Below are 111608 nucleotides of genomic sequence, written 5' to 3'. Positions count from 1 at the left end.
CGTTCACCGTTCACCGTTCACCGTTCACCGTTCACCGTTCACCGTTCACCGTTCACCGTTCACCGTTCACCGTTCACCGTTCACCGTTCACCGTTTAGCGTTTAGCGTTTAGCGTTTAGCGAGAAATAGATCATTAGATGTCTATGTATCTTTTTATACCTTTTTTAAGTCTTTTTCGTGTTTTTCACTTTTATTCTTAAAGTTATTTACTCTGAGTTCGATAACTGTGGGTACCGCTTTTTTTGAGTTAAGAAAATGTAAGAAATTCAAAAAAAGTATAAAAAAATATTAAAGATCAGCGCCAAGGTGTCGATAACTTTAATAAGAGACAAAAACCAAATAACTAATTAAATCAAAAGGTTGTCTCGTTAAAAAAATGTTTTTAGGAGAGAAAAAATGGCTTTATACGTAAATACTAACGTGTCCTCGCTGAATGCTCAGCGGTTACTTGCAAACTCTAGTCGAGACCTTGATACGTCATACCAACGCTTGTCATCTGGTCGTCGAATTAACAGCGCTGCAGATGATGCTGCGGGTCTTCAAATTTCAGATCGTTTGACCTCACAGATTAATGGTTTGAACCAATCTGTACGAAACGCAAACGATGGTATTTCTTTAGCTCAAACAGCTGAAGGTGCCTTAGACGAAACGACAAGTATGCTACAACGCATGCGTACCTTGTCCATTCAGGCAGCAAACGGCTCAAACTCAGACAAAGACCGTGTCGCTCTACAGCAAGAGATGGGGCAATTGTCTAAAGAGATAAACCGAGTCGCCGCAACCACTACATTTGGTGGCGCGAACTTACTAGACGGTACTTATCAAGGTATTTTCCAAGTTGGTGCCGATGCAAACCAAACGATTAGTTTTACTTTGGAGTTTGGTGGCCCAAATAACTCTATTGATTATCAGGCCAATAATGGTTTTACCATGTCAGGTCTATCTAACCAGGCTCAAGCTCAGGTGGATGAAACATCCGCGTCTGTTTCGAGTATGGCGAATGCTCAAAGTATGATTTCCATTCTTGATAGTATGATTTCAGCGGTGGATTTTAAGCGAGCAGAGCTAGGTGCTGTACAAAACCGGTTTAGTTCTACAATTACTAACTTGAGTAACATTTCTGAAAACGTATCTTCGGCTCGTGCTCGAGTTCGAGATGCCGATTTTGCTCAAGAAACTGCCAATCTGACTAGCACGCAAATTTTGCAACAGGCAAGTAGTACTATTCTTGCTCAAGCAAATCAGCGCCCTCAGACTGCATTATCTTTATTAGGTAATTAATTTATACAAAATAGCATGATGTGAAGCGGCACTAGATTGCAGCTTTTGCAAACGATTCGAGTTTGTCTCGGAAAATGGGCTACTTCTCTCTCCTAGAGGTGCCTTTTATGCCGGGTGATTTTTTCACCCGGCTTTTTTTTGCCCAAATAGCGTGTTTTGTGTGCGTTTTGGGTGGTTTTGGGGGGAAGTTTTATGTGGTGTTGAGGCTTATGTCGCAGGCGATTATTGAGTAAACAGATCACGACATATGTGTTGTTTTGCTCTTGATCGGCTTTGAGATAGGCTTTTTTAATCAAGTCTTTTCAAGAGCTTGGATCGTTTTTAGTGAATATTGCAGCGATGTGTCTGTGTCTTAAATGCATTGCTGGGTCTTGCGAGAAACTATAGGTGATTTTACTAGGTTTTAGTAGTCAAGGCTCGCTGCTAAAAAATGAAGAGTACTGAATAGAACAGGCTCTAGCGAATTGAAATGTGTCGAATGCATGTTGGCGATGTCTTGTTCCGTTAGGTCGCATGAGCAATGAATTTTTTATTGACAGCACAGCTGCGTATTTTTTTCGCAGCCTTGATTGGCAAATTAAACGTGTTGATTTTGAGGAGTTGAGATGGATGACAGATTTCTTTTTTAACCTTCTGAATAGATTGCGATTGTGAACGCGGCGTGGTCATTCACTGACACAAAAGTCGGTTTTCCAACCTATTTACATCAGGGAAAGCTTGTGGATAAAGAGTGGGCGAAATTTCGTTTTTCCAATCTTTCGAACGGCACAGCTGCGTCTTTTTTTGGCAAATTAAACGCGTTGATTTTGAGGAATTGAGTTTGATGACAGGTTTCTTTTTTTACCTTCCGAATAGATTGCGGCCGTGAACGCGGCATGGTCATTCGTGGACGCAAAAGTCAGATTTACATCAGGGAAAGCCTGTGGCTGGAGAGTGGGTAAAATTTCGGTTTTCGGATTTTTTGAACGGCACAGCTGCGTCTTTTTTCCGCATCCTTGATAGTCGGATTAAACGTATTGATTTTGAGGAATTGACGTTGATGGCAGTTTTCTTTTTTAACCTTCCGAATAGATTGCGGCCGTGAACGCAGTATGGTCATTTGTGGACGAAAAAGTCAGTTTTCTGAGCTATTTGCATCAGGGAAAGCCTGTGGCTGAAGAGTGGGCAAAATTTCGGTTTTCGGATTTTTTGAACGGCACAGCTGCGTCTTTTTTTCCGCAGCCTTGATAGTCGGATTAAATGTATTGATTTTGAGGAATTGACGTTGATGGCAGTTTTCTTTTTTAACCTTCCGAATAGATTGCAGTTGTGAACACAGCGTGGTCATTCGTGGATGAAAAAGTCAGCTTTCTGACCTATTTACATCAGGGGAAGCCTGTGGCTGAAGAGTGGGCAAAATTTCGTTTTTCGGATTTTTTGAACGGCACAGCTGCGTCTTTTTTCCGCAGCCTTGATAGTCGGATTAAACGTATTGATTTTGAGGAATTGAGGTTGATGACAGTTTTTTTCTTAACCTTTCGAATAGATTGCGGTCGTGAACGCGGCATGGTCATTCGTAGGCACAAAAGTAAGTTTTCTGACCTATTTACATCAGGGAAAGCCTATGGCTGAAAAAGCAGACGGTAAAACTGCCTATGGTTTTTTGAATAGCACAGTTGCGTCTTTTGTTAGTTTTTAAATGAGCTACGGGCGTTTTTTTGTCTTGAATAGCTGCTGAAAGTAAGTGGCTTTTGGGGTGGCAATTTTTGGGCGCTTTTTAAGTGGAATATCATTTTTATGGTAGGTGGTTGCCGCTTTGACTGGTGGAGATCGGATACATAGCGAAAGTTTTTCGTCAGCTTGCCTACCTAGAAAAGAATTTTAAAGGCACTTCAGGTGTGTTTTTTTGGATATTTAGGGCAAAAACACATTATTTTAAAAAAAAGTGCAAATAAATTTAATTGTTTTAAATTCATTTCAAAACAATTAGTTAGGCATTAATTTGCCGCAATATGGGATGTTTTTTTCCGTTAAAGGGAAAAAAAATTCCTAATTTGACTAAAGGTTTTCAGATTCTTGTCGAAAACCTTATACGATCTGCTTTTTTGCAGGATTTAATAAAACCTAGGAGGCTATGATGGCTCTTTATGTAAACACTAATACTTCATCTTTAAGTGCACAGCGCCAGCTAATGGGCTCAGCTAAATCTTTGGATACATCTTTTGAACGTTTGTCTTCTGGTTTACGTATTAACAGTGCTTCTGATGATGCGGCAGGTCTACTTATCTCTAACCGTTTAACCTCTCAGGTAAATGGCTTGAATCAGTCGGTTCGTAACGCCAACGATGGTATTTCTTTGTCTCAAACGGCAGAGGGTGCATTGGATGAAACAACAAACATGTTGCAGCGTATGCGTACGCTATCTATCCAGGCGTCAAACGGTTCAAACTCAGATAAAGACCGCGCGGCTATTCAACAAGAAGTTAGTCAGTTATCTACTGAAATTAACCGTATCGCTTCAGATACTACCTTCGGTGGTGAGAACTTATTGGATGGTACTTACACTGGTATTTTCCAGGTGGGTGCAGACTCTAACCAAACTATCAGCTTTAACTTAACTGACGGTGGCATTAACAACACAATCGATTATGCTGGTAATGGTGGTTTCACTATGTCTGGTCTGTCTAGTAGTTCAACTACTGCACAGGTCGACGTATCAACTGCTTCTGTATCTTCAATGGCTAATGCTCAGAGCATGGTTGACGTTCTAGACACTATGATTGCAGCAGTTGACTCAAAGCGTGCTGAATTGGGTGCTGTTCAAAACCGTTTTGGTTCTACAATTAGTAACTTGAGTAACATTACCGAAAACGTATCATCTGCTCGTGCTCGTGTACGTGATGCCGATTTTGCGGAAGAAACTGCTAAGCTAACAAGCTCTCAAATTCTTCAGCAAGCAAGTTCATCTATCTTGGCTCAAGCAAACCAACGTCCACAAACTGCTTTGTCTCTATTGGGTTAAGCATTATTGGTAGCGGAAAGCTGGGACATAGTCCCGGCTTTTGTCTATTTGGGGGAACTCTGATATGTCTATTAATGCCAGTGATTTTTCTAAGCAGGGTCTCAATTACTCTTTGAAGCCAGAACAGCGTGCCGCAGAAGATTTTGCCGCCTTACGCCAAGCAAATGCTAAAGTTGTACAAAATACAGCCGACATAAGCAGAGCAGATAAAGATAATCGAAATTCTGAATTTTTAAACTCTTCTGCGAAGGTGGAGCCTCATGATGTTGAGATCATGAATCAAAAAATGTCTCAATTAAATGTGCATTTAACCTTTGAAATTACAGAAGACAGAGCGCAAAATATCGTAAAAGTGTTAGATCAGACAACGGGTGATGTGGTACGCCAAATCCCTACAGAAGAGTTTCTTAAAATGTCTGATAGAATAGATGCTATTATGAGCCAACTAAGTGATATCAAGGGAACCTTGGTAAACAGTGAGGTCTGATAATAGATAATGTAGGTGTCAGGAGATAAAGTTATGTCGGTAGGCTCATTAGGTGCAGGGTCTGGTATTGATCTAGAGTCCCTTGTTAAGCAAATGGTGAGTGCTCAAAAAGACGCTAAAGTAAAACTTTATCAAGATAAAATTGATGGTTATGAGGCTGAACTGTCTGCATTAGGCAAAGTTGGCTCTGCTATTGATACTTTTAAATCTTCTGTCAAAGCTCTGAATGATGATGAGCTTTTTACTGGGCGTGATGCAAAAATCGCCCAAACAGAAGGTGAAGAAGTTATTGCTATTACTACAGATAGTACGGCTTCTAATGGTTCTTATGCTATTGATGTAAATCAGCTAGCAAAGGGCAGTCGAGTTATGTCGGCGCCTGGTACTTTTTCCTCCGCGGATGATGTTGTTACTAAACAAGATTCGCGACTTACCTTTAAAGCTGGTAGCAACGAGTTCTCTATTACCGTTGATGCTGGTACTACCTTATCCGAACTTCGTAATCAAATTAATACATCGGAAGATAACTTTGGTGTGTCTGCTAATTTAGTTGATGATGGTAACGGTAATCTATTCTTCACGGCTACATCTTCAATTCAGGGTGCTGCAAATACACTCAAAATTATCAATACTTCTGTTGTGAGAGACGAAGATGGCAACATTATTGATAATCCTATTGAAGAAAATTCAGGTAACACGGTTGAGGATGCTCCAATTGAGGAACAATCTGAGCCAACTGTTGATGAAAAAGATGAGCTGGATTTAGCGGGAGATGATGTCGATTTTGCCAATGATGGGCCAATTCCTGCAGATGAAGAAAAAGATATAGCAGAATCAGATGGTGATACTGATCCTATTACTGTAGATGCTAAAGGCTCAGACATTGCAGATAAAAAAGGTGCTTCTACACTTGCAGCCAATAATGGTGTTCTTAGTTTAGACAGTGTTTCGACCGAAGGAATATCGGCTGGTTTGTATACACCTTTGGGCGACGAAGCTCGCGATGCGATTATTACCGTAGACGGTATTCAGATTAGAAGCGATAACAATACTTTTGATACAGCTGTTGCTGGTTTGTCTATTGAGGCCTTGGCGCCGACAGATAAAACCACAAAGGTTGACATCAGTTTTGATCAGAAGACAGTACAAGAAACCATAGAAGAGTTTATTGCCTCTTACAATGATGTTATTGGGGTGCTACAAGCTAGCTCAGATAGAGGCGCTGTTTTAAATGGCAATAGCGTGGTCCGGAATTTGCAGTCCTCTTTATCTACTCAATTAATGAGTGGTCATGGCGATTCTGGAGTCTTTACTTCTATTTTCGATCTCGGTGTGAAAATGGATAACAAAGGTAAGCTTAGTTTTGATAATACTAAGTTTGATAATGCTATGAAAAAAGGCTATAGCGATATAGCGCCATTGATTGCTGGTGATAATGGTTTGGCACAGTCGTTAGAAAATCTACTTGATAACTACACTGGATCAAGCGGAATGACAAATTCATTAAAGGATTCGGTTCGTCGGTCGATAGATAGTACAGAAGGAGCATTAGAGTCTTATGAAGACCGCATGGTCAAATATGAAGATTCACTCCGTTCTAAATTTACAAGTTTAGATTCTCGTCTTGCAAATATGAACGCTCAAGGCGGCTATTTGAATTCTGTATTGGCAAAAATGTAAACTGTTTTAAATTGTAATACACGTATTAAATGGGGTTGTCTATGTACAAGAGTAAAGGGATCCAAGCCTACAGAAAGGACTCAATCAAGTCTGATTTAGCGTCGGCTGACCCTCATCGCGTCATTCAGCTCTTAATGCAAGGTGCGCTTGAAAAGCTAGCGTTAGGCAAAGGTTGTATCGAACGTTCAGACTGGGAAGGAAAAGCTGCAGCATTAACTCGCGCTAGTGAAATTATTAATGCGTTGAGAGATGCATTAGACCGTGATGTTAATCCAGAGCTTGTTGATAATCTTGAGTCACTTTACGAATACATGATAGTTCGTATCACTGAAGCAAGCATTGCAAAAGATACTGGAATTCTTGATCAGGTAATGGGCCTTATTTTGCAAATTAAAGGTGCTTGGGATCAAATATCTACAGCTGATAAGCAAGCTGCTTATGAAGGCCAGACCGAAGCTCGAGTTGGAGCGGTTTAATGTTTGATATGTCTCACTTAACTGAGTTGAGTGCCGCATTAGAACAAAGTGTTATTGATAAAGACGTAGAAAAAATACAGCTATTATGTGAAGAAAATGATGGCTTTATTCGCTCCATTAGACCACTTTCTACTCCAAAGGATAATGAGCGGATAAAGCACTTTATATTGATACATCAATCTGCTATTCAGTTTATTCGTGATGTTCATGCGGAAATGCAAAAACAACTTTACCAAACTAATAAAACTCGTAAGAGTGTCAATAAGTACAAAGGCGTGAAAAATGCAGAATGAGGAAAAATTATCCTCTATTGATCAGGCTGAAGCATTTGCTTCGTTGTTTGAAAGAGGTGCATCACGCCTCAAAGAGCATGATCAAGAGTTGACTGAGCGATACATCAGAAACATGAATATGTTTTCTCAGATAATGCCTCACATCTTTGAATCCTTTCAAGATTACCAACCTAAAAAGCGTCATATTTACATGGAAGAAAGTGGTGAGCTTAATCTTTACCGTGAAGATGTTGGTGTGCCACTTTTTTCGAAAAATCCAAGAGCTCAGTCTGCCGAAAGAGTAAATAGAGCCTTTATTAAGCCTAATAAAACGGTATTAAATCTAGAGCGCACAGCAAATCACCCAAGCCGCCATGTGTACTACAGTAATAAAATACTAGATCAAGTTGAGCAACAATCCGCAGGACTAGAGCCACAAAGTGGTTGGCCCGAGTTTGTTGGATCTGCAATATTGTTTGGCGTGGAGTTTGGTTATCAGCTTGAAATGATTCTTGCTGAACGCGAGATAAAACACCTTTATCTGTATGAATGTGATTTGGATTTTTTCTATTACTCATTGTTTGCTATTGAGTGGCAGAATATTTTAGAAATCTGTAACCGTGATGGTCGTACCATTCATTTCTTTTTAGGTGTGAGTCCTGAAGAATTTACCGAAAAGTACCTTCGTCAATTAGAAGAGAATGGTTTCTTCATGGCTCCAGAAACTTTTCTTTATGTTGGTTATGGCAGCCCTGAGAATGATCTAGCGATTGAATATTTTAAAAAGCAGTATGCACGTCAGGTCATGGGTTGGGGGTTTTTCGATGATGCTTTAATCGGCATTGCGCAAGGCTTGAAATCCTTACCTAAAACTAAAATTGCTCATTTTCAAGGCCGTGATGTTTTGCCCAAATGGGTGAGTAATATTCCTGTTTTTATTCTAGGTAATGGCCCATCTCTTGATCAAGGGATTGAATTGGTCAAAGAAGTGCGCGATCAAGTTCTGCTGATTTGCTGTGGTTCGACCATCAACACATTAAAAAAATTAGGTGTGACACCTGATATCCATGTAGATATTGAACGCCTTAAGCAAACGGTTGATAAGTTCCAATTTTTAGATCAAGACTATCTCGATAAAATTTGGGGATTGTCGGTAAATGTTATGCACCCCGGCTTGTTTGATTGTTTTAAACGCTCGGGCATGGCGATGAAACCTGGTGAAGCCATAACCTCTTTAATGTTAAATCAAGCACGCTCCCATGGTGATAGCAAAGAGTACGTACAGCTGAATTACTGTAATCCGGTGGTTGCTAACTTGGCATTGTCTTATGTTCATCTCTTTGGTTTTAACAATGTCTATTACCTTGGTGTAGACAATGGTTTCAAAGATAAAGGCAGCCATCACTCAGTTCACAGTGGATATTATAAAGACGGCAAAGAATCTGGCTTCCAAACTTTCCAAGAAGCAAAATTAGTAGAACGCGAAGGAAACTTCGGCGGCACAATTTACGCGACAGGGATTATGGATACTTCACGTGTTCAGTTGGAATCTCTTACTCGACAATTGAATAAGCGCCGTAATTTTGCCAGTTTTAATTTATCCGATGGCGCAAAAATCGAAGGCGTAACTCCCTTACGTTTTGAAGATGTTCTCATCATGGATCCTAAAATCGATCACACTAAAGTTATCGATATTCTAGAAAACGTATTTTTTACCGAACCGCCAGAGTCGTTAGTGGACCAGTCTGCCAATGCGCTTATTTCTGTAGATGACTTCCGTAAGATTAGTCGGGTTCTGCAACAGGGCTGGGATGAATCCATAACAACACGTGAGCAAGTATGTGATTTATTTTGGTCTCATCATCGTCAGATTTATTTCTTGAAAGGAAGTATTCACCGTCATATTTATGATTTGTTAATCGGCTCTTTCACTTACTCCACTTTTTTGATCGTGCAGTTTTTGTTTAAGTATCAGGACGAAGCTGAAACCGTTGCTCGGGCTCGTCATTTATTTACGCCTTGGTGTGAATTCCTTGAAGAAATGCCAAGCATGCTCCAGCAAGCGTCTGAGTATGTAGATCAAGGCAATGATCATCTAATCACTTTTTATAATGGTTAATTATGTTCGAAGCTATGTTTGAAAAAATGCCTTTTATTATTGCTGAGTTATCGGGCAACCATGACCAAGATTTTGAACTCGCCAAAGCCATGATTCATGCTGCTGCAGACGCAGGCGTGGATGCTATTAAGCTACAAACTTATACGCCAGACACCATGACGTTAGATGTGCGTCATGGTGAATTTATGGTGTCTGAAAGTGACAGCTTGTGGCGTGGTTCTAACCTTTATGACCTGTACAAAAAAGCCTCAACGCCTTGGGAGTGGCATAAGCCGTTGTTCGAATTGGCTGAGTCTTTAGGATTAGTAGCCTTTAGTTCGCCTTTCGATTTAAGTGCAGTGGCATTTTTAGAATCTATCGATGTGCCTTTGTATAAAATCGCTTCTTTTGAGATGACCGACATTCCGTTAATTCAAGCGGTAGCAAGAACCGGCAAGCCGATTATCATGTCCACTGGCATGGCAAGTGAAGAAGAAATAGCAGAAGCCGTAGCAACTATTAGAGCCATTGGTGATAATCCATTAACACTGCTCAAATGCACCAGCACTTACCCTTCCAAAATAGAAGATTCCAACCTAGTCACTATGGCCGATTTAGCAGCAAAAACCGGTTGCCCAGTTGGATTATCTGACCATACCCAAGGCTTGGGGGCGGCTGTAGCTGCAACGGCGCTAGGTGCGACTGTTATCGAAAAGCACTTTGTTTTAGATCGTAGTGCTGGCGGGGTTGATGCTGAATTCTCTATGGAACCCGAAGAGATGAAAGCGCTAGTTGTCGCTTGTCGTGCGGCAAAAGCGGCGCTTGGTACGGTGACTTATGGTGGCTCAGATGCCGAGCAAGCTGCGAAGAAATACCGCCGCTCTATTTATGTGGCAGTAGATTTACCCGCTGGCACCATATTGACTGAAGAGCACCTGAAAATCATTCGTCCATCGTTTGGTCTTGCGCCTAAACATTGGCCAGAAGTGTTAGGTAAAACATTAATGGAAGATGCGCAAAAAGGTCAGCCGCTTGCTTGGGATATGATGGCGTGAAACTCTTGGTGCGAGCTGATGCTTCTGTCGAGATCGGTATGGGGCACAGAGTTCGCTGCCAAGCCTTGATTCATGCTTTTAATCAATTCGGCTGGCAATGTCAGTTTGTGGTGGATCGTCGTTATCAAGCCTTTGCTTCCCCTGAAGATTGTTTTATCGGTGGCCAATCTGAAAAAGGGTTTACTGAAAAAGAGTGCAAGGTAGAATTTTTGTCTCTAGCAGAACAAGCTGATTTAGTGATCTTAGATCATTACGGCTACAGTGCCGAAGATATTACGGTATTGCATCAACATCAGCCAAATTTACTGGTGTTGGATGATATGAATGACAGAGGTGACTTTCCTGCCAAATGGCTTCTGAATCCTTTGCTGCAAGGTTATTCCAAGCAAATTGAATTCCCATTAACGGGAAGCCGATACGCGTTATTAAGACCAGCTTTCCAAAAGCTCGAATTAAATCAAATTTTACCACAGCAATTGCTTATTACCCTTGGCGGAACCGACCCGCTTACTCTAACTTTGCCTATTTTAAACGCCTTGTTGGCGTCAGGTTTTCCTACGAAAGACATTCAGGTTCTATTGGGCGCTAATGCCAAAAATGCCGACCAAGTGATCGGTTTTTGTCACCACAATAGTATCGCTGTTGAACAAGGTTTAGCGGATGTCACTTATTTGATGAAGCAAGCCAAGATGGCAATTTCTGCCGCTGGTGGCACCTTGTTTGAATTGGCTTGCATGGGCGTGCCGACCATCTTTGCTCAAGTGGCTGACAATCAAACTCGCTCTTTGGAGCAACATGTTCCATTAGATTGGTGTCGGTCTATTCGTTTTGATAATGTGCCGGAAGAAGTGCGGCAGCAACGTATTGAACAGTTGGTTGAAGTGATTAATCGTTGCTGGTTAGATATTGAGTGGCAAGAAAATGCTCGTAAAACGGCTCGTGGTTTAGTCGATGGTGACGGTGCAAACCGCGTAGCAAAAACCATTAACTCATATTTTGCAGCTTCATGATTTGCGTTAAGCGCAACCAATCTTCTTCGGTGTCTAAATCCTGAATTCTATGTCTTGGTAATAATAAAGGCTTAGATTTAGGGCCAAATATTTCTTCATCAAACCAGTCTTGAGTGCTCGCCCAATAAAATTGTCCAGCATCGTGAATCGCTTCGATCAGATCTTGTGAACGCTTGCGAATATGTTCAGGAAACATGGGGGCTAATTCGCCGTTTTCTTTGATGTGAAGTGCTCTTTGGATCGGGAATGCAAAGGTGGTGGCTGAAAAGCAAAATGCTGTGCTTTGGTCTAGTTGTGCCAAACCTTGCTGTAAATCTTCTGGCGTCAGCATTGGGCAAGTCGCATAAATCAAACAAGCTTGGTCTGGTGTTTTGCCTTCATCAATCAAACAGCGCAGCGCATGCTGCATTACCGGGGTTGTACCTGTCATGTGATCAGCCAAATCGGCAGGGCGAAAGAACGGAGTTTCTGCGCCAAATTTGCGTGCGACTTCTGCAATTTCTGCGTCGTCGGTAGAAACAATAACGCGATTGAATAACCCTGAAGCCATCGCTGTTTCGATGGAGTAACCGATCAAGGGCTTACCATCTAACAAGCGAATGTTTTTTCTTGGAATACGCTGTGACCCACCTCGGGCTGGAATCACTGCAACTCGATATGTCTCTTGATCTGCTTTGTTATATTGTGAGAGAGAGTTGTCTTTCATGGTTTAGGCTCTCATCACTCGATTAGCAATTAAAGCGTGTTTTAAAATCAGAGCTACACGCTCTTGTTGAGCATAAGTTAAGTCGGCAAAAAGCGGCAGGCTCAGTGTGCGGTCGTAGTAATCTTCTGCGATAGGGAAGTCGCCTTTTTTAAACCCAAGTTCTTGATAATAAGGTTGGGTGTGCACAGGAATGTAATGCACCTGAGTTCCAATGCCTGCTTGACGTAAAATATCAAACACCCCTTTTCTGGCCGCCTTGTTGTGTTCTGGCAATAAAATCGGATACAAATGCAGTGCCGAGTAATTATCATCCGCTTGATAAGGCAAGGTAACAGGGTAGCTTTTTAACAACGCCTCATAGTAAGAAAATTGCTGATGACGGCGTTCGATAAAGTCATCTAAGCGCGATAATTGTGACAAGCCAAGAGCAGCTTGTAATTCCGTCATGCGGTAATTAAAGCCCAGCGTGTGTTGTTCATAGTACCAATCGCCTGGCATTTGCGTTAATTCATCAGGTGATTTGGTCGTACCTTGCTGAGCATGCGTACGCATGTGCTTAACAAGCTGTTCGTTGTTGGTGATTGCCATGCCACCTTCAGCAGACGTGATGATTTTCACTGGATGAAAGCTGAAAATACATATATCACTGAATGTCCCATTGCCCACGTAATTGTCTTGGTATTTCGCACCAATCGCATGGGAAGCGTCTTCTATAATTCGAAAACCATATTCTTTTGATAAGGCGTGAATAGCTTCCATATCGCAAGATTGACCTGCGAAATGCACCGGAATCACGACTTTTGGTAATTGACCATGTGCTTTTGCTATGGCTAATTTTTCAGCCAATTTATTCGCGCACATGTTGTATGTACGAGGATCAATGTCGACAAAACTTACATTAGCACCGCAATAACGTGCACAATTAGCAGAAGCGATAAAGGTGTTGGGAGAGGTCCAAACCGTGTCGTTTGCTCCAACTCCTAACGCTAAGCAGGCTAGGTGCAAAGCGGATGTGGCGCTGTTTGCTGCCACACCATAACGAGCGCCGACCTTTGTGCAAATTGCTTGTTCAAACTCACTGACGCAAGGGCCTTGAGTCAAAAAGTCAGAACGGAGCGATTTTACGACGGCCGCAATGTCGTCTTCGCTAATGGATTGTCGGCCGTAGGGAATAAAATCAGTGTGCATCATCGAAGGTCAAAATCTCTTCAATACTTAAAAAGTGTGGGTTGCTGCCAGATTGATATTCATATCCTGGTTCAACCAACTCGCCCGTTTCGCCTAAACGGTTGTGTGCAAAATCCATGTCGTCTTGATAAAACTTAATGCTTGGCGAAATGACATAATGATCTTTAAATTCATAAGTATGGAAAGAATCATCCCCAGGGCACATTACTTCATGGAGCTTTTCACCGGGGCGAATACCAACATCTTTAGTCGGAATGTTTGGCGCATAAGCCGCGGCTAAATCTAAGATCCTCACAGAAGGGATTTTAGGAATAAAAATCTCACCACCGTGCATGCGTTGGAAGTTCTTTAATACAAAATCCACACCCATTGGTAGGGTGATCCAAAAGCGAGTCATGTCTGGGTGGGTAATTGGGATGGATTCTGCGCCATCAGCAACCAGCTTTTGGAAAAAAGGCACAACAGAGCCGCGTGATCCAACTACATTGCCGTAACGTACCACAGAGAAACGCGTGCGACCTTGTCCTACCATATTGTTGGCGGCGACAAATAACTTGTCAGAAGCGAGCTTGGTCGCGCCATAAAGGTTGATTGGTGCAGCGGCTTTGTCTGTGGATAAAGCGATGACTTTTTCAACATCATTAGCAATCGCTGCAGCAATTACATTTTCAGCACCATGAATGTTGGTTTTGATACATTCCATCGGGTTGTATTCAGCGGCTGGAACCTGTTTTAGTGCCGCAGCGTGAATGACAAAATCTACATCTCGCATGGCTTGAGTTAAACGATCTTTGTCTCGAACATCACCGATAAAATAGCGCATGCAAGAAGCATCAAAATCTTGCTGCATTTCGTACTGCTTCAACTCATCACGAGAATAAATAACCAGTCGTTTAGGTTGGTAGTTGGCCAATAGTGTTTTCACATACTGACGACCGAAAGAGCCGGTGCCGCCAGTAATAAGAATGCTTTTGTTGTTAAACATGTTTTTTACCAAACTAAATAATGGAATTTGAAAGCCCAATGAACATGGCCATTGTATAAAGAATCTTTTTACTATATCGACTGCTTTAGGCTAAACATTAATGAAATCAAGGAACTGCTATTGATTATAACTGTATAATCAATTTATTTTTTCTTCCGCGATATGCAGTCTGTAATATGATCATTAACCATACCTGTGGCCTGCATAAAAGCATAACAAGTCGTGGCACCAAGAAATTTAAAACCTCTTTTTTTTAAGTCTTTGGCAAAATGAGTCGACAATTCTGTCACCGCTGGAGCATCGGTGTGGTTGTTTATCTGATTATCAATAATTTTGTTGTCGCTAAATGCCCAGTAATATTGGCTAAATGAGCCAAATTCGTCGGCAATTTTTAAAAAGGCTTTGGCATTGTTAATGGTGGCTTCTATTTTAGCGCGATGGCGAACGATGCGTTCATCCAGTAATAATCGTTCTACGTCAGCTTCGGTCATGTTAGCGACTTTAACTGGGTCAAAACCATGAAAAAGCGCTCGGTAACCTTCTCGTTTGCGTAAAATAGTAATCCAGCTTAGACCTGCTTGAGCGCTTTCTAGTACAATGCACTCAAATAACGCTTGGTCGTCATAAATAGGGGTTCCCCATTCATTATCATGATAATGAATGTATTCAGGAGATCCTAAACACCAAGCGCAACGTATATTTTCCATTTACGACACTCCAAATTTGTAATTGCGACTTTTGTCATAGTGGCTTTTGTAACAGTTATTGCCAGAGTTGCGAATTAATCATATCAGACCACACTCAAAATAGTGGCCTGCTTAGGACGAGATAATATGAAGTTTAAACCGACGTACAGCAAAAAAGATGTTGAGGTATTAGCCGACGAATGTCTTTACAAAGGCTTCTTTGAAATGCGCAAACTGACCTTGAAACATAAAAAGTTTAACGGGGAATGGAGTCAGCCCATGACTCGAGAAATGATGGTGCGTAACGATGCTGTGTGCGTATTATTATTCGATCCAGTGGCGGATAAAGTTTTGCTGATTGAGCAATTTCGTCCTACCGTATTGAGAAGCGAATCGCCTTGGCTGCTTGAGTTAGTCGCTGGTATGGTAGAAGAAGGCGAAAGCGATGAAGACGTAGCGCGCCGTGAATCTTTCGAAGAAGCGGGAGTGACGGTAAAACGTCTTGAATACATGTTTAAGTTTGTGCCGTCGCCGGGTGGATTGGTGGAGTACTTACGTATGTATGCGGGAGAATTCGATTCGAGTCTTGTTGATACCACGAAAGTTCATGGATTAGACGAAGAAAATGAAGACATCAAATTGCATCTTGTATCTTCTGAAGACGCTATTGCCTTGCTTAAGAATGATGTGGAAAACGCCAGTACTATTATGGGATTGCAGTGGTTTGCGTTAAACAAAAGTGATCTTGTAAAACGTTGGTGTGCTTAAGTTGATGAAGTCAGAGGCAGCTGTTTTTATAAATAAGAAGACGCTATTGCAGCCAGTTATTGGTCTTATTTCTTTTGCTTTTATGTGTAGCAATGTATTTTTCTGGACCTTGTTGGTTCATCTTGTTGCGCCGTTATTATTACTAAAAAATACCCGCTACGAAAACTTTGCTGAGCGCTGTTTTAATTGTTTATATGATGGCTGGGTGGCTTCTTGTGAGTGGTGGTTTCAAAACATCTTAGGAATAAGATGGGAACTTGATGAAACGATGAAAGTAGATTTTGAGCATTGGCATTTGATCATTGCGAATCATCGATCTTGGGTCGATGTGTTCGTAATTTTTGCTCAGCTCAAAGGCCGTCGCCCTTTACCAAGAGTATTTATGAAGCAAGCTCTGATTTGGTTGCCGTTTGTTGGATCGGCGGCTTACATCATGGGGTTTCCTTTTATGAAGCGCTATACTAAAGAGCAAATTCAAAAGAACCCCAAGTTAGTCGGTAAAGATTTAGCGACGACCAAACGGTCTTGTGTACGTCTTTTGAAACGTCCAAACTCTATAATGAGTTTTGTGGAAGGCACACGTTTCACTGAAGCGAAGCACAAACAACAGGCATCGCCTTATCATTGCTTATTAAAACCTAAGGCGGGAGGCGTAAGTTTCATATTGCAAACCATGCCACAGTCCATCAAAAGCATTACAGACATCAATGTTTTATATGAACAAAAGACCATAACCGGTTGGGATTTACTGTGTGGGCGAATTGGAAAAGTTAAGGTCATGGTGAGAGAAGTCGCCATACCAAATACGATGTTAACGCCAGAATACCAAGCGGCAAGCAGCGATAGAGAGCACTTTTTTACTTGGTTTAATCTATACTGGCACGATAAAGACACACGCATGAGTCATCAGCTAGACGCCTTAAAACAGGATGCTATGATTGGTTCAGAGCAAGATTTTTCAAAAGGAAATACGTCACAAGAGTGACAGATACTATGAAGACACAGAAAACATCGAAACAATATGTACCAGATTTGGTGAGTTTACAGCTGCTCGGCGAGTTGAATTACCGTCGTTTAGGTAAACTCATGCGCGGTCAAGAAGAGATGGATTCTTGGAACTTTTCTGTTCATAGTGCAGGCGACCAAGAGAGTCGTTTATGTTTGACGCTTGGCAAAGAAAGTCGTTTCACCTCTGAAATTGCATTAGAGTTTGGCCCTGAAATCCCTAAGAAACTACTATTCAAGACAACACTATCTATGACGGTGCGCTTGTATCATGATGTTGGTATTGCTGAGATTACTGATGGTCATAGACAATACAGTGGTACATACCCATATCCAAATGATGCGATGCTGCATCGAGACGAGAAATTTCGTTTAAACCAACAACTGGCTGATTTATTAGAGCTGTGTTTGAAGCATGGTCATAGATTGAATAACACCTTGTCTTTTCAGTTTGCCTGATCCTGACTTTAGCCTTCATAACTTAACCTAAGTAAAAAGACGAGATCCCTTTGACTGCTCTACTGTATATTCATGGTTTTAATAGCTCGGAACGTTCCCATAAGGCGACTGTGTTAGGGGATGCTGCGAAAAAAATGGGCTTGAGAGATGCTGTTATTTCTCCACGTTTGTCTTGGCAACCAGCGCAAGCTATTAAACAGTTGGAAGCGATAATTGAAGCCAATCAGCATCAGGGCATTACGTTAATCGGTAGTTCTCTTGGTGGATTTTATGCCGCGTATCTTGCCGAAAAATATCGTTTGAAGGCTATTTTGGTGAATCCTGCGGTGCAGGCTCCCGTATTGTTGCAAGATTTTCTGGGGCTACAGCTTAACCCTTATACCAATGAAGAATACGAATTAACTCAAGTGCACATGGTAGAGCTTGAGCAATTGGTAGTTACAGAACCGACAGCGGATTTGTATTGGCTGATGATTCAAGAAGGTGATGAAGTACTGGACTATAAAGAAGCGCTTAAAGCTTTTCCCAAAACAGCACGACTTACTCGCGAAGAAAAAGGCGATCATAGTTTTATTGAATTTGAACGGTTTTCTACAGAAATCCTTCGTTTTGCTGAAATATTAACCGAGTAAGCTACTGCTTTTGTTGGACTATTTCACACTAAGTAAAACCAGTGATAGACTCTAGCCAATCTAATTTACACTCGCACGCGCTGTAGTATTTTGACACTATGACGCACGATCAACTTGGAAGTAAAAACACGCATGTCTGCAAAAGAATATAACGCCGGATCGATAGAAGTTCTTAGTGGCTTAGAACCTGTACAAAAACGCCCAGGAATGTATACGGACACCTCACGGCCTAACCATCTAGGACAAGAAGTTATCGATAACTCCGTCGATGAAGCCTTGGCCGGTCATGCAGATCGTATTGAAGTCATCTTATACAAAGACGGTTCATTGAGCGTAGAAGATAATGGTCGAGGCATGCCAGTCGATATTCACCCAGAAGAGGGAATATCGGGTGTTGAGTTGATCCTGACTAAGCTTCACGCTGGTGGTAAATTCTCTGGTGATAACTACCAGTTCTCTGGTGGTTTGCACGGTGTCGGTGTATCGGTTGTTAACGCCTTATCTACTTCCTTAGAAGTCTGGGTAAGACGTAATGGCATCCAGTACCACATTGGTTTTGAAAATGGTTTTAAAACCTCAGAACTAAAAGAAGTCGGCACCGTCGGTAAGAAAAACACCGGTACTAAAGTAAAATTCACTGCCGACACCAAATATTTCGATAGCCCTAAGTTTTCTCTATCTCGTTTAAAACATTTATTGAAAGCCAAAGCGGTACTTTGTTCAGGTCTTCATGTTGTTTTTATTGATCAAAGTGGCAGCGAAGAAGCTCGTGAAGAATGGTTTTATCAGGATGGCTTGAAAGATTACTTGGCGCAGGCCAATGACGGTTTTGTGTTGCTACCAGATGAGCCTTTCATTGGTGGTTTGACGGAAAAGACACAAGGTGTTGATTGGGCGGTGCAGTGGTTGCCAGAAGGCGGCGAGTTGGTGACAGAAAGTTATGTCAACTTGATTCCGACTGCGCAGGGTGGTACTCACGTTAACGGTTTACGAACTGGTTTGTTAGAAGCCATGCGTGAGTTTTGTGATTTCCATAGCCTGTTACCGCGAGGCATTAAGTTAACTGCGGAAGACGTTTGGGATCGTTGCAGCTACGTATTGTCGGCCAAAATTCAAGAACCACAATTTTCAGGACAAACCAAAGAGCGTTTATCGTCTCGTCAAATCGTTGCGTTTATTTCCGCGACGGTAAAAGACTCATTTAGCCTTTGGTTGAACTCACATGTTGAAGACGGTAAAAAAATCGCCGACATTGTGATTAATAGCGCGCAAAAACGTCTAAAAGACAGTAAAAAAGTTGTGCGTAAACGAGTTACCCAAGGCCCAGCATTGCCGGGTAAATTGGCGGACTGTTCTGGACAAGATTCCTCTCGAAGCGAACTTTTCCTCGTGGAAGGGGACTCTGCGGGTGGTTCTGCTAAACAAGCCCGAGAGAAAGACTTCCAAGCTATTTTGCCACTACGCGGTAAAATCTTAAATACTTGGGAAGTCGATTCTAACCAAGTTCTTGCCTCCCAAGAAATTCATGATATGTCCGTAGCGATTGGTGTCGATCCTGGTGAAGACGATCTAAGTGGTCTACGTTACGGAAAAATCTGTATTCTGGCCGATGCCGACTCGGATGGGTTGCATATCGCAACGCTGATTTGCGCCTTGTTTGTGCGTCACTTTCCGGCCTTGGTCAACGGCGGTCATGTATTTGTTGCTATGCCGCCTTTGTATCGAATCGACATTGGTAAAGAAGTTTACTACGCTCTAGATGACGAAGAAAAAGACATCACCTTGCACAAGATTGCTGCTGAAAACAAACGTGGTACGCCAAACGTACAACGGTTCAAAGGCTTGGGTGAGATGAATCCATCACAACTACGCGAAACCACCATGGCGCCAGACACGCGCCGCTTAATCCAGCTAACCATGGAAGATAAGCCGGATACTGATGAGCTTCTAGACAAACTGTTGTCGAAAAAACGCGCAGGGGATCGTAAAAACTGGCTAGAAACCTACGGTAACTTGGCGATCGTTGATTGATAGAACAACGGCTATCGCTTTTGCCCAAGCAAGCTAAAATATATGTATAGCTCAACTAAATGGAAACGAATGAATGTCTGAAGAAAAAGACGATGATGTCATCAGCGAAGAAGTCCTTTACGAAAAAATAGATCACTATTTATTGACATTCGGGACAGATCGCTCACTGATGTGTGTGTCGGAGTTAGATGGCTTTTTAACGGCGTTGGGTTGCTCTGTGCAAGAGTTAGAACCAGATGTTTGGCTAAACGCTATTTGGGGCGCGGACGAAGATCAACCTGTTTGGGAATCAACCGAACAAGAGGATGAGTTTCTTAGCCTTGTGCTTATCATGTATATGGAAACCATGAACAGCTTGTTGTTTGGGGATTTTTATCCAGTGTATCTAGAGCAAGAAGTTGATGGTGAATACACTTTATTAGTTGAAGAATGGTGTGTTGGCTTTATTCGTGGCGCCAAACTGATCGGTTTAGGGATCGGTGGTGATCGAGAGTTTTTCGATGAAGTCCTAGCGCCAGTGCGTTTATTTGGTACTGAAGCGGGTTGGGACAAGCTTGAAACTATGGTGACGGCAGAGGTTACTTTCTGGAGAGAAACCTTAGAGCCTTCGATATTGCGCTTGGTGCAGCATTATCACCCTGAAATGCAAACCGGTACAAAAAACAAAGAAACTCGCGTACTGCATTAAGTTTTTCATCACTTAGGCAAATTGCTTTATTAGGTCCGTTTTATCTAAAAGCCGCAACAAAAAACCGTGATCTGGTTAGATCACGGTTTTTTGTTTTAGAGCTTTGTTTTAAAAGCAATGATGTTTAAAAAGAGAGATCCTTTTAAATTAACCAACAACTTTTGCAATGCTTTCGCACAAATAATCGATGTTATTATCACTCACACCGGCAATGCTCATACGGCCAGTGTCGGCAATGTAAATCGCGTATTCGCTGCGCAATGTACGAACTTGTTCTAGTGTCAAACCAGAGTAAGAGAACATGCCACGCTGATCCTTGATGAAGCTAAAGTCTTTGCTCACGCCAGACGCAGCCAATTTAGCTACTAGCTTTTCACGCAAACCGTTAATACGATCACGCATAGCAGCAACTTCTAAAATCCACTCAGCTTTTAGTTCTGGGTTGCTCATGATGGTATAAACTACTGCCGCACCGTGAGCAGGTGGCATAGAGTAGTTCGCACGAATAGCTTGACCAATAATAGAGAATGCAGCATTTGCTTCATCAGCAGACGCAGCAATAACGCTCAAACCACCACAACGTTCACGGTAAATGCCGAAGTTTTTCGAGAAAGAGTTCGCGATCAACATATCTTGAACATTGGCAGCCATATAACGCAAGCCAGCTAAATCTTCATCTAAACCGTCGCCAAAACCTTGGTATGCCGCATCGACCAATGGCAACAAACCGCGTTTGTTAACGAAATCGGTTAGGACTTTCCAGTGATCGAATTGCAAGTCGATACCTGTTGGGTTGTGGCAGCAAGCATGAAGCAACAACACATCGCCTTCTTTTACTTCGGCTTCTAACTTCGCCATCATGTCATCAAAACGTAGGCCATTTGTCGCTGGATCGTAATATGGGTAGTCTTTTACTTCTACGCCAGCAGAGTCAAAAATAGACTTGTGGTTACCCCAAGTTGGATCACTTACCCAAAGGCGAGCACCTTTTAAGTTTGCGCTGATAAAATCCGCTGCAACTTTTAATGCGCCTGTACCGCCAGGTGTTTGTGTAGAGCGAATACGACCAGAAGTGATCAGTTCATTGCCATCGCCTAAAATCAAATCTTTGATAATGGCTTCAAACTCGGTAGCACCGTAAATACCTAGATAGCTTTTAGAGTCTTCTTGTTCAAGCAAAATAGATTCGGCTTTTTTTACCGTATTTAAAATCGGTGTATGGCCATTATCGTCTTTATAAACACCCACACCCAAATCGATTTTTTTCGGATTTGGATCTTGTTTGTGAGCCATAATAAGAGCTAAAAGAGGGTCGCCTGAAACGGCTTTAAGATGCTTGAACATGATAGTTACGGGGTCCTTATTTTATGTCACAGGAAAATCGCTGTGAATATAATCGTTGCGTGAATAGCCTCTTCATTTTGCCGTTTTTATGACAAAATACAATGCAAGCGAGAGGGAAATTTCCTCAATACTGTAAAGAAAAAAAGACACCTAGTTTTTCCTCCCCGACGAGCCAGTTTATGACCTCTTTCCAAAAGCGTTTTCAATCACTTGATACTTGGCTAAAAACGCATACTCAACTCTGGCAATTTGATACCTTTGCTCGGCTTGATAACCCTTGGAAAAATACCTATCCAGAGTTATCGGCTCTTTTAGAGCAAGATAGTTTAGAAAAAGAAAACGAGATTTTCTACGCGGAAGTGTTTCGACTCTGCCCAGACCTACAATCCTCGCTTAACTTTTCAAAGCCTGATTTACTTGCTCAATCACCGCAGCGAACACTTACTAATAATGTGCCAAATTATGTCTCAGCAGGAATAAAGGGCCGTAAATGGTCTCAAATCCAAGCCTTTGTAGCACACACACCAAAAGCCAATAGCTATGTGGAATGGTGCGCGGGAAAAGGCCACTTGGGCAAATTATTAGCCTTTCAAGATAACAAACCAATCCACAGCCTCGAATGGCAAAAGACGTTGTGCGTAGTGGGTGAACAAGAAGCCAAGCGACTAAAACTACCGCAAACCTTCACTCATGCTGATGTGCTAAAAGGCGAAGGGCGACCCGCGTTAGCAAACGCTCACTGTGCCGTTGCGCTCCATGCCTGTGGAGATTTACATCGTGAACTGATCGAACAGGCTGTTGCCTCGAACACTGCAATACTATGTATTTCCCCTTGCTGTTATCATCTGACGCAAGCAAACTACTATCTGCCATTATCACAAACTGCCCAACAATCGGCACTGACTCTGCGCCAAGCCGACCTTAAACTTGCCGTCAAAGAAGTCGCCACCGCTGGTGCACGTGAACAACGCCTTAAAAAGCTCGAACTGACTTATCGACTTGGCTTTGATGCATGGCAAAGAATTGCTCGTCGGCAAGATGACTACCTTCAAGTTCCCTCCATTCAAAAAGCACTACTTAACCAAGGCTTCATTGCTTTTTGCCATTGGGCCGCCGAGCAAAAAAGTCTAACGGGCTTAATCGCCAAAACCCCTTTTGAAAACTTCGAAAGCGTCGGAGAAGCTCGCTATCAACAAATTCAAAAACTCGAATCCATCAGCCAACTTTTTCGCCCTGCACTGGAATACTGGCTCGTCCTCGACCGCGCCATGTACCTAGAAGAAAACGGCTATCAAGTCGAGATAGGAAAATTCTGTGAGAAAAGCCTAACCCCAAGGAACTGGATGATCAGGGCGGTGCGTTGAGCAAATAAGTAGGTGGAGAAGGGCTTAACCGCATTTAACCCTTAAGCTGCGTGTTCACCGCCGAACAGGCGGTTTAGGTTTATGTTATTAGATGGACTGATGCTTTGACGAGCCATGATTGTTTTCTCTTGGTGTATATTTGCATCAAAAATACACCAAGAGAAGATGTGTTTGGCAATCCTCTAAAAACTGTTTGGTTTTGTTTGGTGCTTCGCTGAAAAGCCACAAGGCTTCATGGATATAAAAAATTGTGCGACATGAGAACTCTGCGGAACTTAAGCTCTGATTTCCTTTATTTATTGATAAAGGTTATCATTCGTATTTGTTTGATTTGTACCTTCTGATGCTTTTCTTTTGATTAGCATTTTAGGCATAGGTACTTTTCGTACTTTATAAGCGAGTTTAGTTCCTAGAATAGACAGAGGATGCATAGTGTCAATATTAAAGCATGAGCGTATTCAGGTACCCTTAAAGCAGCGTGTTGCGAGGGTTATTAAGTTAAAAGACTTGTCATCGACATTACGACGAGTAACTTTGCAAGGAGAGGATTTTCAGGGTTTTGGTTTTCATCCGTTAGCACCAGAAGCCCATGTTAAGCTTTTTTTTCCAAATGCGTCTGATGATGTACTTCGTATGCCGGAAGTATTGGATGATGGAAATGCGGACTGGCAAGGTGCGGCCGAAGGACGCTTTTCAGCATTTCGTGATTATACTATTCGTTCTTTTGATGCAGATTTGCTAACAGTCGATATTGATTTTGTTTTGCATGACGTCGGAGTTGGTGGGCCTTGGGCGAAACAGGCAAAAGTGGGTGATTTGTTGGGGATATTCGGACCAAGGTCTGTTAGGTTGCCGCCTCTTGATGCTTTGAAATATGTGTTTTTTGTTGATGAAACAAGTCTTCCTGCTTTAGCTCGTTGGTTAGAAATTTTGCCAGAGTCTGCTAATATTGATGCTTGGATAGAAGTGCATTCAGTGAGTAGCGAGATTTCTTTACCAGCGCATGTTGGCGCTAACTTACATTGGCTTCACCGCAACAATGAACAAGAAAACCATCCATATGGCCGTTTATTGCTTGATGCTTTAGATAATTTGCCGAGTGGTTGGGCATGTGAAAAAACTTGGGTATGGTCTGCAACGGAAGCGCATGCGATTGTTCAGTTGAGGCGCAAGCTGATGAATATAGATGTCCTTAATAAGGATCATTTGGATTTAGTTGCCTATTGGAAGCAATTTTAAAAAAAATCGTGAATCTCGCGACATTAAAAATGCCGCGTGATTCAACTTTTTTATTGAAGTTTAAACCCGTGGAAATATACGGGTTTAAACGTTTATACAATTCAATCACTCAAGTCCAATCAAACCAAGTCAAAAAGTAGTGCTTTAACGCGTTGCTCGCTTAGTCTTTCAAAGTTAATTTCAGACACGTCTTCAATTTTCGCGCCGTCGCCTGGGTGTACTGTGATACCGTCACTTAGCGATAGTTCGCCTTCGATCACGTGCACGTAGTAATGGCGATTGCTGTCGGCTTGCCATGTTGCTTGTTGTTCATCTTCTAGGATCAACTGGATAAGCTGCATGTCTTGCTTAACTTGCAATGTGCCATTCGCGCCGTCCGGTGTGATGACCGTGGTGAAGCCTTGTGCTTGGCTAAATTCTTTCTGTTGGTAGCCCGGTTCTCCACCTAGTTTATTTGGTTGAATCCAAATTTGTAGGAATTTCAGCATGTCTGTTTTAGAGGCATTGAATTCACTGTGGTAAATGCCTTTGCCTGCCGACATTAGTTGGTATTCGCCTGCTGGCAATTCTTTTATGTTGCCAGCGCTGTCTTTATGAGCGATTTTACCCTCTAGTACCAAGCTGATAATTTCCATGTCTTTGTGGCCATGAGTTTCAAAACCAGCACCCGGCGTGACTGTGTCATCATTGATGACGCGAAGGCTCGAAAAACCCATTTGCTGCGGATCGTAGTAGCTGCCAAAAGAAAACGTATGATTGCTGTCTAACCAACCAAAGTTTGCGTGTCCACGGTCTTGTGCGTTGCGAATAGTGATCATGGTATTTCTCCTATTAGTTACCGGAAGACAGAGTGGCTTGCGGTGTATGAAGTGAGTGTAGGCGTTGGTAAAAAGAAAGAAAACCGGAAGGTTTTGAGCTAGTATTTCAAAAAATTTGAATAAAGGTTGAGCTATGGCATACGCGGTCACATTGGAAGCATTACGGGTGTTGGAGGCGATTCATCAGTTGGGCAGTTTTGCGGCCGCAGCGGATGCTTTGTTCAAAGTACCATCAGCATTGACCTATACGGTTAAGAAGCTGGAAGACGATTTGGGTGTGGCTTTGTTTGATCGCTCACGACAAAAAGCCGTGTTAACACCTGCAGGGCATTTGGTGCTGGAGCAAGGTCGAGCCATTTTAGAAGCAGCTATGCGACTAGAAGATTCGATCAAGCAGTTCGAGTCAGGCTGGGAGCCAAAGCTAAGAATCGCCCGAGATACTGTGCTGTTAGAGTCGCCTTTGATGTCGGTGGTTGGAGATTTTTTATCGCAGAATCGACCAGTAGAATTGAGCTTATCTGAAGAAGCTGTCGGCGGAGGTTGGGATGCATTGCAAGACGATAGGGCGGATTTGGTTATTGGCGCGACGGGTGAGCTTCCTAAGGGGAATGTCCATATCCGAGCCATTGGTGAGATAGAGTTTGTGTTCGCCGTATCACCGACGCATCCGTTGGCGTTGACCGACGGGATGATTACCGCCGCGCAATTGCGTCAATATCCTTCTATTGTTGTGGCTGATAGTTCAAAAATTTTGCCAGCGCGTAGCAGTGGGATTTTTGAGAGTCGGCAAGTGCTTAGGGTCGATACCATGCGTAGTAAAATTCAAGCGCAATGTTTGGGGTTAGGCGTAGGGTATTTGCCTAAACATCGTATTGCTAATGAGTTAAGTTCTGGGCGTTTGGTGTTGCGTCAGTGTGAGTTGCCAAGGCCGAATCAGATGGCGTATTTGGCATGGCGTAAAGATGATCCGGGCAAAGGTTTGTCGTGGTTTGTGGAGCAATTGGCAATTCAGGATTGGCAGCTTTGTCATTCTCGCGAAGGAGGCTTTCGTTAAACGAATTCCGTCGATCTTGTAGGTCGTGCTTTAGCGCGTCAAGGTTTTTGGTTTGGTGTTATCGGGCTTTTGACGGCCTAAAGGCCGACCTACAGGTGATTACCTCGTGCTTTCGGGCAGGGGGCATTTGGGCTATTTTTTTAGGGGTATTTGTGTTCTCACTTTCTCTTTCTGTACTGCCGGTATTTTTGCTTTTAATGGCTGGCGCTGTTTGTCAGCGTTGGCGTTTTCCGATGGAAGGCTTTTGGTCTGGCGTTGATAAGTTGTCCTATTGGGTGCTGTTTCCTGCTTTGTTGTTTAGCAAAACTTCGCAGATCGATTTCAGCAATCCCATGTTGCCAAAGTATGCCTTTATTTTGTTGTTTGCTTTGTTCGTGACTGCTGTTTTTGTATTTGTCAGTACTTGGCTGATGAAGGTGGTTGCGCCGACGGCGTCGTCTATGTTGCAAGCGGGTGTGCGTTTTAACACCTTTGTTATGTTGGCGTTGGCGGGCAGTTTGTATGGTAATGATGGTTTGGTATTGGCGGCGTTGGGCGCATCGGTGTTGATTCCTTCTATTAATGTTTTTTTAGTGGTGTCCATGACTTTGATGCATGGGCCGTCTTCGACGGATAGTTCGTCTTCAACATCCTTACCACGTTTGCTAAGTGGAGCTTTGCTTCGCAATCCTTTGATTGTGTCGATCTTGCTTGGCAGTAGTTTGAATTTGCTAGGACTGACGCCGATTATTTTGGTCTCTGATGTGCTGGGTATGTTGTCTCAAGCTGCCTTGCCATTGGTGTTGTTGGCGGTTGGCGCTAGTGTGCGCTTTGAAACGATTCGTTCAGTAGGCATGACCTTTGTTATGTCTTCGCTCGCACGTTTTGTGGTGTTTCCTTTGGTGATTGGCTTAATGTGTTGGTGGCTGGATGTTCGGGGTTTGCCTGCCTTGGTCGCGGTGCTATTTGGCGTGGTACCGACCGCAACATCGGCTTATGCGTTGGCGCGTCAGTTAGGAGGTGATGCGGATAGGATGTCGGCTTATATTACGATGCAGACTTTGTTGTCTGTCGTTACTTTGCCGGTGAGTATTTGGTTGAGCCAGTTGTATTTGATGTAAATGCCATTTTTAATGGCTGAAAGGTGTCAATTTGTGGATAAAAAAGTCATGTTACGGTGTTCTTTCATATCAATATTGATATGAAGTTCGCTGTAACTTGCATTTGAAAGGTAAGTGTTAGGGATATATTGTGAATCTCAGGGTGTTGGCTTGTCTTTAATGACAGGCGTGTAGCGCTCAGAATAGATCACAACAAAAACAAAAAGGAATCTAGTATGCAATCTCTCTCCGTTCGTTCTTCGTTGCCATGGCTGGGTGCATTCAAACGCAAGGCTGTGTTGACAACTTTTTCTGTATTACTTCCTGTGTTGTCTGCTTCGGCTATGGCAGCAGATCTTACGATAGGTTTCTCGCAAATCGGCTCTGAAAGTGGCTGGCGAACGTCTGAAACCGAATCTATTAAAGCTGAGGCCGAACGCCGTGGCTACGATCTAAAATTCTCTGATGCACAACAAAAGCAAGAAAACCAAATTAAAGCTGTGCGTTCATTTATCGCGCAAGGTGTTGACGGTATTTTGCTAGCTCCTGTGGTGGAAACTGGCTGGGATCAAGTATTGAAAGAAGCGCAACGCGCTAAAATCCCTGTTGTGTTGATTGACCGTGGTGTAGCGGCAGATCCAAGTTTGTACTTAACTAAAGTGGCTTCTGACTTTAAAGAAGAAGGTTCATTAGCTGCATCTTGGTTGGCAGCAAAAACTAATGGTCGTTGTAACATTGTTGAGTTGCAAGGTTCGGTTGGTTCATCTGCTGCGATTGATCGTAAGACGGGCTTTGACTCTATCATCAGTAACTTTCCAAATATGACCATTATCCGTTCTCAGTCTGGTTCGTTTACTCGTGCTGGCGGTAAAGAAGTTATGGAAAGTTTCTTGAAAGCGGAAGGTGGTGCGAAGAATATTTGCGCACTGTTTGCTCACAATGATGACATGGCATTGGGCGCGATTCTAGCAATGAAAGAAGCTGGCGTGAAACCAACCAAAGACATTTTAGTGGTTTCTATCGATGCGGTTCCAGATATCTTTAAAGCTATGGCTGATGGCGAAGCGAACGCGACTATCGAGTTGAATCCTCATCTTGGTGGCCCAGCATTTGATGCGATTCTAGCGTCTAAAAAAGGTACTAAAGTCGACAAGTGGATCAAAGCAAATGGTCCATTGTACCTTCCTGATACAGCGGCTGCGGAATACGCGAAGCGTAAATAATTTAGCGACGTACCTAGGCGTTTTTGATGTCTAGGTACGTTTTGTTTTTGCTTATTTATGTTCGTCAAAATGGAGACTGCAGTTCATGTCGCATTTAGTCAAAGAAAACGTGCAAGTCAAAGACACCTTGATAGTTGAAGAGGTGCAAAGCGCTGTTCGTCCTTTATTAGAAATCAAAAATCTCTCTAAATCTTTTACCGGCGTTCAAGCTCTTAATGATGTGTCTTTACAGATTCAACAGGGCGAGATTCGCGCTTTGCTGGGCGAAAATGGTGCCGGTAAATCCACCCTAATTAAAGTACTGACCGGTGTGTATCCGCGAGACGGTGGTGAGATTCTATTAGATGGTAGCTTGATCAATGCGTCAGATAGTGGCCACGCTCAGCGTTTAGGCATCAGTACGGTTTATCAAGAAGTTAACCTTATTCCTACCATGTCCGTCATGGAAAACCTGACATTACAGCATCAAGAAAAAACCTTTGGTCTGATTAGCTGGAAGAAAGCTGAAATCCGCGCCAGAGAGTTACTAGCGCAAGTCGGTTTAGAGATAGATCCATTGCGCCAGTTAGACACTTATTCGATTGCGATTCAGCAATTAGTGGCGATTGCCCGTGCCTTAAGTACGCAGGCCAAAATGCTGATATTAGATGAGCCGACTGCCAGTTTAGACAGTGATGAAATCAAGCAGTTATTCGATTTGATGGAACGTTTGAAATCCGAAGGGTTAGGCATCATCTTTGTAACGCACTTTCTAGATCAGGTTTACAGTATTACCGATAGCATCACGGTGTTACGTAATGGCGAGTGCATTGGTACTTTTAAAACCGCCGAGCTGACTCGTTCCGATTTGGTCAGTCACATGGTAGGTAAATCCTTAGAGGATCTTGCCCCAACCGCTCATGACCATTCCATTAAACGAGAGCGTACTGAGCTTCTACAGTTAAATAATGTCGGCAAGCAACGCTATCTGCAGCCGTTAGATTTGAGCATCGCAGCGGGGGAAATTGTCGGTGTGGCGGGCTTGTTGGGCTCTGGTCGTACTGAGCTTTGTGAATTGGCTTATGGCTCGGTGAAGCCGGATCAAGGCGAAGTCACGCTTGGTAAGCATTCACTGACTAAATCGTCTTTGCGTCGTGCCATCCAAGTTGGCATGGGGTATTGCCCAGAAGACCGTAAACAAGACGGCATAGTGGCGGAATTGAGCGTCAGAGAGAACATGATCCTTGCGCTGCAAGCGAGCAAAGGTTGGTGGTCGCCGATTTCCATGGCAGAGCAGCAAAACTTAGTAGAAGAAATGATTCATCGTTTGGCGATAAAAACGCCTGATATGGACAAACCCATTGGCGAGTTAAGTGGGGGCAATCAGCAAAAAGTGATTCTTGCCCGTTGGTTGATTACGCATCCTGCCTTACTGATATTAGACGAGCCAACACGTGGCATTGATATCGGTGCTCACCATGAAATTATCCAGATCATTAAAGAGCTTTGTGAACAAGGCATGGGTCTATTAGTCGCATCTTCTGAGCTGGAAGAGTTGGTTATGTTTGCTCATCGGGTGGTAGTGATGAAAGACCATCATAAAGTCTCGGAGCTTCATGGTGATGAGGTTTCAGAGCAAGCGATATTACGCACGATTGCGAGTTAAAGCGCGATAGAAAGTCTCTCGATTAATCTCTTTTATAAGCAAATATTCAAAGTAGCCGTTTCTATGAAAAAGAATAATTTTCTGCATAAACATCAAAAAACACTCGCGCCCTTGTTGTCGCTGGTGCTGATCATTTTGGTCACCGCATCGATAACGCCTGGTTTTTTGAGTATTAAAATCGTTGACGGACATCTGTTTGGTAGCCTGTTGGATATTCTGCATCGCGCAACGCCAACTGCTTTGGTGGCATTGGGCATGGCGGTGGTAATCGGTACTCGCGGTATTGATTTATCGGTAGGCGCGGTGATTGCTATTTCTGGTGCGGTGACGGCCGTATTGACGGTGAATACTGACTTTCCTGTGTGGTTGGTTGTTTTATGTGCACTCGGCACTGGCGTAGTCTGTGGCTTGTGGAATGGCATCTTAGTGTCGGTGTTTAACATCCAGCCAATAGTCGCTACGTTAATTTTGATGGTGGCAGGTCGCGGTATCGCACAGATGATTACCGAAGGACAAATCGTCACTTTTCATTCTGATGTTTTGGATGCCATTGGTAATGGCTATTTCTTAGCATTCCCTATTCGTGTATGGATTGCGATAGGTATGATTGTACTGACTGTTCTAGTTATGCGAAAAACCGCGCTGGGGTTGTTTATTGAAGCGGTTGGCGCCAACGTGCGAGCCAGTCGTTTGGTTGGTATCGAAGCGCGCTTACTGGTGTTGTCTGCCTATGTTTTTTCGGGTTTTTGTGCGGCGATGAGCGGTATTATTCTCGCGGCGGACATTCGTGGCGCCGATGCTAATAACGCCGGATTATGGTTAGAACTGGATGCTATCTTAGCAGTGGTTTTAGCAGGTGCATCTTTAGCGGGCGGGCGTATTTATTTGTTACTGACGATTGTTGGTGTGCTGATTATTCAAACCCTAACCACCGCGATTCTCACTAGTGGTTTGCCAGCTCAATACAATTTGGTGGTGAAAGCGACCATCATCCTTGCGGTATTGTTGATTCAATCGCCTAAAACACGTCAATGGTTGTCAGGCTTCTTCTCGAAGAATAAGAATGCAGGCAAAAGCAGTGCTGGTGAAGCTAGTACTGATAAGAGGAGTGCAAAACCATGATTAACGAACGTAATTTGCCGATATTGGCAACCTTACTGGTTTTCATCATGCTGTACGGTTTTGGCATGTACCAATACCAAGGCTTTCGTGACACCTTGGTGTTTTCAAATTTATTAACTGATAACGCGTTTTTGATTATTACTGCTATTGGTATGACATTTGTTATCTTGTCTGGTGGTATCGATTTATCGGTTGGGTCAATGATCGCCTTTATCGGCGTGCTAATGGCGTATCTGATTTCCAATACGGGTATGCATCCTTTGTTTGCTATTGGTATTGCCTTGGTTGTTGGTGTTGCCTTTGGTGCCGCAATGGGAGTAATTATTGCATTTTTCGAGATTCAGGCATTTATCGTTACCTTAGCGGGGATGTTTTTGTTTCGAGGCTTGGCGTATTTAATCAACCTAGACGCGGTACCGATTGATCATCCTTTTATTGCTGGGCTATACGATATTTATGTTCCTTTGCCAGGACGTGGTGGTTTGACCTTTATTGCCATGGCTATGTTGGTATTGCTTGCGTTGGGGATTTTAATAGCCCGTCGAACGCGTTTTGGCATGAGCGTATATGCCTTGGGTGGAGACAGTCATTCTGCCGCCTTGTTGGGCGTACCCGTTAAAAAGACCATCATTAAAATATATGCGTTGAGCGGCTTTTACAGCGCCATGTCAGGAGTGATCTTTGCGATCTATACAGGTTCTGCGTATCCACTTGCAGCAGTTGGGGTGGAGTTAGATGCTATTGCTGCGGTAGTTATCGGCGGGACTTTGTTAACAGGCGGCGTGGGTTATGTGTTTGGTACTTTCTTGGGTGGAATGATCCAAGGCATTATCCAAACCTTAATCACGTTTGATGGCTCGCTAAACAGTTGGTGGACAAAACTCGCGGTTGGCGGTTTGTTACTGTTCTTTATCTTGCTACAAAAAGGCATTGTGGTCTGGGTGAAAAAGAGATCCGCCTCTTAGATTTTATTCATTGCTGATTTGCTTAATCAGACATAAAAAAACCAGTACTTTTGAAGTACTGGTTTTTTTGCTCTATGTTAGTGCAATTTTCTGTGGTACAGAAAATTACGCTTCGGTCGCATCTTTATAAATGTTCTTGTAGCAGAAGTTGGTTGCTTCAACGAAGCCGTCAACGCTACCACAGTCAAAACGTTTGCCTTTGAATTTATAAGCCAATACACAGCCTTCTTTTGCTTGTTGCAAGATAGCGTCGGTGATTTGAACTTCACCGTTACGGCCAGCTGGTGTATTGCGGATCTTGTCAAAAATATCGGGTGTTAAAATGTAACGACCGATGATAGCAAGATTCGATGGCGCTTCTTCTTTGGAAGGTTTTTCCACCATGTCGGTAACACGGTACAGGCCTTCCATCATGGATTCACCTTGGATCACACCGTACTTATGTACTTCGTCTTCTGGTACTTCTTCAATAGCAACAATGGTGCAACGGAACTGGTTATACAGTTTAACCATTTGTGCCATTACGCCATCGTCTTCGCCAAAGCAAAGGTCGTCTGCTAGTACCACACCAAAAGCTTCATCACCAATAAGTGGCTCGCCAGTCAAAATGGCATGGCCTAGACCTAACATGTTGTTTTGACGAGTAAAAGAGAAGTTAACGTTGTCGATTAAGTAACGAATCTCATCTAGGTATTTTTCTTTGTTGGTGCCGGCAATTTGATGCTCAAGCTCGTAGCTGATATCGAAATGGTCAGCAATAGCACGTTTACCACGACCCGTTACAAAAGTAACATTGTCCAAACCCGCTTTGACCGCTTCTTCTACGCCATATTGAACCAAAGGCTTGTTTACAATCGGAAGCATTTCTTTTGGCATGGACTTAGTGGCAGGCAAAAAACGTGTGCCATAACCAGCAACAGGGAATAGACATTTGCGAATCATAATTTTTCCTTAAAAATGGCTTTGTGCTTTGTTAAGTGGCTGTCTAAGAAATACGACATAGCCAGCCTGTTTCGGCGACGCACTCATTATAGTGCATCTCGTGTGACACTTTTTATCACCTTAGTTAACCGATCCAGTACAGGTGAATTAAGTTTGTACCAATGCCAATAAAGAGGCAAGGCCAGCCGCTTGTTTGGCAGCAAGGATACCAGTTTCTTGCTTTTTATTTTCTGTTTAATTTGAATACTAGGTACTAAAGCACAGACTGTGCCACCCATTACTAACTCAACAAAGCCATGGGAGGATGGATACCAATGGCTGTGGCTAATATCGGTTTTCACCTCTAAGCATTCATTCTGATAACGCGCCCATAGTTCATCATGTTCGTCATAAATCAAAGATGGGGATTTTAGAACAGCTTCAGCGCTAAGGTCACCTTTTAAATGCTCTTTAATAAAGCTTGGTGTTGCAACCAGTTCGTAATACATATTGCCAAGAAATATTGAATCCCCACCAGACACTGGGGTACCAATTTGACTAATACAAGCGACCACTTCACCTGTCTGTAATAAGGCGCGAGTTTTAGCTTGGTCGGCGGCTTTAATATGTAGCTTGGTGGAATCTGTTGCAGAAAACTGGCTGACCACCTCGGTAAACCAAGTAGCGAGCGTATCGTTGTTCACCGCAATGCTGATTGGTTGAGTCGTCTGATTGCCTTGAATGGTTTCTTGTAAGCCTTCTTCGAGCATGGTGACCTTGTTGAAATGCGCCAGAAGTTGTTCACCAAGCGGTGTAGCAACCACTGGTCTTGCGCGAATAAGCAAAGGGCGACCGCATTCTTGCTCCAAACGTTTGATATTTTGTGACACTGCGGATTGCGTTAGATGCAGATATTCTGCCGCTTTGTCAAAACTTTGGAATTTCAAAACAGCATGGAGAGAGGATAGCGCTTTATAATCCATCATAATTTTATCTAATATAACTTTAGTTTAATTAATTTTAATTTAGTGCCTGCTTTGCGTAAGATCAAGCCACTTTTTAGAAGACACGTTTTAAAAGGTACTTTTTAGACGAAATTTTTTAGGCAATAGATAAATTGGAGAAGATTGTGCTGGCATTTGTGAGTGGAGCTATTACGGGCGGCGGTTTGATTGTCGCGGTTGGCGCACAGAACAGCTTTTTATTAGAGCAAGCCTTGAAGCGACATTATGCGTTTCCGATTGCCTTGTTGTTTATTTTGAGCGATGCCATTTCTATTGCGCTTGGTGCGTTTGGCTTAGGGTTAATCTTGCAAAGTCATGATTGGTTATTATCGGCATCCCGTTGGGCGGGGGTGATTTTTTTGGTGTGGTTTGCCTTAGGTAAGTGGCGAGCGTCTTTCCAAGAAGAGCATTTAATTTTACAGCAATACAGTAAGCGTCTCGCTTTATGGCCGCTGGTGATGATGGGCTTTGCGGTGACTTGGCTTAATCCACATTTCTACTTGGATACTATGATCTTAATGGGAAGCTTAGCAAACCAATGGCAAGGAGCAAAATGGGAGTTTGTTTTTGGTGGTGTGTGTGCGTCGGTGCTGTGGTTTTTGTCTTTGGCTTTAGTCGGAAAGCTTTGTGCTAAGTGGTTAGAAAAAGCGTCTTTCTGGCGTTGGTTTAATCGCATTAACGCGATTTTGATTTGGAGTATTGCACTTAAAATCGCCACACAACCCTTGTCTTAATAGAGCAAGCATTGTGTGGTTGTTTTTGAGTATTAGTTATTTTGAGCGTTAGTTATTTTGAGAGCTTAGCTGGTTAAAGCTTGATTTCCACCTCGTGGCTTTTCTCTTCTACCGTTGTGTTAGAAGAGTCAGCCTCGACAAGCATTTCTGCGGTTGCGACAGAAGATACTGTAAGGGCAACAGGGATTTGATCCCCTTGCTCTTCGATGATCATAGCTGGCTTGCGGTTGATACGATACAGCGCAACTAGTGCAACCGTCATATTAAGACTAGCGACAAACCAGAATAAGGCGTTTATTTGCAGCGTATCCATTAATGCCGCAGCTATTAGAGGCCCTAACATCCCGCCAATACCGTTCAGCAATATCATGCCACTACTAGCAGAGAGGATTTGCTCGGGGCGTAATTGGTCATTCATATGAGAAGAGGCAAGTGAATACATAGGGAAGGTAAACGCCCCCACCGCAAACATACCAATCATCATTAGTATTTGGCTATTTATGCCGCCACCTAGCGGTACAATAAAGGCCGCTAATGCGCCGACAACACCGACCCAAAGTATGGTTACACGACGGTCTTGGCGATCAGAAAGTTTACCTATTGGCCATTGCAGCAGCATCCCGCCAACATAACTTGCACCGATGAAAATCGAAATTTCAGCAATATTTAATCCGATGGTTTTGGCATAGAGCGCGCCTAGCCCCAATAACGCCCCCGAGGTTGCCCCAGCTATGGTGACACCCGTAACACCAAGAGGTGCGGTTTTAATCAAACCAAGAATGTTGAGTTTTTCTGGTACGTTGATGGTAGGTGATGGTGTACGAACCAACAATAGTGGTACTACGGCTAAGGAAATTAATACCGAAGTTAAGATGAACAAACCATAACCGCTAGGAGATGATAGATTCAATAAGAGCTGACTGATGGTTTGGCTTGCCCAGATTTCGATAATATAAATCGAAAATAAACGGCCGCGAGTTTTGTTGGTCGCGATGTCGTTTAACCAGCTTTCTGTCACAATAAATAGACCTGCGTAACATAAGCCCGTGCCCATCCGCATTAACATCCAGAACCATGGGTTAACCACAACGGATTGCATCAAAATGGTAATAGAAGCCAAAGATGCCACAGCTGCAAAAACTCGAATGTGACCCACGTTCTTAACCCAGTTTGGTACCAAAAGGGAACCAAGAATAAAGCCAAGATAGTAGGCGGACATAATCAAACCTGTCGCCGTCGTATTGAACCCCTCGATAGAGGCTCGAATACCGATCAATGAGCTTTGCAAGGCGCTTGCCATGGTGAGAACGGCAATACCTATGAGCAGACTCCAGATTGGAAACAGGGTTTGCTTTAACATTTAGTGTCCTTTTGGGATTTCTATAGTAAACATAAAATTCATAATGGGTCGGGTTGATCATTATTTCGGCTGACTATACCGAATGAGTCTCTTATTGCAATCATAAGCCCCGTATTCTTAGGCTAAACTTTATCATAGCCCATAAATTGTGACGGTACGGATTGCGACATGGCAATATCTTATGCAAATCACATACCTCCTAAGGGATATGGTGTTTTATTATCCTGCTCAGTTAGTTTAGAAGACAAAGAGAAAAATGAACCATTTAAGAAAGGACATAAAATGAAAACCTATCAAGAATGGCAAGCGTTACGAGCCACCATTAAGGTGCCATATAACGCTTACATCAATGGACAATTTGTCGCTGCGCAAAGCGGCGATACATTCGATTGTATCAATCCAACCGATGAATCCTTACTTGCCAAGGTCGCTAGCTGCGACAGCGCCGACGTTGATCTGGCTGTGGCTGCTGCAAAACAAACCTTCAAAAGTGGTATTTGGTCGGAATTAGCACCAGGCAAGCGCAAACGTATTTTGCATAAATGGGCCGATTTGTTGGAACAGCATCAAGATGAGCTAGCCTTGATTGATACCCTCGACATGGGTAAATCGATTTCCGAGATGGTCGGCATTGATGTGCCAGATTCACTTGATTGCTTGCGCTGGTCGGCCGAATGCATCGATAAGCTGTATGGCGAAATTGCCCCAACAAATCCACAGAACCTTGCCTTAATTAGCCGTGAACCACTTGGCGTGGTTGCCATTATTACACCGTGGAATTACCCGCTGATGATGGTGATGTGGAAAATTGCACCTGCACTTGCTGCAGGTAATAGCGTCATTTTGAAACCTTCTGAAAAATCACCATTAAGTGCGTTACGCATTGCGCAATTAGCGACTGAAGCTGGCATGCCTGATGGTGTGTTTAATGTGCTGCCAGGGTTTGGTCATACGGCGGGCAAGGCGCTGGCTTTACATTATGATATTGGCACCTTGGCGTTTACTGGCTCTAGCCGTGTGGCTGGGATGTTGATGCAGTACGCAGGTCAATCCAACATGAAGCGAGTTTGGCTGGAAGCGGGTGGCAAATCGCCTTGTTTAGTGTTTGATGACTGCAAAGACATAAAAGCCGCAGCAAAAGGCGCCGCAACGGCTATTTTCACCAACCAAGGGGAAGTCTGTATTGCTTGCTCACGTTTGTATTTGCACAGCAGTATCAAAGAAGAATTTATGGTCGAGCTACTAAAAGCAGCGCGTGAATATGTGCCAGCAGATCCACTTGATCCAGCGACGAAAATGGGGCCAATGGTAGACAAAGCTCAGTTTGATAATGTGTCTGGTTTTATTCAAAGTGCCATTGATGACGGAGCAACGCTAGAGCTTGGCGGTGTGCCTGAGTATCAGCAAGGCAAAGGCTTCTTTATGAATCCGACGATTTTCTCTGATGCCGATCACTCTATGCGTTTCGTGCAGGAAGAAATTTTTGGTCCTGTGTTGGCGGTGATGACTTTTGAAACCGAAGACGAAGCCATTGAGCTTGCCAACGATTCTAAATATGGCTTGGGTGCGGCGATTTGGACTAATGATTTGTCTCGCGCGCATCGTGTTAGTCGCAAACTTGAATCTGGCATGGTGTGGGTAAATACCTGGGGCGATGGCGATACCACGGTACCGTTTGGCGGCGTGAAAGCGTCGGGCAATGGCCGTGATAAATCTTGGCATGCGCTCGAAAAATACACTGAAATCAAAAACACTTGGATACGCCTTTAATCATAATGGTTAAAGATTAATGCTTTCGAAAGGAGTACCTAGTTTATGCCTTCACCAAGTCATGTGAACTCGTATTACGCAGATTCTGCCAACGATAAGGTGTTGCGCCCTAAATTAACGGGTGAGCAACGTTTTGATGTTTGTGTGATTGGCGCTGGATTTACGGGTATTTCGACCGCGTTGAGTTTGGCCGAAAGGGGCCACAAAGTGGTGGTTTTAGAAGGTACTCGAATTGGCTTTGGTGCTTCTGGTCGTAATGGCGGTCAGATAGTAAATAGCTTCAACCGAGATATTGACTACATTACCGCGCAATACGGTGACGTCATTGGCGAAAAAATGGCGGCGATGGCGTTTTCGGGTCAAGCCTTGATTCGTCAACGCGTGGCTAAATACAGCATAGATTGCGACTTGAAAACGGGCAATATTTTCGCTGCTTGCAACCCTAAACAGTTTGAATCGCTAAAAGCGAAAAAAGCCCTTTGGGAAGCACATGGACACGAAGGCCTGACGCTATTGTCCGCGTCTTCTATTCAAGATCATATTGGCTCTGAACGTTATGCGGGTGGCTTGCTAGACATTCATGGTGGTCATATTCAGCCCTTGAATTTGGTCTTGGGTCAGGCGCGGGCGTTCGAGTCTTTAGGTGGTGTGATTTATGAGGATTCAAAGGTTATTCGGATCGAGCAAGGCAAGCCTGCCAAAGTAATCACGGAAAATGGTTCGATTGTCGCGGATACTGTTGTTGTGGCAGGAAATGCCTACGTGTTTGGTTTGATTCCAGAAGTAGAGAAAAAAGCCATGCCTTGTGGCACTCAGGTAATTGCTACTGAACCGCTTTCTAAGGATTTACAAAAGCAGTTATTGCCTACGGATCATTGTGTGGAAGACGGTAATTATTTATTGGATTATTACCGATTATCTGGCGATGGACGTTTGATTTACGGCGGTGGTACAACCTATGGTGCTCGTGAACCGGAAAAAATCGAATCGATTATTGGCCGTAAAATGCTTAAAACTTATCCTATGTTGAAAGACGTTAAGATTGATTTTGCTTGGACGGGAAATTTCTTATTAACCATGATGCGTATGCCGCAAGTGGGGAAAATTGGAGATAACCTGTATTACGCGCAAGGTTATTCGGGCCATGGTGTAACGAACTCTCATTTAATGGGCGAGATTTTGGCAGACGCTATCGAAGGTGATGTTTCGCGCTATGAGGTGTTTGCCAGCATGCCGCAATACCAATTTCCAGGTGGCCGTTTATTGCGTGTGCCTTATACAGCGATGGGCGCTGCTTATTATAGTCTGCGAGATAAGTTAGGCATTTAATATGAGATCTTCTCTCGTGATCGTGACGTCGTGCAAAGATCTTGTTTGTTAACAATAATTGCTAAGAGGCTCGTCTAGTTTCATCGTGATGATCTAGATGAGTCAGAAATAGTGTGAAAATTTCCGACTGCGTCGAAGTATTGAGTCGGGAGTGGATATTCTTGCGATGGACTTTCACTGTTCCCGCACTAATTTCCAATAGATCTGCAATGGATTTTGACGAATGGCCGCGCAACAACAATTCCAGCACTTCCTGCTCTCTATTAGTGAGCACACCACGAGCAAAGGTTTTTAATGCGTAGTTTAGCGGCCCAGAGCTGGTGGTTTCTTCTACGTATTCGCTTTCTTGTGATAACCAAAATTGACTAACAAGCGCATCAACCATAGGAAACAGGCTTTTTAAGTGATTCAGTTCGGTGCGGCGGATTGAGCCAATGGCCTTTTTTCTCCCCAATGAAATCGCGCACGTGGTGTCTTTATTCAGCGGAATGATAAGATTGATCTCATCTACCAAGTCGAAATCTCGATAACAAGTTTGGTAGTACTCGGTGTCTTCAAAGGAGTCGGGAGACAAATCCACCAGACGATAAATCCCCGGCAAAATTCCTTGCTGAATACCATTAAAAACCGGATCTAAAAGATAGGCTTTACTCAAATAAAAGCGCAGCGCAGCACTTTGTTGTGCTGGGTCTTGTGGGTGAATCAATATGGGTTTGAGGGCTTTTTTGTAAGTGATGATGGTAATGGTGTCGAAATGGCAAAGCTTACTCAAAAAAACATCTAACATGGCTGGGAAACTAGGTACACGAACGTAGTTGGTTAGCGTGGCCAAGTCCCGAATTAGCTCTGAAATGTTTGGATGTTCTAAGGTGATGTTTTTTTGCATACCTGCCTCGATTTATTTCTTGCTTGCTTCAAATTAGGGCGATTTTTTTCCATGTTTATTTTTATCGATCCATCTTGATGCGTTGGCCTATATTCCTGAGAGAGTCTTATTTCAAAAATTGATTTCCATCACATGCTAATGCAGCAGTTGAATAATTACTTAAATTTTATAAAGACTTGCCATCATTTTTGCATATACCCACTTGGGGATAGTTACTCATAACATTTGCTTAGGGTAATGTGAAATTATTGTGATCAGGAGTGAATAAAAACAATCCATTAAATGATCGGTATCGACGCAAAGTTCAGCTTTTATACAGCGACTTTCTAACTGTTGCCCCATTTTAGAAGAGTATTTTATATGTCGGAAATGAACGAAGGGAACACAGAGTTTGATTTATTTATTGCCGATTTGAATGGCAATCTTCGAGGTAAGCGCATCCCTGCGAGTGGTTTAGACACTGTTATGGCCCAAGGCGTTAAATTGCCGCAATCGGTTATTGGCTTTGACAACTGGGGGGATGATGTTCTTACCAATGGTTTGGTTTTTGAAACCGGAGATACCGACGGCGTTTGTATGCCTGTTTATGATGAGCCGACTTCTGTGCCTTGGGCGGAATCGCCCCGAGATCAAGTGTTAGCCATGATGTTTAATATGGATGGTACACCTTTTTACCCAGATCCACGGCAGATTCTTGTGCGTATTGTTGATCGTTATAAAGCATTGGGTTTAACGCCAGTAGTGGCGACTGAGCTGGAGTTTTATTTATTGGATGGTGAATCTGAATTTAAACGTCGTCCAGAAGAGCCAATTATTAACGATGGAAATGGCCGAAGACTGAGCGAAACAGACTGTTATTCGATCGATGAAATGGATGGTTTGGAAGGCTTTTTTACTGAGGTTCGTGAGGCTTGCGAAGCCCAAGGAATCCCGGCTGATACGATAGTGTCAGAATTAGGCCCGGGACAGTTCGAAATTAATATGCAACACACCAATGACGCAGTATTATCCGCCGACCATGCGATCCTCTTTAAACGCTTGGTCAAAGGTGTTGCCCGTCGTCATGACTTGGGTTCCACCTTTATGGCTAAACCTTACGCCAATAAAAGCGGCAGTGGGATGCATGTGCATTTTAGTTTGCTGGATGAAACGGGCAAAAACGTATTTGATAACGGTGATGAAGATGGCTCTTTGCTGCTTCATCAAGCGGTGGCAGGTTTGTTGGATCACATGCCGGAATCTATGCTGGTATTTGCGCCACATATGAACTCTTACCGTCGTTTTCAAAATGGTGCTCATGCGCCAACTTTTGCAAGTTGGGGTTATGAGAACCGCACGGTTGCGGTACGCATACCGGAAAGTGAATGCGAGGCTCGTCGTATAGAACATCGAGTCGCTGGTGCGGATGCGAACCCTTATCTTGTGTTGGCGGCAATATTGGGCGCGGCATTGCATGGTATAGAAGCCAAAATGTCACCGCCTGAGCCAATTATAGGGGACGCATACGCTGTTTATGAACGCTATGAAGCATTGCCAAATCGTTGGGAATTGGCGACGGAAGCGTTTAAAGACAGTGCATTTATGTGTGAATATCTTGGTGACACCTTTGTCCGAGTGTTTAGTGCGGTGAAGGAGCAAGAGCAGGAAAAAATCTATGGGCGTATTTCAGATGTGGAATACGAAGCGTACTTATAAAGTTTAAACGTTGGCTTTGGCCAATGTTATTAGCTTATTTATTAGTTAATAGTGGGAGATCCCTAAATGAAAAACAAAACGCTTGGTTTTATGCTCGCATGTGCGGCTAGCTCTGCAACACTTCACGCACAAGACGTCGTTAATATTTACAACTGGTCTGACTATATGGCACCAGGTACTTTGGAGCAGTTTACCGCTGAAACTGGCATTAAAGTGAACTACGATGTGTACGACAGTAACGAAGCTCTAGAAGCCAAAATGATGGCTGGCGGTTCTGGTTACGATGTTGTTATGCCGTCGAACTCCTTTTTCGAACGCCAAGTAAAAGCAGGTGTTTATCAGACTATCGATAAGAGTAAGTTAAGCAACATTGGTAATTTGGATGGCACCTTACTTAAACAAATCGAAAAACACGATGCGGGCAACCAGCATAATATTCCTTACGCTTGGGGAACAATTGGTATTGGTTACAACACGCAAATGATCGAAGAGCGTTTGGGCACCAGTGATATCGATTCATGGGATATTTTATTCAATCCTGAGATCGCAGCTAAATTGAAAGACTGTGGTATTGCAGTGTTAGATTCGCCAGCCGAAGTTATGTCTATCGCGAATAATTACCGTCAGGTTGATCCAAACACTGAAGACACGAAAGAATTGGAAGCATCGGCAAAATTGATGAGCCAAGCTCGTCCTTTTATTAAATACTTCCATTCTAGTACCTATATTTCTGATCTAGCGAATGGCGAGATTTGTGTTGCTATTGGTTACAACGGCGACATTCTTCAGTCCCAAGGCCGAGCAGAAGAAGCCAATCAAGGTGTTGATATCAATTTCGTGATTCCGAAAGAAGGTACCTTAGTGTGGTTTGATTTGATGGCGATTCCAGCGGATGCTCCACATCCAGCGGCGGCATTGGCATTTATTAATTATATCTTGCGCCCAGAAGTGGCTGCGTCGATTTCTAACTATGTGTATTATGCCGTGCCGAATAAAGCTGCTGAGCCATTGTTGGACGATGAAGTTGTTAACAACAAGGGTATTTATCCTACGCAAGCGGTGAAGGATAAGCTTTATGTACAAGTTGCTCATACGGCGCGTTTTGATCGTTCTTTGACTCGTGCATGGACAAATATCAAAACTGGTCGTTAATCGACGTATCGGCGGAGCTTTCTTGCTCCGCCATTTTTTCGCTCAATCATTTGGATAGGTCGTAGGTTATGTCTGCTTTTCCCAATACTTCTACTGTACAGACGCAATCTGTGCCGACATGGCGTCAAAAAGACGCTAAACCATTTGTGCAAATTGAACAAATCACCAAGCAATTTGGCCAGTTTACTGCGGTCAATTCGGTATCGCTTGATATTTATCGCAATGAACTTTTTTGTTTATTGGGTGGTTCAGGTTCAGGGAAAAGTACCTTGTTACGTATGTTGGCAGGATTCGAAGAGCCAACGTCCGGTCGTATTCTAATTGATGGCGTTGATATGACGGGAATTCCACCTTGGGAACGTCCGGTTAATATGATGTTTCAATCTTATGCCTTGTTCCCACACTTATCGGTCGAAGCCAACGTGGCTTTCGGTTTGAAGCGTGAAGGATTAAAAAGCGCAGAAGTGAACAAGCGTGTTGCTGAAATCTTAGGCATGGTTCAGTTAGGTCATTTAGCGAAACGCAAACCTCACATGTTGTCTGGTGGTCAACGTCAACGTGTTGCCTTGGCTCGCTCCTTGGTAAAGCGTCCAAAACTCTTGCTGTTAGACGAGCCTTTGGGTGCTTTGGATAAAAAACTGCGTGAAGAAACTCAGTTTGAATTAATGCGCTTGCAGGATGAATTGGGTATTACCTTTATTGTTGTGACTCATGATCAAGAGGAAGCCATGACTTTGGCAACGCGTATTGGTGTGATGAACAATGGCGATATTGTGCAGACGGCAGAGCCTCACGAAGTGTATGAATACCCACAGAATCGATTTGTGGCTGAATTTATCGGTAATGTTAATTTGTTTGATGGCACTGTGATTGATGACGAACGCGATACGACATCGATGCGTAGTGCCGATATCGATGGATTATTGCAAGTTGATCATGGCATCAGCTGTGCGCCGAACCAAGATGTGAGCGTGGCGATTCGTCCTGAAAAAATCCGTATTAGTCGTGAGCCAATCGACTTAGAAGTAAATGCGACAACCGGTGTGATTTCGGATGTGGCTTATATGGGCAGCCAGTCGATATTCAAAGTTCGGCTTAATTCCGGCAAAGAAATTCGTATTACTCAGCCCAATGTGTCTCGCGAAATGGGCAACCGTTTAACTTGGGAAGATCGCGTTTTTCTCTCTTGGGACGCGGATAGCTGCGTTGTGTTAGTAGCATGATGCTGAGTAAGCTGCGTTTGGGGCGAACGGCGGTTATTCTGGTGCCAATGTTGTGGTTGGCAGCGTTTTTCTTTATTCCTTTTTTGGTGGTTTTCAAGATATCTCTAGCCGAAGCCATGATTGCGGTGCCGCCGTATTCACCTTTGCTGCAATGGGATTCGAGTAATGCTTATCTCACGTTTAAAGTGACGTTTGGCAATTACCTGTATTTGTTCGAATCACGATTTTATTTGGATGCGTATTTAAGCTCGTTAAAAATAGCGGCCATATCGACGTTTTTTGCTTTGCTAATTGGTTTTCCGATTGCCTATTTGATTGCTCGCAGTCGTCCTACTATGCGGACGATTTTGCTCGCCTTGGTCATTTTGCCTTTTTGGACGTCTTTTCTATTGCGTGTTTACGCTTGGATGGCGTTGCTGAAAAAGAATGGCTTGGTTAACGATTTCTTATTGGCAACGGGCATTATTGATCAGCCAATACAAATTCTGCAGACCGACTTTGCCGTTTATCTTGGCATTGTTTATACCTATTTGCCGTTTATGATTTTGCCTTTGTATACCACTCTGGAAAAAATGGATTTAAACCTTCTGGATGCGGCGCAAGATTTAGGTGCGAAGCCTTATCAGTCATTCTTCTTGGTGACCTTGCCATTGGCGAAGCCGGGAATTATTGCTGGCTGTTTGTTAGTGTTTATTCCAGCGGTTGGGGAATATGTGATTCCGGCTTTGTTGGGTGGATCGGATACCTTGATGATTGGTCGTGTGTTGTGGGATGAGTTCTTCTTAAATCGTGATTGGCCTTTGGCATCTGCCGTGGCGGTGGTCATGCTGATTGTTTTGGTTGGGCCAATTATGTTTATGCGTAACAGCAATAAGGAGGCCGAATGAAACAGGGCAGTTCAGTAGCTTTAAAAGTGATGGCTGGTGCGGGCTTTGTGTTTCTGTATGCGCCGATTATTGCCTTGATTGTGTATAGCTTTAATGAATCCAAACTGGTCACAGTGTGGGGCGGTTGGTCGTTAAAATGGTACGTTGAATTGTTCCGTAACGAGCAAATTATGAGTGCGGCTTGGGTAAGTCTGAAAATCGCTTTTATCAGTGCGACCATGGCGTCTATATTGGGCACCTTGGCGGGTTTTGTCTTGAGTCGAATGCGTAAGTTCGCTGGCAAAGCTATGTTAACCGGCTGGGTGACGGCACCTTTGGTAATGCCAGAAGTGATCACAGGCTTGTCTTTGCTGTTGTTGTTTGTGTCTTTGGAAAACATGTTCGGCTGGCCTGCTGGTCGTGGTGTAACCACCATAGTGATTGCCCATACAACCTTTTGTTTGGCCTATGTCGCTGTAGTAGTGCAATCTCGGCTGGCTTCATTAGATGAGACATTAGAAGAAGCGGCGATGGATTTAGGTGCCAAACCTACATCTTTGTTCTTTTTGATTACTTTGCCTTTGATTGCACCCGCGATTATTTCTGGTTGGTTGTTGTCCTTTACCTTGTCATTGGACGATTTAGTGATCGCTAGTTTTGTTTCTGGCCCGGGTAACAGCACCTTGCCAATGGTGATTTTTTCGAAAGTCCGTTTAGGCGTGACTCCAGAAGTGAATGCTTTGGCAACCTTGATGATAGTGACGGTGTCGATTGCGGTGATCGCGGCGATTGTGATTATGCATAGACAGAATCGCTTTAAAGATGCGAATAAATAGTGCTGCTTATTGAAAAACATTTTAAGGATAAATGAATGAAGATCGGTATTCTTGCTGCAGGTATTACACCTGATTCTTTACTGGGTGAGTTCCCAACCTACGCCAATATGTTTGCCGAACAGCTTGGGAAAATGCAAAAGGATTTTTCCTTTTTCACGTATGACGTGCGTTTGGATGAGTTCCCAAGTCATGCGGAAGAATGTGATGCTTGGTTGATTACCGGATCTAAAGCCGATGCATATTCTGATGAGCCTTGGATTCTGCGTTTGTGCGCTTTGATCAAAGATATCGATCAGTTACAGCGTCCTTTAGTCGGCATATGTTTTGGCCATCAAGTCATTGCTCGTGCATTGGGCGGACGCGTTGAAAAATTCCAAGGTGGCTGGGGCGTAGGTATTCATCAATATGATGTATGTGGGTCTTTGCCAGTGCTTCCAGAGGCTAAAGAGCTTGCCTTGTGTGCCTTCCATCAGGATCAGGTCGTTGAAAAGCCTGCGCGTGCGCGAGTGATTTTACGTTCAGAGTTTTGTGAAAATGCAGGCTTGCTTTATGAAGATCATATTTTGACTTTTCAGGGACATCCTGAGTTTTCCAAAGTGTATGAAAAAGCCTTGGTCAATTTATACGATGGTAAGCAACTTACCCAAGAACAAGCCAAGACTGCTTTAAGCTCTCTTGAAAGTAGCGACATTCACTCTAATCAAATGATGTCGTGGATTGGTTTGTTTTTAAAGAAAGAGTCTTAAAAAATAAAGACTCTTTGTGAAACGGCCTTTGTATTTTGTTAGGGTAATCGATCCAGCATAGAGTAATACAACATCCCAGCTACTAACCCCGGCCAACGCAGTAATGTACCGCCGGGGAAGTCTTTTATAGGTAAACGCTCAAAGGCGTCTATGCCTTCTAGAGAACCTTGTACCGCTTTTGCAAAAATAGCGCCTGCGTAAGTTGCCAGCGCCACGCCATGACCAGAATAACCTTGTGCGACAAAGGTGTTTTGTTCTTGTCGAGCAATGTGCGGCATGCGATTTAGCGTGATGGCTAAAGTGCCACCCCAAGCGTAATCAATCTTGTGAGAAGCCAGTTCTGGATAAATTTCAATCATGTGCTTTTTCACAAAGCTCGCGATATCTTTGGGGAAATGTTGGCTGTAGTTTTCACCGCCGCCCCAAAGCAAACGTTGGTCAGCAGACAGGCGGAAATAATTCACCACAAATTTGGAATCAGCCACTGCGACTCGTTCAGCATTGATGCGATTTGCCTGTTCATCACTCAAGGGTTCCGTGGCAATAATGAAGTTATTAATCGGCATGATTTTTTTCGCCGCTGCGCCATTAAGTTTGCCCAAATAACCATTACAAGCGAATAGCAGGTAGCGACAACGTATCTTGCCTTTTTCGGTAATAACCTCCGGTTTCTCACCCGTTTTATAAGAGAGGACAGTGGAGTTTTCGTACAGCGTGGCGCCATGAGCAGTTGCTGATTGCGCCATGCCTAAGACGAAGTTAAGCGGATGAATGTGCGCGCCTTCTCGATAAAATTCGCCACCAAAATAACGGTCCGTGCCGAGCTTTTTAGCAACCTCGTCAGCGGTTAGATAGTCGACTGCGCTGTAGCCTAATGTGTTGCGTTTGTAGTCTACGGATTCTTTAATTTCGTCACCATGACGGCGTTTGCTGGCGACGTGCAAAACGCCTGCAGTCAAGTCGCAATCTATGTTGTAGCGCTTAATAAGTTCTTTCACTAAAGCAACCGAGTCCACCGAGCTTTGCCATAGCAAATCGGCGGTGTCTTTGCCGACCTGCTTTATCATGTCTTCGTGGCCCATGTTATGGCCTTGGCAGATCTGACCACCATTACGACCAGACGCTCCCCAGCCAATTTTATTGGCTTCGACTAAACTTACTTTAAAGCCAGCTTCTGCTAAATGCAGTGCGGCAGAAACGCCAGTAAAACCACCACCAATAATACAGATATCGGTTTCTTGTTCGCCTGTTAGGCTTGGGTAATCTGTCTGTATATTCGCTGTTGCAGCGTAGTAGGATGCTTCGTGAGTATTCACTTGGTGAGTCCTTTGAAAACAGATAGCAACGAAAGGTTGGTATCGAATTAGATGATGGTTTTATTTTGACCCATTCTGGCAAAAGCAGTTGCTTTAGTCGATCAACTAAAATATGTTCAAAGCCAAATTATCAACTAATTTAGTGATCATAGTAAACAAATAGACTGTATCCGCAATAGGCATTTTTTAGCCGTTTTAATAAAGAAATTCGTTGGCACAAGGTGAGTTATGACAGAGTTTGAAGCTTTTTTGAAAGAACATTCAATAACGGAAGTCGAGTCAACGTTGGCAGACATGACGGGCAACGCTCGTGGTAAATTTTATCCAACGTATAAATTCTTGGCAGAACTATTTGGGCGTATTCCAGAAACGATTCTCGTGCAGAGTGTCACTGGAGATTGGGCTGACAATCACTACGAGCTGGTGGATGCGAGCGACCGAGATATGGAGCTTCATCCTGATCCGAATACCTTCCGATTAGTGCCTTGGGCTGATGAACCGACGGCGCAAATCATCAATGATTGTTACGATAAAAGCGGCCAGCTGCATCCATTATCTAGTCGAACGATTCTACGTAATATTCTTGCTTTGTATGCGAAAGAAGGTATCACGCCAGTGATTGCCCCAGAAGTAGAGTTTTATCTGATTGATCCAAACACCGATCCGGATTATGAGTTAAAACCCGCAGTAGGGCGCTCTGGCAAACGAGAGACTTCACGTCGTTCTTACAGCATTGATGCGGTGAACGAGTTCAACCCAGTGATTGATACGCTTTACAGCTATTGCGAAGCACAAGGTTTGGATGTAGACACCTTGATCCACGAGTCTGGTGCGGCGCAGATGGAAATCAACTTTATTCATGGTGATCCGTTAGATTTGGCCGATCAGGTGTTTGTCTTTAAACGTACTTTGCGTGAAGCGGCTATGAAGCATGGCATGTATGCGACGTTTATGGCCAAACCTATGCAACATGAGCCGGGCAGTGCGATGCACATTCACCAGAGTTTGGTGGACAGCAAAACAGGTAAAAACTTGTTTGATGACAACGGCAGCCCAAGTGAACTGTTTTATAACTACTTGGGTGGACTACAAAAGTACACGCCAAGTGCGATCAGTTTTTTTGCCCCAAACGTCAATTCTTATCGTCGTTTCTCTCCAGATATGGCGGCACCAATCAATATGCAATGGGGATTTGATAACCGTACTGCAGGACTACGAGTTCCGTTTTCGCCACCGGAGGCGACGCGCATCGAAAATCGTTTTCCGGGTGCGGATTGCAACCCTTACTTGGGCATCGCTGCGACATTGGCTTGTGGTTATCTTGGCATTAAAGAAAAATTGCATCCAACCGACCCAGTGGAAGGTAAAAAGCCACCTTCTGAAGAAGTTGAAATTGCTCGTACTCTTGAAGAAGGTTTGCGTCTTTTAGAAGAGTGCCAACCACTTTGTGACATCATGGGCGAACACTTCGTCAAAGCCTACATGGGCGTAAAGCGTAGCGAATTTGAAACCTTCAACCGAGTTATCAGCTCGTGGGAACGAGAACACCTATTGCTGAACGTTTGATGTTTTTTTGAGGATAAATTTCCTTATTAAAGAAAATTCATAAAAGGCGAGCCTGAAAGGGTTCGCCTTTTCTTTTTTATTTTCTTTGAGTTATCTCTTTTTCTAGCACTCCAGTCACAAGAGTTTAGCCAATAAAACTGGTCAGTTTTTTCTCTTAGTCTCTTTGAGGTGAATAATTAACTTTTCTAAAGTGTTTATTCTATTTCTGCGATCATAAGAGTCTTTGTTTACAGGTTCGTAAAAAATAAGCATAATATTCGAATGGCGAACCAAAGTTCGTTATGCGAATAAATATAATAAATTTAACGAACTTTATTGGAGACAAACATGAATGGTCTTGCAAATTTTTTTACTAGATTAGTCAACCGCTATATGCCTGATCCATTAGTAATTGCTATTTTTCTGACATTTTTCACTATCTTGTTGGCTATTCTGATGGAGGGGGTATCTCCTTTGGAAGCAGTTGGTTATTGGGGGGATGGTTTCTGGAGCTTATTATCTTTTAGTATGCAGATGACAGTTATTTTGCTTTCTGGTTTCATGTTAGCTAAGACGCCTTTTATAGATAAGGCACTTGATCGGATTGCGAAACAGGTAAAAACTCCCTTTGCTGCTATAATTGTTGCTACTTTAGTTGGTGGAATTGGTAGTTGGCTTAACTGGGGTTTTGGTCTTTTAGTTGGTGGGATTGTGGCTCAGAAGCTTGCATTGAACGTGAAAGGGCTTCATTACCCGCTGGTTATTGCCGCGGCATACTCCGGTTTTTCACTTTATGGCATAGGACTTTCTGGAAGTGTGCCACTTTTACTGTCAACTGAAGGTCATTTTCTACAAAATCAGGTAGGGATTATACCGTTAAGTGAAACTATTTTTTCTCCAATTCTTTTGATTACGAGCCTTGTAATTATATTAACGCTGCCTTTTTTCAATGCATGGCTACACCCAAAAGATCCTTCATCTATTGTTGAGATTGATCCTACAACAGTAGTTAATTCTTCAGTGCCTAAACCACAGCTTGGACATGATGGAAAAATGACCATTGCAGACCGTCTAAATCATAGTCGTATGGTTGGTATTTCGATCGGTCTTCTGTCACTGGTATATCTGATACATCACTTTATGAACGGTGGATCACTTAACCTTAATACGATTAATTTTGCTTTTCTGTTCTTCGGAATTTTACTTTTTGCTTCACCTGCTAGCTACCTTTCAGCATTACAGGATGGGGCTCGTGTTGTTTCTGGAATTATCATTCAGTATCCTTTTTATGCAGGTATTATGGGGATTTTGGTAGGGTCTGGGCTGATTGTTAGTTTTTCAAATATATTTGTTGATATTTCTACCCCTGAGACTATGCCGCTCTGGTCTTTTATTAGTGGTGGGATAATTAACCTCTTAGCGCCGTCTGGTGGTGGACAATGGGCTGTTCAAGGTCCTGTAATGGTAGAAGCAGCAAACTCTATCGGTGCTTCACTTGCCGCTACTTCAGTCGCTGTTCAGATTGGCGATCAATGGACTAATATGGTTCAACCATTCTGGATTTTACCTGTCTTAGCTATTTCTGGTTTAAAGCTTCGTGATGTTATGGGGTATTTAGTACTTATTCTAATATATCTAGGGCTGATTTTTGGAAGTGCGGTTTTGATCTGGGGCTATACAACAGCCTGATTATATTCTTCTAGTAGCATTCTATTTTTGCTAAGAATTTTTAAGTACATTTACGTTTTAAAAAAGGCCAGATGTTTCCATCTGGCCTTTTTATTTATCCGCATTTCAATTTGGGCTTATCTCTCTATTTGGTCTTATCTAAAGAAAATCGCTAAGCCGCGGCTTCTTCGCGTCCAAAGTGTTTACCGAGTAGAGCGTGGTAAAAGTTATGGTCGTTGAGGATGCCGACGGATTTACCCGCTTCTTCCAGCACCATGAAGTGGTTGGAGTGATAGCGCAGCTCTACAGCATCGCGCATGGCGATGTTGGCAGGCACGATAAAGACAGTGTTATCAGGCACGTTGGCAAAGATGGTTTCTGGTGTCCAGCGAGCCGTTGGAATGTCGCCTCTTGGCCCTTGCACAGAAATCAGTTTGCCGTTTTCAAGTTTCATTCTAATGTCGTCATTGATAACAATATGGTCGTCTTTTACTGCCAATTCATTCAATGGTGTCATTAGCGAGCTGCCACGTAGTACGTTCAGAGGGTTGGTGTGAGCAACGAACTTCTCTACGTACTCCGTAGCAGGATTTAGGACGATTTGCTCAGGAGCGTCTTCCTGAATGATTCTCGCAGATTCCATGATCGCAATCTTGGTGCCGATTTTCAGTGCTTCATCTAAATCGTGACTAACGAAAATAATGGTTTTATTTAAGCGTCTTTGCAGCTCAATAAGTTCGTCTTGCAGTTGTGAACGGATTAATGGATCGAGCGCTGAGAAAGGTTCGTCCATTAGCAAGACGTCTGTGTCCATGGCAAAAGCTCTTGCCAAACCTACACGCTGGCGCATACCACCAGACAATTCGTCAGGCTTTTTATTCGCCCATTTGTCTAGGCTGACCATTTTTAGTTGCTCGCGTGCTTTTTTAAGACGCTCGGCTTTTGGCATGCCTTGCATTTCTAAACCAAAGGCGACATTTTCAAGTACGGTTAACCAAGGCATTAAGGCAAAGCTTTGAAACACCATTGATACGCGACGAGTACGCATGTGACGTAGTGTTGCGTCGTCACATTTGGCCATATCGACCATCTTGTCGCCATCTCTTACAAGACAGCGGCCACGGGCGATTTTATTCAAACCGTTGACGGCGCGTAGTAGGGTCGATTTGCCAGACCCAGATAGTCCCATTAATACGCAGATTTCACCTTCGTTGACTTCAATGTTGGCGTTCTGCACACCAACTACGTCGCCAGTCATACCAAGGATTTGATCACGAGTATGACCTTTGTCCATAAGAGGGAGTGTTTTTGCTTTATTGTCACCGAAGACAATGTCGACGTTTTCAATTGTTACAACAGACATAAATTACCCCGCGTTCTTAGATGATGGCGACTTACAAATACGGTCTAGCATGATGGCAACCAATACAATGGCAACACCTGCTTCAAACCCTTGGGAAATGTTTACCGTATTTAGTGCTCTGATAACTGGTTTCCCTAAGCCATCCGCTCCAACCAAGGCTGCGACAACCACCATGGACAAAGACAACATAATACATTGTGTGACCCCTGCCATGATGTTTGGCATGGCAGCTGGCAATTCAACTTTGTATAGCAATTTTGATTTTGTGCAACCGAAGGCTAAGCCGGCTTCGATAAGCTCATTGGGCACCTTGCTAACGCCTAAGTAGGTCAAGCGAATTGGCGCGGCAATAGCAAAGATAATGGTCGATATCAAACCTGGTACGTAACCTAGACCAAATAGAATGAGCGTTGGAATAAGATAAACAAAGGTTGGAATGGTCTGCATCAAATCCAAAATTGGACGCAACATGGTGTATAGCCATGGCCGATGAGCGGCCGCAATGCCAATAGGAACACCAATTAATACACTTATTGCTGTTGCCGATACGACAAGCACTAGGGTTTGGATAGTTTCCACCCAATAACCCATATTAATAATCAGTAATAGGGACAGGGTTATAAAAATAAGTAAGCCAATGCTGCGATGTAGGAACCAAACACCAACTAAAATAATGGCAATAACAGCGAACGGATGAATGGAATCAATCGCGTCGACCATTGTAACTATCATTGTTTCTAATGTTATAGAGACTAGATCAAAAAAACCGGAAGCCGCAGTAACCAGCCAATCGACAAAGTTTTCCATCCAAGCGCCAAGAGGGATTTTATTATCCGTCAGCCAATTCATATATGTGTTCTCCCGATAGTTCGATGATGCTCCCTCAACGGTGTGTTGTTAAGGGAGCTGTGATGTGCAAATGATGTATTACAGACCTAGGTGTGATTTCACAGCGCTTAGGCCGTTATCACCAGATTTAGAGGTTACACCTTTAAGCCAAGCATCTAGAACTTCAGGGTTCGCTTTTAGCCATTCTTTTGCTGCGATATTTGGTTTTTTGCCTTCATCAAGAATGGCACCCATGATTTGGTTTTCCATCGGCAAAGAGAATTTTAGGTTTGTGATGAGCTTGCCAACGTTAGGGCATTGTTGGATGTAGCCTTTACGAACGTTGGTGTGTACGTCGGCACCACCGTAGTTAGGGCCGAAGTAATCGTCTCCGCCAGAAAGGTACTCCATTTTAAAGTTGGCGTTCATTGGATGAGGTGCCCAACCTAGGAAGGCAATCCATTTGTTGCGGCGGGTATTACGGCTAACTTGAGATAACATGCCAGCTTCGCTGGATTCAACTAATTGGAAGTTGCCAAGATCAAAGGCATTCGAATCAATCATGTCTTGGATAATGCGGTTGCCGTCATTGCCAGGCTCGATACCGTAAATGCGACCGGCAAATTCTTTACGGTGTTTTGCAATGTCTGAAAAGTCTGTGACACCAGCATCAAAGGCGTCTTTACTAACCGCTAGTGTGTATTTTGCACCGACTAGGTTTGCACCAAGATCTTCAACAGTGCCTGCTTTTAGGTAAGGATCGATGTCTGCCTGCATGGTCGGCATCCAGTTGCCTAGAAAGACATCTATATCGCCATTTGCTAGCGAAGTGTAAGTAACAGGAACAGATAACAATTGTGTTTTGGTTTCGTAGCCTAGACCTTCGACGATTTCGCTTGTTACTGCAGTGGTGGCGGTGATATCTGTCCAGCCTACATCTGAAAAGCGGACCATTGAACAATCTGCTGCCATAGTTAGTCCTGAAACACTCGCCATACTAACGGCTATTGCGGTCTTCTTTGCCTTATTTAACATACCCTTAACCTCTTTTCTATTGAACTCAAAATCTATGAGCGAATACAGTGCCGAGTGCTGGCACTGAACGTGAACTCCTAAAACGTTGGCAGCGTATTTCGTCGGCTACCTAAAAAAATAATATATGTTGATGATTCTGTTTCTTGGTGTGTTTAGGTTCGATCCTGAAACACGAGATCCAAGTAATCTTGTATTTGCTGCGCAGACTCTTTTTTGTTGATGCCGCCTGCTAATGATCCGCGTAGCCACATACCATCGATAAGCGCTGCGACGGTGAGCGCGATACTACGGGCTTTTTCAATCTCAAATTCTTCTTTTAGTACACACACCAGCGATGTTTTTAAGCGCTTAGAGTAGACATTTTGTAATCGATACAAAGAGGGCGTATGCATGGCTGATGCCCAAAATCCCATCCAAGCTTTGACGACTTGGGGATGTGTTTGGGATTGGCTAAAACTGGCTTTTACGATGGCCATTACTTTATGTTTAGCTGATTTATTTTTCGTTTTTATGACTTCTTTGGATAAAACTTCAAAAAATTCACGAATCAGGCTTCTCATAGTTGCTTCATATAAGCCATTTTTGCCACCAAAGTAGTGGTTTATGATGGCTGGAGATACGCCAGCTTTTTTACCAATAACACTGACTGTTGCCCCCGCAAAACCGTATTTGTCTATGGCTTTTATTGCGGCCTCGATAAGCTGAGGTTTACGTATTTCAGGCATTCCAACTTTTGGCATTCTGGATCCTTTTTTATTAAACAGCCGTTTAATGAAAACTATACTAGGCTGATTGTGCAATTTAGGTCAACCCTTGACAAATCAAAAACTTAGTTCTCTAAGTAATTTAACTATATGATTTTTAAGGGTTAATTGGCTTTTTAAATTTTTTTTGGTCTTTTTTGAGAACTATTGTGTCGGTTTAAGATAAGAAATGAGGATTTTTTTGCTTATATCTTACTTAAAAGGCTATCACAACCTTGCTCTTTTTCATTTTCCTTAGCGACTATTATGGCTGGAGTTTTCGGCCAGAGTTGTGTTAATTATAAAGCTAAATCAAAGATTGGAGTGTTATTTAATGGATGTCTCTTTTTCGGTATTTGATACTCTAATAGACAGATCAAATATGAGCAGCGATAAGTGGTCTAAATACCCTGGAAGTGTTATTCCTATGTGGATAGCAGACATGGATTTTGATTCGCCAGATTGCATTAAAAAAGCTTTAAATCAACGAGTTAATGAAGGCGTTTACGGTTATACCCATACGCCAAAAGCCTTAGTTAAAGCGATTAAGTCACACTTGTCTACTCGCTATGATTGGGATGTTTCTGGTGCGCATTTGGTGCATTTACCTGGGCTAGTTTGTGCCTTGCATTTGAGTGTTCGTGTCTTCTCAAACGAAGGGGATGGCATCGTAGTTCCTGGTCCGGTCTATTATCATTTGACCAAAGCTCCATTAGCATCAGGACGTGATTTATTAAATGTGGATATTGTCATTCAAAATGGCCGCTGGGTGCCCGATATGGCGCAATTTGAAGTAGCTTGCGCTAATCCAAAAAGCAAGATGATTCTTCTATGTAACCCTCACAATCCGGGTGGAACCGTCTATACCAAAGAAGAGTTGTTAAGCATTCATGCATTGGCTGAAAAGTATGATCTGGTCGTTGTTAGTGATGAAATTCACTGTGATTTGATTTTAGACGATTTACCTCATGTGCCATTTGCCAGTTTGAATGACGACGCAGCCAATCGAACTATTACCTTAATGGCGCCGAGTAAAACCTTTAACATTGCGGGGCTAGGTTATGCTTTTGCTGTTATTGAAAATGCCAAATTACGTCAAGCATTTAATCAAGAAAGAGCAGGCTTAATACCGTCACCTAATATGTTAAGTTTAGCGGCTACTATTGCAGCTTATGAAGAAGGCCAAGAGTGGCATAAAGAGCTATTAGTGTATTTGAAAAGCAACCGAGATTTATTAGCCAAAAGGATTGCTGCAACACCCCTTGAAATGGTGCATTTAGAGGCGACGTATCTTGCTTGGATCGACGTTTCTGCCTTGTCTCTTGATAACCCGTATCAATTTTTTGTGGATGCAGGCGTTGGTGTTTCTGATGGTAAAGATTTTGGCAATCCTAACTATGTTCGCCTAAACTTTGGTTGTCCCCAATTTATTCTCGACCAAGCGATGACTCGTATTGAAGAGGCGTTGATAAAGCATAAGTTTATGTGATTTTTCGTTTTAATATCTATCAAGTCAGTGAGATCGAGCTCTGTTTACTATGTATCTAAAGGAGCAGTTCTTATGTTGACGTTAGTATCGAATGATTTTGTTAGTCGTTATGTCCAGCAAACGCCACTCGCTATGAGGGAAGATTTGCTGGAAATAATTCAAATGATGGCGTTAATTGCGCCTGAGGCTGAGTTGGCAAGTGACTTGGGTATTCCTTATTTTCAGCAAAATGCCAGCTGGATTTATGGTGTGGCAGCGCGTGAAGATCATTTGTGTGTGTATTTTTCCGATTTGAGTGTGCTGCACTCTTTTGCAAGCCGTTTGCCTCATGCTCAATTTGGTGACGATTGCCTTATTATTCATCGTTTAGATGAGATTAATCTGAATGTTTTTATGGAACTTCTTGGACAAATTAAAGTCCATTTTTTACTGAACCATAGAGAACCACCTGAACTGGTTCAATAACAGAGATATATATTATTATTTGATATATATGATTTTTTCAATTTAGGCTGTCTGCTAAATGATAGATTTCACTGTTCGTATAGGTGTTTTTGTTCTGGTCTTTAGCTCGCTGATTTTTTGGCAATGGAATTGGCCCAGAGGGGCGCTTTTGCAGTGGCGGCAACGTTGGCGTCATAACTTTTCTTTGTTAGTCATTGGAGCGATTAGCGTTCGAGTTATTCAGCCGTTATTACTGTCTATCGTCGCAATATTTAGTCAAAATTTTGGTTTGTTCTCGGTCTTGAGTTTGCCTTTCTGGGCGGTTTTTTTGCTGAGTATTTTATTACTAGATTGCCTTATTTATTGGCAACATAGACTATTTCATCGTGTTCCTTTCTTATGGCGTATTCACCAAGTTCACCATTCTGATCCTGAGTTAGATGTGAGTTCTGCGGTACGTTTTCATCCTATCGAAATTATATTGTCTCTTTTTATTAAGGCTTTAGCCGTTTGGTTATTAGGTATTCCTGTGGAGGCTGTGTTGGTGTTTGATATATTATTGAATGCATCTGCTATGTTTAACCACACTAATGCAAGATTGCCTGTTAATATCGAAACATGGGTCAAGAAGCTGGTAGTCACTCCAGATATGCATCGCATACATCATTCAAGGGTAAGTCTGGAAGCGAACAGTAATTACGGTTTTTTCCTGAGTATTTGGGATGCGTTTTTTAAGACTAAAAGAAATGATGCATTAGAGGGAGATGAACATTTAAAAATTGGATTGCCTGGTACGGTGACGTATCAACCAAGATCGTTAAAGGAAGTATTGGTGATGCCTTTTAAGTTATTAAGAAGGCTTCGTTAAAGACGAATTGAAGAAGCAGTTAGGAAAAACTATGAGTTATCACGAAGTAAATTTTATCGAAATGCGTGTTATTGGTTGTCTTATGGAGAAAGAGATTACCACGCCAGATCAATATCCTCTTAGTTTGAATGCCCTTGTTAATGCCTGTAATCAAAAGTCCAATCGTGAGCCTGTGACTCAGTTGTCAGAGCTTGAAGTTCAAGACGCGGTTGATGCTTTGGTTGGGCGTGGCTTGGTGACTGAAATCAATGCATCCCACAGTCGCGTTAGCAAATATCAGCACAGGTTTTGTAATACGGAGTTTTCCGATTTGCAATTGTCGCCAGCGGAAACGGCTATTATCTGCCTGATGTTTGTACGTGGTGCTCAAACGCCAGGAGAGCTTCGCTCACGCAGTGGTCGTCTGCATAGCTTTCAATCACGCGATGAAGTTGAATTGGCTTTGCAGTCGCTACAGACGAAAACTGGCGGCCCTTATGTTTGCCTGTTACCAAGAGAGCCGGGTAAGCGCGAGCAGCGTTACCAAGAGTGTTTCTGTTCCGAATCAGATCGACCCGCGGTCTCTTTTTCTTCTGATACAAGCGATGAATACACGCAACAACTTGAAGCCAAAGTTAAAGAGCTAGAAGCACAAGTTGAAAAATTAAATGAACGCATTCAAGAACTTGAAAATGCCAGTGGACTATAGTCTTCTTTGACGTCAAACTTAGCGAGATATTTGCACGACTACTGTGCTTGCCAATACTTTGTTAAAAACAGACTCGAAATGCTCATTTATAACTCATAAAATCTGCTTTCTCGTCTATTTTTGCCTCGTCTTGGTTTCGCTCGTAACGTCGTGTAAAGGTCTCTTACGTGCGTTTTTTAGTGTCGCTATTTTTAACACTAATAAGTTGTTGGCGTTAATGCTTTGATTAAGTCTATGGGGAGAATCCTATGAAGAAGGTACGCTGGGGTATTATTGGTACAGGTCAAATCGCGCATTTATTTGCCAGTGATTTTTGTCATGTCAAAGCGGGCGAACTTCGTGCGGTTGCTTCTCGTGACAAGGCCTCGGCCGATGCATTTGCAGCCGAGTTTGATATTGAATTGGCATTCATTGATTACTTTTCACTGATTAATAGTCATGAAGTAGATGTTATCTACATCGCAACGCCTCACGTGTATCACTACGACCTTACTAAAGCCTGCATCTTGGCGGGCAAGGCCGTATTGTGTGAAAAACCTTTCACCATCAATCAAGCGCAATCTAAAGAGCTTTACGACTTAGCCTTAGAGCATAACGTGTTTGTTATGGAAGCCATGTGGACACGTTTTAATCCAGTTATAGAGCAAGTTGTAGAGTGGGTTGAAGAAGGCGAAATTGGCGATCTAAACAGTATTCAAGCAAGCTTCAATTTTGTCGGGCCTACAGACCCGAATCATCGTTTGATGAATCTTGAGCTTGGTGGTGGCGCTTTATTAGATATTGGTATTTATCCGGTATTTTTAGCGCAGTTGTTTTTTGGTAAACCTGATTTTGTGCAGAACCAAGCGGTAATTGGCGACACAGACGTGGATTTGTTCGAGCAAATTCTATTGGGCTGGGAGAGTGGACAGCTTGCTTCTTTGGATGCGTCTTTGATTTCATGTAATCCGAATCGTGCCATGTTATCTGGCTCTAAGGGTTATATTGAAATCGACTCTGAATGGTTCAAAGCCAAATCTTGCCGTGTTGTTAGTGCGGATAATAAAGAGCGTGCTGTGGAGTTTGATTTCCCAGGAAATGGCTATCAGTTTGAAGTGGATGAAGTGAACCGTTGTCTTGAAGAGGGGTTGATTCAAAGCCCTAATCATAGTTGGCAGAACAGTTTAGAGCTGATAGCAACGCTAGATGAGATTCGTCAGGATATAGGTTTGTACTATCCAGGCGAAGATGGCTCTAGTGATGGGCACCACCATCACCATGATGAAGAGGATTTACATCACCATCATCATGAACACAGTCATCATAAGCATTAATTATTGAAAGTATGTGATAAATAAAAAAGGCTCTTTTCATCGCTGAAAAGAGCCTTTTTTGTATCTATCTTCTTAAACCAAGTTTAATTCTTAGTTTAGGTGTTTGTTCAGCGTTGGTAACAATACTTTAAACAAACGTGGTGCTGCGCAAAGTACATCGCCTTTTTCTAGACTTGGTGAGCCATCAAAACCAGCGAATAAACAACCAGCTTCTTTCGCAATAAATAGCGGTGCTTGCATTTCCCAATCTTGAAGTTTAATACCCCAAGCGGCATCCAGACGGCCAGCAGCAACGTTAGCAAGCATCAAGGCTGGGCAATCTTGCATAACTGCACGAGCGCCTTGCTCTGCAATTTCAGTTAGCACAGCGAATTGACCAGATAGGTAAGGCATAAGACGATCAGTTGCAGGGAATTGTGCTGCTACAGTAACGTTTTCTAATGTACGTGCAGCGCTGCTACGGATTCGAGAGTTGTTCAGGTAAGCACCACGGCCTTTACTAGCGTAAAACTCGTCTTTGGTGTGAGGATTTAGCACAAGAGCGTGCTCCACTTTACCGGCAACTAGGTAGCTCATCGTAATAACGTTGCCTGTTAGGCCGCGTGAGAATATATGCTGTCCTTGTATTGCATCAATGATCCATTCGCCTTCATTGCCATTTTGTACTGTGCCTTGAAGGCGAGTTGTAATGGTGTCAGCTGGGTAGGCTTTTTCTAGGTGGTAAACAATGCTGCGTTCTGCGCCAGAGCAAACAGTTTGATAAACCTGTTCAGCGGATTGGCCTTGTTCTTTGTCAAAAAGTAGTTTCTCTTGCGAGTGAACTATATATTCTGCAGCGGCACGAGCTGCTTTAAGTGCGACATTGATTCTAGGTTGCATAATTTACCGTCAATTATTCCGTCATTAAAATGCATATACCGCCTATAAGACGATAAGTTGCCAAATAAAGTGTTAAAGAGCGAGCGGTCTCCGTTTTATCAATTGCCTCACAAAGGTGAGTCTCTTTAAAGAAAGAGCGTAATAAAACCGAGCGCCTATAAATAAGAGCGCGAATTCTAGCGTAACAGCACACTTTTTACTAGTGAAATGTTGGTTAAAAACTGATCGGTTTGCGGCTTTATGATAAATATCTGTTAAGATGCGCGGTATTATCTGACAGCTACTATTGGTACCTCATAAAATGCAAAATAAAGTAAGAATTGTCCTTGTTAATACATCGCACCCTGGCAACATTGGTGGCGCTGCTCGTGCAATGAAAAACATGGGGTTAGCTGATCTGTATCTAGTTGCACCTAAGGAATATCCTAGTGATGAAGCGGTAAGTCGTGCCTCTGGCGCGACTGATATTTTAGATAACGCTGTTGTTGTCGATACTTTAGAAGAAGCTTTGGCAGGCTGTCAGCTAGTCATCGGTACCAGTGCTCGCGAACGTAATATTCCTTGGCCTTTGGTAGATCCAAGGCAAGCTGCGGACTTAGTGTTTGATGAAGGCTTGGTCACTGCGTTTGTGTTTGGTCGAGAAGACCGAGGGCTAACTAATGAAGAACTACAGCGCTGTAATTACCATGTGCACATTCCTTCTGTTGAGACCTTTAGTTCCTTGAACTTGGGTGCAGCGGTGCAGGTTATAGCGTATGAGCTACGCATGAAGACGTTATTGATGAAAGATGCGCCTGTGGTCGCGAGTAAATGGGATGTGCCAGCAGCAAATGTTGAGCAAATTGATTATTTGCTTGAGCATTTAGAGAAAGTCTTAGTTAAGACAGAGTTTCTTGATCCTGAAATGCCAATGCAAGTGATGACGCGTTTTCGTCGTTTGTTTCAGCGTTCTCGATTGGATCAGCAAGAAGTGGGTATGCTGAGAGGGATGTTGACTTCGATGGAAAAGAAAATGAAGTAATGACTAGTGCTTAATACGTCATTATATAAAGGTAAAGACCTTTAATAAAATTAAGCATCTTAAGTTGAAACAAAGAAACGCTGACTTATTGCTAAGTCAGCGTTTCTTTTAGCTAGAAGTTGGTCTTAAGCTTTACGCTCTGGACGACCTTCTTCTTGCCAGTAAGTATGGAATTTTTGACCTGGCTCTGCGTCTACGCGTTCATACGTGTGAGCACCGAAGTAATCGCGTTGCGCTTGTAGCAAGTTAGCAGGCAAAACTTCAGAGCGATAGCCATCGAAGTAAGCTAACGCAGAGAAGAAAGATGGCGTCGGAATACCTGATTGTGCGGCAAGAACAACGGCTTTACGAAGACCTGTTTGCTTGCTCGCCATGGCATCAGCGAAGTAATCGCTTAGCAATAGGTTTTCAAGTGCTGGGTTTTCGATAAACGCATCGGCGATCTTCTGTAGGAAAGATGCTCGAATGATACAGCCACCGCGCCAGATTTTCGCAATATCACTGAAGTTGAATTTCCAATCGTATTCTTTTTCAGCTGCACGCATTAACTGGAAGCCTTGGGCGTAAGCACAAATTTTTGCACAGTAAAGCGCTTCTTCGATTGCTTTCTCTACTTCTTCGGCTTCAATCTCGCCACTTTCTACATCAGCAACAAGTTTGCTTGCAGCAAGCTCTCGTTCGCCTGTCAGTGTGCTTAGTGCGCGAGCATAAACGGATTCGCTGATAATGCCAGCTGGAACGCCCATTTGTGTTGCGCTGATAGATGTCCATCGACCTGTGCCTTTCTGGCCTGCGCTGTCTAGGATCATATCAACTAGCGGAGCGCCTGTTTTGTGGTCGTATTGTTGAAGGATGTCTGCAGAGATTTCAACAAGGTAGCTGTTTAAAACGCCTTGGTTCCATTTCTCAAACAACTTACCAATTTCTTCAGGTTCGTAACCAAGCAAAGAGCGTAGTAGGTGGTAAGCTTCACAAATAAGCTGCATGTCAGCATATTCAATACCGTTATGAACCATTTTTACGTAATGACCTGCGCCATTTGGCCCAAGGTAAGCGGTACAAGGTTCGCCTTCAGTAACAGGCTTGCCAGGTGTATTGCTCTCGATAGGTTTGCCATTCTCGTCTACTTTAGCAGCAACGGCTTCCCACATTGGTTGTAGATATTTCCAAGAGTCTGCGTCGCCACCAGGCATAAGAGATGGACCAAAACGCGCACCCACTTCGCCACCAGATACCGCGGTACCAAAGAATTTGAATTTTTCTTTGTACTCTGCTTCACGGCGAATGGTATCTGTCCACTGACTGTTTCCGCAGTCTACGACGATATCGTCTGCTTCTAGACCAGCTTCAATTAAACTGTTGCATACTGCATCTACAGGGCTTCCTGCAGGAACTAAGACAACGATCACACGAGGTTTTACTAAGTTTGCTAGCATGTCTTCCATGTTGGAGCAGCCAACGATTCGTGCTTCTGCTGATGGATCCGGGCGTTCTGCCTTTTCGGTGTCTAAAACGTCTTGTACTTTATGCGCGTCAAGATCAAAACCTGCAACTCGGTAGCCATGGTCAGCTAAATTTAAGGCCAAGTTTTTACCCATGACACCCAGGCCGACAAATCCAATATTGCAGTTCTGATTCGTTTTTAACATAAATATCGATCAACCTTTTGAACAATTGGGGGGAAATTGAAGAAAGAATCTTACCATGAAGCGCTATGATTCAGGACATACTAGAGGTAATAAAAATTCAAATAATTGTGTTTTTTTGATGTTTTTTAGTAGAAACCTTACATTCTTGATGGCTTTTTAGTTGGGAATTGTGGCGAGTTGATAAGTCTTTTTTGTTGTTTTCTTAATTGGTAATAAGTTTTCCATTTGGTAGAAAGCCTACAAAAAAGAAAGAAAACTACAAAAAAAATGGTATTGAGTAGTATAACCTAGTGTTGAAAATGAGTTATTTAAGATTGATTTTTATAAAAATCAATACATATCAATGTCTTATGTAATATTGGAAAGTTTCAAAATGGTAATAAAATAACATATTGTTATAACAATATTTTTTTTTAGATTGTTTTGTTACTATCCTTTTCACAGAAAAAACTTCGCATAATAACAAGAATGACCAGACAATCTTTTTAGTTCAGAGGATTTAGTAACATGAACTCCGCATCAGACGTAACTAACATACATAAAAATTTAACTACGCCGCAGTTGGTTGAAAAAGCTCTGCAAAATGGCGAAGGTGTTCTTGCCGATAACGGTGCGCTTGTTGTTGAAACAGGTGCTCGTACTGGTCGTTCTCCTATGGATCGTTTCATCGTAGAGGAAGCATCCAGCAAAGATAGCATTCACTGGGGCCCTGTTAATCGCCCGTTTTCCGAAGCAAAATTTGCTCCGCTTTGGGACCGAGTTGCTGCGTATCTTGATGGTCAAGAGTCGTTTGTATCTAACATTCATGTCGGTGCGGGAGATGAGTATTATTTGCCTGTGATTATGCGTACTGAAACCGCTTGGCATCAGTTGTTTGGTCGCAACCTGTTTATTCGTCCTGATGTATATAATCCATCAAGCAAAGGTGAGTGGCAGATTCTTAATGCGCCAAACTTTGTTTGTGAGCCTGAGCGCGATGGCACTAACTCCGATGGTTGCGTGATTCTAAACTTTGCTGAGCGTAAAGTGCTTATAGCTGGTATGCGTTACGCTGGCGAAATGAAAAAAGCGATGTTCTCTGTACAGAACTACTTATTGCCAGCTCATGATGTATTACCAATGCATTGTGCTGCTAACGTCGGTACAGAAGATGATGTGACTTTGTTCTTTGGTTTGTCTGGTACTGGTAAAACAACTTTGTCTGCTGATCCTGAGCGCTTTTTGATTGGTGATGATGAACACGGTTGGGGTAAAGATACTGTTTTCAATATTGAAGGCGGTTGCTACGCAAAAACTATCGATCTTTCTCAAAAGAATGAACCGATCATTTGGGATGCAATCAAATTTGGTACTATTGTTGAAAACGTCGTTTTGGATCCTGAAACACGTATTGCTGATTACGCAGATACGTCTTTGACTCAGAACGGTCGTGCTGGTTACCCTCGTGAGCATATTGAAAAACGTGCTGCGGGTAATCGTGCTGGTGAGCCAAATGCCATTATCTTCTTAACGTGTGATTTGACTGGTGTTCTTCCTCCAGTTTCTATTCTGACGAAAGAAGCTGCGGCGTATCACTTTTTGAGTGGTTACACTGCGTTGGTTGGTTCAACGGAAATGGGTGCAGGTACTGGTATTAAATCAACCTTCTCGACTTGTTTCGGTGCACCTTTCTTCCCACGCTCTGCTGATGTGTATGCTGATCTTTTGATCAAGCGTATTGAAGAGTTTGGTAGTAAAGTTTATCTAGTTAACACTGGGTGGACTGGTGGTGCTCATGGTCAAGGCGGTAAACGCTTTAGTATCCCAACGACTCGTGCGGTAATTTCAGCTATTCAATCTGGCGTGTTGGCTGATGTAGAAACCGAGCATTTGGCAGATGTTAACCTAGATGTTCCTACTCAGGTTCCTGGTGTTGATAATGTTTTATTGAACCCTCGTAAAACATGGGCTGATCAGGCTGCTTATGAAGCGCAAGCGAAAAATCTGATCAATCAATTTGTTGAGAACTTTAAGAAATTCGATACTGTATCTGATGCTATTGTTAAGGCTGGTCCATCGCTTTAAGCTGATTTTATAGAACCTCTCAAAAAGCCGTGCATTTTGCACGGCTTTTTTGTTTTTAGTGATTTATGCGCTAACACTTAGTGTCTAAATAATGTAATCTTTTGTGTATGTTTATTGATAGCCATTGTCATTTAGATTTTGATGTGTTCGACGAGCAACGTGATTCGTTAATGCTGTCCTGTTTGGAAAATAAGGTGGCTGGCTTTTTAGTGCCTGCGACTACTTTTGTCAGTTGGCCTAAGTTAGCAACATTAATTAAGCGTTATCCTGAGTGGCGTGCTGCTTATGGCTTACACCCATATTTTTTGGCAGAGGCTTCTTTAGATCAGATCGATTTTCTTGCTGAGCAATGTGATACACCTCGTGTGGTTGCTGTGGGTGAAATAGGGTTAGATTGTTGGCCAAATGCTGTCGATATGAGGATTCAGTTAGATTTTTTCTCTCGTCAGCTAAAGATTGCTAAATCATTGAAATTGCCTGTTATTTTGCATGCCAGAAAAAGTTATGATTTGGTTTTTAAATGCCTACGGGAAACTGGTTTTAATGACGGTGGTGTTGTTCATGCTTTTAATGGAAGTATTGAGCAAGCTAAACGATTTATAGATTTGGGTTTTGTGTTGGGAATTGGTGGCACGGTAACGTATCCGAGAGCACACAAAGCTCATCGAGTATTGGCATCGCTTAGTGATAAAGCGTTTATTCTTGAAACAGACTCGCCTGATATGCCACTTCATGGTTTTCAAGGTAAAAATAATACCCCACTCTCTATTCCACTTATTGCACAATGTGTTGCGATGATAAGAGAAGAGAGTGAAGAGCATATAGCAGTGCAGACATATGATAATCTACTGAGGGTTTTTCCTAGGTGGAATGAGGACTTGCTTTGAATAATACACAAAATATTAATGCCCCGATTCGTATTCTCCTTTTAGGAAGTGGTACAGAAGTAGGTTCGTCTTTATTGCTTCTCTCTGAAGGAAAAAATGAATTTGAATGGTTGTGTCCAGAAGAGTCGTTATTACTTGATATTGCAAGAAGAGCTGAATTAGATGCGATGCAGTTTGACGTGATAATTGATGCGTTAAGCTTACGTTATGCACTGCAAAATGATTATGGAAAATTCCAGTCCACTTTGCGGTATTTGAGTGAACAGGCGAACACGACATTAATCATGATTAGTAGTGCTAGGGTATTTTCTGGCAATAAAGATGTGCCATATGCTGAAACAGAGGTTCCAGATAGTACTGAATCTTATGCAAAGGCTTTGATTGCAGCTGAGTCTATTGTGCTTAGTAATCCTGAAAATATTGTATTGCGAACTGGTTGGTTATTCAGTGGTAAAGGTGATGACTTTGTTTGTAGGACGCTTGGTTTGATTCAAGACGGTGTTAATCTTGCTTATAAAGACGACTTGATTGGTAGCCCAACACCGGTATCAGACTTAGTTCGAGTTATTTTGTCTATTGTGAATCAAGGGCATTACGGAGCTCAAAATAAAGGTGTTTACCATTATTGTTGTGCTGAGGAGATTAGTTGGATTCGTTTAGTTGAGGCTATTTTGGCTACGTCTAGTCAGTTCGATCCGAAGGCGCAAGTAGAAGTTGAGGCTATTGGTGATTCGTTTCCAGAAGTGCAAGAAACCTCAGCTATGCAACGGCAATCATTGTCTTGTCGAAAGATATTTAATCACTTTGGAATAAAGCAGCGTCCGTGGCGATCAAAATTGCGAAGTTTAGTTAAAGAGTTATATCAAGCTAGTTAGTAGGCGGCTTTTCGTTGGGCTAAATAGACAAAATAGGGGGGTGATGTGTACAAAATAAATCATAAAGCGGTCGTATTGGTTTTTATCTTTCAAATGGTTGTTGGGGGGATCTGGTATGCTTCTACACCCTTTTCATTTTTAGGGCGCACAGCCTTGGAGGATATGGCTAAACAACCTACCGTTGGAATGGTTTTATTGTTCGCATTTTCTACTTTTGTGTATTTGTATTTTACTGCTTGGCTTTTGGTTAAAGTTAAAGGGTTGTCTGGATTTGGGCGCTTTTTTTTAGTTATGGGGATATGGTTATTTATTGTTGTACCTAATTATATTTTTGTATTTATTAATCTTCATCTTAGTGAATCTGACGTCTTGTATTTGTTGTCATATGGCGCGGTTAGCTGCGCCATAGCGGCGATTATATTACCGTTATGGCGATCTTCTAGATCAATCTTTAAAGATTAAGTCTTTAATCAATATAAGCTGCTTTCTGGCCAAACCAGCCATAAGCTTAGCCCGCTGATTAGGATGCTGACGATTGTCTGGCCAATAATGATAAAAGTACTTTGTTTATTACTTAATTTGTTTCCTAGTGCAGTAGCTAATGGCGTTACAAAGCAGCTTGCAACAAGCATGAGCATAACGTTTAACGGAATGTCTGCGAGAACGTGGCTTTGTGTAATTAGTCCGCCTAATATTAAGAATGCAGGAATAGCTGAGTGGCTTTTGGTCGCTTTTATAAAGTAACTAACAGCCACATCACCAAATAATGCAGCTCCTAAAGCTCCTAATAACTGTCCTATTAGTAGGCTTCCTCCAATTGATATAACAGGTGCCGCCGCGCCAGCAGTAATCATCAATCCTATTGGTAAAAGCAGTGGGGAGATACTGCGCTCATTGTTTGTTTTAAATTTAACCGTTTCTTGTACTTTCTCTTGGATGAGAAGGTGATATATCAGTGTGACAATTGCGCAACTGAATGCCCAGCTAAGGCTAATAACAAGCCCTGAGTGCTTTAGTACAGGGTTAAGTAAGAAATAAAATGACAGTCCAAATAGCACAAAGCTAGCACTGAAACGAAGTGTTAGTGAGTTAATTAAAGTTAAGCAAAGTACTGATGCTATGCCAATTAACGTTGTTACGCTGTAATAATCTATCGCTTGGTTTGGAGGGAAACTCAAGCCTGAATGTATCAGGCCGAGTCCGACAATAAAACCGCCAAGGTAACCAAGATAAGACGATGCACGTAACAGTTTGCCAGCAACAATGCTGACTATTAGTGCGGCGAGAAAGGGGTAAACTGCCGTATGTAATAGCATTAAAATAGTAGAGTTGCTGGCTTCTTCGTACATGATCGCTTTCCTTGGTGCTTTTTTTAAATTGATTACTGGCGAATGCCTTCTACGTAAACTTCAATTTCAGTTGTATCTGTTACGCCAGGAATAAAGTAAGTCACACCAAAGTCACTGCGTTGAATAACGGTTTTTGCTTCAAAACCTGCGCGGTAGCCGCCCCAAGGATCTTTGCCTTCACCGATTTTTTTAACGTCAAAGCTAACTGGTTTTGTCACGCCATGTATTGTTAAGTCACCAGTTAAAGTGTCACCTTCAAATTTAGTGCTTTTAAATGTCAATGTTGGAAATTGCTTAACATCTAAAAAATCAGGGCTACGAAGATGTTTGTCACGAGCATCGTGGTTGGTATCGATGCTATCCGCTTTGATAGTTAGGGATGCACTACCTGATTTACCGTCTTCTGCGTATACGAAGCCACCTTCGAATTCATTAAAGCGGCCAACAGTTGTACTAACACCCAAATGTCCGACTTTAAACACTACCCCTGAATGGGCAGGATCAATTTTGTAATCCGCTGCCATTGTTAGGCTTGATACGAGCATTAATGCACTGATAGTAATTACTTTCATTCTTGCGTTCCTTTATGAGATTCAAAGATGTGAGTAGTTTAAATTGTTTTTTTTAATAAATAATCAACCCAAAAAACAATTCAATATTCACTAAAAAGAAATGATAATGGGGGAACTTTTTATTTTTTAGGTGAGTGAATGGATAAGCTGCAAGCAATGAAGGTGTTTTGCCGTGTTTATGAGGCGGAAAGCTTCAAGTTGGCAAGTGACTCTTTGGGGATTTCTCGCCCTATGGTGACACGTTATATAAATTCCATTGAAGAGGAGTTAGGGACGAAGCTTTTGCAGCGCAATACTCGCAATATCAGTATTACTCATGCTGGTCGTAAGTATTATCAGCATTGTATTGCAATACTCGACGCAATTGAGGAAGCAGAAAATGAAATAGGTGAACTGACGCAAAAGCCAAAAGGGCTTTTGAAGATAAGTGTGCCAATGGATTTTGGTTTATCGCATATTGTTCCTTTGTTGGACAACTTTAGTCGTTTATATCCTCAAATTGAACTGGATGTTGATTTTAGCGATAAGCGTGTTGATATGACTGAATCTGGTGTGGATATAGCTATTCGAGGAGGGGATTTAGGCGGGGATCAATTTGTGGCGCGGCCCTTATGTTATTCCAGAGGGTTTGTTTGTGCGTCACCAGATTACATTTTACAGTATGGAGAGCTTGATCGTATAGAAGACTTAGAAGGTCATTCCTGTCTTTTGTATAGCAATGCACTGGTGCCAAATCGTTGGTCATTGACGGATGAAGGTGGTATTTCTAGAACGGTTTCAATTACCGGGGGCGTTACTACAAATAATGGAGGCGCCTTAACACGGTTTGCTTTGGCCGGTTTAGGGGTGATTTATCAGCCAGACTTTCTAGTGGCTAAATACATAGCATCAGGTGAATTGATTAACTTGCTACCTAAATATAAAGGCTATGAAATATGCTTTTATGCTATCTATCCACAGCAAAAGCTAATGTCTAGAAAAACTCGATTGTTGCTTGATTTTTTACAAGAAGAGCTAGCCAATACAAAATTTTGATAGTGTATTGGCTAGCCTTTTAGGTCTTGGTTTTGCGTTATTTTAAATCGCTAAATTCATTTTCTATATTAAGATTTACCGGCATATCATAGCCAGGTAGACGGATTTCTTGGTCCGTGATACTAAGCTCTTCGCCACCCAATACATTAAACCCAAACTTATAGATAGGAAGGGTTTCACCACGAATTGCGGATTGGTTGTATTCTTCCGCTGCTGCCGAAACGTCAATGTTTTTAGCTTGATAAGTGCTGATTTGCTCAGCACTATAGCGCTTACTTAGCATTTTCATGGTTTGAATTGGAGATAACAAAACCGCGGTTGCGTTGTTTCCACCGAAACCTTTTGAGTTTAGCAAAGCGGCATCAAAATAGTCTTTTCCATAGGCTTCGTGTTTTAGCTGGAATTTTAGGCCGTCTTGATAAACGTCATCGGCAACCGCGTGTGATGTTGTGATGCCAGGTAAAATACCATCTTTCCACACACCTAAAGACAAGTGTAACTGATCACCACCTGCAGTACCTTGAGAGTGACCAAGGAAAGCTTTCATCGCCACAACTGGTATTTCTGTTGCGCCAAAACTTGTGGCTGCTTTGCTTAGTACATGGGACTCAGTGATACGGTTTTGCGGTGTACTTGTGCCATGCGCTTGGATGAAGGTGCGCTGTATTAAGCCGTCATTACCTATGATGTTTTGTAGGTAAGCCATGGCTTTGCTCATGGTCAAATAATTACCAATACCTGGCGCAGAAATGGATTTTTTATGTCCATCCGCATGGGAGAATACTGCTGGAATAGAGCCAAAAATTTCTGCGCCCAATTCAATGGCAAGTTCATCATCCATTAATAGCGTCCATTGACTAGATTCGCCAATGGTAAAGCCGCAGTTTTGAGCGAATGGTCGACAGCTCCTGGTATGATCTGGTTCTTCTTGATTTGTAATTTCGTCTAGAGCAAGTAAAGCAGTATCTTCTGCTAAGGCTCCCATGGTTCTGAAACCCTCAATAATTTCAGGGGTGATGGGAGCATCACTACCGCCAACCATTGCGACGCGAAATTTTCCAGTTTTGATGCCTTCTATGGCTTTTTCTAAATTAAAAAAGTATGTTGCGCAGGCGCCTATTGCTGTACCTACGTTACCAACACTACCTAGAATATAAGCATTTACAAAGTCTGCTGGCATTTGAGCATAGCCAAGAGGTAAGTGCTTTGATGTTGTGCGTTTACCCATAAGGGCAGATTTCAGCATGCCGCCAAATCCTAAATCGTCCATTTGACCTATTGAGTTGGCTGCGTAAACTGCCATTTGATCTGGAGCGACTTTACTGCGAATAATTTCCCAATCAATACCACTACTCTTAACTGCATCTGATGCGCCATAGACCGTCATCTGTAAGCCACGAGGATGATTTCGGCTTTGGTATAGCTTAGATGGATCAAAGCCAGTAGGCAGTTGTCCGGCGGCTTTTACAGAAAGAGGTCGCGTGTCTTTTATGAAGGTTTCTAGATTACCATCAACAACGACTTCACTTAGGATGTCTGAAAGTTCAGTTACTTGCCAGTTTGTAGGGCGATCATTTGGAAGAGAGCGTGTCTTTATAGTAAAACTGAGTTTTTCTTCGCTTTGGCTCGACTGCAATGTTGTTGATTTGTGTAAAACCACATGGTCAACATCAAATAAACTAGGGTGAATACGACGAATCAAAGTGCGAGCAAGAAGAGATTCCCCGATGCTGTCAACAAGTGCAGCAGCATCTAATGCTTCCCCACCATTTGTATACCAAAGGCCATTTTTATGCTCGGCCATGTTAGTAATAGTGGCAAGATCGAGTAAAACATCCTGCTGGATTGAACTTGGAAGAAGATCAAAGACAATTCGGCGATATGCTTGATGTGAAGAGGTACGACCAGCCGAATTGATTCCGCCAAAGCCAACAATAACAGGTAAACGGGCCAATTGAATTTCCTCGTTTGATGAGTGGGTGAAATATTACGGTATTGTAATGAAGGGGGTAACGCTTAGCCACCCCACATAAAGTAATTTCGTAACAATAAGTTGCATTTTATTACATTTTTTTCTTGTTTGAGCTTTGAATGTTGTTATTGGATTATGGTTGCTCTGGTTTTGGCTGAGAGCGATTAAAGCGCCAAAGTTTGTTGTAGTTAATTAAACCTTCTATTTCTTCTACGTAGGCTTGGCCCCGTTCCGAATAGTGTTCTAAACCATGAACTAGGGCAAGGCCAGTGACAACTTCTTTATCTTGTCTTAACTGTGCACGAGAGGCTCTGAGTTTTTTGTAAGCTGCATTGGTGTTTAAGTTATCTATATAAGCAAAGACTGATTCGCGAGCATCGTTGAACTTTCGTACTTCATGGTCAGCGTCACTGTCTCTCGACTCAGGAACTAGACCACAGCCTTTTCTAAAGCACCATTGGCCAAAGTAGTTGTTACCTTTTGTGGCGAAGCGAGATGTTCCCCACGCAGATTCATTGGCTGCTTGCGCTAAAACCAGTGAGGCAGGAATAATGTCGAGTCTATTAAGTAATGCTTGTATATCGTCTTTTGAATAGTTCTCAAGTTTTTTGAGTTTGTGGTTTTGACGAAGTGTAGAAATCCATTTTTTGTTTTTTGTTGATAACTTTTTATTACTTTTAAGCAGAGCATTTAGACGCTCGCGATCTTTTAAAATAAGACTATTTTTTTCATTTATAAAAGGTGTTAAGTAATCAAAGAAGGCTTTTTTGCGTTCTTTTACATCAGTTATCGCGGCAAAGTCAGGGCTGTTTTTTTGAATAGGATGTGATTTAAAGTAGTTCTTTTCATCAGACGTTGCTTCCCCAGACTCTTCGTATAGAGAGCTTGTTTCAGATGCTCCATCTTGCGTATCGTCCAAGTCATTTTTAAATGGGCCAGCTTTTATCCACAAAATAAATATTAGTGCAAAAGAGATAATCCAGAGTATTTTCTTTTCCATAAATAGCCACAAGTCTCAAATATTTATATTTTTCAGCTGACATTACAAGGCTAGTAATGACTAACTGAAGGGGTGCGCAGATAAAAAAGTGAGTCTATTATCCTTAAAAATAGCTCACTTTAATAGACTTTAACTCAGGCTTCTTGAATTTGCCTTAATTCCTTTTTTTGTGAACTGATGTCTAAGGAAATAATTTAGCGGGTCCTACTGGAACCACTTGAGTTGGGTTGATTGTTTTGTGGCTGTAGTAATAATGTCGTTTGATGTGCTGTAAGTTTACTGTGTTAGCAATATTGGGTACGTCGTAGAGTCGTTTTAAAAAAGAATTAATATTTGGGTAGTCTAAAATGCGTTTTAGGTTGCACTTAAAGTGTCCAAAATAGACAGCATCAAAGCGGATTAGCGTTGTAAAAAGGCGCCAGTCTGCTTCTGTTTGTTCCTCTCCCAATAAATAAGTTCTCGTTGATAGTTTTTCTTCTAAAAAATTCAGAGTATCAAAAAGCGGTTCTAATGCTTCTTCGTAAGCTTCTTGAGTTGTAGCAAAGCCGCATTTGTAGACACCGTTGTTAACCGTGTTATAGATTCGCTCATTTAGCTCGTCAATCTCATTGGCTATGCTACTTGGGTAAAAATCCAAATGATTTCCTGTCATTCCATTAAATGCACGATTAAAAATACGGATAATTTCTGACGATTCGTTGGATACAATGGTTTGGCGTTCTTTGTCCCACAGAATAGGTACAGTGACTCTACCGCTGTAGTCTGGTTTAGCTTTGGTATAAAGCTGATAAGCAAAATCAAAATGGTGTAATGGATCGCCTACGTCAATGTTAGGGTCTTTGAAATTGTCGTCTTGCTTAAATTCCCAACCATTTTCAAGCATGTCTGGATGGACGCAGCTAATGCTAATAATGTCCTCTAGTTGTTTTAATTTAATGAAAATCAAAGTTCGGTGAGCCCAAGGGCAGGCAAGCGAAACATACAGGTGATAACGTCCTGCTTGGGCGGGAAAATGGTTTGGGTTATTTGATTGGTATTCGCTTTCTGGATAAATCCAGTTTCTGAATGCAGACTCGCTGCGTACGAATTTACCTTGGTTTGCCTTTGTGTCGTACCATTGGTCGACCCATTGACCATCTACAAGTAATCCCATCGTATTTTCCTTCTCGTTTAGAATTCACACTATTATTAATGAAATTGAATCGTTTTCGGGGCAATATATTGGTCGTATTTAATCGAATGATTCGATGGGTTTGATTTTTTTATGTCCGAACGCTTAAGTTCATTGTTAGTTCCGTGCTTCATTTTACTAGTGAGTGTTTATGCTAGTTTGTATGTTGGCCTATTGCCACCTTTGTGGTTTAGTCTGTTGCCTTTACTTCCCCTTATCTTTGCTGGCGTAGCTATTTTACTGGCTTGGCATTTTAATAAAGGCCGAGTGTTTATTCTCGTTTTGCTGTTACTGATTCCGAAGCTTTATGGTGACTCGGATCAGGCTGCATCATTAACTGCATACTTGGTCATTTCTTGTTTCTGTATTGCTTTGTTGGGGTTCGTCCCTGAACGGGGCTTTTTTAATCGATTTGTGGTTAATCGTATATTATTCGTTTTGATGCTTGTGAGCTGGTGTTACGCCATTGAGCGTAATTGGGTGTCTTTTGCTTTTTTGGATCATGCTTTTTTAAGTACTAACGTAAGTTGGTCTACTGTTTTGTTGTGGTGTGTTCTATTTATAAGTACTTTGGCAATAGGTACGGCTTGGTGGTTAAGTGGTGATACTTTTCGAGCAAGTGGTCTGATTAGTATTGTCAGTTTGTTGATTGTCAGCCATTTTGTTTCTTCGGACATTCAGTTTGATGCTTTGCTATCTGCACAGTTTTTATTGTGGATTTGGTTCTTACTGATGGAAAGTCATCGTATGGCTTATTTGGATGATATGACTAAATTGCCAGGTAGGCGCGCCTTGAATGAGCAACTTGTTGGGCTGTCTAGGCACTATGCTATTGCTATGGTCGATGTGGATCATTTTAAGAAATTTAATGACACTTATGGGCATGATATGGGCGATAAAGTGCTGAAGAGTGTTGCCGCTCAATTGAGGCTATTTTCTAGCCCTGGGAAAGCATTCCGTTTCGGTGGTGAAGAATTTACCATTATTTTTCGAGGCAAGCGCCTTTCTGAGGTTGATGGCATTTTGGAATTGATTCGAGAAAATATCGAAGACGCCATGGTTGAGGTGTTTGATCCCAAAAAAAAACAAGAGATAGAAGTGAAGGTTACTGCCAGTGTCGGTGTGGCTTTTGCTGCTAGTGGTGAATCTCCTGATTCTGTCTTAAAGAGGGCAGATGAAGCCTTATATCAGTCCAAAAAGAAGGGGCGCAACCGAGTTTCTAAATCCCCATCTCCTAAAAATGTCTAAATTATAAAAAAACTGATCGATCGGTCAGTTTTTTAGCTCTCATCTATTGCACTGTAAAATCAGCTGTTTATAATCGTTATATAGATTTTATAAAAGACAGTATTTACTTGTCTGAATCGCCTGATTTAATTTCTAAAAGTGTTAACTATTAGAAAATGGTAGAGTATTTTTGGTTTACTAGTATCAGTGACCAGCGATGGTAATAACCATCGATCAAGAACATTGAAGTACGCTGAATTTTATTGGTTTTGCGTCTCAATTACAGCGCCAACGTGGTGTAGCAGTTAGCCTAATGACGAATGCCTATAGTCATTAACGTCTCTGCTACGAGGGGAAATGGGGAGCTTCGGCTCCCTTTTTTTATGCAATTTTTTCTTAAGGCTTCGTGCCTATTGTAAAGAATGTTATTCTTCCGATGTATCGCACAGGATGGTAAGTCGATATAAAAAAACATTCCCCCCTTTAGTGACATGTTGATCAGCGAGGCTTCACCTTTGACCGAAGTAAAACGACCAAAAGATCAGTTGAAAGCGCACATTCGTGCTCAAAATCAAACCCTTATTTTAGAAACATCTGAACGTGTTTTTGCTCGACAAGGTTTAGCGAAAACCACTACTCAGATGATTGCCGATGAAGCTGGGTTACCTAAGGCAAATGTTCATTACTATTATCGCTCTAAAAAAGACCTTCTAGAGGCTGTGTTAGAGCGCATTCTTCGTCTTTGGCTAGATTCCGTCAGCGAATTTAATGTTGAAGAAGGACCTGAGCAAAATCTAACGCGTTATATCAGTGAAAAAATAGATCAATCTCGTACCAATAAAAATGCTTCTAAGATCTTTGCGATGGCATTAATAGGTGAAGAAACCTTTGTTTTAGATTATCTTAGAAATTTGTTTGTTACTGAATTAAGTCGCGAAAAGGCGACAATTCAGGTTTGGGTAGATAAAGGCTTGATGAACCCTGTTTCAACCGAACATCTTTTTATTAGTATTTGGGCGATGACTCAGACTTATGCTGATTTTGATGCACAAGTGAAAATTCTATTGCAGAAAAATGAGTTAGAAAAAAGTGATTATGAAGAAGCTAGGCAATTTATTACTCGCATGGTTTTAGCTGGTTGTGGTGTTGCTGAGCATTAGCCGTAAGTTGGTGGAGGGTTTGATATGACTCTAGAAAGCGGAATTACATTTTTTATCGCTATTTTTATTTTTAGCATTACTCCGGGACCTGGAATTTTTGCTATTTTGGCAAGAAGTATCTCTAGAGGCGCGAGAGCGAGCTTTTCTCTTAGTCTTGGTATGGTAATGAGCGATATCGTCTATTTAGTTATGGCGTGTTACGGCTTGGCAGCCATTGCATCAGCTTGGGAGGAAGTGTTTCTTATCATACGTTATGCTGGTGCTGCTTATCTTATTTATCTGGGTTGGAAAATGTGGATATCGCCAGTTTCTACTGTTTCCTCAGGTGATAATCTGCAAGACGCAAATAACGAGATGGCGAGTTTTATTCAAGGCTTTATGATTTCTGCTTCTAACCCTAAAGTTATACTTTTTTATGTCGCTTTTTTGCCGACATTTATGGATTTAACAGTCTTAAGTGCTTCTGATATTGTGTTGGCGTCGTTTCTTACTTTTGTTGCGCTGTTACTTGGTTTGACAATAATTTCTGTTGGGGCTTCTCAGGCGAGACGTTTTATGAAGTCTGAACGCTCTATGAAAACATTGAATAGGACGGCTGGTGGAATCATGGCAAGTGCCGGAGCTTTCCTGGCTCTTAAGGGCTAGCGTTACAATTAATTTGCTACTTTTGAATGATACAAAAGCCGTCTCTTTATTGAACTAAGAGGCGGCTTTTTATTTGTTTATTCAGTAATTAGCGCGTGCCGTAAATACGATCGCCAGCGTCGCCAACACCTGGGCGAATATAGGCATGCTCATCAAGGCCACGATCGATTGATCCGATATACATGGCAACATCAGGATGCGCTTGTTTAAATGCTTGAATGCCTTCTGGTGCCGCAAATAGGCAGATAAAGCGAATATCTGTTGCGCCCATTTCTTTCATCTTATCGATGGCCATAATGGCAGAGTTACCCGTTGCCAGCATTGGGTCAACCACAATAATGGTACGCTCATTCACTGAGTGTGGCATTTTTAGGTAGTACTCAACAGGCTGCTTTGTCTCAGGATCGCGATATAAGCCAACGTGCCCAACTCGTGCACTAGGAGACAGTTTTAATACTCCTTCAGCAAGTCCATTACCCGCTCTCATTATTGTAACGATACAAAGCTTCTTGCCTTTTAGAACTGGGCACATAGCTTTTTCTAGAGGTGTTTCAATTTCAACATCAGTTGTTTCTAAATCACGTGTTGCTTCGTAGCCAATTAGCGTTCCTAGCTCTTCTACTAACATGCGAAATTCACGTGTGCTGGTGTTTTTATCGCGAAGACTGGTTAATTTGTGTTTAACAAAAGGGTGTTTGATCACAAATATATCGTTGTAAGCCTTAAGGAGTTCATCGCGGGTCATTAGCCTTTCCTTTTTTGTAACTCTGAGTCGAGAGTGTGAAATTGAGCGAGTTCTATCTATAGCATGGCTACTATAATAACACTAAGTCGGAATAGGCCAAATAACTAATCCTGTCCTGAGGGTTAGTTTGTTTCTTGAAGTGAGTAAGTATTTGGGAAAATAGCCTATGGTATTGTTTTCGGCAATATCGTCATTACATAAGATCTATCCATAGCAAAAGCTTATAAAAAATAGCCACAGACATTTCTGGCGTCATTTTTTACAAAAATACAGATTTATTGAGAAGTTTATTATGAGTGATGACGAGCAATACTTAGATGCACAAGAAGGCCAAGTTGAAGTAACAGAAGAGGAAGGCATTGTTATTAGTGATCCTAGAGGTCTTGCTCTTCCAGATGATGTTTTGCCTGAGACATTGTTTATTTTGCCTATTTCAAGCCGCCCATTTTTTCCCGCTCAGGTACAGCCTGTTATGGTGGATGCCGAGCAGTGGGAAGATACTTTAGAGCGAATCGCAGAACATCCTCAAGCGGTCGTAGGTTTGGTTTATGCTGATAAGAAAACGAAAAAAGCGCCTTCAGTAGACGAATTTCGCTCTATTGGTTGTGTTGCAAGAGTACATAAAGCCGAGAAGCAAAATGATAAATTGACCTTTCTAGCTCAAGGTGTAAAACGTTTTGAAGTTATTGAATGGCTAAGTGAAGAAGCGCCTTACCTCGCTCGCGTTCGTTACCTTAATGATGTGAAATCCAATGATGATGAATCGAAAGCTTATTCCATTGCCATTCTGGATGCGATTAAACAGCTGATTCGTTTAAACCCGTTGTTTAGTGAAGATCTAAGGCAGTATCTAGGTCGGTTCTCATTTAATGAATCGGGTTTGTTGGCAGATTTTGCTGCATCTATCACTTCTGCGGATGCGGAAGATTTATATGATGTTTTGGCAACCATTCCAGTAAATGCTCGCATGCATTTGGCTCTTACCTTGCTAAGAAAAGAGCTTGAAATTGCGCGCTTGCAGAACGAAATTAGCGCCGAAGTGAATGATAAAATCAGTAAGCATCAGCGAGACTTTTTCCTAAAAGAGCAATTGAAAATTATCCAGAAAGAGCTGGGTATTTCAAAAGACGATCGTACTTCTGATGTCGAAACATTCGAAGCTCGCTTAGAAGGTAAAACCTTACCCAAAGCTGTGAGCGACAAGATTCAAGAGGAGCTGCATAAACTTAGCATTCTTGAGACTGGCTCCCCTGAGTATGGTGTTACGCGTAACTATTTGGATTGGGCGACGTCTTTGCCTTGGGGTGTTCACTCGAAAGACAATTTGGATATCAAGCTAGCGCGTGAGGTTCTTGAATCTCATCATGCAGGCCTTGGTGACATAAAAGACCGCATCGTTGAATTCTTAGCTTTGGGCGCACACCGCGGCGAAATGGGCGGTAGCATTCTATTGTTAGTTGGCCCACCAGGTGTTGGTAAAACGTCGATCGGTAAATCGATTGCTGAGTCTTTGAATCGTAAGTTTTATCGCTTTAGTCTTGGTGGTATGCGCGACGAAGCTGAAATTAAAGGTCATCGACGGACTTATGTAGGCGCCTTACCGGGCAAGTTTGTTCAAGCATTGAAAGATGTTGAGGTCGAAAACCCTGTCATCATGTTGGATGAGATTGATAAAATTGGTTCTTCTTTCCAAGGTGATCCAGCGTCTTCTTTATTGGAAGCGCTTGATCCTGAGCAAAATGTTGAGTTTCTTGATCATTATTTAGATATGCGCATCGATTTATCTAAGGCGCTGTTTATTTGTACGGCAAACCAGTTGGATACTATTCCAGCGCCGCTGTTAGACAGGATGGATGTTATTCGATTGTCTGGTTACATCGGTGATGAAAAACTAGCGATTGCTAAGCAGCACTTATGGCCGAAATTGCTTAAGAAAAACAAGCTTTTGAAGAAGCAGCTAAACATTACTGATGCTGCGTTACGTCATATTATTGAGCATTATGCTCGTGAAGCGGGTGTTCGAGGCTTAGATAAATTGCTGCAAAAAATCTTACGCAAGAGTGTTGTTCAGTTAATGACGGGTGAAAAAGAGCATATCAATGTTGGCGTGAAAGACGTTGAGACCTTGTTGGGTATGCCTTATTTCCGACCAGAAAAAACATTACAAGGTGTTGGTGTTGTTACTGGTTTGGCTTGGACTTCTATGGGGGGAGCGACTTTGCCAATTGAAGCCAATAAAGTGCATGAGCTAACACGAGGCTTGAAACTCACGGGTAAGTTGGGTGATGTGATGAAGGAATCAGCCGAAATTGCGTATTCTTATGTCTTTTCACATGCAAAAAGCTATCAGAAACATCCTGAATTCTTTGATAAAAGTTTAGTACATTTGCATGTGCCAGAAGGTGCTACTCCGAAAGATGGCCCTAGCGCGGGTATTTCGATGGCTACCGCATTGTTGTCACTAGCGAAAGGCGAGCCGGTTCGACGTGGATTGGCGATGACCGGTGAGTTGACGCTTACAGGTCAGGTTTTGGCTGTAGGTGGTATCCGCGAGAAAATCATCGCAGCTAAACGTAGTAAAATTAGTGAAGTGATTCTACCTGAGCCAAATCGTCGTGACTTTGAAGAATTGCCTGAATCGGTGAAAGAGGGAATGACTGTGCACTTTGCCGAACGCTTTGTCGATGTTGAAAAAATCGTTTTTAATCGATCAAATAACGATCTTCATTAGGTTATCCACAATGTAAGCATTTTCTCAAATCGTCATACATGAGAAAATACTGGACCGGACAAGTGCTACTTGTCCGGTTTTTTATTTATTGGCGAATTTTTTTGTCGCGTTTTTTGTCGCATATAAGTTGGATGCGTCATTTTAGGGGAAATAAATGCCTAGTCCGGCAAAGCTTACAGAAGGTTCAACCTTTAAACATGTTGTTAGCATGTCTGCCACTGGTGCGTTTGGTTTGATGTGCATGTTTTTGGTTGATCTGGTCGACATGCTTTTCCTTTCTATGTTGGGCGAGAAAGAAGCGGTGGCAGCGGTAGGATTTGCCAGCACCATTATGTTTTTTACCATTTCATTAAGCATTGCCGTGTCTATTGCTGCAACAGCTTTGGTATCCAGAGCGGTGGGCGAAGGGCAGATCGAGTTGGCTAAACGGCGTGCAGTCAATGTACTGGCATTTGGTATTTTCTTTTCGACCGGTGTGGTTTGGCTTATATGGCCCAATATTCCCCATATCCTTTTGTATGTTGGTGCCACAGGACGAACGCTTGACTTGGCAACAGAGTATTTGCAGATTTTAGTCATAGGCATGCCAGCGGTAATGATAGGCATGATTGGCTCTGGAATTATGCGGGCGTTGGGTGATGCCCGCCGTGCTATGTACGCCACCATGGTTGGTGGATTGGTTAATGCGCTATTAGATCCTATCTTTATTTTTGCTTTCGGATTGGGCGTGCAAGGTGCGGCTATTGCTTCTTTGCTTGCGCGCTTTTCCATGGTTGCTGTGTCGTATTATGGTGTGGTTCATATCCATAAGATGCTGGGCGAGTTTGATCTAATGGATTTTTTCAAAGATGCTAAATCTATTTCCGTAATTGCCATTCCTGCCATGTTAACTAATATGTCCTCGCCGTTAGCGAATGCCATTGTGATGGAGCATACTTCGTCGTTTGGTGATGATGCAGTTGCTGCTGTGGCGGTTATTGGGCGTATTATTCCTGTAGTGTTTGGCGGGATATTTGCCTTGTCTGGTGCCGTTGGGCCGATATTAGGGCAGAACTATGGGGCAGGGCGTTTTGATAGGATGCACAGCGCGATTAGTAGTGCTGTCGTTTATGCTTTTGGATATTGCTTGATATTGTGTTTTTGTCTTTATCAAATGCAAGATTGGCTTGTATCAGTGTTTCATGCAACACAAAGTAGTGCTGACCTAATTCGATTCTTTGCTACTTTTGTATCTTTTAGCTTTTTCTTCCAGAGTTTGTTGTTTATTGCGATTGCTGTTTTTAACAACCTTGGCAAACCGTTAAATAGTACCTTGCTAAATTTTGGTCGTGCGACGTTAGGTACATGGCCATTAATTACTATCTTCTCTCTCTTTATGGGCGCAGAGGGGATACTTTTTGGGCAGGCTGTAGGATCGGTTATCTTTGGCTGTTTGGGGTTCTACATGGCAAGAAACTACATTACCGAGCTTGAAGAAAAAGAAGCTCGTGAGGTTTTACCTAATAGTCACCATAGTTATGATGAGGTAATTTAACCACCTTTATAAACCGAGATTTTAAGATCTATGATCTGGTTGCCCAAAGTAAAAATTCTTGATTACCGTCACCGCCTTTTATTGGGCTTTCTATATAGCATTTGACCTCAAAGCCTAGTTCTGTGACGAAGTCCTGCATGTCCTGTTCGAGCTGTTTTACACGCGTTTTGTCTTTTACTATTCCGCCTTTACCTATGAATTCTTTGCCTACTTCAAATTGAGGTTTTACTAATGTAATCAGGTGCCCTGTTTTACTTAGTAAATTTGGTAGCTGAGGCAAAATTTTAGTCTGTGATATAAAAGAAACATCCATGACAATAAGATCAAAGCCGTTTTCTGGGAAGTGTTCACTTAGGTCTTTAATACTCAAGTTTCGAGCATTAATTCCTTCTAGGCAGATAATATTTTGATGATTACGTAGGCGAGGGTCCAGTTGGTCATGTCCGACCTCAACACCAACAACATGTGCAGCACCGTGTTGAATCGCGCAATCACTAAAGCCACCGGTCGATTGGCCGATATCTAATACAAGGAAACCTTCGATATTGAGTTTTGTATGTAGCAGAGCACCTTCAAGTTTCAAGGCGCCACGGGAAACGTATTTATCGGCCTCGTCTGAGATGACGTTCAGCTCAATGTCGGATGACAGTTTCAAGCTAGGTTTGGTGACTTTTATCCACTTCTCGTTTTGTTTGTATGATACTCGTCCTTCACTGATAAAGGTTTGTGCTTGCGAGCGAGATTTAGCAAGGCCTTGCTCGGTAAGAATTAGGTCGATACGTAACATAGAAAACTCAGTAGTAAGATAATTGCTGCGAATATTAGCAAAAAATGAATAATCAAAGTAGATTTAAAAGAAACAGAAAAGGTTTGTTTATGACCACCTACGATTGTCTGAGGAAAGCCTGTGCTATTAAAAACATTAATTAATACAAATGAACTGGCCCTATTACTTGGGCAGCCTAATGTGGTTGTTTTAGACTGTAGATTCTATTTAACGGATCACGCTAAAGGTCAGTCTGAATATAATAAAGGGCATATTCCAAGTGCTATTTTTGTGGATGTTCATCGTCAGTTGGCAGCGCCAGAGACAGAATTGACTGGTCGACATCCTTTGCCGGATGAAATTGTCTTTTCCGAGCAATTGCTGGCTTGGGGAATAGACTCTAGTACTCAAGTTGTTGTGTACGACGATATGGGGGGAGCGATTGCCGCAAGAGCTTGGTGGATGCTTAGCCAGCAAAATATTGATGTACGTGTTTTAAATGGTGGCTTTCCTGCATGGTTGAGAGAAGGAAGGGATGTTTCACTAACTCCAGTCATAGCAAAATCGACATCCAATCAAATTGAGGTTTCTTTTCCTTGGGCGGTCAGTGAGCAAGCGATAGTTGAAAACTTTGAAACGAATCAGTTTCAATTAGTGGATGCTAGAGCATCAGATCGCTTTAATGGCGAGAACGAAACCATTGATGCTGTTGCTGGGCATATTCCAGGTGCTATAAATCGTCCATTTTCAGATAACTTAGATGCAAATGCTTGTTTCAAACCCGCTGAGCAGCTTCATGTGGAATGGCAAGATTGGCTATCTAATAGTAGTGATGCATACGTGTATTATTGTGGTTCTGGTGTAACTGCTTGCCATAATGTCTTGGCTTTAAACTATGCTGGGATAGAGGCAAAGCAAGTTTATGTTGGGTCGTGGAGTCAATGGTCAAAAAGAATGCTGCGAGCTGTTGCTTTGTAATGACATAGACTTTGCATAGTGAATATGACGGAGCTGGGCCTTTTGATCGAGGTAAGCTCCGTCATGAAACCTAGTTATTTTGGTGTTGCTCCTGCCATAAATATTTGCACTTGTTGGTGTGTTTCCCCCCAAATGTGTGATTTAACTGCAAGCAAGAAATGTTCGGCTTCTTTTAATGTTACGATGCCGTCCATTAATTTGATGCCAATTCCTTCTTGAGTAAAGAAAAAGTGCCATGTGTGTTTATCGATAATGGCTTCGCCTTCGCCATTGTTGTAGCTGACTTGTTGGAATGGATAGTCACTGGGAATAAAGCAGGAAAGCTCTTGTCCTGAGGCGCCATAGATAAGATCAGGGATATAGCCTTGACGATCTACCAGTTCAAACTTCATATAGAACTCCTTGTTTTTTATTAAGATTAGCTGTGGTGTTCTCGATTTGCTGCATTTCTTGATGTAAATAATAAAAAAACACGATTTGGCATTTTTAATTATGGTGCAAACTGTAAAATAGCCTCTTTTGAATACAAATTCTATCTTTAAAACAAAAGGTAAACTGAATGAAAATAGCAGTGGCTGGAACTGGGTATGTTGGCATTTCTAATGCTCTGTTATTAGCAAAGTACAATCATGTCGTCGCCTTGGACATTGTTGCCGCTAAGGTAGATATGCTTAATAAAAAACAGTCACCTATCGAAGACCGTGATATAGAGCGTTATTTAGCCGAAGAAAACCTTAATTTTGTTGCAACGCTAAACAAGGAAGAGGCTTATCTTGGTGCAGACTATGTGATCATTGCAACCCCTACCGATTATGATCCAGAAACAAATTATTTTAATACTAGCCATGTTGAGTCCGTAATTCAGGATGTTATGCGTATCAATCCTAATGCGGTCATGGTGGTGAAATCTACTGTCCCGGTAGGCTTTACAAAGTCCGCGAGCGAGCGTTTTTCTACTAATAATCTTTTATTTTCACCTGAGTTTTTGCGTGAAGGCAAGGCGTTATATGACAACTTATATCCTTCGCGGATTGTCGTTGGGGAGGTCTCAGATAGAGCGCAGGTTTTTGCAGATCTGCTTGTTCAGGGCGCGGAAAAAACAGACATAGATGTGCTGCTCACAGGGGCAACTGAAGCTGAGGCCATTAAGCTATTTGCTAATACTTATTTGGCCATGCGCGTTGCATTTTTTAATGAGTTAGACAGCTATGCGGAATCTCACCATTTAGATAGTCGTCAAATTATTCAAGGTGTTGGGCTTGATCCGCGTATTGGTAGTCACTATAACAATCCGTCATTTGGTTATGGTGGATACTGCTTACCAAAAGATACCAAACAGCTACTAGCTAATTATGACAAGGTCCCAAACAATTTGGTGCGAGCGATTGTTGACGCAAATGCTACACGTAAAGATTTTGTTGCTGAATCTATCTTGAAAAATAGCCCCAAAGTCGTCGGGATTTATCGTCTCGTGATGAAAGTTGGTTCTGATAATTTCAGAGCGTCTGCTATTCAAGGTGTTATGAAACGTATAAAAGCCAAAGGTGTAGAAGTTGTTGTGTATGAGCCAGCGCTTAATGAAGATAACTTTTTTAACTCGAAAGTAATGAAAAGCTTAGAGGAGTTTAAAGCGATATCCGATGTGATCGTAGCAAACAGAATGACAGATGATATATCTACCGTAAAAAATAAAGTTTATACGCGGGATTTATTTGGTGTTGATTCATGATTTTATTTTCAATTTTTGCTTTTTAAATTAATCTTCTAGGTTTTTATCATGGCTCTTGGTAATAAGCGTTCAGTTTTTGGTTGCTTCCTAATAATAAATATATTTTTTTCTATACTTTTAGCAATAAGGTACTTCTCATTTTTACCTGAATTTCCTACAGATATCTTAGGGTCCTCTTTTATTGTCACGAGTTTAATAGGGCAAATGGCATTATTAGGTGGGATTTTAGGTTTTTTTGCTTTTATATTTATTTTTCTTCCTAGAAAAATATTTTATTTGATTATTAGTTTTTTGGCGTCTGTTTCACTATTTGTGCAACTGATTGATACCTTTGTTTTTGCCCAGTATCGTTTTCATATCAACGAGGTCGTCCTTAAACTTGTATTGTCCGGTGATGTGGTTGATTTTTCCATCGTTACTTGGCTTGTCGCTGCTTTTAGTTTTCTCGTTATATTTTTAATTGAGTATGCTTTACTGCATTTTTTAAGTGCCTATCCAGAAAGAAAACTTAAAAAAAGGTATTTTGTATGTTTTTTTGTTTTATGTTTTTTTGTTAGTAATTTTATTCACATATGGGCTGCAGCAAACGCATACCAGCCTGTTACTATCAGTAAAAGCTATTTGCCTCTATTTCAACCTGCTACTGCAAATGATTGGATGCGAAAACATGGTTGGATTGATGAGAAGGCATTAGAGCAGCAAAAGAAGCTGTCTTTAAAAGTAAGCAGTAACCTTAACTATCCAATTGGAGAGCTGAATACAGTTACTGTCGATAAGCCTGTGAATATTATGTTTTTGGTAGTGGACTCATGGCGTTTTGATACCTTTAATGCTGATAATTCACCTAACATGTGGGCTTATGCTCAAAACGGCGTTTCTTTCGCTAATCACATATCAACAGGGAATGCGACTCGAACAGGTATTTTTGGCCTTTTCTATGGTCTACCTGGGACGTATTGGCAAAGCATGCTATCGAATCAAAGATCTCCCGTTTTTATGGATCGCCTTCAAGCGTTGGATTATCAGCTAGGTATTTTTACTTCTGCTTCTTTGACAGATCCTGAGTTTAATCAAACTGTTTTCGCCAAAGTGAATGGTTTGCGTCTAAGGTCTGAAGGAAGCTCTCCTGCTGAAAGAGATAAAAATCTGACCGAAGATTGGTTGCGGTGGTATCAACATAGAGATAAGTCTAAACCAACCTTCTCGTTTCTTTTTTACGATGCTCCGCATGGCTACGATTTTCCGAAAGATTACGACAAAAAATATGAACCTATGTTGGCGGATGTAAATTACTTAGCTCTTAATAAAGATTCTGATCCTACACCATTTATGAATCGTTATAAAACGAGTGTCCGCTATGTTGATGATTTGGCTAAACAGGTGCTGGATGAGTTGAAGTTAACTGGTGATGCCGAGAATACCCTTGTTATTATTACGGGTGATCATGCCCAAGAGTTGAATGACAATAAACTCAATTATTGGGGGCATAATAGTAATTTTACGGCAGCACAAACTCATGTACCATTTATTATGGTTGGACCTAATATTGGAGTGAAATTAGAAAAAGAAAAGCTAGATTCTATAACGAGCCATGAAGATGTTGTACCTACATTAATGAAAAATTATCTTGGCGTTACTAGTCATCTAAATACTTATTCAGAAGGCATTGATCTTTTAGGTAGTAGTGAAAAGCGAGATTGGGTGCTTTCGTCAAGTTATGCTGCTTATGCCTTGATTACTAATGATAGTATTTTGGAAGTGGGTGCTGGTGGTCAATATAAAATCTATGATTTAACAAATAGAGTAAAAAAAGGTGCAGAGCCTAACTATATCTATTTAAAGGATGCACTAGAAAGTGTTAGTCGATTTAGGAAATAGTTAGGCTTTAAATAACGGTCTGTTTTTGTATATCAGGCCGTTATTTTTTCATAGATGGAAAAATATCTTTCAGCCATTTTTTGTGGCGTATAATTTTCAATTTGTTTTTTGGCTCCCTCGACCAATCTCGTTTGAAGTGCCTTATCACTGGAAAGCTTTATTATGGCGTCTTTGAGTGCAGAACTATCGTTTGCTTCGATTAATATTCCAGTCTCGTTATTAATAACAATGTCTGGAATGCCACCAACATTAGAGGCAATGATAGGCACACCTGCATCCATAACGTCTAACAATGTAGACCCTAAACCCTCATTTCTAGAGGGGAAGGCAAAAAGATCGAAGTAAGGTAAATAGTCACCAATCTTTGGTCTGAATCCCATCCATGTAATATTTTTAATGTCTTTGGATAAAGACTCAAGTTCTTCTTTATCTGCACCATCGCCGAAAAAAACAATATGTAAGTCGGGATGGCTTTTTTCTAATAGGCTAGCAGCTTCAATAAGAACTTTTTGTCCCTTATGTTTATCAACTAATGCACCTACATGGCCAATAATTGTCTTTCCAGGAAAAGCATTTCGAAAGGCTTCGCCTTCTTTGTGATCGGTTTCTAAATGGGCTAAGGTACTAGGGATCTGATTGACTTCTCCCCATTTTTTATCACGAATTTGGTTAGCAATAAGTGTGGATATGCCCACTAATGCAGACGCATTACTGTATGTCTTTTTATTTAACCACTTATCTTTTACGACAGTATCGACTCGTCGAGTAAGTATGTAAGGGGTGTTTCTTAATAGCTTGTGAATATAAGCCCAATGGACAGCTTTGGCTTCATGCGCATGAACGATATCAGCATGAGGAGCTGCATAGTGGCCTGATAACTGGTTATTTGCCGTAACAAAAGACAGGTCCTCGACGTCAGCAAGCCTAGTACGAAGCGGGGAATCTTCTCGACAAGCAAGCAATTGCTTTATTTTAAAGTGCTTTGCTAGGGCTCTTATAAGAAGCTCTGTTTGTCTCTCGCCGCCACGGAAGCCTTTAGCGAGATTGACATGAAGTACTGTTAGCATTTTGCTCAAGGTGTATCGCCTGTTTTGTTACCAGATGTTTTTAAAGTCGTCTTGTTTTGTGACGCTAGGATCGCGTTGATATTCAAGCAGTTTAGCGTATTTGAGATAGCTATTGACCGCCGCACTCAATGCTACTGTCATTCCATCTACGCCACCCATGAATCCCCTTTGAAAAATATACTTACGGATAAAAGCATTTAGGCCGTGAGTAAAAGGAGAGAAGCAATTCGCGCGCTTGCCTTTTGCGTACATGATTTTAGCTGCTCTTCCACTGAAATTACGACCAGGCTTGGCAAATAATTCGCCAATATTTTTAAAGGAATAGTGGATGATATCGGCATCGATATTTTTGACGTTTTTAGTTTGCACGCTGGCGTGTTGTTTAACATCGGCAAAGCGAGTTTTGTCTGTATTGTATAATCGAATGCAGCGGTCAGGGTACCAACCGCAATGCTTGATCCAGCGGTTGCCAATCATATTTTGTCTGCGAAATGAGTAGCCTTCAATGCTGGTAGATTCTAGATCTAGCTGCTGAATGGCTTGTGTCATTTCTGGTGTTAAGCGTTCATCAGCATCTAAGCTTAGTACCCAAGTATTTTGAGTGTGGTTTAGTGCGACATTTTTTTGGATGCCGTCACCTAGATAGGGCTGCTTTACTACGGTTGCGCCTAAGCTCTTAGCGATTTCAATCGTATTATCGGTGCTTCCTGAGTCAACTACGATAATTTCATCGCAGACAGTTTGCATAGACTCTATACAAGCGGCGATATTTTTCTCTTCGTTGAGGGTGATGATATTGCCTGAAATTTTCATGCTTGGCTCTTCAATAAATTAACAGCGTATTCGGTGACGCTTTTGGTGGTAATGGTTTTGATGTCATTTCCTTTTTGTGGGAGCACTTTAACCGACTTTGCATGGCTTAGAAACCACTCAGTATTGGGCTCTCTAAATAGACCTATATATGGTTTTTGCATGCATTGCGCTATGTGAGATGGCCCACAGTCATTTGCTATTGTTAAGTCACAGTGATCGACTAGCTTTGCTATGTCGTTAAGAGGGATATTTACGTGAAGAGATGAGTTTTTGATATTCAGCTCCTGCATGTATTGAATTTCTCTTTTCTCATCTGGCCCTAATAGAATATGGAGATGACAATTTTTTTCTAGTGTATTGGCAATGGATTGTACAGCGCTAATAAAGTTCTCAATTCCCCATTTTTTTCCTTCACCAGCACCGCCACCAGGCATTATAAGTATGTTTAGTTCTGCTCTTTCTAGATTCAAATTGGAGTCTTGTAATAACGCTAAAAAGGGCGCTGCTAGGGCATTCAGTAGGGCGCGCTCATCTCTAATGAAGATTTTTAGATAAGCTAGCGCTCTGTATTCTGTATCACATAAAACGTTATGTTTTTCAGAAGTTAAGTGGATAAGAAAATCATTTTTTACAAAGTCGAAGACTCTCCCACCTTTAATAAATTTATATAAAATGACAGGAAGGCGATTGCTAGGTCTCAAATTAAGCAGGTTGTCACAATGCTTAAGTTTTTTAAGGTCTTCGAGTCTACTTTTTGACTGAATGCATTCTTTTACCCAAGGCAGCTGGTTGTAAATCCATCCGACATTGCTTTTTGATAAAAGAGTCAGGTCTTGATTGCCGTAGTTTTGGAAGAAGAAAAACAGCACCGGAATACTGGTTATTTGAGCTCCAAAATGTGGCCTATTTCTGAGTAATACAAGATTCATTGGGTAATGACTGTCCTTATAATCATGTCAGGAGTCAGTTGATTCTGGCAGTTGGTGTGCTCGAGCGGACAGATTCTTTTAAAGCAAGGAGAGCATTCAAGGTGAAGATTATGAATGGTCTTGTTGCTTGTGAGAGGTGGTGTAAATAATTCGCTTGTAGATCCATAGATTCCATGTACTTCAGTGCCAACGGCTGCTGCAATATGCATTAATCCAGAATCATTACTAACGGCTTTTTCTGCTACCGCCAGTAAATCTATAGCGTCTACCAATTGGGTTTTTCCACAAAGATTTACGGCAAACTCACCTAGGTGGCTAATGATTGCCTCGCCGTCGTTTTGGTCTTTTGGTCCACCTAATACCCAGATTTGATAACCCGCTTCAATGGCGCTTTTGGCTAATTCATGGAAATAAGGGATAGGCCACTGTTTAGAAGGACCAAATTCCGCACCCGCCATAAGAGCGATTGCAGGTCTATTTGATAAGCTGTGTAATTGAAAGAGTTTTTTCTGATTATCTGTGTCAACTCGTAACGCAGGTAACGGGATATCCATAGGTGGATAGGCTAACTCGTTAGGCAATCCTAAAGATGTAAAGCGTTTTACGGTTTGATTTAAAATGCTTTTATCTAGTTTGCGACGCTCATTTAGCAGAATGTAGCGCTGCTCACCAGTAAAGCCGACGCGATGCGTAACCTTAGCAAAAAAGGGTACCAGGGCAGACTTCCATGAACGAGGCATCACGATTGCGTGATCATAGTGTTCTGAACGGAGTGAATGCCCTAGTTTGCGGCGCGTACTGATCCCCCATTCACCATGACCTGTGGGCAAGGTAATTGCGTTACGAACCTCTGGCATTCTAGCCAATATAGGTGATGACCAGTTTGGACCAATGACATCTATGATAGCCTCTTCATCACGCTGTTTTAGCGTAATAAAGAGGCTCTGCGCCATGACCATATCACCAACCCAAGATGGGCCAACAATTAAATATTTAGCCATTCGTATCGAGCCAACCTAAGTAATCTTGAACACCTTGCGCTAGTCCGCGGAAATTTCCTTCATATCCAGCTTTACGAAGCTTGCATATGTCTGCCTCAGTGAAGCTTTGATAAGCCCCTTTTAAGTGTTCAGGGAAGGGAATGTATTCAATTTCGCCTTTTCCATAATGGGCTATAACAGTTTCAGCTATTGTGCGGAAAGGCTCTGCTTTACCTGTACCTAGATTAAAAATACCTGACTTCTCTGGGTTTTCTAGGAACCAAAGTTTGGTATTAACCAAATCTTCAACGTAAATGAAATCACGGCTTTGACCGCCAGCTTCGTAGCCATCGTAAGCGCCAAAAAGCTTTGGATTCTCGCCAGCAAGTACTTGGTTACGAAGGTGGAAAGCCACGCTTGCCATGCTGCCTTTATGTTGCTCACGAGGTCCATACACGTTGAAATAGCGGAAACCAACAATTTGGCTTTTCGCTTTCGGCAAAATAGCGCGAATGTATTGGTCAAATTGGAATTTTGAGTAGGCGTACATGTTAAGTGGCTTTTCGTTTTCACGGGACTCCTGAAAAACGGGGCCAGAACCATAAACAGAAGCTGAAGACGCATAGGAAAATGGTGCATCATGTTTTAAACAAAAATCTAGTACCGCTTTTGAATATTGATAATTCACGTCCATAACATACTTACCGTTCCACTCTGTGGTTGCTGAGCAAGCACCTTCATGGAAAACGGCAATAGGGTTAATGCCTAATGTATCGTTCTTAATAGCATCCAAGAAGTCATACATATCCATGTAATCAGCAATATCAAGATCGGACAGGTTTAGACATTTTTTACCGTCCGTCAAATCATCTACCAAAAGGATATTCTTGATGCCTTTGTTGTTTAAGGCCTTGATGATATTACTGCCAATGAATCCGGCACCACCAGTTACTATATACATAATATATTTGTCCTAATATCTAAGGTTTTGCCTTTGCTAAGTTTACGTATAAGCCTAAGCCAGTAAGCTAAAACTAGAAAGAGCCCAGAAAACCGTTGTTTGCTTTTGCCCATGCTATCACTTCTGTCAGGCCGAGAAAAATATGATAGCTGCTGGTTCCGGGAAGCGGATAGTTTTTTGGTGTGTTGTCTTCGTTAAGGTATTCATTCCAACGGCCGTTTGGTAGAAAATAGTGCTGCTGAGCAAAGTTGATGCATTTCTCTAAACGGTCGATTTTCTCTTCTTTGCCAATCGGCATTACTGTGACTGCTTTTAAATATTCGGTAATCGGCCAGATACGTTTTTCTTTATCAATGGGGTGCTTGGTATCTCCATCTATTTGATTATAAATGCCGCCATTGTTGGCTAGTCCATGTCTGGTTGCTGTTAGCCATAGTTGTTGTGCTAAGTCAGTATAGTCGGAGTTAGGGATTATTTTATTTGCTTGGTAAAGCAACCAGACCCATTCGAAGTGATGCCCAGGTTCTACTTGATTGCCTGTTTGAGGGTCAATACTCCAATCAGCACTAAAAAACTCACGTAGTGTCTTCGTTTCTTTGTGATAAAAACGTTCAAGTGCTAATGAAAGTAGAGATTGGATAGCCTCTTTATAATCGTCATCGTTAGTTGTATTAAAAGCAGCAACATAACCTTCTAGTAAGTGCATGTGTGGGTTTTGGCGACGAATTTGGCTTGTATCGACAGGATAGGATTCATAAAAACCACCTGATAGGGCTCGCATATTATCTAATAAAAAGAGATGCGTTTTTTTCATAAAAATAAGAGCGCGATCATCTTTTGTTACTCTGTAATAATGGCTAAAAGACAGTAATACGAAAGCAAGAGCATATGCGTCTGATTGTGTGTCTTTGATTGAAAGATCGTCATGCAACGAAAAAATCCAGCGTTCATCGATAAAATAATGAGAAGTGATGAAGTCGAAAAGCGGGGTTAGCTTCACTTGCCACTCTGGCATGTTTTTGATCTGGCAGGCATGACTAAAAGTATATAGCTGACGACATTGAGTTAATAAACGAACACGGCCAACACTATTGTTGGTCCAGTCATGGTTCATGCTTTCATAACTATAGCCATCTTCCTTGTTGATACCATAACAAGACCAATTGTTTAAAAGTTCATCAAATAAGAACGATTGGCTAGATAATAGAGCGGAATTCAGCATTGTGTAAAAGCCTTATTTCGTATGTTTTAGGTATGTCCAACTTGGTGTGGGAGTATGATAAGATGAGTGTCTCTAAAAATCGATTATTATGTGCCTATGAACTCTTCGTATTTGAATTTTAAAGATAAACACATCCTTGTTGTTGGGGATGTGATGTTAGATCGCTACTGGCATGGTGGCACCTCGCGTATTTCTCCTGAAGCTCCGGTTCAAGTCGTTAAGGTTTCCAGTATTGAAGATCGCCCCGGTGGTGCCGCAAACGTAGCACTTGGTTTGGCTAAATTAGGTGTATCTGTAACGTTAGTAGGTGTAGTCGGCAACGATGAAAATGCTGATGTTTTGTCTCGTTGCCTAGAAGAGGTAGGGGTGACTTGTCGTTTTGTTCGCTCAGAAACCTTACCAACCATCACTAAATTGCGTGTGATGAGTCGTCATCAACAACTTATTCGTTTGGATTTTGAAGAGCGTGAAGACAGTCTTTCTCAAAATGAAGCATTGGCAAAAGTCGTCGAGGAGTGTTTGCCTGAATCTGATGCTGTCATTTTTTCTGACTATGCAAAAGGCTGCCTTGCTGATGTTCAGTCTTTGATTAAATTATCAAATGCGGCGAAAGTGCCTAGTTTTGTTGACCCTAAAGGTAATGACTTCTCAATCTATCAAGGAGCAACCTTAGTTAAGCCGAACCTTCTTGAGTTCGAAATGATAGTGGGTAAATGCCGCTCAACGAAAGAGTTGGAAGAAAAAGCCAAAGCTCTGCGCGAGCAATTTGGCTGGAAAGCATTATTGGTCACTCGTGGTGAAGACGGTTTGATTTTATTGAGTGATGATAAACCTCCTTTTTCATTGGCGACGGCTGCCAAAGAGGTGTTTGATGTTACGGGCGCTGGTGATACCGTTGTTGCAGTTTTGACTGCGGTTTATGTTACGAGTAAGCGTTTTATTGATGCTGTTGAATACGCTAACCAAGCAGCGGGTTATGTCGTTGGAAAACTGGGTACGGCATCAATCAGTGCTGAGCGACTAGACGCCATCATGTTTCAGCGTTCACATAACACAAACTTTGGCGTGCTTTCTCCAGAAGACCTGCTTGAGCAAATTAAACTGGCGCAGATGAATGGTGAAAAGATTGTTTTTACGAATGGTTGTTTCGATATTCTTCATCCTGGACATATTGCTTACATGAAGCAGGCCAAAGCGCTTGGAGATCGTTTAATTGTTGCCGTCAATACCGATGCATCAGTTAAGCGACTCAAAGGTGAAAAACGTCCAATTAATAACTTGATTCACCGTATGTCTGTGCTTGAAGGCGTGGGCTCTATTGACTGGGTAACTTGGTTCGACGAAGACACACCAAAAGAAATTATTGAATTCTTAACGCCTGATGTTTTGGTTAAAGGTGGGGATTACACCATAGAAACAATTGTTGGTGCTGATCATGTCTTAGCTCATGGAGGGGAAGTGAAAGTTTTGACTTTTGTTGATGGTTACTCAACTACCTCTATCATCGAAAAAGCGAATTTATAAATGCAAGATAAAGAAAATATAGAAATCGAAACTCCGGCTCCCAAAGTGCCTGTTTCTGGGATGCAAAACTATTTTCGTCTTTTGGGTTATGTGCGCTCATCTTGGTTGTATTTGGTTCTTAGTATAATAGGTTATGTCATTTATGCTTCGATGGAGCCAGCTTTAGCTGCTTTACTAAAGCATATTGTAGATATTGTTTCTGTAGGGCAAATATCAGATAGTCGTCTATTAATACCTTTGGCTATTCTGGGGGTTTTTATTGCTCGAGGGATAGGTACCTTCTTGGGTAACTACTTTATGGCGAAAGTCGCCAATAATGTAGTGTTTGATTTACGTACCAGCATGTTTAATAAGCTCGTACTCTTACCTTCTAATTATTATCATTCTATTCCTACTGGACGACTTCTCGCTAAGCTGACATACGATACTGAACAAGTCATTGGCTCTATTACTCAGGCAATACGTGTTCTTTTGCGTGAAGGCCTAACAGTTGTTGGTTTGTTAGGCTATATGATCTATATGAACTGGCGCCTTTCTTTATTGTTTTTATTGGTTGTGCCTTTAATTGGCTTAATTGTTTCTTATGCATCTAAGCGTTTTCGCAAACTGAGTACTAGAATTCAAAATGCGATGGGTGGTGTTACTGATGTGGCATCAGAAGCGATTAAAGGTCATGAAGTGGTTAAAATATTTGGCGGTAGCCAGTATGAAATATCGCGTTTCCATAAGGCTGCGAATGAAAACCGTCGTTCTCAGTTAAAAATGGAAATGACTAAATCTCTTAATATTCCGATTGTGCAGTTCATTCTTGCGCTGATGATGGCGATTTTAATTTGGTTTGCCTTGAGTCCTTCGATCAGTTCTCATATGTCTCCAGGGGATTTTATCGCTTTCCTGACTGCCGCTGGTATGTTGGGTAAGCCTATTCGTCAGCTGACTGATGTAAACAGTATTTTGCAAAAAGGTATTGCTGCTTCTTATAGTATTTTTGATTTCTTGGATTTGCCAGAAGAGGTTGATAAAGGATTAACACCTGCAACCCGATTTAAGGGGGATATTGAGTGGGATAATATGTCCTTTAAATACACTGGTGCTGAGAAACAGACATTAAAAAATATTAGTTTGTCTTTGCCAGCTGGAAAAACTTTGGCGTTAGTAGGGCGTTCAGGTAGTGGTAAATCTACGATAGCGAACTTAATTCCGCGTTTTTATGATATTGATGATGGTTCCTTGAGTATAGATGGCGTTCGTATCAATGATTATAAGTTGACTGAGCTGCGCTCTAATATCGCTTTGGTAAATCAACAAGTTGTACTTTTCAATGGCACGATTCGAGATAATATCGCCTACGGTTATTTGCGTGATACCAGTGTAGAAGATGTCATTGAAGCAGCTAAAGCGGCCAATGCTTGGGACTTTATTCAAGAGCTTGATCATGGTCTAGATACCATGGTTGGCGAGAATGGTGTTCTCTTGTCAGGTGGTCAGCGACAGCGTATTGCGATAGCTAGAGCTATCTTGAAAAATGCGCCTATTTTGATTTTGGATGAAGCAACGTCAGCATTGGATACGGAATCAGAGCGAGCAATTCAGACTGCCCTAGATGGTCTAATGGCGAATCGTACCACTATCGCTATTGCCCATCGATTATCGACCATTGAGAATGCCGATATTATTGCGGTTGTGGATCATGGTGAGATCATTGAACAAGGCTCGCACAGTGAGTTGTTAGCGATGAATGGTGCTTATGCGCAGCTTCATAATCAGCAATTCAGCGAGACACCAGCTTAATTATGTGGCTGTACCGTTCTTTACTAGTCTTATTAACGCCGGTTATTTTATCTAAAATACGGCGTTTTAAGAAAACTTATCAGGACTATCGTGCTAAAGAAGCGTTTGGCTTTTGGCCTTCTGTTGAAGCGGATTTATGGATTCATTGTGCGTCTGTGGGCGAAGTGCTTGCTGTACGCCCGTTAGTGCTTCAATGGCGTGAAAAATACCCTACACAGCGATTATTAATTACCACTATGACACCGACGGGTGCAGAGCAAGTAGTAAAAACCTTTCCTTTTGCAGAGCATCGATACTTACCAATGGACTGGCGTTCAAGTGTTAAAAGGGCGCTAAGAAAATTGACCTGTAAGCATTTATTAATTGTTGAAACCGAACTTTGGCCTAACTTGTTGCAATTGACTAAGCAGCGAGGTCTACGTGTTGAAGTGGTGAATGCCCGTTTGAGTGATCGTTCTTTCCTGCGCTATCAGAAGTTTTCAGCTATCTCGCGCCCCTTATTTGCTTTACCGGATTGTTTTTTGGCGCATGCACAAGCTGATGCAGTGCGCTTTGAAGCGTTGGGAGCAAAAAAAGTATTAGTGACAGGAAGTATTAAATTCGATCTTGCTGTGCCGCCTGAAGTATTTCAAGTTAACTGGCGTCGACAGTTAGGTTCAAGGTTTGTCTGGGTGGGAGGAAGTACTCACCAAGGTGAAGATGAAATGCTATTGCGCGTTCATAAGGCGCTGCTACAAAAATATCCAGATGCGTTATTGGTACTGGTTCCTCGTCATCCTGAACGCTTCGAAGCAGTACAAGCTTTAGCTATGCAGTCTTTTGAGCGAGTTGCTCTTCGTACTCAAACGGCACTCGATCAATGGGCTAACTTTGATGTGGTGATTGGCGACTCCATGGGTGAGTTGATGTATTACTATCAAGCATCTGATATGGCTTTTGTTGGTGGCAGTTTGATTAAACGCGGTGGCCACAATCCAATTGAGCCCGCCTTGCTTGGAAAGGCAATTTTAGTTGGACCTTATACCTTTAATTTTATGGATATTACTGAACAACTTTTGCAGGTCAATGGCGCTATTCGTTGTCAAGACGAAGCGCAATTGACAAAAGTAGTTGTGGATCTTGCGGGGCAATCTTCTCAGCGGTTCCGTCTCGGTCAAACTGCGTTGCGTTTTGCGGAAAAAAATCAAGGTGCAGTCACCAGAGTGCTTGCTGAAATAGACTTCCGTTGATCGACTCTTTACAATAAACGCTCATTATCTCATGGGGTGCTTTAGCATTTAGTAAATGTTAGAGCTGAGAAGCAGATTGTCTGCTAACCCACCGAACCTGATCCAGATCATGCTGGCGTAGGAATCGAGATAGCAAGTTGAACTGCCGACATATATAGTAGCTCAAAAATCATCCTTGCCATTTCCCCTGTACGCCGCTCACTTATTTTAGGAGCGACACTTTGAAACCATTTTTGTTAAGCACTCTTTTTTCTGCGGCTGTTATTAGTCTTGGCGTAGCTTTTTCGCCTGTAACATTAGCCAAAGATACTCTGAATATCTATACCTATGATGCGTTTGCATCCGACTGGGGCCCAGGCCCGAAGATAAAAGCTAATTTCGAAAAAGAATGTGCCTGTGAAGTGAATTTTGTCGCATTGGACTCTTCGGTTGGTATTTTGTCCCGCGCGCAATTAGAAGGGAAATCGTCACAAGCTGATGTACTTTTGGGGTTAGACCTAAATCTAATGGAAGCCGCAAAACAGACAGGCCTATTGGCGAACCATGCTGTTGATACTTCAGCTGTCACTATTGCTGGTGGTTGGTCGGATAAAACCTTCGTGCCATTTGATCAAGGTCACTTCGCTTTTATTTACAATTCTGAAACGCTTCAAAGTCCGCCAACTAGTTTGAAAGAAGTGGTGGATAATCAAAACCTGCGTGTTATTTATCAGGATCCAAGAACGAGCACGCCAGGGCTTGGTCTGTTGTTATGGGTGAAATCTGTTTATGGCGATAATGCTGCTGATGCATGGGGGCGTTTGGCTTCTCATACCGTGACAGTAACGAAAAGTTGGTCCGACGGCTATGGTTTATTTTTGAAAGGCGAAGCGGATGTTGTGTTGAGCTACACCACATCTCCTGCTTATCACATTGTTGCGGAAGGGGATAATAAGTATAAAGCTGCTGCAGCCAGTGAAGGCCTTTATCCACAAATCGAAGTGGCAGCGATGATGAAAGGTGCGCCTCATCCTGCCTTGGCGAAGCAGTTTATGCAGTTTATTTTGCAGCCAGGTTTCCAATCGACAGTTGCAACGGGCAATTGGATGTTACCCGTGGTTAAGCTAGATGAAAAATTACCAGCGGCTTTTGACAGTGCTTTAAAACCGGTAAAGAGTTTGGTTCTGCCGGCAAAAGACGTGGCACAACATCGTAAAGCTTGGATTGATGAGTGGTTAAATGCCACGACTCGATAATCGACGTTAAGTTGTTTTTCTTTCGAACCGTCAAAGGGTTATTGCCGGCGCTATTAGGTGTTGGTTTTTTCCTGCTAATGGGAGCTGCCAGTTTGGCGGCTCTTTTGCGTTATAGCGAATTACACTCTTGGCTTGGCTATATGCAGCAGCCTTATCTTTGGCGGGTTGTACGCTTTTCCTTATGGCAAGCGCTGCTAAGCAGTGGTATTAGCTTACTTATTGCTATTCCTGTTGCTTCTTGTCTTATTCATCGCCAGTTTTATGGCCGATCTGCTTTACTGCAATTGTTTTCAGTTTCCATGGTGGTGCCAACCATTGTGGCGATTTTAGGCTTGGTGGTTGTCTATGGTCGTACCGGGTGGCTGAATCAGTTGTTTGGGGTACAAATTCCCTTGTATGGTTTGGTGGGGATCTTGCTTGCCCATGTGTTTTTTAATATGCCGCTGGCCGTGCGCCTTTTATTGCAAGGTTATGACTTAATTCCATCAGGGCAGTGGCGTCAGGCTTCGCAACTTGGGTTTTCTCGTTGGGCAGCTTTTCGCTGGATTGAATGGCACTACATGAAAAAGGTTCTACCTGGAGCATTTGTGCTGATTTTTATGTTGTGCTTCTCTAGCTTTGCTGTGGTGTTAAGCTTAGGTGGCGGCCCAAAATATAGTACTTTGGAAGTGGCTATTTATCAGGCGCTTAGATTTGATTTTGATCTAAATAAAGCCAGTTTTTTAGCTTTGCTGCAGGTATCAATATGTACTTTATTCGCAGTTATTGTTTATCGGATCGCACCGATTAACCGTCAAGATGTGAGTTTATTAGCGGTAAAGAGTTATTTACTTAAAGATTCTTTTTGGGCTAAGTCGGCAGATTACTTGGCCTTACTATGTGCGTTTGTATTGGTTATTCCGCCTTTTTTAGCGATTTTTGATCCGATTTTCTCACCTGTTTTTTTCAAGACATTACAGTCTGTTGCTTTGTGGAATGCTGTGCTTGTTTCATTGCAAATTGCTATTCCAGCGGCTCTGGTAAGTTTGCTGCTTGGTGTCTGTTTTGGTGTGCTGGCGCGGTTTTGTATGGCGCGTCAGTATTTTGCTTTTTTGCCGAATAAAATCGAGCATCTAGGGAATATGATTTTAATGGTGCCGGGTTTGGTGATTGCCACTGGCTTGTTTTTGACTTTGCGTGATTTTGGCTGGGGGTTGCAGTCGAGTTATTGGATTGTTGTGTGGGTCAATGCGGTTATGGCGCTGCCTTTTGTGCTGCGAGCTTTGATGCCAGTAATGTACCAACAAGAGCGGCGCTTTCGAAATGTATATTTAAGCTTGGGGATTCAGTCTTGGTCGCGCTGGTGTCTTGAGTGGCCGTTGATTCGACCAAGTGTTGCGCAAGCGTTAGGTTATGCTCTTCTGCTGTCTTTGGGTGACATGGGGGTGATTGCTTTATTTGGTAGTCAGGGTTTAGTGTCTTTGCCACTGTATTTATTTCAATTGATTGGCTCTTATCGGTTGGAAGAGGGGGCTTGTGTTGCTGTGGTATTAATTTCTCTATGCTTGATCTTGTTTTATTGTTCGTCTCGCTTTATTGGTGGAGTAACAGCACGTGTTAAAAATTAACCTTCAATATGATTGGGAGAATTTTCATGCCAATTATTGTGTGGAGATTTCCCCTGGTGTCACCACTTTACTTGGTGGCAGTGGTGAAGGAAAAAGTACGCTATTGCATTTATTGGGTGGCTTTTTAGACGGCCGTGGAGAGCTTTTTTTCAACGAAGAATCACTGCTTTCTTTACCCCCTTACGAAAGGCCAATATCGACCTTATTTCAAAGTGATAATTTATTTCCGCAATTAACCGTCTGGCAAAATGTCGCCATTGGTTTGTCTCCTTCTCTCTCTTTAAGCGGTGAGCAAAAAACAAGAATTCAGTGGGCGCTTGAAAAAACACAGCTTGTTGATAAAAAAGACCGCTATCCACAGGCTTTGTCTGGCGGGCAAGCCCAGAGGGTCGCTATTGCACGGGCATTGGTACGAAAAAAACCTATCCTGTTACTCGATGAACCTTTTAGTGCTTTGGATCCTGCCTTACGAGAAGAAATGCTCTACTTGGTCAATAATGTAACGCTAGAATTGGGATTAACCACCTTGTTGGTATCGCATTTGCCGCAAGAAGCGAGTTTGGTCGGCGGACGAGTTATCTTGATTGAGCATGGTCGTGTTACAGCTTATGAACCCGTATCTGTTTTATCTCAAATCGAGCCTCATCCGCTTTTTTCTCGTTACCTTGGAATGCCTAGTTCTGGATTGCCGAGCGCTGAAGGAGCTAATAGCTCGACAATCTAGCTTGATTGAGTTAAACAGTCTTCCTGCTTCACTTACATAGAAAGAGCGATTTAGTGTTAGATGATAACGAGTTATTAAAGAAAGGCATTGTGATGACAATCGCTTATGCGTTTGTTATGTCGCTTACTGCACTGGCAGCCAAACAGGCTCAAACCATGATCGCGGTATCAACCCTAGTTTTTTGGCAGAGTTTATTTTGTGCCTTAATACTTCTACCCCAAATGCGCGGACGTTGGCAAAAACGATCGCTTTCTGTGTGGAAAATTCACTTTTTGCGCAGTTTTGGTGGCTTCATTGGTTTTCTTTTTTATTATTGGTCGTTGAATCATATTCCTTTGGTGGAAGCTTCTTTACTTCGAACCTGCGCGCCATTGTGTGTTCCTTTTGTGGTGCTAATACTGCATAAAATCAGAATTCCAAAGGCGCGTTGGTTACCGCTTATAATTGGTTTTATTGGTGTGGCATTTGTTATTCAGCCTACGCCGGACCACTTAAATCCTTGGCATATTGTTGGTTTTATTTCTGCTATTGGCTTGGCCTTGTCTATGGTGACAACGCGAATGCTGTCTCAGCAGGTATCAGGTCAAGAAACCTTGTTTGTGTATTTTTTGGTGTCGACAATATTGTCTCTACCTTTGATGTTAGTGCAGGGTGATTCTTTGGTTTTACCTATTGCTGTATGGCCTCTGGTGGCTGCGGTCACCATCACTTTGTATGTAGGTATGTACCTTTATAATTTGGCTTATACCTATGCGCCAGCAAGTGTTGTTTCTCCCGTTAGTTATGTTGGTGTGGTGTTTAGTGGGTTTTGGGGATGGGTTGTCTGGGGCCATGTCCCTGACATTTACGCCATTCTTGGAATGTTGTTTATTTTTTCAAGCATTTTGATTAGTACCCGAATGGCGCGAAATAGAGGCTAGGCCGTTCGCAGCTTTTTTTTGTTTAGTATTGTCGCCACAAATATTCCTGAAAAAATTAATGTTATACCGACGTAATGGAAGCTAAGCAGTTGTTCGCCTAGGAATATCACTGATAGGCCGATACTGAATACTGGGAGGAGGTGGATAAAGTGTCCTGCGGTTGCCGCACCGAGTTTCTGTACGCCAGTATTCCAGCATAAAAAAGCCCCAATTGAAGCAAATAGCCCCATATAAATGATGGCGCCCCAGTTACTTACTGTGAAGTCAGTTAGTTGACTATGTCCAAATAGGAAGAATAGTGGAGCCTGAAACAAGGTTCCTATAATTGCTGTGCAGGCAAAGAAACCAATCAAAGACATTTCTTTCGGGCGTTTTGCAATGAGTACCGAATAAATAGCCCAGCTAATAGCCGCCGTAATAATCCATAAGTCGCCTTGTGAGAAACTTAAGTGTAAAAAGGTTTCTAAACTGCCGCGGCTAACGATGGTAATTGCACCAAGGGTGGAAATGAGTATGCCAGTATTCTGTAACCAAGATGTTTTATTTCCCAACAGTAGACGAGCTGTAATTAGTATCATTACCGGCATGATGGAATTGAGTAGTACTGCATTGGTGACTGTTGTGGTACTGAGCCCTATATAAAGGAAAAGATTGTAATTGCAAATGCCAAGCCAGCCAAAAAGAACAAGCAAAGGCCAGTTTTTTGCGATAATACTTCGTTCTCGCCAAAGCTTCTTATAAGCAAAAGGCAAAATGATTAGGCAGGCAAGGCTCCAGCGTAAGAAAGATATTGAAAACGGGTCTATTCCATTGGAAACGGTTAATCGTCCTAAAATGTAATTGCCTGACCAGAAAAAAATAGGCAGTAATAGGTAGATGAATGCTGGCATTTTTTTGTCCTTATTGTTTTTTTCTTTTTGCCCAGTTTTGAATAAATAGGCCAACTAGAATACAAGCTAAACCAATGAGTGTGGAACGTAAGATAGGTTCACCTGCGAATTGTGAAAGCCAGATAATTGATAGCAATGGGGATAGAAATATTAAGTTCGCTACTTGGCTGGCATTAGTTGTTAGTTTTAATGCTCTATTCCACAATACAAAACTTAGTCCCATTTCAAATAAACCAATATAAATTGCGCCCCATAATCCATCATTATTCCAGTGGTTTAGTTCACCTGTTACGCCTGCAAATATCGTGATTAAGGGGAGTGCAAAGGCAAAATTAAGCGTTAGGCCGATTAAACTGGGGCGTTTGTCTTTTGTGTTCAATAACCAATAAAGAGCCCAGATAATAGTACTTAGAAGGGCGAAGGCAACACCTGTGACGTTTGAAAACTCTAGTGACGCTATCTGGCCGCGAGTAGATATATAAAGTACGCCAAAATAGCACGCCGCAGCTGCGATATAGTCCGCGCTTTTTATGCGTTGTTTGAGTATTGGGACGGCCATAAAGCTAAGCATAATGGCCCAAGTATAATTTATCGCTTGTGCCTCTTGTGCTGGAAGCATGTTGTAAGCTTGAAGTAATATTAGGTAATAAAGAAAGGGGTTGATTGCGCCAAAAAATAAAGATGATTTCCATGATTGCTTGGCGAAGCTAATTAATTGCTTTGTTTCACCCTTTAATGCAATCAGGGTTGTTAAAAAAATCAATGAGACGATGTTCGCAACAAGCAATAACTGTGTGGGCGAGAAGTACTTGAGTGATATAGAAAACGCAGTGGCAACGGTCGACCAAAGTAACACGGCCCCAAGGCCAAACAGCATGGCTTGGGTGTTGTTGGAAAATTTACTCATGACTTATTATTCCGAAAACTCAGATTTACCTGTGATGCGATATTTATGTTGTATCTATTAAAATGAAAAGATAATACCAGCTAGAATAGATGTGATCGTATTGTCCTCTACAATAGGGCTTTTTAAAATTTCACTATCGAATTTAGTGTGATTGATGCCTAACATCAGATTTACACTTGTTGAAAGTGGATAAATGCCTCTTACCCCATATCTGATTTGAGAAACGGCACCTGAATCGTATGCAGCGATAGCACCACCAGTATTTACTGATTCGCTTTGAGAGACACCAAATAAGTGGTTGCTCATTTTACTGTCCATGTAGCGATATGATATGGAAGGGATGACCTTCCATGCGCCGACAGGAAGTGGATATCCTAAGGCGATTTGTGCATAGTAGCCATCATGTTCACCGCTAATATCTTGAGCAAATTTTGTTGAAATCGGCCCCACTCGATAACTGGCAAAAGCCATGATGCTGTCATCTCTATCATCTAGTTGTTGGATGTTTATATTATCTGAGTCGTCAGGGTCAAAGTTTGAACTTTCGTAAGAAAAGCCGATAGCAAAGTTTTGTGGTGCTTGTTTGGGTAAAAAACGATAACCAATTTCAGGTAATTGAAGGAAAAAGTGTTCACCTTCATAACTTATGTTGGGAAGGAATTTAGATTGAGTATCTGTCTCTTTGTACACGGATTCTGATACAGCACCAATGATGCCTAAGCTACCATCAGCTTGAGCAATAATAGGTGTGGATAGCAATAATGCTAAAAATGCTTTTTTCATGATGTCCATATCCGTGGGGTAGAGTGAATTATGAAGAATCTAATTCTATTGTCTTTAATTGAGCCTGTAAAATAACCAAAGTAAAATAGGTTTTATTTTTACTGTTTTAGACTAAGAAGGGTGATGCGAGTATTACTTTGGTTGATTTCGTTTACTTATTGTTCACTAGTGCTATATAATGCGCGTCCCTGTAAATCAATACTCCTTGTCTCACAGCTTTTTTAACAGGGGGAGCGTGGAGACTAAGAACCCATAAGGAGAGCTTAAATGCGTCATTATGAAATCGTCTTTCTGGTTCACCCAGATCAAAGCGAGCAAGTACCAGCAATGGTCGAGCGTTACACTAACCTAATCACTGAAGATGGTGGTCAAGTTCACCGTCTTGAAGATTGGGGCCGTCGTCAACTAGCTTACCCAATTAACAAAATTCACAAAGCACACTATGTTCTTATGAACATTGAGTGTTCTGACAGTGTTTTGTCTGAACTAAACGACACTTTCCGCTACAACGATGCCATCATCCGTAACTTGGTGATTCGTCGTAAAGAAGCGGTAACTGACGTATCTCCTATTAAAGCTTCTGAAGGTCGTGAAGATCGTCGTTCTGCTCCTCAACGTGAAGAGCGTAACCACGACAATTCTGACGAAGTATCTGAAGAATCTGAAGATTAATCTATTTTTATTAGGAGACACTCATGGCTCGTTTTTTCCGTCGTCGTAAGTTCTGCCGTTTTACAGCAGAAGGCGTTAAAGAGATCGATTACAAAGATCTAGACACACTGAAAGGTTATATCACTGAAACTGGTAAAATCGTACCTAGCCGTATTACTGGCACTAAGGCTCGTTACCAGCGTCAGCTAGCGACTGCAATCAAACGCGCTCGCTACATTGCTATTCTTCCTTACACTGACAGCCACTTTAATTAATAGGCTTAAAGAAGCGCTTTTATGGGTGGTTTAGCTAAATGGGTAATGAAAAAACGCTTGAATGCCATTATTGGTGTGATGGTGTTTGGTCTAATTCCTATGATGTTTTGGCTGGCGGCTGCAATCTTAGGATTGGTGGTGCTTCGTAAAGGTGTAAAAGAAGGAATACCTGTATTAGCTTGGGGTTGTCTACCAGCACTTGTGTTGTGGATGTTCCAAGGAGATGCTACGGCGCTCATGGTATTAGTTGATGTGATGTTGTTGAGCTATTTGCTTAGATCAACAATGTCATGGAGTTGGGTGCTACTAGTCGGCAGCTTTTTGGCGGTTATTAGTACTCTGCTTCAGCCTCTTTTGATGGCAGATATTTTGAATTTGGCGGTAACGTTGGTTCAGAGTGTTTTGACGAAAGAAGGTGTTGAAGTTCCTGATAAAAATTTAATTTTTAACCAGGCGGTGATGGCTATATCCATCTTCCAAGTGGTCATTGCTATTATTTCTTTGTTTTTGGCAAGAAAATGGCAAGCAGGGCTCTATAATCCAGGCGGATTACGTACTGAATTTCATCAGTTAAGACTGCCAATAGTGTTTAGTTTGGTGTTGGGTGGAATGATTCTAATAGGTGAAAGCCTAGGTGGATCTTTTATTGTTCTTTCTCAAGCCGCTGTACCTGCTTTGGTGTTGCCGGGGCTCGCTCTAGTGCATGGTGTTTTAGCAAAAAAAGAAATTGGGATTGTTGGACTGATCGCATTTTATCTTGTAGGTTTTTTTGTCCTGAATGTGTACTTTGCAAATATTCTTGTCGCACTTTGTGTGATTGATAGCTTTGTAGATATTCGTTCTAGAATATAAGGTAAGGCGTCCAACTCAAGTGATAGCTAATGATTAATTAGAGGTGATCGAGATGGAAGTTATTCTACTCGACAAAGTAAACAAGCTAGGCGGTATTGGTGACGTTGCTGTTGTTAAACCAGGCTATGCTCGTAACTTTTTGATTCCGAACAAAAAAGCTGTAATGGCTACTAAAGCTAACTTGGCTAGCTTTGAAGAGCGCCGTGTTGAACTTGAAGCGCAAGCTGCAGAGCGTAAAGCTGCTGCTGAAGCTCGTGCTTTAACGCTAGAAGGCAAAACTTTCACTATCGCTGCAAATGCTGGTGATGAGGGTAAGCTTTTTGGTTCTATCGGTACTCGTGACATCGCTGATGCTATTTCTACGCAAGTAGCTGTAGAGAAAGCTGAAATCCGTCTTCCAGAAGGCGCGATTCGTCACACAGGTTCTTTCGAAGTAGACGTTCAACTTCATTCTGAAGTTATTGTAACGGTTACTTTAGAAGTAATCGCTGAGTAATTTGCTTCGGTAAATTACTTAAGAAAGATGCGAGTCTTTCTTAAATAAGAGAAGGGTATCTTGCTTTGCAAGATGCCCTTTTTTTGTTGGCGTGATAAGCTAATCTTTCTGTATTTTTTCTGTATTTGTATGGGTATTTTGCGTGCAACTAAATGATTCTGAAGTCGCTTCTATTAAATTACCACCGTATTCCATTGAGGCTGAGCGTTCAGTTGTTGGCGGGTTGATGTTGGATCCCCAAGCTTGGGAGAAAGTCTCCGAGCTTGTTATTGCTGATGATTTTTATCGTCCAGAGCATAAGGCAATTTTTACCGTTATTGCTCGTCTAGCTGACGAATCAGAACCTATTGATGTGGTTACCATTGGTGAGCGATTAGATAAGCGTGGCGATCTAGAATCTATTGGTGGTATGGCATATTTAATTGAGGTTGCTGAAGCCACGCCAAGTGCCTCCAACATCGCTTCCTATGCTGATATCGTTCGTGAGCGTTCTATTTTGCGCCGTCTTATTTCTACAACAAACGATATATCTGCGCGAGCTTTTCACCCAGAAGGTATGACTGCTGCTGAAGTATTGGATGAAGCTGAGCGAAAAATATTTCAAATAGCTGAGGGTGGAGAGAAAAAAGGCGGCCCGCGAATTGCCGCAGATATTTTAAGTGCCACCGTCGATAAAATTGATGAGCTGTACCATCAAGAAGGTGCCATTACAGGTTTAAGTACGGGCTTTACTGATTTAGATGCTATGACGGCAGGGTTGCAGAAGTCGGATTTGATTATTGTGGCAGGGCGACCTTCCATGGGTAAAACGACCTTTGCGATGAACTTGGTAGAAAATGCCGCCATGATTAGTGATAAGCCCGTTATTGTATTCAGTTTGGAGATGCCTGCTGAATCACTCATGATGCGTATGTTGTCTTCCCTTGGTCGAATCGATCAGACTCGAATGCGTTCTGGGCAACTGGTTCAGGAAGACTGGGATAAGTTAATGTCTGCGGTAAAAATGCTAAAAGATCGCAAGCTCTTTATTGATGATACTGGTGGTATTAGCCCAACAGAAATGCGCTCACGTGTGCGACGTATTGCTCGTGAACACGGTGGTGTTGCAATGATCATGGTCGATTACCTTCAGTTGATGCAAATTCCAGGTTTCACTGAAGGTCGTACCAATGAGATCTCTGAAATCTCTCGTTCTCTTAAGGCTATAGCCAAAGAAATGGAATGCCCTATGGTGGCGCTTTCTCAGCTCAACCGTAGTTTGGAGAATCGACCCAATAAGCGCCCAGTTAACTCTGATTTGCGTGAATCTGGGGCAATTGAGCAGGATGCCGATGTTATTTCCTTTGTATATCGAGATGAGGTTTATCACGAAGATACACCGCATAAAGGTATTGCTGAAATTATTATCGGTAAGCAGCGTAATGGTCCAATTGGTACATGCCGATTGGCATTTGTGGGTAAATATACTCGCTTTGAAGATTTAGCGCCGGATGCTTACCGAGACTTTGATGATGAATAAGTCAATGTGATATATTTTTAGGGTATATTTACAAATAGTAACAATCCAGCATACGTGATAAAAATAACTAATATAAAAAATCGAGAGTTGTTTATGCGAAAAATGCCAGTAACAAATAAAGAAAATGATTTTCCCGAAAGCTACGTGTTAGTTTCCAGTACAGATGTGAAGGGACGCATTACGTTTGTGAATGATGTTTTCTGTGAGATAGCAGGTTATAAGCGTGAAGCTCTGATTGGCTCGCCACATAATATTATCCGTCACCCTGATGTGCCAGCAGCGGTTTTTGCTGATATGTGGGCCAATTTGAAACAGGGTAAGAGTTGGATGGGGTTGGTAAAAAACCGCTGTGAAAATGGAGATCATTACTGGGTAAGTGCTCATGTAAGTCCGCTATTAGATGGCAGTAAAGTGATTGGTTATGAATCTGTTCGCCGCAAAGCAACGCGAGATGAAATTCAACATGCTCAGTCTATTTATGATCGTATTAATGCGGGAAAAGGTTTGTTACCAATAACGACCAAGGTATCTGCGCATTTAAGCAATGCTTCTTGGCCTTTAATGTCCAGTTTTATTTTATTGGCCATTATTGGTTTATTGTCTAACGTATTAGCTTTGCAAGTTGCTGGGCCTATTTTGGCTTTGTTCGGGATGTGGTTAACCTATTTCCAGGCTCAGTCTTTGCACTCGGTTGTCTCTGGCTTATCGTCCGAGTCACATAACCCAATAGGTCAGTATTTATACTGTAAAACGGTTGGAACCAAAGCCGCGATCAAGTTTGCAAAAATTCATCAAGAAGCGGCTGGTAATACTTTTCGCTATCGCCTAAAAGAGGGTGCTCAACAGCTTCGTCAAAGAGCATCGGATGCGAAAGCCAGTGTGACAACGAATTTGGTCAATTTCAATAAGCAACGAAATACCTTTCAGGAAGTGGTTGCGGCGAGTTCTCAACTCTTGTCTAGTGTGACTGATGTTGCAGAGCATGTTCATGTGGCGGTTGAGGCAACTGAGTCTGTCGGTGGATTATCTCGTGAGAGTCGTTTGTTGGCTCAGCAAACGGGTGAGACTATGCGTCAGGTTTATCAAGACATTTCGGATGCTAAAAAAGTTGTCGCGATATTAGCTGAACGCAGTGATAGCATTAACGAAGTGGTTAATTCTATTAGTGGTATTGCTGAGCAAACAAATCTGTTGGCGTTGAATGCGGCCATTGAGTCTGCTCGTGCGGGTGAAGCTGGGCGTGGTTTTGCGGTGGTTGCGGATGAGGTTCGAGCATTGGCAATTCGCACTCAGAATGCCACACAAAGTATTCATAGCATGACGGAAGAGCTGAAGAAAAACACTTTAGATGTAACAAATACTATTGATAAAGGCACAGCGGTTGCACAAGAAGGTGTTGATAGCGTTAATAAAGTGGCTCAGAAAATGGGTGATATAGAAGCGGCTATAAAACGTGTTGTAGAGATGACGGCACAGATCAATGTATCCTCTGAAGAGCAAGCTAGTGTAGCTAGAGATCTTAATGAAAAGATGCAAGATGTCGACGCATTAAGTATTAACAGTATTGAGCGCGCGGAAAATATAGTCGTCAATATTAGTCATATTGAAGAAGAAGCTTATGAGCAAGGGAACCTTGCTGAGCGCATGAAACAGTAATGCATTAATAAAATGATTTTTTAGGTCGCGCGTTAGTGCGTCAAGTTTGTTGTAGGTCGTGCTTTAGCGCGTCAAGGGTTTTGGTTTGGTTTAACTAGGCTTTTGATGGCCTGAAGGCTGACCTACACGTGGTTGGTTTTGTGTTATCGGGCTTATGACGGCCTGAAGGCCGACCTACATGTGGTTGGTTTTCTGTAGATACCATCTCTCCTAATCAGCCTCAAGTTTTTATTTAACTAACTTGAGGCTGATATTCTGTTTGATTCTTAACAACACCAAAACATATTTGTGACAACTTTCTCATCGCTGCACCTAGCGCCTGCATTTTTGTTTTGCCTTGTTTTAGTAATCTCGTTTTCTGCGCTTTTATATCGGTATTATGTTGCCCAGCTACGATTGCGGCCATATACAACTTCGCTCTGATATAGCCTGGCCCTTCCTTACTCAAGGTTGTTTTTCCTGCCCGTTTACCAGATTCGTTGTGCTTGGGGATCAAGCCTAAATAAGAAGCCAGCTGTTTCGCGCTC

The 111608-nt window shown here is 42.2% G+C and carries 102 protein-coding genes and 1 riboswitch; of the genes, 67 read left to right on the top strand and 35 right to left on the bottom strand.

Translation table 11 applies throughout. The features are described from left to right. Positions 1–396: 396 nt before the first annotated feature. The 10 genes from BUA59_RS18445 (at position 397) to pseG (ending at position 11360) form a co-directional block, all read left to right on the top strand. On the top strand, positions 397–1281 hold the full coding sequence (locus BUA59_RS18445) for a flagellin N-terminal helical domain-containing protein (protein ID WP_072841139.1): 885 nt from the start codon (positions 397–399) through the stop codon (positions 1279–1281). A gap of 1308 nt (positions 1282–2589) precedes the next feature. Further along, complete coding sequence (locus tag BUA59_RS18440) at positions 2590–2892, top strand: hypothetical protein (protein WP_072841138.1); 303 nt, start codon at positions 2590–2592, stop codon at positions 2890–2892. A gap of 505 nt (positions 2893–3397) precedes the next feature. After that, positions 3398–4282, top strand: a complete 885-nt coding sequence (locus BUA59_RS18435; RefSeq protein WP_072841137.1) for a flagellin N-terminal helical domain-containing protein — start codon at positions 3398–3400, stop codon at positions 4280–4282. Between the two features lie 64 nt (positions 4283–4346). Continuing rightward, the gene (locus BUA59_RS18430; protein ID WP_072841136.1) at positions 4347–4769 is read left to right on the top strand and encodes a flagellar protein FlaG; all 423 of its coding nucleotides are present in this window, start codon (positions 4347–4349) and stop codon (positions 4767–4769) included. 33 nt (positions 4770–4802) lie between these two features. Next, positions 4803–6449 (top strand): flagellar filament capping protein FliD, encoded by a 1647-nt coding sequence (gene fliD / locus BUA59_RS18425; RefSeq protein WP_072841135.1) that lies wholly within the window; start codon positions 4803–4805, stop codon positions 6447–6449. A 41-nt stretch (positions 6450–6490) separates the two neighbouring features. Further along, complete coding sequence (fliS, locus tag BUA59_RS18420) at positions 6491–6925, top strand: flagellar export chaperone FliS (protein ID WP_072841134.1); 435 nt, start codon at positions 6491–6493, stop codon at positions 6923–6925. Next, positions 6925–7218, top strand: coding sequence for a hypothetical protein (locus BUA59_RS18415; RefSeq protein WP_072841133.1), 294 nt, complete (start codon positions 6925–6927; stop codon positions 7216–7218). The genes fliS and BUA59_RS18415 overlap by 1 nt, the downstream gene beginning before the upstream one ends. Next, positions 7208–9316: a motility associated factor glycosyltransferase family protein gene (locus BUA59_RS18410; RefSeq protein ID WP_072841132.1), complete on the top strand. Its 2109-nt coding sequence runs from the start codon at positions 7208–7210 to the stop codon at positions 9314–9316. The genes BUA59_RS18415 and BUA59_RS18410 overlap by 11 nt, the downstream gene beginning before the upstream one ends. A 2-nt stretch (positions 9317–9318) precedes the next feature. Next, positions 9319–10350 carry a pseudaminic acid synthase gene (pseI, locus tag BUA59_RS18405; RefSeq protein ID WP_072841131.1) on the top strand — a complete coding sequence of 344 codons (1032 nt, stop codon included), beginning with the start codon at positions 9319–9321 and terminating at the stop codon, positions 10348–10350. After that, complete coding sequence (gene pseG, locus BUA59_RS18400) at positions 10347–11360, top strand: UDP-2,4-diacetamido-2,4,6-trideoxy-beta-L-altropyranose hydrolase (RefSeq protein WP_072841130.1); 1014 nt, start codon at positions 10347–10349, stop codon at positions 11358–11360. Before pseI ends, pseG begins: the two co-directional genes overlap by 4 nt. Here the strand turns inward: pseG and pseF are convergent. From pseF to BUA59_RS18380, 4 genes are all read right to left on the bottom strand, one after another. Next, positions 11335–12066 (bottom strand): pseudaminic acid cytidylyltransferase, encoded by a 732-nt coding sequence (gene pseF / locus BUA59_RS18395; protein ID WP_072841129.1) that lies wholly within the window; start codon positions 12064–12066, stop codon positions 11335–11337. The two genes, pseG and pseF, sit on opposite strands and share 26 nt — an antisense overlap. Before the next feature lie 3 nt (positions 12067–12069). Further along, positions 12070–13257: a UDP-4-amino-4,6-dideoxy-N-acetyl-beta-L-altrosamine transaminase gene (pseC, locus tag BUA59_RS18390; protein WP_072841128.1), complete on the bottom strand. Its 1188-nt coding sequence runs from the start codon at positions 13255–13257 to the stop codon at positions 12070–12072. Beyond that, the gene (pseB, locus tag BUA59_RS18385) at positions 13244–14239 is read right to left on the bottom strand and encodes a UDP-N-acetylglucosamine 4,6-dehydratase (inverting) (RefSeq protein ID WP_072841148.1); all 996 of its coding nucleotides are present in this window, start codon (positions 14237–14239) and stop codon (positions 13244–13246) included. Before pseB ends, pseC begins: the two co-directional genes overlap by 14 nt. Positions 14240–14382: 143 nt before the next feature. Further along, positions 14383–14946 carry a DNA-3-methyladenine glycosylase I gene (locus BUA59_RS18380; protein ID WP_072841127.1) on the bottom strand — a complete coding sequence of 188 codons (564 nt, stop codon included), beginning with the start codon at positions 14944–14946 and terminating at the stop codon, positions 14383–14385. A 126-nt stretch (positions 14947–15072) separates the two neighbouring features. Here BUA59_RS18380 and BUA59_RS18375 point away from each other — a divergent pair, with 126 nt between their 5' ends. The 6 genes from BUA59_RS18375 (at position 15073) to BUA59_RS18350 (ending at position 20508) form a co-directional block, all read left to right on the top strand. Next, positions 15073–15693 carry an NUDIX domain-containing protein gene (locus BUA59_RS18375; RefSeq protein ID WP_072841126.1) on the top strand — a complete coding sequence of 207 codons (621 nt, stop codon included), beginning with the start codon at positions 15073–15075 and terminating at the stop codon, positions 15691–15693. Between the two features lie 4 nt (positions 15694–15697). Beyond that, a complete protein-coding gene (locus tag BUA59_RS18370; protein WP_072841125.1) occupies positions 15698–16678 on the top strand; it encodes an acetyltransferase in 981 nt (326 codons plus the stop codon). An 8-nt stretch (positions 16679–16686) separates the two neighbouring features. Further along, positions 16687–17157, top strand: coding sequence for a DUF1249 domain-containing protein (locus BUA59_RS18365; RefSeq protein ID WP_232617158.1), 471 nt, complete (start codon positions 16687–16689; stop codon positions 17155–17157). A gap of 50 nt (positions 17158–17207) precedes the next feature. Next, positions 17208–17789: a YqiA/YcfP family alpha/beta fold hydrolase gene (locus BUA59_RS18360; RefSeq protein WP_072841123.1), complete on the top strand. Its 582-nt coding sequence runs from the start codon at positions 17208–17210 to the stop codon at positions 17787–17789. A 132-nt stretch (positions 17790–17921) separates the two neighbouring features. Continuing rightward, positions 17922–19820, top strand: coding sequence for a DNA topoisomerase IV subunit B (gene parE / locus BUA59_RS18355; RefSeq protein ID WP_072841122.1), 1899 nt, complete (start codon positions 17922–17924; stop codon positions 19818–19820). 73 nt (positions 19821–19893) lie between these two features. After that, positions 19894–20508, top strand: coding sequence for a UPF0149 family protein (locus tag BUA59_RS18350; protein ID WP_072841121.1), 615 nt, complete (start codon positions 19894–19896; stop codon positions 20506–20508). Between the two features lie 147 nt (positions 20509–20655). Here BUA59_RS18350 and BUA59_RS18345 read toward each other — a convergent pair whose 3' ends face one another. Further along, complete coding sequence (locus BUA59_RS18345) at positions 20656–21852, bottom strand: amino acid aminotransferase (protein WP_072841120.1); 1197 nt, start codon at positions 21850–21852, stop codon at positions 20656–20658. Between the two features lie 179 nt (positions 21853–22031). Between BUA59_RS18345 and BUA59_RS18340 the strand changes: the two genes are divergently transcribed. Beyond that, positions 22032–23216 carry a methyltransferase gene (locus BUA59_RS18340; protein WP_072841119.1) on the top strand — a complete coding sequence of 395 codons (1185 nt, stop codon included), beginning with the start codon at positions 22032–22034 and terminating at the stop codon, positions 23214–23216. Between the two features lie 432 nt (positions 23217–23648). After that, positions 23649–24455 (top strand): siderophore-interacting protein, encoded by an 807-nt coding sequence (locus BUA59_RS18335; protein ID WP_072841118.1) that lies wholly within the window; start codon positions 23649–23651, stop codon positions 24453–24455. Between the two features lie 119 nt (positions 24456–24574). On the opposite strand, the gene BUA59_RS18330 is transcribed toward BUA59_RS18335, so the two are convergent. Beyond that, entirely contained in the window at positions 24575–25273 is a 699-nt protein-coding gene (locus BUA59_RS18330; protein ID WP_072841117.1) for a pirin family protein, read from the bottom strand. Positions 25274–25406: 133 nt separating this feature from the next. Between BUA59_RS18330 and BUA59_RS18325 the strand changes: the two genes are divergently transcribed. The 6 genes from BUA59_RS18325 to yjfF all read left to right on the top strand — a co-directional run bounded on the left by BUA59_RS18325 (position 25407) and on the right by yjfF (position 32361). After that, positions 25407–26327 carry a LysR family transcriptional regulator gene (locus BUA59_RS18325; RefSeq protein WP_072841116.1) on the top strand — a complete coding sequence of 307 codons (921 nt, stop codon included), beginning with the start codon at positions 25407–25409 and terminating at the stop codon, positions 26325–26327. 152 nt (positions 26328–26479) lie between these two features. Continuing rightward, positions 26480–27427, top strand: a complete 948-nt coding sequence (locus BUA59_RS18320; RefSeq protein ID WP_072841115.1) for an AEC family transporter — start codon at positions 26480–26482, stop codon at positions 27425–27427. A 215-nt stretch (positions 27428–27642) separates the two neighbouring features. Beyond that, positions 27643–28629, top strand: coding sequence for an ABC transporter substrate-binding protein (locus BUA59_RS18315; protein ID WP_281251029.1), 987 nt, complete (start codon positions 27643–27645; stop codon positions 28627–28629). 85 nt (positions 28630–28714) lie between these two features. Next, positions 28715–30274, top strand: coding sequence for a sugar ABC transporter ATP-binding protein (locus tag BUA59_RS18310; RefSeq protein ID WP_217653752.1), 1560 nt, complete (start codon positions 28715–28717; stop codon positions 30272–30274). Between the two features lie 63 nt (positions 30275–30337). Continuing rightward, entirely contained in the window at positions 30338–31396 is a 1059-nt protein-coding gene (locus BUA59_RS18305; RefSeq protein ID WP_072841114.1) for an ABC transporter permease, read from the top strand. Then, positions 31393–32361 carry a galactofuranose ABC transporter, permease protein YjfF gene (gene yjfF, locus BUA59_RS18300; protein ID WP_012071200.1) on the top strand — a complete coding sequence of 323 codons (969 nt, stop codon included), beginning with the start codon at positions 31393–31395 and terminating at the stop codon, positions 32359–32361. The genes BUA59_RS18305 and yjfF overlap by 4 nt, the downstream gene beginning before the upstream one ends. Positions 32362–32466: 105 nt before the next feature. On the opposite strand, the gene galU is transcribed toward yjfF, so the two are convergent. Both galU and BUA59_RS18290 read right to left on the bottom strand, forming a co-directional pair. Beyond that, complete coding sequence (galU, locus tag BUA59_RS18295) at positions 32467–33303, bottom strand: UTP--glucose-1-phosphate uridylyltransferase GalU (protein WP_072841113.1); 837 nt, start codon at positions 33301–33303, stop codon at positions 32467–32469. An 86-nt stretch (positions 33304–33389) separates the two neighbouring features. Further along, a complete protein-coding gene (locus tag BUA59_RS18290; protein ID WP_072841112.1) occupies positions 33390–34268 on the bottom strand; it encodes an ArgP/LysG family DNA-binding transcriptional regulator in 879 nt (292 codons plus the stop codon). A 143-nt stretch (positions 34269–34411) separates the two neighbouring features. Here BUA59_RS18290 and BUA59_RS18285 point away from each other — a divergent pair, with 143 nt between their 5' ends. After that, a complete protein-coding gene (locus BUA59_RS18285) occupies positions 34412–35020 on the top strand; it encodes a LysE/ArgO family amino acid transporter (protein WP_084122533.1) in 609 nt (202 codons plus the stop codon). 73 nt (positions 35021–35093) lie between these two features. Here the strand turns inward: BUA59_RS18285 and BUA59_RS18280 are convergent, their stop codons facing one another. Next, a complete protein-coding gene (locus BUA59_RS18280; protein ID WP_072841111.1) occupies positions 35094–36380 on the bottom strand; it encodes an MFS transporter in 1287 nt (428 codons plus the stop codon). Positions 36381–36662: 282 nt separating this feature from the next. Between BUA59_RS18280 and BUA59_RS18275 the strand changes: the two genes are divergently transcribed. Both BUA59_RS18275 and BUA59_RS18270 read left to right on the top strand, forming a co-directional pair. Then, positions 36663–38150 carry an aldehyde dehydrogenase gene (locus BUA59_RS18275; protein WP_072841144.1) on the top strand — a complete coding sequence of 496 codons (1488 nt, stop codon included), beginning with the start codon at positions 36663–36665 and terminating at the stop codon, positions 38148–38150. 45 nt (positions 38151–38195) lie between these two features. After that, positions 38196–39479, top strand: a complete 1284-nt coding sequence (locus BUA59_RS18270; protein WP_072841110.1) for an NAD(P)/FAD-dependent oxidoreductase — start codon at positions 38196–38198, stop codon at positions 39477–39479. A 61-nt stretch (positions 39480–39540) separates the two neighbouring features. Here BUA59_RS18270 and BUA59_RS18265 read toward each other — a convergent pair whose 3' ends face one another. Next, positions 39541–40365, bottom strand: coding sequence for a LuxR C-terminal-related transcriptional regulator (locus BUA59_RS18265; RefSeq protein ID WP_072841109.1), 825 nt, complete (start codon positions 40363–40365; stop codon positions 39541–39543). A 360-nt stretch (positions 40366–40725) separates the two neighbouring features. On the opposite strand from BUA59_RS18265, the gene BUA59_RS18260 reads away from it, so the two are divergent. From BUA59_RS18260 to BUA59_RS18235, 6 genes are all read left to right on the top strand, one after another. Beyond that, positions 40726–42060 (top strand): glutamine synthetase family protein, encoded by a 1335-nt coding sequence (locus BUA59_RS18260; RefSeq protein ID WP_072841108.1) that lies wholly within the window; start codon positions 40726–40728, stop codon positions 42058–42060. A gap of 66 nt (positions 42061–42126) precedes the next feature. Continuing rightward, complete coding sequence (locus BUA59_RS18255) at positions 42127–43212, top strand: polyamine ABC transporter substrate-binding protein (protein WP_072841107.1); 1086 nt, start codon at positions 42127–42129, stop codon at positions 43210–43212. A gap of 68 nt (positions 43213–43280) precedes the next feature. Next, entirely contained in the window at positions 43281–44435 is a 1155-nt protein-coding gene (locus tag BUA59_RS18250; RefSeq protein ID WP_072841106.1) for an ABC transporter ATP-binding protein, read from the top strand. Beyond that, positions 44432–45322, top strand: a complete 891-nt coding sequence (locus tag BUA59_RS18245; RefSeq protein ID WP_012071189.1) for an ABC transporter permease subunit — start codon at positions 44432–44434, stop codon at positions 45320–45322. Before BUA59_RS18250 ends, BUA59_RS18245 begins: the two co-directional genes overlap by 4 nt. Beyond that, positions 45319–46137, top strand: coding sequence for an ABC transporter permease subunit (locus tag BUA59_RS18240; protein WP_072841105.1), 819 nt, complete (start codon positions 45319–45321; stop codon positions 46135–46137). The genes BUA59_RS18245 and BUA59_RS18240 overlap by 4 nt, the downstream gene beginning before the upstream one ends. A 35-nt stretch (positions 46138–46172) precedes the next feature. After that, positions 46173–46883, top strand: a complete 711-nt coding sequence (locus BUA59_RS18235) for a glutamine amidotransferase-related protein (protein WP_072841104.1) — start codon at positions 46173–46175, stop codon at positions 46881–46883. A gap of 38 nt (positions 46884–46921) precedes the next feature. Here the strand turns inward: BUA59_RS18235 and BUA59_RS18230 are convergent, their stop codons facing one another. After that, on the bottom strand, positions 46922–48199 hold the full coding sequence (locus BUA59_RS18230) for an NAD(P)/FAD-dependent oxidoreductase (RefSeq protein WP_072841103.1): 1278 nt from the start codon (positions 48197–48199) through the stop codon (positions 46922–46924). 228 nt (positions 48200–48427) lie between these two features. On the opposite strand from BUA59_RS18230, the gene BUA59_RS18225 reads away from it, so the two are divergent. Together BUA59_RS18225 and BUA59_RS18220 are read left to right on the top strand one after the other, a co-directional pair. Beyond that, a complete protein-coding gene (locus tag BUA59_RS18225) occupies positions 48428–49765 on the top strand; it encodes a glutamine synthetase family protein (protein WP_072841102.1) in 1338 nt (445 codons plus the stop codon). Positions 49766–50092: 327 nt separating this feature from the next. Then, entirely contained in the window at positions 50093–51433 is a 1341-nt protein-coding gene (locus BUA59_RS18220; protein WP_072841101.1) for a short-chain fatty acid transporter, read from the top strand. A gap of 151 nt (positions 51434–51584) precedes the next feature. Here the strand turns inward: BUA59_RS18220 and choV are convergent, their stop codons facing one another. The 4 genes from choV to betI all read right to left on the bottom strand — a co-directional run bounded on the left by choV (position 51585) and on the right by betI (position 55378). Continuing rightward, positions 51585–52775, bottom strand: coding sequence for a choline ABC transporter ATP-binding protein (gene choV / locus BUA59_RS18215; protein WP_072841100.1), 1191 nt, complete (start codon positions 52773–52775; stop codon positions 51585–51587). Between the two features lie 3 nt (positions 52776–52778). Next, the gene (gene choW, locus BUA59_RS18210; protein WP_072841099.1) at positions 52779–53624 is read right to left on the bottom strand and encodes a choline ABC transporter permease subunit; all 846 of its coding nucleotides are present in this window, start codon (positions 53622–53624) and stop codon (positions 52779–52781) included. A gap of 78 nt (positions 53625–53702) precedes the next feature. Continuing rightward, entirely contained in the window at positions 53703–54638 is a 936-nt protein-coding gene (locus BUA59_RS18205) for a choline ABC transporter substrate-binding protein (RefSeq protein ID WP_072841098.1), read from the bottom strand. Positions 54639–54790: 152 nt separating this feature from the next. Continuing rightward, on the bottom strand, positions 54791–55378 hold the full coding sequence (gene betI, locus BUA59_RS18200; protein ID WP_072841097.1) for a transcriptional regulator BetI: 588 nt from the start codon (positions 55376–55378) through the stop codon (positions 54791–54793). A gap of 337 nt (positions 55379–55715) precedes the next feature. On the opposite strand from betI, the gene BUA59_RS18195 reads away from it, so the two are divergent. The 5 genes from BUA59_RS18195 (at position 55716) to BUA59_RS18175 (ending at position 60183) form a co-directional block, all read left to right on the top strand. Further along, a complete protein-coding gene (locus BUA59_RS18195) occupies positions 55716–56870 on the top strand; it encodes a MalY/PatB family protein (protein ID WP_072841096.1) in 1155 nt (384 codons plus the stop codon). 72 nt (positions 56871–56942) lie between these two features. After that, a complete protein-coding gene (locus tag BUA59_RS18190) occupies positions 56943–57335 on the top strand; it encodes a DUF1801 domain-containing protein (RefSeq protein WP_072841095.1) in 393 nt (130 codons plus the stop codon). Positions 57336–57393: 58 nt separating this feature from the next. After that, on the top strand, positions 57394–58182 hold the full coding sequence (locus tag BUA59_RS18185) for a sterol desaturase family protein (protein WP_072841094.1): 789 nt from the start codon (positions 57394–57396) through the stop codon (positions 58180–58182). A gap of 31 nt (positions 58183–58213) precedes the next feature. After that, entirely contained in the window at positions 58214–58870 is a 657-nt protein-coding gene (locus BUA59_RS18180) for a YceH family protein (protein WP_072841093.1), read from the top strand. 248 nt (positions 58871–59118) lie between these two features. Next, positions 59119–60183, top strand: coding sequence for a Gfo/Idh/MocA family protein (locus tag BUA59_RS18175; protein ID WP_072841092.1), 1065 nt, complete (start codon positions 59119–59121; stop codon positions 60181–60183). Positions 60184–60273: 90 nt separating this feature from the next. On the opposite strand, the gene BUA59_RS18170 is transcribed toward BUA59_RS18175, so the two are convergent. Then, positions 60274–61062, bottom strand: coding sequence for an inositol monophosphatase family protein (locus BUA59_RS18170; protein ID WP_072841091.1), 789 nt, complete (start codon positions 61060–61062; stop codon positions 60274–60276). 301 nt (positions 61063–61363) lie between these two features. Here BUA59_RS18170 and BUA59_RS18165 point away from each other — a divergent pair, with 301 nt between their 5' ends. Then, positions 61364–62083 carry an RNA methyltransferase gene (locus BUA59_RS18165; protein ID WP_072841090.1) on the top strand — a complete coding sequence of 240 codons (720 nt, stop codon included), beginning with the start codon at positions 61364–61366 and terminating at the stop codon, positions 62081–62083. A gap of 125 nt (positions 62084–62208) precedes the next feature. On the opposite strand, the gene gndA is transcribed toward BUA59_RS18165, so the two are convergent. Continuing rightward, a complete protein-coding gene (gene gndA / locus BUA59_RS18160) occupies positions 62209–63732 on the bottom strand; it encodes an NADP-dependent phosphogluconate dehydrogenase (RefSeq protein ID WP_072841089.1) in 1524 nt (507 codons plus the stop codon). A 507-nt stretch (positions 63733–64239) separates the two neighbouring features. On the opposite strand from gndA, the gene BUA59_RS18155 reads away from it, so the two are divergent. The 4 genes from BUA59_RS18155 (at position 64240) to BUA59_RS18140 (ending at position 68020) form a co-directional block, all read left to right on the top strand. Next, positions 64240–65796 (top strand): phosphoenolpyruvate carboxykinase, encoded by a 1557-nt coding sequence (locus BUA59_RS18155; RefSeq protein WP_072841088.1) that lies wholly within the window; start codon positions 64240–64242, stop codon positions 65794–65796. A gap of 107 nt (positions 65797–65903) precedes the next feature. Beyond that, on the top strand, positions 65904–66683 hold the full coding sequence (locus BUA59_RS18150) for a TatD family hydrolase (protein WP_072841087.1): 780 nt from the start codon (positions 65904–65906) through the stop codon (positions 66681–66683). Continuing rightward, the gene (locus tag BUA59_RS18145) at positions 66680–67558 is read left to right on the top strand and encodes an SDR family oxidoreductase (protein ID WP_072841086.1); all 879 of its coding nucleotides are present in this window, start codon (positions 66680–66682) and stop codon (positions 67556–67558) included. The genes BUA59_RS18150 and BUA59_RS18145 overlap by 4 nt, the downstream gene beginning before the upstream one ends. Positions 67559–67603: 45 nt before the next feature. Continuing rightward, complete coding sequence (locus BUA59_RS18140) at positions 67604–68020, top strand: hypothetical protein (protein WP_072841085.1); 417 nt, start codon at positions 67604–67606, stop codon at positions 68018–68020. A gap of 8 nt (positions 68021–68028) precedes the next feature. Here the strand turns inward: BUA59_RS18140 and BUA59_RS18135 are convergent, their stop codons facing one another. Both BUA59_RS18135 and BUA59_RS18130 read right to left on the bottom strand, forming a co-directional pair. Beyond that, positions 68029–68907, bottom strand: a complete 879-nt coding sequence (locus BUA59_RS18135; protein ID WP_072841084.1) for a hypothetical protein — start codon at positions 68905–68907, stop codon at positions 68029–68031. A gap of 32 nt (positions 68908–68939) precedes the next feature. Continuing rightward, positions 68940–69479, bottom strand: coding sequence for a YceI family protein (locus tag BUA59_RS18130; RefSeq protein ID WP_072841083.1), 540 nt, complete (start codon positions 69477–69479; stop codon positions 68940–68942). Between the two features lie 138 nt (positions 69480–69617). On the opposite strand from BUA59_RS18130, the gene BUA59_RS18125 reads away from it, so the two are divergent. Then, a complete protein-coding gene (locus BUA59_RS18125; protein WP_072841082.1) occupies positions 69618–70514 on the top strand; it encodes a LysR family transcriptional regulator in 897 nt (298 codons plus the stop codon). 37 nt (positions 70515–70551) lie between these two features. Here the strand turns inward: BUA59_RS18125 and BUA59_RS18120 are convergent, their stop codons facing one another. The 3 genes from BUA59_RS18120 to BUA59_RS18110 form a co-directional block, all read right to left on the bottom strand. Next, positions 70552–72468 (bottom strand): beta-ketoacyl synthase, encoded by a 1917-nt coding sequence (locus BUA59_RS18120; protein ID WP_072841081.1) that lies wholly within the window; start codon positions 72466–72468, stop codon positions 70552–70554. A 151-nt stretch (positions 72469–72619) separates the two neighbouring features. Further along, positions 72620–73486: a glucosaminidase domain-containing protein gene (locus BUA59_RS18115; RefSeq protein WP_072841080.1), complete on the bottom strand. Its 867-nt coding sequence runs from the start codon at positions 73484–73486 to the stop codon at positions 72620–72622. A gap of 181 nt (positions 73487–73667) precedes the next feature. Beyond that, positions 73668–74639, bottom strand: a complete 972-nt coding sequence (locus BUA59_RS18110; RefSeq protein WP_072841079.1) for a glutathione S-transferase family protein — start codon at positions 74637–74639, stop codon at positions 73668–73670. 111 nt (positions 74640–74750) lie between these two features. On the opposite strand from BUA59_RS18110, the gene BUA59_RS18105 reads away from it, so the two are divergent. From BUA59_RS18105 to BUA59_RS18095, 3 genes are all read left to right on the top strand, one after another. Beyond that, positions 74751–75905: a GGDEF domain-containing protein gene (locus tag BUA59_RS18105; protein WP_072841078.1), complete on the top strand. Its 1155-nt coding sequence runs from the start codon at positions 74751–74753 to the stop codon at positions 75903–75905. Positions 75906–76399: 494 nt separating this feature from the next. Beyond that, the gene (locus BUA59_RS18100) at positions 76400–77044 is read left to right on the top strand and encodes a TetR/AcrR family transcriptional regulator (RefSeq protein WP_245813182.1); all 645 of its coding nucleotides are present in this window, start codon (positions 76400–76402) and stop codon (positions 77042–77044) included. A 24-nt stretch (positions 77045–77068) separates the two neighbouring features. After that, positions 77069–77689, top strand: coding sequence for a LysE family translocator (locus BUA59_RS18095; protein WP_072841076.1), 621 nt, complete (start codon positions 77069–77071; stop codon positions 77687–77689). Between the two features lie 88 nt (positions 77690–77777). On the opposite strand, the gene upp is transcribed toward BUA59_RS18095, so the two are convergent. Then, the gene (gene upp, locus BUA59_RS18090) at positions 77778–78434 is read right to left on the bottom strand and encodes a uracil phosphoribosyltransferase (protein ID WP_072841075.1); all 657 of its coding nucleotides are present in this window, start codon (positions 78432–78434) and stop codon (positions 77778–77780) included. A 292-nt stretch (positions 78435–78726) separates the two neighbouring features. Here upp and lon point away from each other — a divergent pair, with 292 nt between their 5' ends. Both lon and BUA59_RS18080 read left to right on the top strand, forming a co-directional pair. Then, the gene (lon, locus tag BUA59_RS18085) at positions 78727–81165 is read left to right on the top strand and encodes an endopeptidase La (protein ID WP_072841074.1); all 2439 of its coding nucleotides are present in this window, start codon (positions 78727–78729) and stop codon (positions 81163–81165) included. A 154-nt stretch (positions 81166–81319) separates the two neighbouring features. Next, complete coding sequence (locus BUA59_RS18080; RefSeq protein WP_072841073.1) at positions 81320–82699, top strand: MATE family efflux transporter; 1380 nt, start codon at positions 81320–81322, stop codon at positions 82697–82699. Positions 82700–82727: 28 nt separating this feature from the next. On the opposite strand, the gene BUA59_RS18075 is transcribed toward BUA59_RS18080, so the two are convergent. After that, positions 82728–83486 carry a TlyA family RNA methyltransferase gene (locus BUA59_RS18075; protein ID WP_072841072.1) on the bottom strand — a complete coding sequence of 253 codons (759 nt, stop codon included), beginning with the start codon at positions 83484–83486 and terminating at the stop codon, positions 82728–82730. Between the two features lie 120 nt (positions 83487–83606). Between BUA59_RS18075 and BUA59_RS18070 the strand changes: the two genes are divergently transcribed. After that, positions 83607–84443 carry a sulfurtransferase gene (locus BUA59_RS18070; protein WP_072841071.1) on the top strand — a complete coding sequence of 279 codons (837 nt, stop codon included), beginning with the start codon at positions 83607–83609 and terminating at the stop codon, positions 84441–84443. A 74-nt stretch (positions 84444–84517) separates the two neighbouring features. Here BUA59_RS18070 and BUA59_RS18065 read toward each other — a convergent pair whose 3' ends face one another. Further along, the gene (locus tag BUA59_RS18065) at positions 84518–84835 is read right to left on the bottom strand and encodes a hypothetical protein (protein ID WP_072841070.1); all 318 of its coding nucleotides are present in this window, start codon (positions 84833–84835) and stop codon (positions 84518–84520) included. 167 nt (positions 84836–85002) lie between these two features. Here BUA59_RS18065 and BUA59_RS18060 point away from each other — a divergent pair, with 167 nt between their 5' ends. Then, positions 85003–86172, top strand: coding sequence for a nucleotide sugar dehydrogenase (locus BUA59_RS18060; RefSeq protein ID WP_072841069.1), 1170 nt, complete (start codon positions 85003–85005; stop codon positions 86170–86172). Between the two features lie 48 nt (positions 86173–86220). Next, complete coding sequence (locus BUA59_RS18055; protein WP_072841068.1) at positions 86221–88050, top strand: DUF3413 domain-containing protein; 1830 nt, start codon at positions 86221–86223, stop codon at positions 88048–88050. A 32-nt stretch (positions 88051–88082) separates the two neighbouring features. On the opposite strand, the gene BUA59_RS18050 is transcribed toward BUA59_RS18055, so the two are convergent. The 6 genes from BUA59_RS18050 to BUA59_RS18025 form a co-directional block, all read right to left on the bottom strand. Next, a complete protein-coding gene (locus BUA59_RS18050; RefSeq protein ID WP_072841143.1) occupies positions 88083–89117 on the bottom strand; it encodes a glycosyltransferase family 4 protein in 1035 nt (344 codons plus the stop codon). 27 nt (positions 89118–89144) lie between these two features. Further along, on the bottom strand, positions 89145–89930 hold the full coding sequence (locus tag BUA59_RS18045; RefSeq protein WP_012071150.1) for a glycosyltransferase family 2 protein: 786 nt from the start codon (positions 89928–89930) through the stop codon (positions 89145–89147). Beyond that, positions 89927–90859, bottom strand: a complete 933-nt coding sequence (locus BUA59_RS18040) for a glycosyltransferase family 9 protein (protein ID WP_072841067.1) — start codon at positions 90857–90859, stop codon at positions 89927–89929. Before BUA59_RS18040 ends, BUA59_RS18045 begins: the two co-directional genes overlap by 4 nt. After that, a complete protein-coding gene (gene waaF, locus BUA59_RS18035) occupies positions 90856–91860 on the bottom strand; it encodes a lipopolysaccharide heptosyltransferase II (RefSeq protein ID WP_072841066.1) in 1005 nt (334 codons plus the stop codon). The genes BUA59_RS18040 and waaF overlap by 4 nt, the downstream gene beginning before the upstream one ends. After that, the gene (gene rfaD, locus BUA59_RS18030) at positions 91853–92800 is read right to left on the bottom strand and encodes an ADP-glyceromanno-heptose 6-epimerase (protein ID WP_072841065.1); all 948 of its coding nucleotides are present in this window, start codon (positions 92798–92800) and stop codon (positions 91853–91855) included. The genes waaF and rfaD overlap by 8 nt, the downstream gene beginning before the upstream one ends. 73 nt (positions 92801–92873) lie before the next feature. Further along, entirely contained in the window at positions 92874–94022 is a 1149-nt protein-coding gene (locus BUA59_RS18025; protein WP_072841064.1) for an AGE family epimerase/isomerase, read from the bottom strand. A gap of 96 nt (positions 94023–94118) precedes the next feature. Here BUA59_RS18025 and hldE point away from each other — a divergent pair, with 96 nt between their 5' ends. The 7 genes from hldE to BUA59_RS17990 all read left to right on the top strand — a co-directional run bounded on the left by hldE (position 94119) and on the right by BUA59_RS17990 (position 103052). Beyond that, positions 94119–95546, top strand: coding sequence for a bifunctional D-glycero-beta-D-manno-heptose-7-phosphate kinase/D-glycero-beta-D-manno-heptose 1-phosphate adenylyltransferase HldE (gene hldE / locus BUA59_RS18020; RefSeq protein WP_072841142.1), 1428 nt, complete (start codon positions 94119–94121; stop codon positions 95544–95546). After that, complete coding sequence (msbA, locus tag BUA59_RS18015; protein ID WP_072841063.1) at positions 95547–97337, top strand: lipid A export permease/ATP-binding protein MsbA; 1791 nt, start codon at positions 95547–95549, stop codon at positions 97335–97337. Between the two features lie 2 nt (positions 97338–97339). Further along, on the top strand, positions 97340–98566 hold the full coding sequence (locus BUA59_RS18010) for a 3-deoxy-D-manno-octulosonic acid transferase (RefSeq protein ID WP_072841062.1): 1227 nt from the start codon (positions 97340–97342) through the stop codon (positions 98564–98566). Between the two features lie 22 nt (positions 98567–98588). After that, positions 98589–98708, top strand: a riboswitch (TPP riboswitch). A gap of 79 nt (positions 98709–98787) precedes the next feature. Next, positions 98788–99801: a thiamine ABC transporter substrate binding subunit gene (gene thiB, locus BUA59_RS18005; RefSeq protein ID WP_072841061.1), complete on the top strand. Its 1014-nt coding sequence runs from the start codon at positions 98788–98790 to the stop codon at positions 99799–99801. Further along, a complete protein-coding gene (gene thiP / locus BUA59_RS18000) occupies positions 99777–101408 on the top strand; it encodes a thiamine/thiamine pyrophosphate ABC transporter permease (RefSeq protein ID WP_245813181.1) in 1632 nt (543 codons plus the stop codon). The genes thiB and thiP overlap by 25 nt, the downstream gene beginning before the upstream one ends. Further along, positions 101395–102132, top strand: coding sequence for a thiamine ABC transporter ATP-binding protein (locus BUA59_RS17995; RefSeq protein ID WP_072841060.1), 738 nt, complete (start codon positions 101395–101397; stop codon positions 102130–102132). Before thiP ends, BUA59_RS17995 begins: the two co-directional genes overlap by 14 nt. 53 nt (positions 102133–102185) lie before the next feature. Continuing rightward, positions 102186–103052, top strand: coding sequence for a DMT family transporter (locus BUA59_RS17990; RefSeq protein ID WP_084122531.1), 867 nt, complete (start codon positions 102186–102188; stop codon positions 103050–103052). Here BUA59_RS17990 and BUA59_RS17985 read toward each other — a convergent pair. Genes BUA59_RS17985 through BUA59_RS17975 form a run of 3 tightly spaced genes read right to left on the bottom strand, consistent with a single transcriptional unit; the run spans position 103049 to position 105632 of the window. Then, the gene (locus BUA59_RS17985) at positions 103049–103942 is read right to left on the bottom strand and encodes a DMT family transporter (protein ID WP_072841059.1); all 894 of its coding nucleotides are present in this window, start codon (positions 103940–103942) and stop codon (positions 103049–103051) included. The genes BUA59_RS17990 and BUA59_RS17985 overlap by 4 nt on opposite strands. A gap of 10 nt (positions 103943–103952) precedes the next feature. After that, positions 103953–104849, bottom strand: a complete 897-nt coding sequence (locus tag BUA59_RS17980) for a DMT family transporter (protein ID WP_072841058.1) — start codon at positions 104847–104849, stop codon at positions 103953–103955. Between the two features lie 57 nt (positions 104850–104906). Continuing rightward, positions 104907–105632, bottom strand: coding sequence for a MipA/OmpV family protein (locus BUA59_RS17975; RefSeq protein ID WP_245813180.1), 726 nt, complete (start codon positions 105630–105632; stop codon positions 104907–104909). A gap of 267 nt (positions 105633–105899) precedes the next feature. Here BUA59_RS17975 and rpsF point away from each other — a divergent pair, with 267 nt between their 5' ends. The 6 genes from rpsF to BUA59_RS17945 all read left to right on the top strand — a co-directional run bounded on the left by rpsF (position 105900) and on the right by BUA59_RS17945 (position 111081). Further along, entirely contained in the window at positions 105900–106304 is a 405-nt protein-coding gene (gene rpsF, locus BUA59_RS17970) for a 30S ribosomal protein S6 (RefSeq protein ID WP_012071135.1), read from the top strand. A 23-nt stretch (positions 106305–106327) separates the two neighbouring features. Further along, positions 106328–106558 carry a 30S ribosomal protein S18 gene (rpsR, locus tag BUA59_RS17965; protein WP_012071134.1) on the top strand — a complete coding sequence of 77 codons (231 nt, stop codon included), beginning with the start codon at positions 106328–106330 and terminating at the stop codon, positions 106556–106558. Between the two features lie 21 nt (positions 106559–106579). Then, on the top strand, positions 106580–107410 hold the full coding sequence (locus BUA59_RS17960) for a hypothetical protein (protein WP_072841056.1): 831 nt from the start codon (positions 106580–106582) through the stop codon (positions 107408–107410). A gap of 52 nt (positions 107411–107462) precedes the next feature. Then, a complete protein-coding gene (gene rplI, locus BUA59_RS17955; RefSeq protein ID WP_012071132.1) occupies positions 107463–107906 on the top strand; it encodes a 50S ribosomal protein L9 in 444 nt (147 codons plus the stop codon). A gap of 142 nt (positions 107907–108048) precedes the next feature. Continuing rightward, entirely contained in the window at positions 108049–109425 is a 1377-nt protein-coding gene (gene dnaB / locus BUA59_RS17950; protein WP_072841055.1) for a replicative DNA helicase, read from the top strand. Between the two features lie 93 nt (positions 109426–109518). Continuing rightward, positions 109519–111081 (top strand): methyl-accepting chemotaxis protein, encoded by a 1563-nt coding sequence (locus BUA59_RS17945; RefSeq protein WP_072841054.1) that lies wholly within the window; start codon positions 109519–109521, stop codon positions 111079–111081. A gap of 232 nt (positions 111082–111313) precedes the next feature. Here BUA59_RS17945 and BUA59_RS17940 read toward each other — a convergent pair. Next, a partial coding sequence (locus tag BUA59_RS17940) for a transposase (RefSeq protein ID WP_139248915.1) occupies positions 111314–111608 on the bottom strand: 295 nt, incomplete at its 5' end.

Origin of the sequence: Marinomonas polaris DSM 16579 (assembly GCF_900129155.1) — a bacterium.
GTDB classification, from domain to species: domain Bacteria; phylum Pseudomonadota; class Gammaproteobacteria; order Pseudomonadales; family Marinomonadaceae; genus Marinomonas; species Marinomonas polaris.
The sequence above is the reverse complement of the archived record's forward strand: the minus strand, read 5'-3'. Positions and strand labels throughout refer to the sequence as shown.

Excerpts from the sequence above, each read along its gene's own strand:
- BUA59_RS18045 (WP_012071150.1), bottom strand. The coding sequence starts at position 89,930 with ATGAAAATTTCAGGCAATATCATCACCCTCAACGAAGAGAAAAATATC.
- BUA59_RS18435 (WP_072841137.1), top strand. The coding sequence starts at position 3,398 with ATGGCTCTTTATGTAAACACTAATACTTCATCTTTAAGTGCACAGCGC.
- BUA59_RS18255 (WP_072841107.1), top strand. The coding sequence starts at position 42,127 with ATGAAAAACAAAACGCTTGGTTTTATGCTCGCATGTGCGGCTAGCTCT.
- BUA59_RS18290 (WP_072841112.1), bottom strand. The coding sequence starts at position 34,268 with ATGATGGATTATAAAGCGCTATCCTCTCTCCATGCTGTTTTGAAATTC.
- BUA59_RS18190 (WP_072841095.1), top strand. The coding sequence starts at position 56,943 with ATGTTGACGTTAGTATCGAATGATTTTGTTAGTCGTTATGTCCAGCAA.
- hldE (WP_072841142.1), top strand. The coding sequence starts at position 94,119 with ATGAACTCTTCGTATTTGAATTTTAAAGATAAACACATCCTTGTTGTT.
- BUA59_RS18055 (WP_072841068.1), top strand. The coding sequence starts at position 86,221 with ATGGCTCTTGGTAATAAGCGTTCAGTTTTTGGTTGCTTCCTAATAATA.
- BUA59_RS18325 (WP_072841116.1), top strand. The coding sequence starts at position 25,407 with ATGGCATACGCGGTCACATTGGAAGCATTACGGGTGTTGGAGGCGATT.
- choV (WP_072841100.1), bottom strand. The coding sequence starts at position 52,775 with ATGTCTGTTGTAACAATTGAAAACGTCGACATTGTCTTCGGTGACAAT.
- BUA59_RS18235 (WP_072841104.1), top strand. The coding sequence starts at position 46,173 with ATGAAGATCGGTATTCTTGCTGCAGGTATTACACCTGATTCTTTACTG.
- BUA59_RS18105 (WP_072841078.1), top strand. The coding sequence starts at position 74,751 with ATGTCCGAACGCTTAAGTTCATTGTTAGTTCCGTGCTTCATTTTACTA.
- BUA59_RS17975 (WP_245813180.1), bottom strand. The coding sequence starts at position 105,632 with ATGAAAAAAGCATTTTTAGCATTATTGCTATCCACACCTATTATTGCT.
- BUA59_RS18310 (WP_217653752.1), top strand. The coding sequence starts at position 28,715 with ATGTCGCATTTAGTCAAAGAAAACGTGCAAGTCAAAGACACCTTGATA.
- pseB (WP_072841148.1), bottom strand. The coding sequence starts at position 14,239 with ATGTTTAACAACAAAAGCATTCTTATTACTGGCGGCACCGGCTCTTTC.
- BUA59_RS18315 (WP_281251029.1), top strand. The coding sequence starts at position 27,643 with ATGCAATCTCTCTCCGTTCGTTCTTCGTTGCCATGGCTGGGTGCATTC.
- BUA59_RS18345 (WP_072841120.1), bottom strand. The coding sequence starts at position 21,852 with ATGTTCAAGCATCTTAAAGCCGTTTCAGGCGACCCTCTTTTAGCTCTT.
- BUA59_RS18245 (WP_012071189.1), top strand. The coding sequence starts at position 44,432 with ATGATGCTGAGTAAGCTGCGTTTGGGGCGAACGGCGGTTATTCTGGTG.
- BUA59_RS18275 (WP_072841144.1), top strand. The coding sequence starts at position 36,663 with ATGAAAACCTATCAAGAATGGCAAGCGTTACGAGCCACCATTAAGGTG.
- fliS (WP_072841134.1), top strand. The coding sequence starts at position 6,491 with ATGTACAAGAGTAAAGGGATCCAAGCCTACAGAAAGGACTCAATCAAG.
- BUA59_RS18075 (WP_072841072.1), bottom strand. The coding sequence starts at position 83,486 with ATGTTACGTATCGACCTAATTCTTACCGAGCAAGGCCTTGCTAAATCT.
- BUA59_RS17960 (WP_072841056.1), top strand. The coding sequence starts at position 106,580 with ATGGGTGGTTTAGCTAAATGGGTAATGAAAAAACGCTTGAATGCCATT.
- BUA59_RS18060 (WP_072841069.1), top strand. The coding sequence starts at position 85,003 with ATGAAAATAGCAGTGGCTGGAACTGGGTATGTTGGCATTTCTAATGCT.
- BUA59_RS18170 (WP_072841091.1), bottom strand. The coding sequence starts at position 61,062 with ATGCAACCTAGAATCAATGTCGCACTTAAAGCAGCTCGTGCCGCTGCA.
- BUA59_RS18185 (WP_072841094.1), top strand. The coding sequence starts at position 57,394 with ATGATAGATTTCACTGTTCGTATAGGTGTTTTTGTTCTGGTCTTTAGC.
- rpsF (WP_012071135.1), top strand. The coding sequence starts at position 105,900 with ATGCGTCATTATGAAATCGTCTTTCTGGTTCACCCAGATCAAAGCGAG.
- betI (WP_072841097.1), bottom strand. The coding sequence starts at position 55,378 with ATGCCAAAAGTTGGAATGCCTGAAATACGTAAACCTCAGCTTATCGAG.
- parE (WP_072841122.1), top strand. The coding sequence starts at position 17,922 with ATGTCTGCAAAAGAATATAACGCCGGATCGATAGAAGTTCTTAGTGGC.
- BUA59_RS18330 (WP_072841117.1), bottom strand. The coding sequence starts at position 25,273 with ATGATCACTATTCGCAACGCACAAGACCGTGGACACGCAAACTTTGGT.
- lon (WP_072841074.1), top strand. The coding sequence starts at position 78,727 with ATGAGTGATGACGAGCAATACTTAGATGCACAAGAAGGCCAAGTTGAA.
- BUA59_RS18410 (WP_072841132.1), top strand. The coding sequence starts at position 7,208 with ATGCAGAATGAGGAAAAATTATCCTCTATTGATCAGGCTGAAGCATTT.
- BUA59_RS18135 (WP_072841084.1), bottom strand. The coding sequence starts at position 68,907 with ATGTACGAAGAAGCCAGCAACTCTACTATTTTAATGCTATTACATACG.
- BUA59_RS18260 (WP_072841108.1), top strand. The coding sequence starts at position 40,726 with ATGTCGGAAATGAACGAAGGGAACACAGAGTTTGATTTATTTATTGCC.
- rplI (WP_012071132.1), top strand. The coding sequence starts at position 107,463 with ATGGAAGTTATTCTACTCGACAAAGTAAACAAGCTAGGCGGTATTGGT.
- BUA59_RS18195 (WP_072841096.1), top strand. The coding sequence starts at position 55,716 with ATGGATGTCTCTTTTTCGGTATTTGATACTCTAATAGACAGATCAAAT.
- msbA (WP_072841063.1), top strand. The coding sequence starts at position 95,547 with ATGCAAGATAAAGAAAATATAGAAATCGAAACTCCGGCTCCCAAAGTG.
- BUA59_RS18125 (WP_072841082.1), top strand. The coding sequence starts at position 69,618 with ATGGATAAGCTGCAAGCAATGAAGGTGTTTTGCCGTGTTTATGAGGCG.
- BUA59_RS17980 (WP_072841058.1), bottom strand. The coding sequence starts at position 104,849 with ATGAGTAAATTTTCCAACAACACCCAAGCCATGCTGTTTGGCCTTGGG.
- rfaD (WP_072841065.1), bottom strand. The coding sequence starts at position 92,800 with ATGTATATAGTAACTGGTGGTGCCGGATTCATTGGCAGTAATATCATC.
- BUA59_RS18155 (WP_072841088.1), top strand. The coding sequence starts at position 64,240 with ATGAACTCCGCATCAGACGTAACTAACATACATAAAAATTTAACTACG.
- BUA59_RS18365 (WP_232617158.1), top strand. The coding sequence starts at position 16,687 with ATGAAGACACAGAAAACATCGAAACAATATGTACCAGATTTGGTGAGT.
- BUA59_RS18265 (WP_072841109.1), bottom strand. The coding sequence starts at position 40,365 with ATGCAAAAAAACATCACCTTAGAACATCCAAACATTTCAGAGCTAATT.
- choW (WP_072841099.1), bottom strand. The coding sequence starts at position 53,624 with ATGAATTGGCTGACGGATAATAAAATCCCTCTTGGCGCTTGGATGGAA.
- BUA59_RS18415 (WP_072841133.1), top strand. The coding sequence starts at position 6,925 with ATGTTTGATATGTCTCACTTAACTGAGTTGAGTGCCGCATTAGAACAA.
- BUA59_RS18430 (WP_072841136.1), top strand. The coding sequence starts at position 4,347 with ATGTCTATTAATGCCAGTGATTTTTCTAAGCAGGGTCTCAATTACTCT.
- BUA59_RS18165 (WP_072841090.1), top strand. The coding sequence starts at position 61,364 with ATGCAAAATAAAGTAAGAATTGTCCTTGTTAATACATCGCACCCTGGC.
- BUA59_RS17985 (WP_072841059.1), bottom strand. The coding sequence starts at position 103,942 with ATGCCAGCATTCATCTACCTATTACTGCCTATTTTTTTCTGGTCAGGC.
- upp (WP_072841075.1), bottom strand. The coding sequence starts at position 78,434 with ATGACCCGCGATGAACTCCTTAAGGCTTACAACGATATATTTGTGATC.
- fliD (WP_072841135.1), top strand. The coding sequence starts at position 4,803 with ATGTCGGTAGGCTCATTAGGTGCAGGGTCTGGTATTGATCTAGAGTCC.
- BUA59_RS18445 (WP_072841139.1), top strand. The coding sequence starts at position 397 with ATGGCTTTATACGTAAATACTAACGTGTCCTCGCTGAATGCTCAGCGG.
- pseF (WP_072841129.1), bottom strand. The coding sequence starts at position 12,066 with ATGAAAGACAACTCTCTCTCACAATATAACAAAGCAGATCAAGAGACA.
- BUA59_RS18130 (WP_072841083.1), bottom strand. The coding sequence starts at position 69,479 with ATGAAAGTAATTACTATCAGTGCATTAATGCTCGTATCAAGCCTAACA.
- BUA59_RS18175 (WP_072841092.1), top strand. The coding sequence starts at position 59,119 with ATGAAGAAGGTACGCTGGGGTATTATTGGTACAGGTCAAATCGCGCAT.
- yjfF (WP_012071200.1), top strand. The coding sequence starts at position 31,393 with ATGATTAACGAACGTAATTTGCCGATATTGGCAACCTTACTGGTTTTC.
- BUA59_RS18305 (WP_072841114.1), top strand. The coding sequence starts at position 30,338 with ATGAAAAAGAATAATTTTCTGCATAAACATCAAAAAACACTCGCGCCC.
- BUA59_RS18270 (WP_072841110.1), top strand. The coding sequence starts at position 38,196 with ATGCCTTCACCAAGTCATGTGAACTCGTATTACGCAGATTCTGCCAAC.
- BUA59_RS18040 (WP_072841067.1), bottom strand. The coding sequence starts at position 90,859 with ATGAATCTTGTATTACTCAGAAATAGGCCACATTTTGGAGCTCAAATA.
- BUA59_RS18065 (WP_072841070.1), bottom strand. The coding sequence starts at position 84,835 with ATGAAGTTTGAACTGGTAGATCGTCAAGGCTATATCCCTGATCTTATC.
- BUA59_RS18010 (WP_072841062.1), top strand. The coding sequence starts at position 97,340 with ATGTGGCTGTACCGTTCTTTACTAGTCTTATTAACGCCGGTTATTTTA.
- BUA59_RS18180 (WP_072841093.1), top strand. The coding sequence starts at position 58,214 with ATGAGTTATCACGAAGTAAATTTTATCGAAATGCGTGTTATTGGTTGT.
- galU (WP_072841113.1), bottom strand. The coding sequence starts at position 33,303 with ATGATTCGCAAATGTCTATTCCCTGTTGCTGGTTATGGCACACGTTTT.
- BUA59_RS18025 (WP_072841064.1), bottom strand. The coding sequence starts at position 94,022 with ATGCTGAATTCCGCTCTATTATCTAGCCAATCGTTCTTATTTGATGAA.
- pseC (WP_072841128.1), bottom strand. The coding sequence starts at position 13,257 with ATGATGCACACTGATTTTATTCCCTACGGCCGACAATCCATTAGCGAA.
- BUA59_RS18370 (WP_072841125.1), top strand. The coding sequence starts at position 15,698 with ATGAAGTCAGAGGCAGCTGTTTTTATAAATAAGAAGACGCTATTGCAG.
- BUA59_RS18225 (WP_072841102.1), top strand. The coding sequence starts at position 48,428 with ATGACAGAGTTTGAAGCTTTTTTGAAAGAACATTCAATAACGGAAGTC.
- BUA59_RS18380 (WP_072841127.1), bottom strand. The coding sequence starts at position 14,946 with ATGGAAAATATACGTTGCGCTTGGTGTTTAGGATCTCCTGAATACATT.
- BUA59_RS17945 (WP_072841054.1), top strand. The coding sequence starts at position 109,519 with ATGCGAAAAATGCCAGTAACAAATAAAGAAAATGATTTTCCCGAAAGC.
- BUA59_RS18080 (WP_072841073.1), top strand. The coding sequence starts at position 81,320 with ATGCCTAGTCCGGCAAAGCTTACAGAAGGTTCAACCTTTAAACATGTT.
- BUA59_RS18115 (WP_072841080.1), bottom strand. The coding sequence starts at position 73,486 with ATGGAAAAGAAAATACTCTGGATTATCTCTTTTGCACTAATATTTATT.
- BUA59_RS18050 (WP_072841143.1), bottom strand. The coding sequence starts at position 89,117 with ATGCTAACAGTACTTCATGTCAATCTCGCTAAAGGCTTCCGTGGCGGC.
- BUA59_RS18250 (WP_072841106.1), top strand. The coding sequence starts at position 43,281 with ATGTCTGCTTTTCCCAATACTTCTACTGTACAGACGCAATCTGTGCCG.
- BUA59_RS18375 (WP_072841126.1), top strand. The coding sequence starts at position 15,073 with ATGAAGTTTAAACCGACGTACAGCAAAAAAGATGTTGAGGTATTAGCC.
- BUA59_RS18095 (WP_072841076.1), top strand. The coding sequence starts at position 77,069 with ATGACTCTAGAAAGCGGAATTACATTTTTTATCGCTATTTTTATTTTT.
- gndA (WP_072841089.1), bottom strand. The coding sequence starts at position 63,732 with ATGTTAAAAACGAATCAGAACTGCAATATTGGATTTGTCGGCCTGGGT.
- rpsR (WP_012071134.1), top strand. The coding sequence starts at position 106,328 with ATGGCTCGTTTTTTCCGTCGTCGTAAGTTCTGCCGTTTTACAGCAGAA.
- BUA59_RS18350 (WP_072841121.1), top strand. The coding sequence starts at position 19,894 with ATGTCTGAAGAAAAAGACGATGATGTCATCAGCGAAGAAGTCCTTTAC.
- pseI (WP_072841131.1), top strand. The coding sequence starts at position 9,319 with ATGTTCGAAGCTATGTTTGAAAAAATGCCTTTTATTATTGCTGAGTTA.
- BUA59_RS18340 (WP_072841119.1), top strand. The coding sequence starts at position 22,032 with ATGACCTCTTTCCAAAAGCGTTTTCAATCACTTGATACTTGGCTAAAA.
- BUA59_RS18240 (WP_072841105.1), top strand. The coding sequence starts at position 45,319 with ATGAAACAGGGCAGTTCAGTAGCTTTAAAAGTGATGGCTGGTGCGGGC.
- BUA59_RS18150 (WP_072841087.1), top strand. The coding sequence starts at position 65,904 with ATGTTTATTGATAGCCATTGTCATTTAGATTTTGATGTGTTCGACGAG.
- waaF (WP_072841066.1), bottom strand. The coding sequence starts at position 91,860 with ATGGCTAAATATTTAATTGTTGGCCCATCTTGGGTTGGTGATATGGTC.
- BUA59_RS18280 (WP_072841111.1), bottom strand. The coding sequence starts at position 36,380 with ATGTTAAAGCAAACCCTGTTTCCAATCTGGAGTCTGCTCATAGGTATT.
- BUA59_RS18205 (WP_072841098.1), bottom strand. The coding sequence starts at position 54,638 with ATGTTAAATAAGGCAAAGAAGACCGCAATAGCCGTTAGTATGGCGAGT.
- BUA59_RS18110 (WP_072841079.1), bottom strand. The coding sequence starts at position 74,639 with ATGGGATTACTTGTAGATGGTCAATGGGTCGACCAATGGTACGACACA.
- BUA59_RS18220 (WP_072841101.1), top strand. The coding sequence starts at position 50,093 with ATGAATGGTCTTGCAAATTTTTTTACTAGATTAGTCAACCGCTATATG.